Origin of the sequence: Escherichia sp. WS3063, from assembly GCF_046486595.1 — a bacterium.
Classification (GTDB): Bacteria; Pseudomonadota; Gammaproteobacteria; order Enterobacterales; family Enterobacteriaceae; genus Escherichia; species Escherichia coli.
On sequence record NZ_JBJQKY010000001.1, the window covers coordinates 229,058 to 344,400 of the forward strand.

Consider the following 115,343-nt stretch of genomic DNA (forward strand, 5'->3'; position numbering starts at 1 on the left):
TAACTGTCAGTTACAAAATCCACAGCGTTGAGATTTTTCCAGGGGCGGCGCACAATAGCGTCACCCACTGACAATCCGTAAAGAAAACCATGTCTGATAACGACGAATTGCAGCAAATCGCGCATCTGCGCCGTGAATACACCAAAGGCGGGTTACGCCGCCGCGATCTTCCTGCCGAGCCATTAACCCTTTTTGAACGCTGGCTCTCTCAGGCTTGTGACGCCAAACTGGCGGACCCTACCGCGATGGTGGTCGCTACCGTGGATGAACATGGTCAGCCTTATCAGCGCATCGTTTTACTCAAACATTACGACGAAAAAGGCATGGTGTTTTACACCAACCTCGGCAGCCGTAAAGCACATCAAATCGAAAATAATCCGCGCGTTAGCCTGCTGTTCCCGTGGCATACCCTTGAGCGCCAGGTGATGGTGATCGGTAAAGCGGAACGACTTTCGACTCTCGAAGTGATGAAATATTTTCATAGTCGCCCCCGTGATAGCCAGATTGGTGCATGGGTTTCGAAGCAGTCCAGTCGCATTTCTGCCCGCGGTATCCTTGAAAGTAAATTCCTGGAGCTGAAGCAGAAGTTTCAACAGGGCGAAGTGCCATTGCCGAGTTTTTGGGGCGGTTTTCGCGTCAGCCTTGAACAGATTGAGTTCTGGCAGGGCGGTGAGCATCGCCTGCATGACCGCTTTTTGTACCAGCGTGAAAATGATGCGTGGAAGATTGATCGTCTTGCCCCCTGAAAAGATGAAAAAATCTTGCTTTAATCGCTGGTACTCCTGATTCTGGCACTTTATTCTATGTCTCTTTCGCATCTGGCGAAAAGTCGTGTACCGGCAAAGGTGCAGTCGTTATATACATGGAGATTTTGATGGCAAGCAGTAACTTGATTAAACAATTGCAAGAGCGGGGGCTGGTAGCCCAGGTGACTGACGAGGAAGCGTTAGCAGAGCGACTGGCGCAAGGCCCAATCGCGCTCTATTGCGGCTTCGATCCTACCGCTGACAGCTTGCATTTGGGGCATCTTGTTCCATTGTTATGCCTGAAACGCTTCCAGCAGGCGGGCCACAAGCCGGTTGCGCTGGTAGGCGGCGCGACGGGTCTGATTGGCGACCCGAGCTTCAAAGCTGCTGAGCGTAAGCTGAACACCGAAGAAACTGTTCAGGAATGGGTGGACAAAATCCGCAAGCAGGTTGCCCCGTTCCTCGATTTCGACTGTGGAGAAAACTCTGCTATCGCGGCGAACAACTATGACTGGTTCGGCAATATGAATGTGCTGACCTTCCTGCGCGATATTGGCAAACACTTCTCCGTTAACCAGATGATCAACAAAGAAGCGGTTAAGCAGCGTCTCAACCGTGAAGATCAGGGGATTTCGTTCACTGAGTTTTCCTACAACCTGTTGCAGGGTTATGACTTCGCCTGTCTGAACAAACAGTACGGTGTTGTGCTGCAAATTGGTGGTTCTGACCAGTGGGGTAATATCACTTCTGGTATCGACCTGACCCGTCGTCTGCATCAGAATCAGGTGTTTGGCCTGACCGTTCCGCTGATCACCAAAGCAGACGGCACCAAATTTGGTAAAACTGAAGGCGGCGCAGTCTGGTTGGATCCGAAGAAAACCAGCCCGTACAAATTCTACCAGTTCTGGATCAACACTGCGGATGCCGACGTTTACCGCTTCCTGAAGTTCTTCACCTTTATGAGCATTGAAGAGATCAACGCCCTGGAAGAAGAAGATAAAAACAGCGGTAAAGCACCGCGCGCCCAGTATGTACTGGCGGAGCAGGTGACACGTCTGGTTCACGGTGAAGAAGGTTTACAGGCGGCAAAACGTATTACCGAATGCCTGTTCAGCGGTTCCTTGAGTGCGCTGAGTGAAGCGGACTTCGAACAGCTGGCGCAGGACGGCGTACCGATGGTTGAGATGGAAAAGGGCGCAGACCTGATGCAGGCGCTGGTCGATTCTGAACTGCAACCTTCCCGTGGTCAGGCGCGTAAAACTATCGCCTCCAATGCCATCACCATTAACGGTGAAAAACAGTCCGATCCTGAATACTTCTTTAAAGAAGAAGATCGTCTGTTTGGTCGTTTTACCTTATTGCGTCGCGGCAAAAAGAATTACTGTCTGATTTGCTGGAAATAATGCATTAAGTGGAAAGGGGGAGTGAGAAATCACTCCCCCTGGTTTTTATACAGGGAACATGATGAAAAATATTCTCGCTATCCAGTCTCACGTTGTTTATGGTCATGCGGGTAACAGTGCGGCAGAGTTTCCGATGCGCCGCCTGGGCGCGAACGTCTGGCCGCTGAACACCGTTCAATTTTCTAATCACACCCAATACGGCAAATGGACCGGCTGCGTGATGCCGCCCAGCCATTTAACCGAAATAGTGCAAGGCATTGCCGCCATTGATAAATTACACACCTGTGATGCCGTATTAAGTGGCTATCTGGGATCGGCGGAGCAGGGTGAACATATCCTCGGTATCGTCCGTCAGGTGAAAGCCGCGAATCCGCAGGCGAAATATTTTTGCGATCCGGTAATGGGTCATCCGGAAAAAGGCTGTATCGTTGCACCGGGTGTCGCAGAGTTTCATGTGCGTCACGGTTTGCCTGCCAGCGATATCATTGCGCCGAATCTGGTTGAGCTGGAGATACTCTGTGAGCATCCGGTAAATAACGTCGAAGAAGCGGTTCTGGCAGCGCGTGAACTCATTGCGCAAGGGCCACAAATTGTGTTGGTTAAACACCTGGCGCGGGCTGGCTACAGCCGTGACCGTTTTGAAATGCTGCTGGTTACCGCCGATGAAGCCTGGCATATCAGCCGTCCGCTGGTGGATTTTGGTATGCGCCAGCCGGTAGGTGTTGGTGATGTGACGAGCGGTTTACTGCTGGTGAAACTGCTTCAGGGGGCAACGCTGCAGGAGGCCCTGGAACATGTGACCGCTGCAGTATACGAAATCATGGTGACCACCAAAGCAATGCAGGAATATGAGTTGCAAGTGGTTGCTGCTCAGGATCGTATTGCCAAACCAGAACATTATTTCAGCGCAACAAAGCTCTGAAATATCTCATTTCGGCCCACAACGACCTGTGGGCCGATGGCTATTACTTTAAGCCTTCCGCTGACAGCGCGTCTTGTACTTCCGGACGTTCAGCCATACGTTGCATAAATGCCGCAATGTGCTCTAACCCTTCCAGATTCAGTTTCACCGCGTATGCCCAGCGCAGAACCGTAAACAGATAGGCATCAGCAATTGTAAATCGTTGCCCGCAGATCCAGTGCTCATCCTTCAGTGCCTCGTTCACATATTGCAGCTTCTTCTCCAGCTGCGCGCGAACTGTTGGTTTGTACTCTTCCGGTGTATCAGGGCGAAACAGAGGTGTGAAGCCTTTATGCAGCTCGGTGGCGATGTAATTCAGCCATTCGATGGTTTTATAGCGGGAAATACTGTTTACCGGTGCCAGCAACTGGCGGTCGGGGACGCTGTCGGCAAGATACTGCATAATCGCTACGCCTTCCGTCAGCAAAGTACCATCGTCCAGCAGCAATGCAGGCACCTGTCCCTTAGGGTTAACGGCAAAGTAATCGTCACCGTTTTCGAGACGTTTTTTCATTAAATCCACACTGACGAGCGTAAAATCCTTTCCGCTCTCACGCAGGGTGATATGGGAAGCGAGAGAGCAGGCGCCCGGTTTGTAGAACAATTTCATCGGTAACTCCTTTTGTCTGTGGTTTAAAGTATGGTAGTGCGTTGCTGAACAAAAAAAAAGCCGCTAACGAAAAGTTAGCGGCTTGTAAAAGAGTTTCCCTGAATTTTACGCTACAGCAGCTTTCGCCGCTTTGTCTGCAGCGTCATCCTGCGTCATGCGGTGCAGTTTCGGCGCAGTCAGCAGCATCAGTACTGCAATAACGGCAGTAGCGACACCAATCTGCAAGAATACGCGACCATAGACTTCCAGTGACATCAGTGGATCGGTAACGTTATCCGGCACAGCCATCATACCCGCAACATAACCACCAATCAGGTTTGCACCGGCAGTGGTCAGGAACCAGCTACCCATAATGAAGCCCATCAGACGCTGCGGAACGAGTTGTGCAACCATTGCCAGACCCAGACCAGAGATCATAAGTTCCCCGATACTCTGCAGGCCATAGCTTGCGACCAGCCAGCTTACAGACACGATACCTGCGTCAGACGCGAATTTTGCACCCAGCGGCAGAATCAGGAACGCACCAGAACACATCACCATACCGATTGCAAACTTAGTTGGCATCGGCAGGGTATCGCCCATCTTGTTATAGATAGCGGCCAGAATCGGGCTACCAATGATGATCCAGAACGGGTTCAGTGCCTGATACTGCTCAGGTTCTACGGCCAGACCCAGAATGGAGTGCTCAACGTTACGAATCGCAAAGAAGTTCAGTGACGTTGGCATCTGGCTGTACAGCACGAAGAAGATAATGGCTTCGAGCATCAGGATGAAGGCAACGATCATTTTACGACGCGCAGCACCTTTCATCGCGAAGGCTTCTTTACCGAAGATAACCACGATACCAAAGGCAACAACGCCCAGCGCCATACGCGCAACTTCCTGATTGTGCAGCAGCCAGGTGGCGATAGCGATCAGTGCCACAACACCAATAATGGTCAGCAGCAGGTTACGGTAGTTGATAGGCTCGAAGTCTGGTTTTGAACCGTACTGTTTAACCCAGCGTTGGCAGAAGGCGAAGTTAACGATAGTGATCAGCAGGCCTACAACGCTCAACGCAAACGCAACACTCCAGCCGTATTTCGCGGCCAGCCACGGGGTGGCGATCATAGAGAAGAAAGAGCCGATGTTGACGGACATGTAGTACATGGTGAATGCACCGTCCAGACGCGGGTCGTTTTTCTCATAGCATGTAGAAAGCAGAGAAGACGGGTTAGCTTTAAACAGGCCGTTACCGACCGCAATAGCCGCCATACCCATATAAACGATACCGGCGTCGTGACCAGACCAGGCCACCAGAGCATAACCAATCGCCAGCACAATAGCGCCAAGCATAATTACGCGTTTAGTACCCAGTACCTTGTCACCTAACCAGCCGCCGATAGCGACCAGACCATAAACCAGGGCACTAAAGGAAGAGAAAAGGGTGATTGAATCCGCTTCAGACATACCCAGTTGTTTAACCAGGTAAACAGCCATAATTCCTTGTAGGCCGTAATAACCAAAACGTTCCCATAACTCAATCGAGAAGATGAGATAGAACGCCTTCGGTTGTTTGAAAGCGTTCAAACTGACGCTTTCAGTTGGTTTTTGGTTTGCAGTGGACACTTTTACCTCTTTTTTTACATCCCATATTAACGGGGGTGCTTTCTCGCGTTATGCCTAAAAAACATACGCGCAATTGTTATAGTGGGAGGGGAAACGGCAGGTAATGTTCACTATCTTGCACTTTCAGACAAGTCCTTTGTAATAATCTGTTACATATAACTGAGGCGGGGAATTCAACCATTCCGGGAAATGTTATCCAGCGTTAAATTTTTCAAAAAACGTAACGGCAGATTTTTTCACTACCCTGAGAGGGGGATGATGGCTTAACGGCGATATGTTCTGCTATTTAGCGTTTTTCCTAGTGAGATAGTCCAGTTTCTGAAAAATAGCCAGTGTAATGTTTTGTAGGTCAATATTTGTTGCGTGTGTAAATTTAAATGATTTTAACCTAGTTCTTGCAATGTTTTTACATTGCCACAGCATCGTGATCTTGATCACGAATGAATAGAAAATTTCGCTATTAAAAAAACAATTAACCTGCATTTTTGGTTATCCGCAAACGGATTACCTGATGATAACGCTAAGCAATGGCATCATTGACGTTAAAAAGATGTTTTAAAAGAGGATAAAGAAAGGTTATCAATGGGGTAATCGGTGTTACCCCTTTTCTTCAGATGTCAACTTTCTCTTTGTATTCACAAAGATCTTCAATAATACAAGAGCCACAGCGAGGCTTGCGGGCAATACAGGTATAACGCCCGTGCAGGATCAACCAATGGTGGCAGTCGACTTTAAACTCTGCCGGAACCACTTTCAGTAGCTTTTCTTCTACCTGTTCGACGTTTTTCCCCGGCGCAAATTGAGTACGATTACAAACGCGGAAAATGTGCGTGTCGACAGCAATAGTCGGCCAGCCGAATGCAGTGTTTAATACGACGTTGGCTGTTTTACGACCTACGCCGGGCAGGGCTTCAAGCGCAGCACGATCTTCCGGAACCTCGCCATTATGTTGTTCCAGTAAGATACGGCAGGTTTTGATGATATTTTCTGCTTTGCTGTTATAAAGCCCAATCGTTTTGATATAGGATTTCACCCCTTCAACGCCCAGTTCAAGCATCGCTGCAGGCGTATTCGCCACCGGGTAGAGTTTCGCCGTCGCCTTATTAACACTGACATCGGTCGCCTGAGCGGAAAGCAGTACGGCAATCAGCAATTCAAAAGGCGAACTGAAATTAAGCTCGGTGGTGGGATGAGGATTGTTCTCACGCAGGCGAGTGAGGATCTCCAGGCGTTTTGCTTTGTTCATCAGACATTCCCTGTTTCACCGTTTGGCAATGCACGTTCGGCAGCTGCTTCAGTACGGCGCTTTTTCATTCTTTCATCAATCAGGTATTTCCCTGCCAGCATCAGTCCCAGGCCAATAAATGCACCTGGTGGCAGCATCGCCAGCAGGAAAGGGGAGTCGGTGTGGAAAATCTCCACGCGTAATACTTTTGCCCAGCTACCTAACAGCGCATCTGCACCGTCAAACAACGTGCCATTGCCGATTATTTCGCGCAGTGAACCCAGCACGAACATGGCGCAGGTTGCGCCCATACCAATTGAAAAGCCGTCCAGTGCCGAAAGCGCCGGACCTTTTTTGGCGGCGAAGGCTTCAGCGCGGCCCACAACGATACAGTTAGTGACAATCAGCGGAATAAAAATCCCTAATGATTGATACAGGCCAAAGGCGTAGGCGTTGATCAGCATCTGTACAGCGCTGACCACCGAGGCGATGATCATCACGTAAATGGGAATGCGGATCTCGGCTGGCGTCCAGTGACGCAGCGTCGAAATGGTCAAGTTGGTCAGCGTCAGTACCAGCGTAGTCGCAAGTCCTAAACCCAGAGCGTTAGTGGCAGTGGACGTGACCGCCAATAGCGGACAGAGGCCGAGCAGCTGGACCAGCGCAGAGTTGTTTTTCCACAACCCCTGAACAATAACGTCTTTAATTTCGCTCACGCTTTATTCTCCACAGGCAGGAAGTTGAGAAAGTTGTGACGGTAACGTCTGAGCGTACAATCCGGCGCGTTTTACCGCATTAACCACCGCGCGGGGAGTAATCGTCGCGCCGGTGAACTGGTCGAAATCACCACCATCTTTCTTCACCGCCCAGTGCGCATCATCCGCACCACTGATTTTTTTACCCGCAAAATGGGTGATCCAGTCAGAAAGGCGCAGTTCGATTTTATCGCCAAGCCCTGGCGTTTCGTGGTGCTCTGTCACGCGCGTGCCAAGTACCGTGCCGTTAAAATCGGCTCCCACCAGCAGCTGAATCGCACCGGAATAGCCATCTGGCGCGGTTGTTTCCAGAACGGCGGCTACCGGTTTGTCATCCTGTTTGGCGATGTAAACCCGATGCTCACCTTTACCTAACTCTGGCGCAGTGACCAGATAGCAACTCTGTGCCAGCGCATTGTTATAGCGTTCGGCTGGCAGCACCTGATCAAATAACGCCTTTTGTTGCAGACTGGCCTGTTCAGCAATCGTCGTTTTGGTCATCTGGTTGATGGCCGCAGTTAACCCTGTTGAACCCGCTGCAAATAGCGCCAACGTAATGCCGTGTTTTCGGATAGTTTTCAGCATGGTTTACCCTTTGCGATGGCCGTAGACGCGCGGACGCGTGTAGTAATCGATCAGAGGAACCGTGATGTTCGCCAGCAGGACGGCAAAAGCCACGCCGTCAGGATAGCCGCCGAAACTGCGGATCAACCAGACTAATAAGCCCGCCAGCGCGCCGAAAATAAGACGACCACGATTGGTCGTAGAAGCGGTAACCGGGTCAGTCAAAATAAAGAATGCGCCGAGCATGGTCGCTCCAGACAGCAGATGAATTTGCGGTGCTGCCAGTGTTTCTGGTGAGAACAACCAGCCCAACGTTGCGCATAACGCCAGCGTTACTAAGAAGCTGAGGGGAATATGCCAGCGAATCGCTTTCTGCCACAGCAACCATACGCCGCCAGCCAGCCAGGCGAGATTTACCCATTGCCAACCAACGCCCGCCAGCATACCGCTGTAGATCGGATATTGCATAATCTGTTCAACCGAATGACCGGCACGGACAGAGGTTTTAAATGTATCCAGCGGTGTCGCCTGACTAATGCCATCAATACCTAAGCGTAGCGTGTTCATATCACCACCACTGGCGGTATGTCCGCTGAAAATAACCTGTATGGCGTCGATAAAACCAGGGATGTTGACCGCAATTTCATGCGGCGGTAACCAGCTGGTCATCTGCACCGGGAAGGAGATCAGTAAGACCACATAACCAATCATTGCCGGATTAAACGGGTTTTGCCCCAGACCGCCATACAACTGTTTAGCGATGATCACCGCAAACACCGTACCCAGTACGACCATCCACCATGGCGCGAGGGGGGGAATACTTACCGCCAGCAATAAGCCTGTCAGCAATGCTGAGTTATCTTTCAACGTTGCGGCTACCGACTGCTTGCGTAGTTTGAGTACGAGAGCTTCGGCTAACAGAGCACTGACCGACGCCAGCAGGATCTGAACGAGAGTACCCCAACCAAAAAAACACAGTTGCGCTGCGATTCCTGGCACGGCTGCGAGCAACACCAACAGCATAATGCGCGATGTCTGGCGCTGGTTATGGGTATAAGGGGAGCTAGCTATTCTGAATACCATTTAGTCCTCGTTTACAACCTTTTGCTGGGCGGCTTTTTTGGCCTGAACGCGGGCAATAGCCGCGGCAACTGCCGCTTTGCGCGGATCAACCTGTTCTTCTGGTACCGCATTAGCCTGTTGCTGTTCCAGCTTGCGCGCTTTGGCGCGGGCAATAGCCGCTTCGACGGCCGCTTTGCGCGGATCAACCTGTTCTTCTGGTTCTGCGTTAGCCTGTTGCTGTTCCAGCTTGCGCGCTTTGGCACGGGCAATAGCCGCTTCGACGGCAGCTTTGCGCGGATCGACCTGTTGTACTGGCTCGGCATTAGCCTGTTGCTGTGCCAGCTTGCGTGCTTTGGCACGGGCAATCGCGGCTTCGACGGCGGCTTTGCGCGGGTCAACCTTTTCTTCTGGCTCCGCATTAGCCTGTTGCTGCTCAAGCTTGCGCGCTTTGGCGCGGGCGATAGCGGCTTCGACGGCGGCTTTGCGCGGATCGACCTGTTGTTCTGGTTCCGCATTAGCCTGTTGCTGTTCCAGCTTGCGCGCTTTGGCGCGGGCGATAGCGGCTTCAACGGCAGTTTTACGTGGATCAGCAACGGTTGCTGCGTCGTTAGTTTGCTGCAGTTCTGCCTGTTTCGCTCTGGCTTGCGCTTTACGGGCTTCCCGTGCTGCAATAATTGCACTGTTATCCGGGCGTTCGCCCGCTTTAATCACAATAGGCTGTGTAGCCTGGGCCTGTTTCTCTTTCACCCGCGCCAGAGCGGCAGCAATCGCATCTTTATCTTTGGCTGCAGGTTGAACGGCTGCGCTCTTATGTCGTTCAAGGCGAGCCGCTTTTTCGCGCTCAAGGCGAGCCTGGCGCGCTTCGAAACGCGCTTTGGCTTCTGCGGCGCGCTTTTCTTCCTGACGAATAGCCGCAATTTCAGCTTTTTCCTGACGGAAATATTGCACCAGGGGAATATTGCTCGGGCAAACCCACGCGCAAGCCCCACATTCAATGCAGTCGGCAATGTTATGCGTGGTGGCTTTATCGTGTTGCTGACCTTTGCTGAACCAGTACAACTGTTGCGGCAAAAGATCCGCAGGGCAGGCGTCAGCACAGGCACTACAACGGATGCAATTTTGTTCTTCCTGTGGTTCGCCAAGCTCATTGGCAGAGGGAGCCAACAGACAGTTGGTAATCTTTACGACCGGGACATCCAGCCATGGCAAGGTAAAGCCCATTAACGGGCCGCCCATAATCACCATTTGATCGGCAGAGGGGCAGAATCCGGCGTCATTCAATAAATGACGCACGGGCGTCCCCAGCCGTGCCCAGACGTTGCCCGGGCGAGCGATTGCTTCGCCAGTCAGGGTTACGACACGCTCGGTAATCGGCTCGCCATCAATAACGGCACGTTTCACTGCATAAGCAGTGCCGACGTTTTGCATTAATACGCCGATATCGGATGAACGCCCGCCATGTGGAACCTGCTTCCCGGTCAGAATGTAGGTTAATTGTTTAGCACCGCCAGAAGGATATTTGGTTGGAATCACCCGCAGAGAAATATCGTGAGAGTCCGCCAGCACCGCGCGCAGCATGGAAATCGCCTGCGGTTTGTTATCTTCAATGCCGATAAGAATTTCGCGTGGCTGCAGAATATGCGCAAGAATGCGAATACCCTCTACGACCTGAGCCGCGCAATCCTGCATCAAACGGTCATCGGCGGTAATGTACGGCTCGCACTCAGCAGCGTTGATAATCAACGTTTCAATCTTATCTCCGCCACCCTGCAATTTAACGCCTGTCGGGAATCCCGCACCGCCCAGCCCGGCAACACCAAACTGATGAATGCGCTCGATTAACTCTTCGCGACTGCGAGAGCGATAATCGTCCCAGCCGTCGCGCGGGATCCAGCAGTCTTCGCCATCGGCATCAATAATCACGCTTAATTCAGCTAAAGCTGAAGGATGAGCCGTAGAGTGGGGCGCAATAGCCGTAACGGTACCCGAGGTGGGCGCGTGAACCGGCAGCATTTTGCCGCGTCCACGGGTAAGCGGCTGGCCGCGCAGTACTTTATCGCCGACGCTAACGCACAACTCACCTTCAGCACCAATATGTTGTTTCAGTGGTATGACAAAACGCTGCGCCAGTGGTACCTGGCGCAGGGGCGTACCGTTGGACTGGGTTTTCATCTCCGGTGGATGGATGCCGCCGTTGAAATCCCAGATTTTATTTTTTCGGAATGCAGAGAATAACTTAAGCATGGTGTTCCACGGGAATGATACGCACGGGAATGGTGTTCAGATCCCATTTCCAGGAGTCAGGTGTTTCTGCGACCGGTTGCAACGAGATGCAGTGCGTCGGGCACGGGTCAACACATAAATTGCAGCCCGTACAGAGATCACTCATTACCGTATGCATGGCGCGGGTAGCGCCAACGATGGCGTCTACCGGACACGCCTGAATACATTTAGTGCAGCCAATACAGTTATTTTCATCAATAACCGCCACCATCCGCGCTGGCGTTAGCTCTTTCGCTTCGCCATCCAGCGGCTGCGGCTCGACATTAAGCAACTCGGCAATTTTTAGCATCACAGCTTCGCCACCTGGGGCGCAACGGTTGATTTTTTCACCGTTACAGCTGATGGCTTCCGCGTAGGGGCGACAGCCGGGATAACCGCACTGACCACACTGGCTCTGCGGTAAGATTTCGTCAATTTTCTCAACGACCGGATCGTCTTCCACCGCAAAACGGCGGGAGGCATAACCCAGAATGGCGCCAAACGCCAGGCCCAGCAGGCTCACGGCGGCAACGGCAATCCAGATAGCATTCATTACAACTTCACCAAACCACTAAAGCCCATAAAGGCCAGAGACATAAGACCTGCGGTAATTAACGCAATGGCGTTACCGCGAAAAGGTGCCGGGACATCAGCCACAGCAAGGCGTTCGCGGATGGCGGCGAAGAGCACCATCACTAGCGAGAAACCGACTGCGGCGGAAAAACCGTACAGCGCTGACTGCAAGAAATTGTGCCCGAGATTGATATTCAGCAACGCCACGCCGAGCACTGCACAATTGGTGGTGATAAGCGGCAAAAAAATCCCCAGCAGACGGTAAAGCACCGGGCTGGTTTTGCGCACCACCATCTCGGTGAACTGCACAACCACAGCAATCACCAGAATAAACGCCAGGGTGCGCAGGTAAATCAGATTAAGCGGGATCAAAATCCACGTATCGATAAGCCAGGCGCAAATAGACGCCAGCGTCATCACAAACGTTGTAGCCAGCCCCATGCCCATCGCGGTTTCCAGCTTTTTGGAAACCCCCATAAACGGACAGAGACCGAGAAACTTGACCAGTACAAAGTTATTGACCAGTACAGTTCCGACAAACAGTAACAGGTAGTCAGTCATTTTTCGGCCTGAAATAAAAAAGCCGCCTATTATCCGTTAATCCAGAGCAGGCGACAACAGGTTAACTGTAAGGTTATTACGGATTCACAAACGTCGCTTTCACCCGCGACGAGCGTTTAAAATAGGGGACGATCAATGCGGTTGCCAACAAAGTAAACAGTAACTGGCGAACGGCTATGCCATCTTCCACGGGTGAAAAAGCGAACGCTTTTACTGCCAGCAATACGGAAATAAGCAGCCAGATAATATAGTGTTTAGGAACACAACGCCGACGTTTAAAGAAAGCGATGGTCAACCACAGTGTGTAATACCACATGGCGATAGCGGTAATAAAAGAAACGCCCCATAAGATTTGTGTCGTCAGTGCTTGTCCGCCGAGCGTTTGAAATGTTTGCGGAGAAGATAACGCAGCGGTATACAGCAACAACGCCAGCGTCGTACTTAACAGAGCGACTAAAAGCCAGGCCAATGGGCCAAGCAACCAGCCTCCAATACGTTGTGGCGTTGTGGTGGTCATAGGTTCTCCAGAATAGCGACGCAAACAGGCAAATCTAATTTTAGGGGCGTTATTATAAGGCTTTTATAACCGATCGCTACTTTCTTTATTGGACATAGTGCCAGACGGACTTCGGTACCTGGCCGAGGTCAAACAAACGCCCGCCAGAAACCAGCTCTGCGCGGCGGTGATCGGCAGCACGATACATATTGATCAGTTCCTGATCATCCGTCAGAGTGTAATTAAGATGGTCGTAGAGTTTTTCCAGACTTTCGAGTGAACTGATTTTGCGAAATTTTAATAAGTAGTCCTGAACAGTCATAAAAGGTCCATAAAATAATTAATACCAAAGGAGTAGGTATTATTAGTGATGATAAAATTTCACCAAAAGTGAACGCGTGTGTTATTACAATAATAAGAATGCGCTGATGGCAAATATTCAGAGATGAAAAACTGCTCTGAAAAGAGTAACGCGCTTTACTATCCCTGACAATCACCAACAACATCGAACAAGATAATAAATTCCTGGTTTAATATCCGACAAGTGAAAACATGCACCCGGACGGGCAGCATGTCGCTCTACAAGCGCAGAGCTTACTTGTGTTGTACCGTAGTACTCTGTTCAGGTGGCTGATAGTTGTCAATGTGACTCGCCACGCCAAGAAGAATGACTGAAACGACAAGAACGATCCAACCTGTTAATTCAATAAGACGATTCATTACAGCCCACATCTCTGTTGATTGATCCATTAACTTCAGGGGGTAAATGTTACTTAGCAATAATAGCTCCAGCAAGATTTTTACTGAGGTTTTTGCGATATTTAGCTTTTGTCGTTGGAAAAATCGCTATTTTTTTGACTTAAGTTAAACAACATCCCTTATTGCTGGCAGGTTATTAAACTGTTGAGCGAGGGTAAAGGATAGTGTCAAATAGCCATCATACTTCAATGAGAGGCAATGACATGAGCGACAACATCCGTGTTGGGTTGATTGGGTATGGTTATGCGAGCAAAACCTTCCATGCGCCCCTGATTGCGGGCACGCCCGGGCTGGAGCTGGCGGTAATCTCCAGCAGCGATGAAACAAAAGTAAAAGCTGACTGGCCAACGGTTACGGTTGTCTCTGAGCCGAAGCATCTGTTTAACGATCCCAACATAGACCTGATTGTCATTCCTACACCCAACGATACCCATTTTCCGTTAGCCAAAGCGGCGCTTGAGGCGGGTAAACATGTGGTCGTTGATAAACCCTTTACCGTGACACTGTCACAAGCGCGAGAGCTGGAAGCGCTGGCAAAAAGCCTGGGGCGTGTGCTGTCTGTATTCCATAACCGTCGCTGGGATAGCGATTTCCTGACGCTAAAAGGTTTGCTCGCGGAAGGCGTACTGGGTGAAGTTGCTTACTTTGAGTCTCATTTTGACCGCTTCCGTCCGCAGGTGCGCGATCGTTGGCGTGAACAGGGCGGTCCTGGCAGCGGTATCTGGTACGATTTAGCACCGCATCTTCTTGATCAGGCCATTACGCTATTTGGTTTACCGGTCAGCATGACGGTTGATTTGGCACAGTTACGGCCCGGAGCGCAGTCGACCGATTATTTCCACGCCATCTTGTCCTATCCGCAGCGGCGAGTCATTTTACACGGTACAATGCTGGCAGCTGCTGAGTCAGCACGTTATATCGTGCATGGATCCCGAGGCAGTTATGTGAAATATGGCCTCGATCCACAGGAAGAACGTCTGAAAAATGGCGAGCGTCTGCCGCAGGAAGACTGGGGCTACGATATGCGTGATGGCGTACTTACCCGCGTGGAAGGTGAGGAACGTGTCGAAGAAACGCTGTTGACGGTGCCGGGGAATTATCCGGCTTACTATGCGGCTATTCGTGATGCGTTAAATGGCGATGGTGAAAATCCGGTTCCGGCAAGTCAGGCAATCCAGGTAATGGAGTTGATTGAGCTGGGCATCGAATCCGCCAAACATCGCGCGACGCTGTGCCTTGCGTGAAAAGAGGATGGTGCAATTAGCACCATCCTTTTTTGTTACTTCGCAGCGACTTTTTCTCGCAGTGCGCGTTTTTCCTCTGCGCTGAGGAAAGCCATTTCCAGACCATTAATCTGCGCCTGGCGGATTTGCTCGCGGGATAACCCAGCAGCCGGCGCGGCAACGGTATATTCGTGAATGATATCCACTCCCTGTACGCCGGGATCGTCAGTGTTAATGCTGGCACGAATGCCATGCTCAAGGAACATTTTCAGCGGATGTGCCGCCAGCTCTGCCACGGTGCTGGTCTGAATATTGGAGGTCAGACAGGATTCAATACCAATTTGTTGCTCGGCGAGAAAATCCATCAGCGCCCGATCTTCAATGGCTTTTACGCCATGTCCAATACGTTCCGCCCCCAGTTCACGAATCGCCTGCCAGATGCTTTCCGGCCCGGCAGCTTCGCCTGCATGGACGGTAATATGCCAGCCCGCATCACGCGCGCGGTTGAAGTGAGAAAGAAACAGACTTCCCGGGAAACCAAGTTCATCACCGGCTAAATCAAGTGCGGTAATCTGGTCACGGTGGGCTAAAAAGGCCTCCAGCTCTTGCTGACAGGCTGCTTCACCGAAGGTCCGGCTCATAATGCCGATAAGCTTCGCCTGCACACCAAAGGTGCGGCAACCTTCACGTACGCCATCGATCACCGCTTCGACAACACCCGCTACAGGCAGCTGATGTGCCATTGCCATGTAGCCCGGTGAAAAACGCAGCTCGACATAGTGCAGGCCGTTACGGGCTGCATCTTCAATGTTTTCAAATGCCACGCGGCGGCAAGCATCAAGAGAGGCGAGAACTTTAACGCCCCAGTCAAGTTTAGTCAGAAAGCTCACCAGATCGGGTTCGTTGGCAATGACCTGAACGTGGGGAATCAGTGTTTCCAGGGATTGTGCAGGAATCGAGATATTATACTGGCGGCCAAGTTCAAGAATGGTCTGGGGACGAATGTTGCCATCAAGGTGGCGATGGATATCAGTTAATGGCAGGGTGGTATCAATCATGGTCGCACTCTTTTTCTGGATATAAAAGTGCGCACCATTATAAAAACAAAGCAGGGTAAAAATCCACGATTGCGCAACGATTTTTTACGTTGCGCAATTGGGGTTAACGAACAGCGCGGATGGCGTTAATTAATCCAGCAACACCTTTTTCCAGTTTCGAACGCGGGCACCCGGCATTGAGTCGGACAAAACCACGACCTTCTTCACCGTAGGTATATCCCGGCATGATCGCGACCTTTTCTTGCTCGATAAGCGCTTTTTGCAACGCGTTGTCGTCAATGTTCAATGGACGTAGATCAAGCCAGGCCAGATAAGTGGATTGCGGGATCTGCCAGTTGAGTTCAGGAAACGCAGCGTTCATTTTATCTGCGATATACGTCAGGTTATCTTTCAGATAGACGCGTAAGGCATCCAGCCACGGCGCGCCTTGCTGATAGGCGGCGATATGAGCAGTTAACGCCAGTACCGAAGGAGAAGAAAGCCCATCACGTCCTTTCAGTGCCGATAAATAGGCATCGCGGCTACTGCTATTTTCTATAATCCCGTAAGCACCGGTCAGGGCGGGAATATTGAAACTTTTTGATCCCGACGTTAGCAACGCCCAGTCTCCGCGCGCCACATTACACCAGGGAATATGCGGCTGCTCGCCCCAAACCATATCCATATGGATTTCATCGGAAATAACCCGCACACCATGACGCTCGCACAGGTCAGCCATGATCTCCAGCTCATCGCACGTCCACACTTTCCCGGTAGGATTCTGTGGGCTACACAGGAGCATAATTTTACATTCTGGTTTCGCCAGCACGGCTTCCAGCTTGCCCATATCGCAAAACCAGCCGTCAGCCTGCTTCTCTAAAGCAACGGGCATTACTGTGCGCTGGTTACCTTCAATGGCCTTGTAAAATGCGTCATAGGCGGGTGTGTGGATCACCACGCCTTCACCTGTTTCAGACCACTGACGAATCAGTTCTGAAACCATATAGATAACAGAAGGGCCATACACCACCGACTGAGGATCGATGGCGGTGTAATGCTGGGTGGAAAACCAGTGGGCAATAGCCGCGAGAAACTCATCGTTTTTCCAGCGGCTGTAGCCAAACACGCCGTGCATCAGACGCTGATTCAGCGCCTCGATAATGCAGGGGGCAGTGGCAAAATCCATGTCTGAAATCGTGAACGGTAACAGGTCAGCAGTGCCGAAACGGTCGGCGACATAATCCCACTGCGTACACCATGTGCCATGACGATCCACGACCTTTGAAAAATCGAACATATCTTATCCTTATGCCTGGACAGTATGCATCAGACCGGCCATTTCATCTTTTACTGACTGAACTTGTGGCCCGATAACAACCTGCAGGTTATGTTGATTAAGTTGTACTACGCCAATTGCCCGATTGTCCTTCAGTGCCTGCACATTAACAAGCGACATATCTTTCACAGACAAACGCAGACGGGTAATGCAGTTATCGAGGCTGACAATATTGTCGGCACCGCCTAAGGCTTCGAGGATTGCTGGAACGTTGTAACCTGATTTACCCGGCGCACCGGCAACGGCTTTTTCGATTGAACTGGCAACTTCACTATCGCGCCCCGGGGTTTTCAGATTGAAGCGGGTGATAGCGAAACGGAAGATGACGTAGTAAACGACAAACCATATTGCCGCCACTACTGGCACCATGTACCACTTGGTTGACAGACCATGCAAAATACCGAACACCACAAAGTCGATGATATTGCCGTCGGTATTACCGATGGTGACGCCGAGCACAGACATGACGGTGAAGCCGAGGCCGGTTAACAGCGCGTGGATGACATACAGAACTGGCGCTACGAACAGGAACAGGAATTCCAGCGGTTCGGTCGTGCCGCCAACGACACAGGCGATCAGGCCAGAAATCAGCAGACCTTTAATTTTATGGCGATTTTCCGGGCGCGCACAGTGATACATAGCTAACGCTGCACCTGGCAGACCGCCGAGAAACGCAGGCATTTTACCTTGCGAAAGGAAACGCGTGGCGCTTTCAGAAAAACCGTGAGTGGTCGGGCAATTCAATTGCGCCTGGAAGATGGTCAGTGCACCGCTGACGGTTTGACCGCAGACTTCTTGCGTGCCGCCTGCGTCGGTAAAGCGAATTAATGCCACCAGAATGTGATGTAGACCAAACGGCAACAGCAGACGTTCACCGGTACCAAACAGCATCGGTCCGAAATCACCCGCGCTGTTGATCATATGGCCTAAGCCGCTAATACCCATGGCGAAAATTGGCCAGACTAATGGAATCACCAGGCCGACAAGACCCATCACCAGCGAGGAGATGATTGGTACGAAGCGCGTGCCGCCGAAGAATGCCAGCGCATCTGGCAGGCGGATATTATGGAATCGCTCATGCAGCATCCAGACGATAATACCGGCGATCACCGCACCGAGGATCCCGGTGTCGATCGACTGGATCCCAAGAATGCTCTGGATGTTATTGGCTTTCAGAACCGCGGCGTCCGTGGTTGGCAGAATGCCTTTATTGGTCAACCAGAAGTTTACCGCGAGGTTCATTACCGCATAACCGACGAAGCCAGCGAATGCCGCTACGCCTTTGTTTTCGCGTGCCAGACCCAGCGGGATGGCGATACAGAACATGACTGGCAGGAAACTAAAAGCAAACGAGCCAATCTTACTCATCCAGGTAAAGATAGCCTGCAACACGGGGTTGCCCAGGACCGGGATCAGGGTGATGACATCATGGCTGCTAAGAGAACTACCAATGCCGAGCATAATGCCGCAGAACGACAATAATGCCACGGGTAACATAAAGGTTTTGCCTAACTGCTGGAAGAACTCCCACAGCGTGACTTTCGGTGCTGTTTTCGCCGTCATAAAACGACTCCTCGTAGAGAACAATCTGGATTCAGTAAATTGCGCAAGAAGATAAAACGTTTTATCAAATTTTAGTGAGGCATAAATCACATTACACAACGATAATAGCGGGTATAAGATAAATAAAAGGTAAAACGTTTTATCTGTCACATAATCAGGGAGTAGGTCATCTGCATGGCTACCGCCAAAAAAATAACCATTCATGATGTTGCGCTGGCTGCGGGCGTGTCGGTAAGTACCGTTTCGCTGGTGCTAAGTGGCAAAGGGCGAATCTCTACCGCCACAGGAGAACGCGTTAACGCCGCCATTGAAGAGCTGGGATTTGTGCGCAATCGTCAGGCGTCGGCGCTGCGCGGCGGGCAAAGCGGCGTCATTGGTTTGATCGTCCGTGATTTATCTGCGCCGTTTTACGCCGAATTAACGGCCGGATTGACGGAAGCTCTGGAAGCGCAGGGACGGATGGTTTTTTTGCTTCACGGCGGTAAAGACGGCGAGCAGCTGGCACAGCGGTTTTCACTGTTACTGAATCAGGGGGTCGATGGTGTTGTCATTGCCGGGGCTGCAGGAAGCAGCGATGACCTGCGACGGATGGCAGAAGAAAAAGCTATCCCGGTGATTTTCGCTTCCCGTGCCAGTTATCTTGATGATGTTGATACGGTTCGCCCGGACAACATGCAGGCAGCACAGTTGTTAACGGAGCATCTCATTCGCAATGGGCATCAGCGTATCGCCTGGCTGGGAGGGCAAAGTTCCTCATTAACCCGGGCAGAGCGGGTGGGGGGCTATTGTGCAACTCTACTAAAATTTGGCCTGCCGTTTCACAGCGATTGGGTGCTGGAGTGCACTTCCAGCCAGAAGCAAGCCGCGGAAGCTATCACGGCGCTTTTACGTCATAACCCGACCATCAGCGCCGTGGTTTGCTATAACGAAACTATTGCGATGGGGGCATGGTTTGGTTTGCTGAAAGCAGGGCGGCAAAGCGGGGAAAGCGGAGTCGATCGTTACTTTGAACAACAGGTTTCGTTGGCGGCATTTGCCGATGCAACGCCAACCACACTTGATGATATACCTGTTACCTGGGCCAGCACGCCAGCGCGGGAACTTGGTACCACACTTGCGGATCGCATGATGCAAAAAATCACCCATGAAGAGACGCATTCACGCAATCTTATTATTCCCGCCCGGCTCATTGCGGCTAAATAATCCTCTCTTTATCTGCTATACCTGGTAGTGTCCTTTCCTCAAGGTTAATGATAAAAAATGTGGCACACAGGCGGTGCCTTTTATTTTTACTGAAGTTCACAGGAGGTTTATGTGTTTAATTCTGACAACCTGAGACTCGACGGAAAATGCGCCATCATCACAGGTGCGGGTGCAGGTATTGGTAAAGAAATTGCCATTACATTCGCGACAGCTGGCGCATCTGTGGTGGTCAGTGATATTAATGCCGATGCAGCTAATCATGTTGTAGACGAAATTCAACAACTGGGTGGTCAGGCATTTGCCTGGCGTTGTGATATTACTTCCGAACAGGAACTCTCTGCACTGGCAGACTTTGCCGTCAGTAAGCTGGGTAAAGTTGATATTCTGGTTAACAACGCCGGTGGCGGTGGTCCTAAACCATTTGATATGCCAATGGCAGATTTTCGCCGTGCTTATGAACTGAATGTGTTTTCTTTTTTCCATCTGTCACAACTTGTTGCGCCAGAAATGAAAAAAAATGGCGGTGGCGTTATTCTGACTATCACTTCTATGGCGGCAGAAAATAAAAATATAAACATGACTTCCTATGCATCATCTAAAGCTGCGGCCAGTCATCTGGTCAGAAATATGGCATTTGACCTGGGTGAAAAAAATATTCGGGTAAATGGCATTGCGCCGGGGGCAATATTAACCGATGCCCTGAAATCCGTTATTACACCAGAAATTGAACAAAAAATGTTACAACACACGCCGATCAGACGTCTGGGCCAACCGCAAGATATTGCTAACGCGGCGCTGTTCCTTTGCTCGCCTGCAGCCAGCTGGGTAAGCGGACAAATTCTCACGGTCTCCGGTGGTGGGGTACAGGAGCTCAATTAATACACTAACGGACCGGTAAACAGCCGTATGTGTTGTTTACCGGGATAAACTCATCAACGTCTCAGCTAAATAACTGGCAGCCAAATTACGGCTATTGGTTAACCAATTTCCGAGTGAAAAGTATACGAATAGAGTGTGCCTTCGCACTATTCAACAGCAATGATAGGCGCTCACCTGACAACGCGGTAAACTAGTTATTCACGCTAACTATAATGGTTTTATGATGGATAACATGCAGACTGAAGCACAACCGACACGGACCCGGATCCTCAATGCTGCCAGAGAGATTTTTTCAGAAAATGGATTTCACAGTGCCTCGATGAAAGCCATCTGTAAATCTTGCGCCATTAGTCCCGGGACGCTCTATCACCATTTCATCTCCAAAGAAGCCCTGATTCAGGCGATTATCTTACAGGACCAGGAGAGGGCACTGGCCCGTTTCCGGGAACCGATTGAAGGGATTCATTTCGTTGACTATATGGTCGAGTCTATTGTCTCTCTCACCCATGAAGCCTTTGGGCAACGGGCGCTGGTGGTCGAAATTATGGCGGAAGGGATGCGCAACCCACAGGTCGCCGCCATGCTTAAAAATAAGCATATGACGATCACGGAATTTGTTGCCCAGCGGATGCGTGATGCCCAGCAAAAAGGCGAGATAAGCCCAGATATCAACACGGCAATGACTTCACGTTTACTGCTGGATCTGACCTACGGTGTACTGGCCGATATCGAAGCGGAAGATCTGGCGCGTGAAGCGTCGTTTGCTCAGGGATTACGCGCGATGATTGGCGGTATATTAACCGCATCCTGATCCTCTCTCTCTTTCCGCGGGCTGGTGACAACTGAGCCCGCGTTTCATATCGTAATTTCTCTGTGCAAAAATCATCCTCCCCGGGATCGGAGAATCCCACCTAAATATTCATCGTAACAATATATCATGAGGGTTTATCGTTCCCAATATGTTCGAACGAACGTTCGATTGCTTATTTTGTGGCTTATGTCAACGCTGTTTTAAAGATTAATGCGATCAATATCACGCTGTGGGTATTGCAGTTTTTGGTTTTTTGATCGCGGTGTCAGTTCTTTTTATTTCCATTTCTCTTCCGTGGGTTTCTCACAGATAACTGTGTGCAACACAGAATTGGTTAACTAATCAGATTAAAGGTTGACCAGTATTTTTATCTTAATGAGGAGTCCCTTATGTTACGTCCTGTAGAAACCCCAACCCGTGAAATCAAAAAACTCGACGGCCTGTGGGCATTCAGTCTGGATCGCGAAAACTGTGGAATTGATCAGCGTTGGTGGGAAAGCGCGTTACAAGAAAGCCGGGCAATTGCTGTGCCGGGCAGTTTTAACGATCAGTTCGCCGATGCAGATATTCGTAATTATGTGGGCAACGTCTGGTATCAGCGCGAAGTCTTTATACCGAAAGGTTGGGCGGGCCAGCGTATTGTACTGCGTTTCGATGCGGTCACTCATTACGGCAAAGTGTGGGTAAATAATCAGGAAGTGATGGAGCATCAGGGCGGCTATACGCCATTTGAAGCCGATGTCACGCCGTATGTTATTGCCGGGAAAAGTGTACGTATCACCGTTTGTGTGAACAACGAACTGAACTGGCAGACTATCCCGCCGGGAATGGTGATTACCGACGAAAACGGCAAGAAAAAGCAGTCTTACTTTCATGATTTCTTTAACTACGCCGGGATCCATCGCAGCGTAATGCTCTACACCACGCCGAATACCTGGGTGGACGATATCACCGTGGTGACGCATGTCGCGCAAGACTGTAACCACGCGTCTGTTGACTGGCAGGTGGTAGCAAATGGTGATGTCAGCGTTGAACTGCGTGATGCGGATCAACAGGTGGTTGCAACTGGACAAGGCACTAGCGGGACTTTGCAAGTGGTGAATCCGCACCTCTGGCAACCAGGTGAAGGTTATCTCTATGAACTGTGCGTCACAGCCAAAAGCCAGACAGAGTGTGATATCTACCCGCTGCGCGTCGGTATCCGGTCAGTGGCAGTGAAGGGCGAACAGTTCCTGATCAACCACAAACCGTTCTACTTTACTGGCTTTGGTCGTCATGAAGATGCGGATTTGCGCGGCAAAGGATTCGATAACGTGCTGATGGTGCACGATCACGCATTAATGGACTGGATTGGGGCCAACTCCTACCGTACCTCGCATTACCCTTACGCTGAAGAGATGCTCGACTGGGCAGATGAACATGGCATCGTGGTGATTGATGAAACTGCTGCTGTCGGCTTTAACCTCTCTTTAGGCATTGGTTTCGAAGCGGGCAACAAGCCGAAAGAACTGTACAGCGAAGAGGCAGTCAACGGAGAAACCCAGCAGGCGCACTTACAGGCGATTAAAGAGCTGATTGCGCGTGACAAAAACCACCCAAGCGTGGTGATGTGGAGTATTGCCAACGAACCGGATACCCGTCCGCAAGGTGCACGGGAATATTTCGCGCCACTGGCGGAAGCAACGCGTAAACTCGACCCGACGCGTCCGATCACCTGCGTCAATGTAATGTTCTGCGACGCTCACACCGATACCATCAGCGATCTCTTTGATGTGCTGTGCCTGAACCGTTATTACGGTTGGTATGTCCAAAGCGGCGATTTGGAAACGGCAGAGAAGGTACTGGAAAAAGAATTGCTGGCCTGGCAGGAGAAACTGCATCAGCCGATTATCATCACCGAATACGGCGTGGATACGTTAGCCGGGCTGCACTCAATGTACACCGACATGTGGAGTGAAGAGTATCAGTGTGCATGGCTGGATATGTATCACCGCGTCTTTGATCGCGTCAGCGCCGTCGTCGGTGAACAGGTATGGAATTTCGCCGATTTTGCGACCTCGCAAGGCATATTGCGCGTTGGCGGTAACAAGAAAGGGATCTTCACCCGCGACCGCAAACCGAAGTCGGCGGCTTTTCTGCTGCAAAAACGCTGGACTGGCATGAACTTCGGTGAAAAACCGCAGCAGGGAGGCAAACAATGAATCAACAACTCTCCTGGCGCACCATCGTCGGCTACAGCCTCGGTGACGTCGCCAATAACTTCGCCTTCGCAATGGGGGCGCTCTTCCTGTTGAGTTACTACACCGACGTCGCTGGCGTCGGTGCCGCTGCGGCGGGCACCATGCTGTTACTGGTGCGGGTATTCGATGCCTTCGCCGATGTCTTTGCCGGACGAGTGGTGGACAGTGTGAATACCCGTTGGGGAAAATTCCGCCCGTTTTTACTCTTCGGTACTGCGCCGTTAATGATCTTCAGCGTGCTGGTATTCTGGGTACCGACCGACTGGAGCCATAGCAGCAAAGTTGTGTATGCATATTTGACCTACATGGGACTCGGGCTTTGCTACAGCCTGGTGAATATTCCTTATGGTTCACTTGCTACCGCGATGACCCAACAACCACAATCCCGCGCCCGTCTGGGCGCGGCTCGCGGGATTGCCGCGTCATTGACCTTTGTCTGCCTGGCATTTCTGATAGGACCGAGCATTAAGAACTCCAGCCCGGAAGAGATGGTGTCGGTATACCATTTCTGGACGATTGTGCTGGCGATTGCCGGAATGGTGCTTTACTTCATCTGCTTCAAATCGACGCGTGAGAATGTGGTACGTATCGTGGCGCAGCCGTCATTGAAGATCAGTCTGCAAACCCTGAAACGGAATCGCCCGCTGTTTATGTTGTGCATCGGTGCGCTGTGTGTGCTGATTTCGACCTTCGCGGTCAGCGCCTCGTCGTTGTTCTACGTGCGCTATGTGTTAAATGACACCGGGCTGTTCACTGTGCTGGTACTGGTGCAAAACCTGGTCGGTACTGTGGCATCGGCACCGCTGGTGCCGGGGATGGTCGCGAGGATCGGTAAAAAGAATACCTTCCTGATTGGCGCTTTGCTGGGAACCTGCGGTTATCTGCTGTTCTTCTGGGTTTCCGTCTGGTCACTGCCAGTGGCGTTGGTTGCGTTGGCCATCGCTTCAATTGGTCAGGGCGTTACAATGACCGTGATGTGGGCACTGGAAGCTGATACTGTAGAATACGGTGAATACCTGACCGGCGTGCGAATAGAAGGGCTCACCTATTCACTATTCTCATTTACCCGTAAATGCGGTCAGGCAATCGGAGGTTCAATTCCTGCCTTTATTTTGGGATTAAGCGGATATATTGCCAATCAGGTGCAAACGCCGGAAGTTATTATGGGCATCCGCACATCAATTGCCTTAGTACCTTGCGGATTTATGCTGCTGGCATTCGTCATTATCTGGTTTTATCCGCTCACGGATAAAAAATTCAAAGAAATCGTTGTTGAAATTGATAATCGTAAAAAAGTGCAGCAGCAATTAATCAGCGATATCACTAATTAATATTCAATAAAAATAATCAGAACATCAAAGGTGCAACTATGAGAAAAATAGTGGCCATGGCCGTTATTTGCCTGACGGCTGCCTCTGGCCTTACCTCTGCTTATGCGGCGCAACTGGCTGACGATGAAGCGGGACTACGCATCAGACTGAAAAACGAATTGCGCAGGGCTGATAAGCCCAGTGCTGGCGCGGGAAGAGATATTTACGCATGGGTACAGGGAGGATTGCTCGATTTCAATAGTGGTTACTATTCCAATATTATTGGCGTTGAAGGCGGGGCGTATTATGTTTATAAATTAGGTGCTCGTGCTGATATGAGTACCCGGTGGTATCTTGATGGTGATAAAAGTTTTGGCTTTGCCCTGGGGGCAGTAAAAATAAAACCCAGTGAAAATAGCTTGCTTAAATTAGGTCGCTTCGGGACGGATTATAGTAATGGTAGCTTACCTTATCGTATTCCGTTAATGGCTGGCAGTTCGCAACGTACATTACCGACAGTTTCTGAAGGAGCATTAGGTTACTGGGCTTTAACGCCAAATATTGATCTGTGGGGAATGTGGCGTTCACGAGTATTTTTATGGACCGATTCAACAACCGGTATTCGTGATGAAGGGGTGTATAACAGTCAGACGGGAAAATACGATAAACATCGCGCACGTTCTTTTTTAGCCGCCAGTTGGCATGATGATACCAGTCGCTATTCTCTGGGGGCATCGGTACAGAAAGATGTTTCCAATCAGATACAAAGTATTCTCGAGAAAAGCATACCGCTTGACCCGAATTATACGTTGAAAGGGGAGTTGCTCGGCTTTTACGCGCAACTTGAAGGTTTAAGTCGTAATACCAGCCAGCCCAATGAAACGGCGTTGGTTAGTGGACAATTGACCTGGAATGCGCCGTGGGGAAGCGTATTTGGCAGTGGTGGTTATTTGCGCCATGCAATGAATGGTGCCGTGGTGGACACCGACATTGGCTATCCCTTTTCATTAAGTCTTGATCGTAACCGTGAAGGAATGCAGTCCTGGCAATTGGGCGTTAACTATCGTTTAACTCCGCAATTTACGCTGACATTTGCACCGATTGTGACCCGCGGCTATGAATCCAGTAAACGAGATGTGCGGATTGAAGGCGCGGGTATCTTAGGGGGTATGAACTATCGGGTCAGCGAAGGGCCGTTACAAGGGATGAATTTCTTTCTTGCTGCCGATAAAGGGCGGGAAAAGCGCGATGGCAGTGCGCTGGGCGATCGCCTGAATTACTGGGATGTGAAAATGAGTATTCAGTATGACTTTATGCTGAAGTAAGAAAAAACGCCGGAGAGAAAAATTTCCGGCGTTTTGGCTGTGAATTACTGCTGCGGAATAGCGGGTACAGCCGGAACGTTTAATGTCGGCATCGCAAACATACCCACGAAATCTTCCAGTGGCATTTTCTGCCCGTTTAACGTTATCTGACCGTTAGCATATTGCAGGCTGGTGGTGATGGTATTGTCCTGCAAGGTGGTCAGACGGAACATCTGCCCCATTGCTGATGCACCTTCAACTTGCTGTTTCGCCAGTTTTTTCGCTTGATCTTCCTGATAACCTTCCAGCTTCGCTACCTGAGTCATCAACTCAGTTGCCATATCCACCGGAATGGTTAGTTTCGCATCCAGAAATTTAACCGAGCGGTCCACTTCCTGCGCCAGCGTTTGCGGCGCTTCTTTGGTCGTTGCCGGATCTTTCAGGAACAGCGACAGATTCAGCGCACTTTCACCCTGACTGTTTTTCCAGCTTAGCGGCGCGATAGTAATCACCGGATCGCCTTTCAGCATCAGCGGCAGAGCGCTAAAGAAGGCTTCCGTCACTTTTTCCTGATAAAGTTCGGGATTGTTGGCAATTTCTGGCTGTGCCAGCAGCGCCTGAGTTTGCGCGTTATATTGCTGGCTAAACTGATGCCAGGCTTCGCCATCAATTTGGCCGACTTTTAAAGTCAGCTTGCCGCTGCCCAGATCCTGATTCTGTACCTTCAGGCTGTTTAGCGAGTAATCCAGTTGGCTATTGATCGTTTTACCGTCATTGACCAGATCCGATTTACCGCTGATCTCCATGCCTTCCAGCAGTGCCAGTTCTTTGCCTTCCACTGAAATGGTCATTTTTTCCAGTGACAGTTTTTGGTTTCCTACGCGCTCACCAAAACTTGCCAGCGTGCTGGAACCGTCGGTTTTCAGATTATTAAAGGTCAACTGCACTTTCTGGTTGTATTCGTTAACTGCGTCTATCCGACTACTTTGCGCCTCTCCGGAAAGGGAGATAGCTTTGCCGTCTCTGTCCGCATTTAACTGGAACTCGCCGCCGCTAAAGGCGACTTTTTCATCCTTTTGCTCGTAATTCAGCGGATTGAGCGAAATATCGGAACTGGAATCTCCGCTGTAACCAATGCGGGAGTTAATCTCAAAAGGCGTTTCACCTTTTGCCATATCAAACAGTGGCTTGCTAACTTCGTTATTAACCAGCGTGGTTTGAATTGATGCCATCGACGGGAGCAGGTTCAGTTTTTTTAGCTGGGCAAGGGGGAAGGGACCATGATCAACCGATTCGTTGAAGATGACGCTCTGACCGCTTTTAATCCACGGATTTTCTTTCCCGGCAATGGGTTTCACCAACAGTTGCAGCTGACTGCTGAATACGCCGCGATGATAGTTTTGATAACTCACTTCCAGGTTGGATTCAGGAGCGGTCAGTTTGAGTTGCGCGTTCGCCTGCGCGACCATGTCTTCGAGATGGGTTTCAATCTTCTTGCCTGTATACCATGCGCCGCCTGTCCAGACTACGCCTAGCGCAACAATGACGCCTACCGCTACCAGCGATTTATTCATAATGATTATCCATAAAATGAAATCAGGCGGACTGGCCGCCTGAAGGTGTTATAAGCCTTTAATAAGCTTAGCAAGAGATGTTAATTTTTTCAGTAAGCTCTTACAGCTTGTTGTAAACACGCGCTAAACGACCGTGGCCTTTGACAGTCACCGGTGATTCGTTGGCGGCAATAAACGCTGATTCACCCGGTTTAAGCTGTAACTGCTGAGAACCTTTACACAGCGTTGCATCGCCTTCGACGCAGAACAAAATGGCGGCACTCTGCTGGCTAATGGTGGTTTCTTTATCACTAAGGTCATGCAGCGAGAAGGCAAAATCATCCACAGGAATCGGGAAGTCCAGTTCTGCACCTTGTTTCACCGGCTGGGTCAACAACTGGTTAGCCGGTTTGGCTTCGAACTTCACATTGGCAACCAGTTCCGGAATATCAATATATTTAGGCGTCAGACCCGCACGCAGCACGTTATCGGAGTTCGCCATCACTTCCAGCGCCACGCCTTGCAGGTAAGCGTGCGGCGTTTCAGCGAACAGGAACATCGCTTCGCCAGGATTCAATTTCACCACATTCAGCAACAGCGGGGAGAACAGACCGCTGTCATCCGGGTAAAATTCAGAAATTAAACGAATCGTTTGCCACGGTTCACCCTGCTGGCTGTCGAGGGCCGATTTTAAAATCGCCAGCGCGCGGGATTTTTCTTCACCCTGCATATTCAACAGGCTGGCGAACAGTTCGCTTAAACGTTCGGCATCAGGCTGTTGTAAAAAGTGAGCAATCGCCGGATGTGCACCTGCGACCGGCTGGAGCAGGGAGACAATCTCGGAAAACTCACGAAACGCGTTCATCGCAAGGAAAGGCGTCAGCGCAAAAACCAGCTCCGGCTTGTGGTTAGGATCTTTATAGTTACGCTCGGCGGCATCCATCGGAATACCTGCGGCATTTTCTTTGGCAAAACCGATTTCAGAATTGCGTTTGTTTGGATGAACCTGAATGGAGAGCGGCTGTGCTGCGCATAATACTTTGAACAGGAAAGGCAGTTCGCCAAAGCGTTTGGCAACGGCATCTCCCAAAAGAGTCGCTTTATCACTCTCAATCACATCACGCAGTGAAACGATATCTCCGGCGGCATTCTGCACTCGTGAACTGCTTTTCGGATGTGCGCCCATCCACAGCTCGGCCATCGGCTGGCTGGACGGATTTTCCATACCATAAAGTTCAGTCAACGCCGTTTTGCTGCCCCAGGCATAGTTTTGCACTGAGTTAATGAGTTTTTGCATGATCAATCCCTGTTTTAATGTGGAAATTAATCCCGCTATTAAAGCAAGAATCCTACGGGAAGTAACCTGGAGCCGCAAAAAGTCGTACTAGTCTCAGTTTTTGTTAAAAAAGTGTGTAGGATATTGTTACTCGCTTTTAACAGGGCAACGGAACACCCGCCCAGAGCATAACCAAACCAGGCAGTAAGTGAGAGAACAATGTCAAACAAACCCTTTCATTATCAGGCTCCTTTTCCACTCAAAAAAGATGATACTGAGTATTACCTGCTAACCAGCGAACACGTTAGCGTATCTGAATTTGAAGGGCAGGAGATTTTGAAAGTCGCACCCGAAGCGTTAACTCTGTTGGCGCGTCAAGCGTTTCATGATGCGTCATTTATGCTGCGTCCGGCTCACCAACAACAGGTGGCCGACATTCTGCGTGACCCGGAAGCCAGCGAAAATGATAAATATGTGGCGCTGCAATTCCTGCGTAACTCCGACATCGCGGCGAAAGGCATTCTGCCGACCTGTCAGGATACCGGCACCGCGATTATTGTTGGTAAAAAAGGGCAGCGTGTATGGACCGGTGGCGGTGATGAAGCGGCGCTGGCACGCGGTGTCTATAACACTTATATCGAAGATAATCTGCGCTACTCGCAAAACGCGCCGCTGGATATGTATAAAGAGGTGAATACCGGCACCAATCTACCAGCGCAGATCGATCTTTATGCCGTTGATGGCGACGAGTACAAATTCCTCTGTATCGCCAAAGGTGGCGGTTCGGCAAACAAGACGTATCTGTATCAGGAAACCAAAGCGTTACTAACGCCGGGGAAACTGAAAAATTACCTGGTTGAGAAGATGCGCACGCTGGGTACGGCGGCCTGTCCTCCGTATCATATTGCGTTCGTTATTGGTGGAACTTCTGCAGAAACGAACCTTAAAACGGTGAAACTGGCTTCCGCTAAATACTATGATGAACTGCCAACGGAAGGGAATGAGCACGGACAGGCGTTCCGCGATGTGGAACTGGAAAAAGAATTGCTGATCGAAGCGCAAAATCTTGGTCTGGGTGCGCAGTTTGGTGGTAAATACTTCGCTCACGACATCCGCGTGATTCGCCTGCCACGTCACGGCGCATCCTGCCCGGTCGGTATGGGCGTCTCCTGTTCTGCTGACCGTAATATCAAAGCGAAGATCAACCGTCAGGGGATCTGGATCGAAAAACTGGAACATAATCCAGGAAAATATATCCCGGAAGAGCTGCGCAAAGCGGGAGAAGGCGAAGCGGTGCGCGTTGACCTTAACCGTCCGATGAAAGAGATCCTCGCACAGTTGTCGCAGTATCCCGTTTCTACACGCTTATCGCTGAATGGCACGATTATCGTCGGTCGTGATATTGCTCACGCCAAACTGAAAGAGCGGATGGATAACGGTGAAGGGCTGCCGCAGTACATCAAAGATCATCCGATTTACTATGCGGGTCCGGCCAAAACGCCGGAAGGTTATGCCTCCGGTTCTCTTGGCCCAACGACCGCCGGACGGATGGATTCTTATGTCGATCAACTGCAAGCGCAGGGAGGAAGTATGATCATGCTGGCGAAAGGCAACCGCAGCCAGCAGGTGACGGATGCCTGTAAAAAACACGGCGGTTTCTACCTTGGCAGTATCGGTGGTCCGGCCGCTGTATTGGCGCAGGGTAGTATTAAGAGCCTGGAATGTGTTGAATATCCGGAACTGGGAATGGAAGCCATCTGGAAAATTGAAGTGGAAGATTTCCCGGCATTTATCCTTGTGGATGATAAAGGAAATGACTTCTTCCAGCAGATACAACTCACACAGTGCACCCGCTGTGTGAAATAAACAGAGCCGCCCTTCGGGGCGGTTTTTTTACATGGCACGAAAGACCAAACATTTGTTATCAAATAGTAAATAATGAGTGAGCTAAAAGTTGCTTAACGAAAGCAAAACAGAAAGAAAAAATTAATCAGGTGAGGAGCAGGCCATGAATACAGTACGCAGCGAAAAAGATTCGATGGGGGCGATTGATGTCCCGGCAGATAAGCTGTGGGGCGCACAAACTCAACGCTCGCTGGAGCATTTCCGCATTTCGACGGAGAAAATGCCCACCTCACTGATTCATGCGCTGGCACTAACCAAGCGCGCAGCGGCAAAAGTTAATGAAGATTTAGGCTTGTTGTCTGAAGAGAAAGCGAGCGCCATTCGTCAGGCGGCGGATGAAGTACTGGCAGGACAGCATGACGACGAATTCCCGCTGGCTATCTGGCAGACCGGCTCCGGCACGCAAAGTAATATGAACATGAACGAAGTGCTGGCTAATCGGGCCAGTGAATTACTTGGCGGCGTGCGCGGGATGGAGCGTAAAGTTCACCCTAACGACGACGTGAACAAAAGCCAAAGTTCCAATGATGTCTTTCCGACGGCGATGCACGTTGCGGCGCTACTGGCGCTGCGCAAGCAACTCATTCCGCAGCTTAAAACCCTGACACAGACACTGAATGAGAAATCCCGTGCATTTGCCGATATCGTCAAAATCGGTCGAACCCACTTGCAGGATGCCACGCCGCTAACACTGGGGCAGGAGATTTCCGGCTGGGTAGCGATGCTCGAGCATAATCTCAAACATATCGAATACAGCCTGCCGCATGTAGCGGAACTGGCTCTTGGCGGTACAGCGGTGGGTACTGGACTAAATACCCATCCGGAGTATGCGCGTCGAGTAGCAGATGAACTGGCAGTCATTACCTGCGCTCCGTTTGTTACCGCGCCGAACAAATTTGAAGCGCTGGCGACCTGTGATGCCCTGGTTCAGGCGCACGGCGCGTTGAAAGGGTTGGCTGCGTCACTGATGAAAATTGCCAATGATGTCCGCTGGCTGGCCTCTGGCCCGCGCTGTGGAATTGGTGAAATCGCAATCCCGGAAAATGAGCCGGGCAGCTCAATCATGCCGGGGAAAGTGAACCCAACCCAGTGTGAGGCATTAACCATGCTTTGCTGTCAGGTGATGGGGAACGACGTGGCGATCAACATGGGTGGCGCTTCCGGTAACTTTGAACTGAACGTCTTCCGTCCGATGGTGATTCATAATTTCCTGCAATCGGTGCGCTTGCTGGCAGATGGCATGGAAAGTTTCAACAAACACTGTGCAGTGGGCATTGAACCGAATCGTGAGCGAATCAATCAATTACTCAATGAATCGCTGATGCTGGTGACTGCGCTTAACACCCACATTGGTTATGACAAAGCCGCCGAGATCGCCAAAAAAGCGCATAAAGAAGGGCTGACCTTAAAAGCTGCGGCCCTTGCGCTGGGGTATCTTAGCGAAGCCGAGTTTGACAGCTGGGTACGGCCAGAACAGATGGTCGGCAGTATGAAAGCCGGGGGTTAATCTGCAACATACAGGTGCAGCCGTGGAATGATCAAACGAAGCGGCTGCGCCTGTGGTTTATAACGGTGCTGCACATTGTCGGCATCGTAATTTAACAACTCACCAACGTCCGGCACGCCCGCGCCATTATCCCGATTAATCAGTGCAATCAGCGGCGTAGGGCAGGCGTGTTGTACTTGTTTTTGATCTCCTTTGTACCAGACGCGGGCAATCGGCTGCACTTTCACCGGACGTTTGATTTTTAACTTCGCGTTCTGTGGCAGGGCAGCGATATCCTGATATTCTCGCTCCAGTTTTCTTTGCCACTCCTCGCGCGTCCACGGTGCGACACTGCGTGGTGATTTCAGGCTTTTTTCCAGCTGTGCCAGGACTTCATCACGATGCAAATTTTTAATGATATGTTTATTAGCCCAGCCAAAACGTAAAGTGGCGGGGTCGTGCAGAACAGTGAGCGTGCGGTAGGCATTAAGGGTGATCAGCCCCGGCAAATGACGATGCACCCATTCAAAACGTGCCGCGGTGGGGAGTTCTGATTCAACCGTGACAATATGCTCGAACGTGGTCTTGAGTTTATTGATGTGCTGAATATGACTGACCAACGCTGCTTGCGAAAGGTTATCGACCTGGTAACACAACACGCCAGGTAGACGAACAGCGGCCTTGCTGCTGCGATTTTCGGACTGTTGTTGAATAAATAAATGGCGGAAATGACGCAACGCCAGCGACTGCGCGTCGTTGCCGAGATGTTGTTTTACCTCAATACGATTAAGCGGATTATGCTCATCCTCTTTTTTTACCTCCGGCAAAGAGAACACGCGGGCAACCAATAGCTTGTGTTGCTCAAGATGAGCGGCAAATGCAGCCAGCTCTTGTTCCATCTGGCGAAAAGTAGTGTTGAGTCGGTCTACGAGATCGTAACGCGCCATAATATTAACCACTTTAGTTACAACATCCTTATTTTATAGCACAATGGTGGTGACTTGACCACCGTGCGCATAGTGTCAGGCAGAGGTAAATTGCGGGATGTTATGCCATAACGGCCAGCTAAACGAGAAGCGGGCACCACCCAGTTCGCTGGTGTCACAATTAACCGTACCGCCCATTGCCAGTGCTATAGAGTGGACAATTGCCAGCCCCAGCCCGCAGCCGCCGGTTGAGCGATCCCGGCTGGGATCGAGGCGAACAAAAGGTTCAAAGATATGTTCGCGGTTTTCTGGGGCAATCCCTGGGCCATCATCCTCAACAATTAATGTCGCTCTATTCCCCGACAGTAGCAGGCTGGTTTCAACCGTTGAATGACAGTAGCGCAGGGCGTTATTGAGCAAATTATCCAGCACACGCTCCATTAAGCGCATATCCAACGCCGCATAATGGCCTTGCGCGAGCGTTTTTATCCGTACCGTTTTATCGGGCGTTACTGCCTGAATGTCTGCCAGATGCGTTGACAGCCACAACGGCAGGTCTGGTTCGCTAAGATGAAGCTCGTTTTGTGGGCGATCGAGTCGGGCATAAGTCAGAAGCTCTTCAATTAAAGCTTCAAGTTGACTGATATCGCGGTTCAACGCCTGGGATTCGGCGGTGCTCAGGTTATCGCTCATCTCCAGTCGATAACGCAGGCGCACTAACGGTGTTCGCAGTTCGTGAGCGATACCGTCAATAAGCTGTTTTTTGCTGGCAATCAAGGCGTTGATATTGTCCGCCATCTGGTTAAATGCAACACCAAGTCGTTCAAAGCTCGAACCCTCATCAAAGTGGATACGTTCATTGAGATGCCCATCGCCAAATCGTTGCGCCGCTGCTTCCAGTTTTAACATATCCTGCCAGTGCGGACGCATCCAGATAAACACCGGAAAGGCGAGGGAAATAGCAATAAAAGCGATCAGGGCGATATCCAGTAATCGCATCTGATGGAGGTAATAAAGATAAGGAACAGGACCAACTGCCAGCACGTAGTGGCTGCGCGGGATACGTTGCAAAAACGTGTACTGATCGTCCAGGGCGACAATTTCGCCGCCACGCAGCCGGTGCATGGAAATATCATCAAGATGGTATTTACTCAGCGGCTCGACACGCAGATCGAAAGAGAGATTTAAATCCATCTCTTTCAGCGTCTTACCCCAGTCGTGTGGGGGGATCTCACGCAATTCGCTGCGCATCAGATACAGCGAACTGTTCATCAAATCATCCAGCGACTGTTTGCCTGCGCGTTCGGCGGTAAATTTGTACACCAGCCCGACCAGCAGAGACATCACAAGGAAGCAGACAAACAATAACAGGTAAAACTGGATAAACAGTTTTTTCATCGCTTATTCCCACGCATGAGGCGCAAAAAGATAGCCTTTGTTACGCACGGTTTTAATACGATAAGGTTCTGCGGCGTTATCGAGCAGTTTTTTTCTTAACCGCGAAATAGCCACGTCCACGCTACGATCCAGACCGTCATAACTGACGCCGCGTAAATTTTTCAGCAATGCATCGCGGTCCATGATTTGCCCGGCATGGGTAGCTAATTCCCACAATAATTCGAAATCAGCTGTCGAGAGCGAGATTTCAGTGTTAGCCAGGGTGACTACGCGGTTGATGGGATCGATGGTCAACGTGCCGAAATGCAGGGCTTTGTAGGGAGTCAGAGACGTTTCCTGAATACCTTTGGTCACTGTAGCTTGCTCATTCTGACGCAAATGCAAACGTAAACGCGCTAGCAAAACAGCAGGGGGCGTCGTTTTGAGAATATAGTCGCAGGCGCCCATTTCCAGTGCCAGGATGTGGTTCATATCGCTATCGAGAGAGGTTAGAAGAACAATCGGTCCGGACCACTTTGCGCGTAAATCACGACAAATGGTCATGCCGTCCTTGCCTGGTAGCATGATGTCGAGTAACACCAAATCCGGATTTTCTCGCAGAATAGTTTCTTCGGCCCGGTCGCCGCGCGGTTCCACGGTAACCTGCATATCATGTTTTGCCAGGTACGCAGCAATCAGTGAACCGACTTCCGCATCATCTTCCACAAATACGATAGTGTTCATAACATTCACGGTAGATATAAAAACGTCACAATACACCGCGCTGTTTTTACTTACTATCAATCGTTTCTAAACAAGGTTTCATCAGGTATTCTACTGATGACTTGTTATGGAAGTGTTAAGGTAAAAAGATGGGGCTGGTAATCAAAGCCGCGCTCGGTGCGCTGGTAGTGTTGTTGATTGGTGTTTTAGCAAAAACGAAAAATTATTATATCGCCGGGCTGATTCCACTTTTCCCGACCTTTGCGCTTATCGCGCATTATATTGTTGCCAGCGAACGCGGCATTGAAGCCTTACGCGCAACCATCATTTTTAGTATGTGGTCGATTATTCCCTATTTTGTTTACCTGGCGTCGCTGTGGTATTTCACCGGAATGATGCGCTTGCCCGCTGCTTTTGTTGGTTCTGTTGCGTGCTGGGGAATAAGCGCATGGGTGTTGATTATATGCTGGATTAAGCTGCATTAACGCAGATGACGACCGCCATCAAGAGGGAAACTGCGTCCGGTGACAAAGCAACTGGTAAGTAAGTAATCGACCAGGTCGATTACTTCTTTCTCGCCAGGCGCGGTTTTCATCAGTGATTTATTCAGCGCCTGTTGTCGATATTCGGCATCATCATGCTCATTAAACAGGATCAGCGATGGCGCAATAGAATTCACTTTCACTTCCGGTGCCAGCTTGCGGGCAAACGAGCGAGTCATATTATCCAGTGCCGCTTTGCTTGCAGCATAGGCAATATGTTTGTCGCTACCGCGCTCCACCACATAATCGGTAAAGTGAATGATATCGCTGGCGGCGTGTCCGTGCCCACGCAGTAATCTTTCCAGTGCATGGTTGAGTAGGTATGGGGTATTAACGTGGATCTGCATCATGCAAGCCAGTACGTCGGTCAGTGATGTACCTGATTTTTCTGCCATCCACGCGCTGGCGTTATGCAAAATAGCACGCAGGCCATGGGTGCTTTTTAGTACTTCATCGGCAAACGCCATCACACCGTCGTTGGTCGAAAAATCAGCCTGAATACACTGCGCACCTGCTTTAATCAGTCCATCAATGGCTGGATAGTGCGTCCGATAGCTGATAATCACCGGTTGCTTTTGATTAATGAAATGCCATGCGAGGGCGAGGCCGATGCGACGACCACCGCCAGTAATTAATATTGGCAAGGGTTGGGCTTTACCCATCGTTATCTCCTTTGCTATCCAACGATGGGATGAACGTTATCCCACCAGCATCCAGGTCGCCGGAACTGAGGCAATTAACAGCATGCCAATCAGCACCATTTCCTGACGATTCAGTACATTATCATGGGTATGCGTTTTACGCGCGTACAGGAAAACCAGCAGCCCCGGTGCATACAGAACAACGGATAACAGCAAGTGCATTGGACCAGAGGCGTACAATAACCATAAGCCATAAATGCAGGCACCGACACCTACCGCTTTATGCAGTGGACGGGTTGCGATTTTTAGCAAGAACGCGCCGACCAGGAAATAGGGCACCAGAATCATTTCTGAGGCGATGGTCAGCAATGTGTTGTAATCGGAACCGGTCAGCCAGATGAGCACCAGACAAATTTGCACGCAGATGTTGGTCAGCCACAGTGAAGCGGATGGCGCAGCTTGTGCGTTCTGGCGCGCAAAAATGCGCGGGAATGCTTTATGAGTGGCGGCCAGGAACGGAACTTCTGCCGCCATGATGGTCCAGCTTAAGTACGCGCCGCAAACGGAAACGATCAAACCGGCAGCGATGATGATTTCGCCCCACGGTCCCATCATTTCCACCATCAGACCGGCCATTGACGGGTTACGAATTTCAGCCAGTTCAGGACGTGCCACCACGCCCAGCGAAAGCAGCGTTACCAGCAAGTAAACGCCCAGAGCGGAGAGAACCGCCAGCAGTGTCGCTTTGCCAACATCACGTTTATTACGCGCACGCGCAGAAACAACCACGGCACCTTCCACACCAATGAAAACCCACAGGGTGATCAGCATGGTGTTTTTCACCTGTTCCCACACGGGTACGCCAAGTGCAAGTCCGGTGAAGTCGAGCTTGAAGGTATCCAGTTTGAACATCATCATCGCCAACACAACAAACAGACCCAGCGGCAACAGTTTTGCCAGTGTTGCCACCAGGTTAATGCTGGCAGCGGTTTGCACCCCGCGCAGGATCAAAAAGTGAACAATCCACAATAAAGCCGATGCACCGACTATCGATTGCCAGGTATTACCATCGCCAAACAGGCGCAATTCCGGCGTGTCCGTAAAAAAGCTTAACGCGGAAAAAACGATCACCAGATAGGAGACGTTGGCGATGACTGCGCACAGCCAGTATCCCCATGCGGAACAAAAGCCGATTAGCTCGCCAAACCCTTCGCGGGCATAGGTAAAGATACCGCCGTCAAGTTCGGGACGAATGCGCGTGAGGATCAGCATGGCAAAGGCCAGCAATAAAATGCCAGCGCCAGTAATACCCCAGCCGATGAGCAGTGCTGCCGGGCTGGCAACTGCCGCCATATTTTGCGGCAGACTGAAAACACCCGCGCCCAGCATTGAGCTTAATACCAGCGCGGTGAGTGCGCTCAGTCCCAGTTTCTTTTCCATCGATATCCAGTGATTAAAACGTGATAAGAAGAATAAATATTAGGGCAAAACGCATAAAAATGGAGTTTGCCACTGAAGCGCGGGATTTTACGAAGAGATGTGTCTGCATGCAATGGTCGCGGGGAAATTTGTGACTAAAAATGCGAAAGGCGGCATCAAGCCGCCTTATAGGAGTAACTGAATAGTTATTTATACAGATCTGCGCTGACGGTCAGGTTATTACCACGTTCCTGCCACTGGCGGGTGATGTGGTAATACTTAGCACCTTTCTTCGCGGCACGTTTCGCAACCTGATAGGAGACTTCGGTCATGTTGCCGTAGTTGCCAGAGAATTTGATGCTGTCGAACGGGACCATCATCGCTGCGGTCGCTTTGTTCAGTTCTTCGACTTTAGTGCCATCCGGGAGCGTGACGGTGTAACGCCCGCCTTTTGATGACTGGGTTTCAAAGAAGCGACCGACTTCAGAACTTGGTGATGCGGTAGTCGCAACACCCGGGATCTCAACTTTCTTCGCAGCTTCGCCACCGGCAGCCAGAGCTGCACGTCCTGCTTCGGAATCTGCCGGGATGACATCCGGGCTCTGGACGATACGTTTCTTAGCATCTTTTTTATAGATGAATGCAGTAATACGCTGGTTGCCGCCCTGGTTGGCATCGATTTGACGAACGATGTAGAAAGAGTAGGCACCTTTCGCTTTTGCTGCTTTGGTGATGGCATCATTGACTTCTGGCTGGCTACGATAGAAGCCCTGGACGGTGACCGTGTCAAACGGTTCAATCAGAACAGCCTGATCTTTCGGCAGTTCGACAACACCGTTAATTACGCGATTACTTGTTTCTTCTGCTTTTTCAGCATCGGCTTTATAGAGGTCAGCGACCACACGCCAGTTACCGCTGTTACCAAAATCAGAAGTGTCGACAACATAAAAAGAGGCGGCACCTTCTTTATCTGCGCGACGAGAAACGGCTTTCACCGCTTCGCCAATAGCATTAAAACGACCGGTAACCACTACACGGTCAAAAGGTTTAACCGCTGCCGCTTGCTCCGGTGTCAGTTCTGTTGCTGCGTTAACGGAGAATGCCGTAGCAGAAAGCAGTGCCGACGCCAGGAGGGTGTTCTTAAGCTTCATAAAAATAATCCTTCGCCTTGCGCAAACCAGGTACTGGTATTGTTATTAACGAGAAACGTGGCTGATTATTGCATTTAAACGGTGTAACTGTCTGCGTCATTTTTCATATCACATTCCTTAAGCCAATTTTAATCCTGCTCAAATGACCGTCTATGCTTAAAAAAACAGCCGTATCAGCATCAATACTACTGAAGCAACTGAATTGTATAAGTTAATTTAATGTTAAGTAGTGATTCGTACCGGGGCGATGTCTCGTTTTACCCGACCGTCGAAGACAATTATCAGTCTTTATCCAGCGTTCTAAGGTGTTTATCCCACTATCACGGCTGAATCGTTAATATTTTGCGAGTTCACGCCGAAATACTGATTTTTGGCGCTAGATCACAGGCATAATTTTCAGTACGTTATAGGGCGTTTGTTACTAATTTATTTTAACGGAGTAACATTTAGCTCGTACATGAGCGGCTTGTGTGGCTCCTGACACAGGCAAACCATCATCAATAAAACCGATGGAAGGGAATATCATGCGAATTGGCATACCAAGAGAACGGTTAACCAATGAAACCCGTGTTGCAGCAACGCCAAAAACAGTGGAACAGCTGCTGAAACTGGGTTTTACCGTCGCGGTAGAGAGCGGCGCGGGTCAACTGGCAAGTTTTGACGATAAAGCGTTTGTGCAAGCGGGCGCTGAAATTGTAGAAGGGAATAGCGTCTGGCAGTCAGAGATCATTCTGAAGGTCAATGCGCCGTTAGATGATGAAATTGCGTTACTGAATCCTGGGACAACGCTGGTGAGTTTTATCTGGCCTGCGCAGAATCCGGAATTAATGCAAAAACTTGCGGAACGTAACGTGACCGTGATGGCGATGGACTCTGTGCCGCGTATCTCACGCGCACAATCGCTGGACGCACTAAGCTCGATGGCGAACATCGCCGGTTATCGCGCCATTGTTGAAGCAGCACATGAATTTGGGCGCTTCTTTACCGGGCAAATCACTGCGGCCGGGAAAGTGCCACCGGCAAAAGTGATGGTGATTGGTGCGGGTGTTGCAGGTCTGGCCGCCATTGGCGCAGCAAACAGTCTCGGCGCGATTGTGCGTGCATTCGACACCCGCCCGGAAGTGAAAGAACAAGTTCAAAGTATGGGCGCGGAATTCCTCGAGCTGGATTTTAAAGAGGAAGCGGGCAGCGGCGATGGCTATGCCAAAGTGATGTCGGACGCGTTCATCAAAGCGGAAATGGAACTCTTTGCCGCCCAGGCAAAAGAGGTCGATATCATTGTCACCACCGCGCTTATTCCAGGCAAACCAGCGCCGAAGCTAATTACCCGTGAAATGGTTGACTCCATGAAGGCGGGCAGTGTGATTGTCGACCTGGCAGCCCAAAACGGCGGCAACTGTGAATACACCGTGCCGGGTGAAATCTTCACTACGGAAAATGGTGTCAAAGTGATTGGTTATACCGATCTTCCGGGCCGTCTGCCGACGCAATCCTCACAGCTTTACGGTACTAACCTCGTTAATCTGCTGAAACTGTTGTGCAAAGAGAAAGACGGCAACATCACTGTGGATTTTGATGATGTGGTGATTCGTGGCGTGACCGTGATCCGTGCGGGCGAAATTACCTGGCCGGCACCGCCGATTCAGGTATCAGCTCAGCCGCAGGCGGCACAAAAAGCGGCACCGGAAGTGAAAACTGAGGAAAAATGTGCCTGCTCACCGTGGCGTAAATACGCGTTGATGGCGTTGGCAATCATCCTTTTCGGCTGGATGGCAAGCGTTGCGCCAAAAGAGTTCCTTGGACACTTCACTGTGTTCGCGCTGGCCTGCGTTGTCGGTTATTACGTGGTGTGGAATGTATCGCACGCGCTGCATACACCGTTGATGTCGGTCACCAACGCGATTTCAGGGATTATTGTTGTCGGAGCACTGTTGCAGATTGGCCAGGGCGGCTGGGTTAGCTTCCTTAGTTTTATCGCGGTGCTTATAGCCAGCATTAATATTTTCGGTGGCTTCACCGTGACTCAGCGCATGCTGAAAATGTTCCGCAAAAATTAAGGGGTAACATATGTCTGGAGGATTAGTTACAGCTGCATACATTGTTGCCGCGATCCTGTTTATCTTTAGTCTGGCCGGTCTTTCGAAACATGAAACGTCTCGCCAGGGTAACAACTTCGGTATCGCCGGGATGGCGATTGCGTTAATCGCAACCATTTTTGGACCGGATACGGGTAATGTTGGCTGGATCTTGCTGGCGATGGTTATTGGTGGGGCAATTGGTATCCGTCTGGCGAAGAAAGTTGAAATGACCGAAATGCCAGAACTGGTGGCGATCCTGCATAGCTTCGTGGGTCTGGCGGCAGTGCTGGTTGGTTTTAACAGCTATCTGCATCATGACGCGGGAATGGCACCGATTCTGGTCAATATTCACCTGACGGAAGTGTTCCTCGGTATCTTCATCGGGGCGGTAACGTTTACAGGTTCGGTGGTGGCGTTCGGCAAACTGTGTGGCAAGATTTCGTCTAAACCGTTGATGCTGCCAAACCGTCACAAAATGAACCTGGCGGCTCTGATCGTTTCCTTCCTGCTGCTGATTGTATTTGTTCGCACGGATAGCGTCGGCCTGCAAGTGCTGGCATTGCTGATAATGACCGCCATTGCGCTGGTATTCGGCTGGCATTTAGTCGCCTCCATCGGTGGTGCAGATATGCCAGTGGTGGTGTCGATGCTGAACTCGTACTCCGGCTGGGCGGCTGCGGCTGCGGGCTTTATGCTCAGCAACGACCTGCTGATTGTGACCGGTGCGCTGGTCGGTTCTTCGGGGGCTATCCTTTCTTACATTATGTGTAAGGCGATGAACCGTTCTTTTATCAGCGTTATTGCGGGTGGTTTCGGCACCGACGGCTCTTCTACTGGTGATGATCAGGAGGTGGGCGAGCACCGCGAAATCACCGCAGAAGAGACGGCGGAACTGCTGAAAAACTCCCATTCAGTGATCATTACTCCGGGGTACGGCATGGCAGTTGCGCAGGCGCAATATCCTGTCGCTGAAATTACTGAGAAATTGCGCGCTCGTGGTATTAATGTGCGTTTCGGTATCCACCCGGTTGCGGGGCGTTTGCCTGGACATATGAACGTATTGCTGGCTGAAGCAAAAGTACCGTATGACATCGTGCTGGAAATGGACGAGATCAATGATGACTTTGCTGATACCGATACCGTACTGGTGATTGGTGCTAACGATACGGTTAACCCGGCGGCGCAGGATGATCCGAAGAGTCCGATTGCTGGTATGCCTGTGCTGGAAGTGTGGAAAGCGCAGAACGTGATTGTCTTTAAACGTTCGATGAACACTGGCTATGCTGGTGTGCAAAACCCGCTGTTCTTCAAGGAAAACACCCACATGCTGTTTGGTGACGCCAAAGCCAGCGTGGATGCAATCCTGAAAGCTCTGTAACCCTGACGGCCTCTGCGGAGGCCGTCACTCTTTATTGAGATCGCTTAACAGAACGGCGATGCTTTGACCTCCCGCTGTTTGTTCAAGTGCAATTTTGACAATAATTGTTAACGGCACGGAAAGCAGCATACCCACCGGTCCTAACAACCATCCCCAAAAAATCAACGACAAAAATACCACCAATGTGGAAAGCCCCAGCCCACGTCCCATGATGCGCGGCTCCAGAATATTGCCGAAGACCAGATTAATTAGCAGATATCCCGCCAGCACCAGCAACGCTTCGTAGAAGCCATTAAACACCAGTACCTGAGCGATAGGGGGGATTGCCGCGAGAACTGAACCAATATTAGGGATGTAATTAAGCGCAAAGGCCAGCAATCCCCAGACAAAAGCGAAGCGAACATCGAGTGCGGCGAGCATCGCCCAGGCGACCAGGCCGGTGATGATGCTGATGGCTGTTTTCAGCACCAGATAATGAGACACACTGTCAATCGCACGCTGAATCGCCGCCATCCCTTCAACCGGACGCACCATCATTTGCTGAAATTTTCCGGGCAATTGTGGCACTTCGAGCAACATAAACAGCACCGTCAGCAGCAATAAAAAGATTGATGACATGGCATTAGATAACTGCGTCAATAAGTTGGTGAGCAACGTCATTGCCGCGTTCGGATCAATGTAATGCGCCAGTTGGTCAACTGAGACATCAATCCCTACGCGTTGCAACAACGGTTCAATCGCTTGCAGCGGCGTCATAATAGAGTTGCGATATTGCGGTAACGTCCGCGTCAACTCGTTGAGCGCGGAACCCAGATAAGCTAACAGCAACACCATCGCCATCACGATGATGGTCATCAAAATCGACACCGCCAGTACACGCGGCACTCGCCAGCGGACCATGTGTTGCACCAGCGGGTTAAGAATAACAGCAATAAATAATGCGAGAATAAACGGCACGATGATCTCGGCGGCAAAACGGATACCGCAGAGAATAATGACCAGCATTCCCAACATAATGACGATTTTTAGGCCATTGAGCGTGATGATCGGCTTTGCCATGCTTGTCCCCGTTTTTTCTTCCTTTGCTAATAATAATGTCTTTTTCGCTCCGTCATCATAACGAAAATCAAACCGCTCAGGTAAAGAAGTGAAAATATTTTGAGTTAATTCTTAAGCTATGATACAAATCAGGCGTGTTCAACTACCGAGGACAATTATCATCCGCGATGACGAGAAGCAACACTGCGGATAATTGTAATATTATGGACAATTTGTTCAGGACGTTATTTTCTACATTTACCCATCTTCGTACCTCATCCACTATCTTGCTCGTAGGTGAGCAGCACTGGCGCAACGCGCTTTAGTCCTTTCTCCTGCTTAAGCTTGCGCTATGCGCGGGGCTTGACCACTTTACTTTGGTTTCGCTGAATTAAGCGAAAATTAAAATAATTCTCTTGCAGGAGAAGGACAATGTATATTTATTGGATTTTATTAGGTCTGGCTATTGCTACAGAAATTACCGGTACGCTGTCTATGAAATGGGCGAGCGTCAGTGAGGGAAATGGCGGCTTTATTTTAATGCTGGTGATGATTTCTCTGTCGTATATATTTCTCTCTTTCGCCGTTAAAAAGATCGCCTTAGGCGTGGCTTATGCGCTGTGGGAAGGTATCGGTATTTTATTTATTACCTTGTTTAGCGTTTTGTTATTCGACGAAAGTTTATCGCTGATGAAAATTGCCGGGTTAACCACCCTGGTCGCCGGGATTGTGTTGATCAAATCAGGTACTCGTAAAGCGCGTAAACCTGAACTGGAGGTGAACCATGGCGCAGTTTGAATGGGTTCACGCCGCCTGGCTGGCATTGGCAATCGTGCTGGAAATCGTTGCTAACGTCTTTTTGAAATTTTCTGACGGCTTTCGTCGCAAAATATTTGGCTTGCTCTCCCTGGCGGCGGTGCTGGCTGCCTTTAGTGCGCTTTCTCAGGCCGTTAAAGGGATCGACTTGTCTGTCGCTTATGCATTGTGGGGCGGGTTTGGTATTGCCGCCACGTTAGCCGCAGGTTGGATCTTGTTTGGTCAACGGTTAAATCGTAAAGGCTGGATTGGCCTGGTCTTGCTGTTGGCTGGAATGATCATGGTGAAACTTGCCTGATGAACACGCTGCCCGCACTGTCGGGCAGCGTTTGAACATTATTTTTGCGACAGTTGATCCAGCTTGTCGCAAAAACCGGTAACAGAAATGGCCCGGTTATCGGCTCGCCAGCGATCTTTCGCGGCAGGAGCCGAGCTTTGTACCCCAATTAATTGCCAGCCGTCATCGGTATGCAACATCAGAGGCGAACCGCTGTCACCCGGCAAGGTATCGCACTGGTGCGACATCACCGACGTTTGCGCCCAGCCAGTCACTTCACAGTTTTGATGACTGTACAACGTATCGAGATGATCTTCAGGGTAGCCCGCCTGAGTCACTTTACGACCAGCCGCTTTTAATGCGGCGGTAAGCGCGGCTTTATCTCCCTCAAATAACGGCAACGGTGTAATGCCAGAAGGGGGATTACGTAGCACAATCAAACCGAAGTCCCACGGCGCAGCTGCGGGAGGTACAATCCAGCCATCCCCATCTGCTTTTAACCGCTTTCCCAGTGTCGGATCAACGCGGCCTTCTATGTCGTGGATCTCATAGCGCCAAAGACCTTTATTTGACACGAAACGCAGCGCTACCGCTTTATCGGCTTTACCCTTTGGCGGCGTCAATAAACAGTGTCCTGCCGTTAATGCCAGATTGGGTGCAATCAGCGTCGCCGTACATAAATTGCCGCTGGCCGTTTCCAGTTGCCCAACCGCATCCCACGGTGATTGGGTCGTGTCATTCACTGGCACACGATCATCATGACCAAAAAACAGGGTGCTGACCTCATCGTTTGCCGATTTGGCAACGTCTGGTTTATCTGCAAACACAAAAGCAGACGTCAAACTAATTGCACCCAACACTACAGCAATGGTTGTACGCATATCACACTCTGGTGGGTAATTATGATTATTAAAAGCAAACCCTCATAAATACTATAGACGGGACGGGATGAAAGTGGGAGTAAAATCAGATAACTACGATCAGGAAAGATAAAAACGGGCGGCAATCAGTGCGCATAAAATAAGGATGATAAGAATGAACTCAAAGCGATAACGGCCCACCATACTACCCTCCGCTAAAGGCGGTGCTAAACGTTACCCGCTTAGCACCGTAATTTTCAGGCGCGAGGGGGCGCGCCAGCATTACTGTTGAAAACTTACGCTGCGGGTTGTGCAGCAGGTTTTGCCGGTTGCTGATGGCTGTGTTTCTTGGCGTGTTTCTTCGCTGCCTGCGCTTTTTGTTCAGGAGCTTTCTGTTCAGCTTTGGTATTTTTATGATGCTTTTTAGCCGCCTGCGCTTTCTGGGCAGGTGCTGCTTTATGCTGTTTTTTATGATGTGTGGTTTTCGCAGGCGCTGCTTTGGTGGTCGTCACAGTCGGAGCAGGTGTGGTCGCAGTCTCTGCAGCAAAGGCAGCAGAAGACAGACCCATAGCAGCGGCAACAACCAGAGCTAATACTTTTTTCATTGTCATACCCTCAATTTGTTTTTTCATTTAACCCCACTGCGGGGCCGTTGAAATCACTATATCCCTGGGAATGGCAGACTTCCGTGAGTGGTTGGTTTCAGCGTGTAACGATATGTACAAACGCTGAATAAATTACAGCGTTGATAATAACGCATTGTGACTTAAGGGAAATTTAGCTACCAATAATAGTAGTCTTGATCGGGTTAACTATTTTACTACTTACAAAGCGGTAGAATAACTGCGCATCAGTAATAAATGACACACACAGCAAAATGAATCCGTTTATTTGGGTACTTATAATCCTGATGACGCTAGATGCGCTGCGGGAATTGGCTGGCGCTTCGTCTATTTTAGGATGGCTATTAACGTTGGTTTGAGCAGGCAATAAGTCCGGATGGGTATTTACCGCAGTCCGGACTTATTTTTCAGGCGTGCAGACGACGATGCAAACGCGTCCCGACCAGCAGAGCAATGACCAGCATCAGAGCAATAAATGCGCCGACGCCGTTCCAGCCATAGTTATGCCAGAAAACACCACCCAGCGTCCCGGCAATACTCGACCCCAGATAGTAACTGAACAGATACAGCGAGGAGGCCTGGCCTTTAGCGCGTTTTGCGCGGGGGCCGATCCAGCTGCTGGCTACTGAGTGGGCTGCGAAGAATCCGGCTGAGAAGAGTAACATTCCGGCAAAGATCAGCCATAGCGAGCTAAATAAGGTCATCAGTAAACCAAACAGCATAACCCCCGTCGAAAACAACATCACCGGACCGCGCCCATAGCGGGTGGTCATGGTTCCGGCTTTGGGTGAGCTCCATGTACCGGTCAAATAGGCCAGCGATAATAAGCCAACCACGGCCTGACTGACATGCCAGGGGGAAAGCATCAACCGATAGCCGATGTAATTAAACAGCGTGACGAACGACCCCATCAGCAAAAAGCCTTCTGCGAACAATAACGGTAATCCCCGGTCACGCCAGTGCAGACGAAAGTTGATAAACAACGTCTTAGGTCGCAGCGAAGTCGGGCGAAAATGGCGTGATTCAGGGAGGATTTTCCAGAACATTAACGCCGAGGCCAGCGCGAAACAACCGATTGCCGCCAGCGCAATTCGCCAGTTGAAAAAGTCCGTGAAGACACCGCTAATTAAGCGTCCGCTCATGCCGCCAATTGAGTTGCCGCTGATATACAACCCCATCGAAAAGGCCACGAAACTGGGGTGGATTTCCTCGCTAAGATAAGTCATGCCAACAGCTGCTACGCCACTTAACGAAAGCCCAATCAAGGCGCGCATAATCAAAATGCCGTGCCAGCTGGTCATCATTGTCGAAAGTAACGTACAAATGGAGGCCAACAGTAGCGCCGTGACCATCACTGGTTTGCGACCAATGGCATCGGATAACGGGCCAGTAAACAGCAAACCGATAGCCAACATCGCCGTGGAAATGGACAGTGAAATACTACTGTTCGCGGGCGTTAAGCCAAACTCTTGTGAAAGCACCGGAAGGATAGGTTGCACACAATAGAGAAGTGCGAAGGTTGCCAGTCCGGCAGAGAACAGCGCCAGGGTGACGCGCATAAATTGCGGCGTACCGCGTTTAATAAATTGATTTGGCTGAGAAATGCTTTGCTTGTCAGTGTCGCTTGCCGGAGCGCCATCAACAGTTGTAGTACGGCTCACTTGAAATCCTTGCTAAATATGCCTGTGGATCAGGCTGATACATAGGGTAGGAAAATCGAATTATTCTGTCTAATATATTAATAATCTCAAATAAGATGTTTTAAATATGAATATTGAACTTCGTCATCTGCGTTACTTTGTTGCTGTTGCAGAAGAGCTGCATTTCGGGCGCGCCGCTGCCCGCCTGAATATTTCGCAACCGCCGCTAAGCCAGCAGATTCAGGCGCTGGAGCAACAAATTGGTGCCCGACTGCTGGCACGAACCAATCGCAGTGTATTGCTGACGGCAGCAGGAAAACAGTTTCTTGCAGATAGTCGGCAAATCCTGTCTATGGTGGATGACGCTGCCGCTCGCGCTGAAAGGCTGCATCAGGGGGAAGCGGGGGAGTTGCGCATTGGTTTTACTTCGTCCGCTCCTTTTATTCGGGCGGTGTCTGATACGTTATCGCTGTTTCGCCGTGATTATCCCGATGTCCATTTACAAACCCGCGAAATGAACACTCGCGAGCAAATCGCTCCGCTCATTGAAGGAACGCTGGATATGGGATTGCTGCGTAACACAGCGTTACCGGAGACGCTTGAACACGCAGTCATCGTCCATGAACCGCTTATGGCGATGATCCCGCACGATCATCCCCTGGCAAATAACCCGAGTGTAACGCTGGCTGAACTGGCGAAAGAACCCTTTGTCTTTTTTGATCCGCACGTCGGGACAGGGCTGTATGACGATATTCTCGGGCTGATGCGACGTTACCATTTGACGCCCGTCATCACTCAGGAGGTGGGCGAGGCAATGACCATCATCGGTCTGGTTTCCGCCGGTCTGGGTGTTTCAATTTTGCCTGCGTCATTTAAACGAGTTCAGCTCAACGAAATGCGCTGGGTGCCGATTGCTGAAGAGGATGCGGTTTCTGAAATGTGGTTGGTCTGGCCGAAACATCATGAACAAAGTCCAGCTGCGCGAAACTTTCGTATTCATCTGCTGAATGCTCTCAGGTGAGGGAAATTTCAGCGAAAAAGCCCGAAAAATGTGCTGTTAATCACATGCCTAAGTAAAAATTTGACGACACGTATTGAAGTGCTTCACCATAGCCTACAGATTATTTCGGAGCGCGAAAATATAGGGAGTATGCGGTGGTTGCTGAAAATCAGCCTGGGCACATTGATCAAATAAAGCAGACCAACGCGGGCGCGGTATATCGCCTGATTGATCAGCTTGGTCCAGTCTCGCGTATCGATCTTTCCCGTCTGGCGCAACTGGCTCCTGCCAGTATCACTAAAATTGTCCGTGAGATGCTCGAAGCACACCTGGTGCAAGAGCTGGAAATCAAAGAAGCGGGGAACCGTGGCCGTCCGGCGGTGGGGCTGGTGGTTGAAACTGAAGCCTGGCACTATCTTTCTCTGCGCATTAGTCGCGGGGAAATTTTCCTTGCTCTGCGCGATCTGAGCAGCAAACTGGTGGTGGAGGAGGCGCAGGAACTGGCGTTAAAAGATGACTCACCATTGCTGGATCGTATCATTTCCCATATCGATCAGTTTTTTATCCGCCACCAGAAAAAACTTGAGCGTCTAACTTCGATTGCCATAACCTTGCCGGGAATTATTGATACGGAAAATGGTATTGTACATCGCATGCCGTTCTACGAGGATGTAAAAGAGATGCCGCTCGGCGAGGCGCTGGAGCAGCATACCGGCGTACCGGTTTATATTCAGCATGATATCAGCGCATGGACGATGGCTGAGGCCTTGTTTGGTGCCTCACGCGGGGCGCGCGATGTGATTCAGGTGGTTATCGATCACAACGTGGGGGCGGGCGTCATTACCGATGGTCATCTGCTACACGCCGGCAGCAGTAGCCTCGTGGAAATAGGTCACACGCAGGTCGACCCGTATGGGAAACGCTGTTATTGCGGGAATCACGGCTGCCTCGAAACCATCGCCAGTGTGGACAGTATTCTTGAGCTGGCACAGCTGCGTCTCAATCAATCCATGAGCTCGATGTTACATGGACAGCCGTTAACCGTGGACTCATTGTGTCAGGCGGCATTGCGCGGCGATCTACTGGCAAAAGACATCATTACCGGGGTGGGCGCGCATGTCGGGCGCATTCTTGCCATCATGGTGAATTTATTTAACCCACAAAAAATACTGATTGGCTCACCGTTAAGTAAAGCGGCAGATATCCTCTTCCCGGTCATCTCGGACAGCATCCGTCAGCAGGCCCTTCCTGCGTATAGTCAGCACATTAGCGTTGAGAGTACTCAATTTTCTAACCAGGGTACGATGGCAGGGGCTGCGCTGGTAAAAGACGCGATGTATAACGGTTCTTTGTTGATTCGTCTGTTGCAGGGTTAACATTTTTTAACTGTTCTACCAAAATTTGCGCTATCTCAATTTGGGCCAGGAAAGCATAACTTAGACTTTCAAGGTTAATTATTTTCCTGGTTTATATTTGTGAAGCATAACGGTGGAGTTAGTGATGCTGAAGCGTTTCTTTATTACCGGTACAGACACTTCTGTAGGGAAAACGGTGGTTTCCCGCGCATTGCTACAAGCGTTAGCCTCCCAGGGAAAAACGGTTGCGGGATATAAACCCGTAGCGAAGGGGAGCAAAGAGACACCCGAAGGGCTGCGTAATAAAGATGCCCTGGTGTTGCAGAGTGTTTCAACCATCGAACTGCCTTATGAAGCAGTTAATCCTATCGCGTTAAGCGAAGAAGAAAGTAGCGTGGCGCACAGTTGCCCAATCAATTACACCCTCATTTCAAACGGCCTGGCAAACCTGACCGATAAAGTCGATCATGTGGTGGTAGAAGGGACTGGCGGCTGGCGCAGTCTGATGAATGATTTGCGTCCGCTCTCTGAATGGGTGGTGCAGGAACAACTGCCGGTGTTGATGGTTGTCGGTATTCAGGAAGGTTGCATTAACCATGCACTGCTAACAGCTCAGGCGATCGCCAACGACGGGCTACCGCTCATTGGCTGGGTGGCTAACCGAATCAATCCAGGACTGGCGCATTATGCGGAAATCATTGATGTGCTCGGTAAAAAACTTCCGGCACCGCTCATTGGTGAACTGCCTTATCTGCCGCGCGCCGAACAGCGTGAACTGGGGCAATACATCCGCTTAGCTATGCTTCGCAGTGTGCTGGCGGTAGATAGAGTCACGGTGTAACGTCCGCGAAATTACCGACGCAATTACGCAGGCAATCAATAAACCGGGGAGTAGCTGATACTCCCCGGTCATTTCACATATCATCAACGTCGACATAATCGGCGCGTGCGTGGTTGCCGCCAATAGTGTCGCCATCCCGGTCAATCCGAGTAAAAGCGTAATTTCTTCGCCATCAGGGAACCATAATCCCAGGCTACGACCATACAACATGCCAATGGCAAGACCGATAAATAGCGTCGGTGTAAAGACACCACCGGGCGCGCCAGAACCACTACTCGCCAGCACGGCAAACAGTTTACAGAGGAAGATCCCGGCAATGATCATTAACAGTGGCGGGGCGGTTAAAAAGGATTGTACGGTGCTATAGCCGTTGCCCCACACTGCAGGTGTGAACAGGGAAAGCAGACCCACGATCAACCCGCCCAGTGCCAGTTGCCAGGGCGGCGCAAGTTTGAGACTTACAAATCCACGATGACAGGCGTTCATTAACGTTAACAACAGTGGTCCGCACAGACCTGCCAGCACACCTGTACTGATAATCAGCGCATAGTCACGAGCCTGAACCGTCACTGAGAGTTGTACGCTGTAGAGTAACGCGTCGCTATGATTAATCAGATTGCTAACCAGCAACGCCACGACGGCGGAAATAATCACCGGGCCGAGAGAGGCCAACATCATAGTGCCAAACAGCACTTCGGCTATAAATAAACTGCCAGCAAGCGGGGCTCGATAGGCCGCAGCCATTCCCGCCGCAGCTCCACAGGCGATCCATAATTTCCACTCCTGGCGTGGCGTAAAACGTTGGGCAAAACAGGAGGCGGCAAGGGCAGCTAAAAGAATCATCGCACCTTCGCGACCAATTGCACTGCCGCTGGTTACTACCAGCAGAGAGGCAAGCGATTTAACCAGGCTTGCTGCGTAATCGAACTGACCATCGGTTTGCAACGCTTCCATGTAATCGGTCGGCGCATGAGGGCGTTGCTGGGTAAATTTCTGCCAGCCCATCAGCAACAAACCCGCCGCCAGTCCGCCGAGCGCCGGAGTTAGCAACCGTCGCCATGGGGAAAGATTTGTCGCTGCATTGACCAGACTGCCGGAGTCATTATTGAGGAACAACCACTCCAGTAGCAGCATTGCATGACGAAACCCGGCAACGGCAAAGGCCGCAAGAATACCGACGACTGTTGCGATAAGCAGACGGCGGAACATAGTGCTCAGATCCGGATAGATGTGTAGATGATGCATGAGCAGAAATGGGCAATGAAACACGGGCGACTATTTTGCGGCAAAAGAGGCCAGCCGCAAAAGCAGTGCGTGCTTTAAGAGATAAAAAAACGTGACACTGTAACGTATTATTGCCGAATCGCGCGTAATCGTCACCATCCGGCAATATTACGGTGATCCTATCGAAAGAGTGGTTTAACCGCGACAGGAATCAACAGTTGTGATTGCCATTGCGCCAGCGTTAAGCGAGCCAGTTCACCCAGTGCACAGTAGAAAGGGTGTTCTGCTTTTTCGATAAAAACGTCAAGAAAACGTGTTGACCACGGAAAAAGGTGCCATGCCAGCAATTCTTCGCATTCTGTCTGGCGACCATTCTCCGCCAACCACGCAGCCATCAACAGCAGTGAACCAAAATGATCTTCCGGTTCGTTTTGCTGCATTTCAAACTGAATGCCTTTCTCGCGCATCCACTGACGAAGTGCCAATGTTGAATCGCCAAACAGCACAGATTCGCGATCCAGCCAGACCGATCCCCACGGCGGTGACGGCAGTGCCCACGGGCCGACAAACAAACGCTGCCAGGCCTGGGCGTGAGTCTCTTCACTCTGTGTCTGAAAAGCAGTCACCAGCGGCGCTAATGACTCTTCTGGTAGAGGCCACTGAGTTTCCCAGCCGTCACGGGTGAGTGCCGCAACCAGGGGGGCGGCTTCCGCACTCTCTGGAGCGTAATAAAACAGCGCGCCCAACACGCGCGCCGCAACAGAAAAATTATCTTGCTGTGAAAAATGGGTCATTCCTAACATCCTGAAATGTGCGGGTTGCCCCGCACCAATTTGTTAACCTGCAATAGCCATTCCTACCGTCATGTGCAGGCCATAAAAGAGCACACGCCCGATCATTTCACCGCCAAGAATGAGGATTAACCCCAGAACAAGTCCGGCAACGTGAGGTTCACGGCGACGAATGAGCGGACAAAGCCAGCATCCTAGACCTGCGCATAACAATACCACACGCCAGACCTGTAAGGAGGCGTAATCTGGTACCAGTGCGCTGGCTTGTTGTACGGATGAGTGAATAGACGCCAGAGACAAACCTTGCAGCACAATCACCCCGGCACAAGCGATCAGCGCCAGAACGCTAATGATGGCAAATGGTGTGGTATTAAATGTAACGCGGGCTGCCCGCAGAATTGCGGCAGCAAGTATTGGACCGCTCAACAATACTGTCAGGAAGAAAGCCAGCGTAGTGTAACCGTTATGCCAGGTTGGCACTGTGTCGATTTGATACACGCAGGTCATCATCCAGACGAAAATGACGCCGAGCGCCATGCTGACAAGTAACCAGAGTTTCCCCAACGCTTGCGGCATTTTACCGATGACTGCCACCAGCCACCATAATCCGCCAACGGCAAAAAATATGGAACCGGCAGCAATCTCGTTACTCAGACCAGAATCTCCGATTCGATTCAGCGAGTTAAACGCCCGCAGTGGCGACCCCAGGTGCATGACAGAGGCAATAAACCCGATGCCCATCAACAGCCAGAGGAAAAACATGCCACGGACAATACGCTGACGGTCTGCGTCATTTTTGGCGGCGAACCAGCCAATTCCGCTAACAATCAGCGCGCCTACTACGCATTGACCCAATACGGTAAAGATAACCAGTGGCCATTCATGCCATCCATTTCCCATTTTACACTTCCTCCGGATTAGCCAGATAACCAGTGGTATCGCCGGTCGGGCGGCTGTTGGCGTTAGGTTTGATAACGATATTGGGTTTTGTGAAATGCGCGCGCGGCAGTGGCGCAACGGCAGCCAGAGTGCCGTGCTTCTGGCGCAGCTCTTCAATTGGACCGAATTCAAGTGCACGCAGCGGGCAGGATTCGACACATATGGGTTGTTTCCCCTCGGCGACGCGCGAATAACAACCATCGCACTTCGTCATGTGCCCTTTTTCAGCATTGTACTGTGGTGCGCCGTACGGACAAGCCATGTGGCAGTAGCGGCAGCCGATACAAACATCTTCATCAACCACCACAAAGCCATCTTCACGCTTATGCATTGCGCCGCTGGGGCAGACTTTTGTACATGCGGGGTCATCGCAATGGTTACAGGAGATGGAGAGATAATAAGCGAACACGTTCTGGTGCCAGACGCCATTATCTTCCTGCCAGTCGCCGCCAGCATATTCATAAATACGGCGGAAACTGACTTCCGGGCCAAGATCTTTAAAATCTTTGCACGCCAGTTCGCAGGTTTTACAGCCAGTACAGCGGCTGGAATCGATAAAAAATCCATATTGTGTGGTCATGGGCTACTCCTTAAACCTTTTCGATCTGGACTAGATTGCTGTGCGACGGGTTTCCCTTTGCCAGCGGTGAAGGGCGGTGAGAGGTCAGAATATTGATACTGCCGCCGTGATCGACCCGGTCACCAAACATATCCGCTTTAAGCCACGCACCTTGCCCGATGGCGGTAACGCCAGGCAGAATACGCGGAGTCACTTTTGCGGCAATCAGCATTTCTCCATTAGTGTTAAATACCCGCACGGTATCGCCATGACGGATACCGCGTGCCTGAGCATCAATGGGGTTGATCCACACCTCTTGTGGGCAGGCCTGCTGTAACACATCAATATTGCCGTAGCTGGAGTGGGTACGTGCTTTGTAGTGGAAGCCCGTTAGCTGCAGTGGATAGGTTTTCCGCAGGGGATCGTCCCAGCCATCAAAACCTGGGGTATATGCAGGAAGGGGATGAATAATTTCATCTTTTTTCAATTCCCAGGTATCCGCAATCGTCGCCAGTCGTTCAGAATAAATTTCGATTTTCCCCGAAGGTGTTTTCAACGGGTTTGCCTGTGGATCTTCACGGAATGCGCGGAAAGCGACGTAGTGTTCTTCCGGGCATTTTTTCTTAAAGATCCCGGTCGTTTTCATCTCCTCGTAGTCGGGCATCTCAGGGTTACGTTCCTTCGTTTTCGCATGGAGATATTTGATCCATTCATGCTGACTGCGACCTTCAGTAAAGGTTTGATAAACGTCTGGTCCTAAGCGTTTGGCGACTTCACTCAGAATCCAGTAGATGGGTTTGCGTTCAAATTTTGCTGAGGTTGCGGGTTGGGCGAGGATCACATATCCCATATTCCCTGCAGATTCATGAGAGATAAGGTCTTCTTGCTCTGTTGGCATCAGGTCGGGCAACAGGATATCGCAATACTTAGCCGAGGCAGTCATGAAGTGGTCAATGCCAACAATCATCTCGCACTTGCTGTCATCCTGAAGCACCTCATGGGTGTGATTGATGTCGCCATGTTGATTGATCAATGTGTTACTGGCGTAGCACCATAAAAACTTGATGGGGACATCCAGTTTTTCTTTTCCACGAACACCATCACGGGTCGCGGTCATTTCCGTACCATGGTCGATGGCATCTGTCCATGTAAAGACGGAAATCTGCGTTTTAACAGGATTCTCGAGCATCGGGAACCATTCTACTCCCAGATCCCAGCTACCTTCGCGTACACCTGAGTTGCCGCCGTTTATGCCGACGTTACCGGTGAGAACGGAAAGCATGGCAATAGCGCGGGATGTTTGCTCGCCGTTGGAATGTCGTTGTGGCCCCCAACCCTGACAAATATAAGCCGGTTTTGCTGAACCGATCTCTCGTGCCAACTGGATAATTTTTTCTGCCGGGATGCTGGTGATTTTTGCTGCCCATTCCGGCGTTTTAGCTATGCCGTCAGGCCCTTCGCCCAGAATATAGGCTTTATAATGCGCGTTACGTGGTGCGTTGGCGGGCAGCGTTTTTTCATCGTAACCAACACAATATTTGTCGAGAAATGGCTGATCGACCATGTTTTCAGTAATCAGTACCCAGGCAATCGCACAGGCCAGTGCGCCATCGGTGCCAGGGCGAATGGGCAGCCATTCATCTTCACGCCCGGCAGCTGTGTCGTTATAACGTGGATCGATGACGATCATGCGTGCATTTGAACGTTCGCGGGCTTGCTCGACGTAGTAAGTGACACCACCGCCGCTCATCCGGGTTTCTGCCGGGTTATTTCCGAACATAACGACCAGTTTCGTATTGGCGATATCATCCGGGCTGTTGCCATCATTGGCACCGAACATATAACTCATCGCGGCACTGATCTGTGCGGTACTGTAGCTACCATAGCGACTTAGAAAACCACCGCAAGAGTTCATCAGACGGTACGGGACGTTCGAGTTGGTGATGTTTCCGCCATCTACGCCTGTTCCGTACAGGACATGTACAGCCTCATTGCCGTAATCTTTAAGGATCCGCCGAAGATTATCACTGATGGTATCCAGGGCTTCATCCCAACTTATCCGTTCAAATTTACCTTCACCGCGCTTGCCGACGCGCTTCATGGGATATTTCAACCTGTCAGGATGATTCATCCGTCGACGGATAGAGCGCCCGCGTAAACACGCTCGAACCTGATGATTACCGTAGACGTCGTCACCTGTCGTATCAGACTCCACCCAGTACACGGTGTCATCTTTCACATGCAAACGTAACAGACAGCGGCTCCCGCAGTTAACGGTGCAGGAACTCCAGACCGCTTTCTCTTCTACCGGTGCCTGTGCCGCTCGGACCATTTGGGAAAACGGCAAAGTGAAAGCACTGCTTGCCAGCGCGAGACTGCCAAGTGCGGAGGTTTTCATCAGACTTCTACGACTGATTTCAGCCTTCATGAGCGCCTCTGTGGTATGGATTTTCATCATTACTCACTTATTGCTTTTCAAACAAAATGTCATGTCAAAATTTATGGTCGTAGTGGGTTATATTTTTTCGATCTCGACCAGATTAGTGTGCTGCGGGTTTCCCTTCGCCAGTGGTGAAGGGCGCAGAGTGGTTAGCGTATTCACACAGCCGCCGTGGTCGATTTTATCGCCAGACATATTGGCCTCGTGCCAGGCTCCCTGGCCCATAGCACTAACTCCAGGGAGAATGCGTGGTGTCACTTTGGCTGGTAGCCGAACTTCGCCACGATGGTTATACACCCGCACCATATCGCCGTTGGCAATCCCACGTTTATGTGCGTCTATAGGGTTGATCCACACCTCCTGACGGCAGGCAGCCTTCAGGACATCAATGTTGCCGTAGGTCGAGTGAGTACGGGATTTGTAATGGAAACCAAACAGTTGCAGTGGAAAGGTACTACGTTCAGGGGAGTCCCAGCCTTCAAAGGTTGAGGCATAAACCGGCAGTGGGCTTATCACTTCATCTTTTTCCAGTTCCCAGGTACGGGCAATTTCCGCCAGCTTGCTGGAATAAATTTCAATCTTACCGGAAGGCGTTTTAAGTGGATTTGCCTCGGGGTCGTCACGAAATGCTTTGTAGGCGACAAAATGACCATTGGGATCTTTACGCTTATAGATACCCATTTTTTTCAGTTCGTCGTAAGACGGTAACGCCGGATCTTTGGCAAGCATTTTGGCGTACAGATGTTGTAACCATTGTTCCTGCGTGCGACCTTCTGTGAACTTTTGATAGACGTCAGGTCCAAGACGTTTCGCGACCTCACTCAGGATCCAGTAAATCGGTTTGCGTTCGAATTTTTCGCTGGTGACTGGCTGGAGGAAAATGAGATATCCCATGTTACCGGCGTAGTCGTTAGGAATAATATCTTCCTGCTCAACGGTCATCAGGTCTGGCAGCAGAATGTCGGCATATTTTGCCGATGAGGTCATAAAGTTTTCGATGACCACAATCATTTCGCATTTCGATTCGTCCTGCAGAATTTCATGCGTTTTGTTGATGTCAGAATGCTGATTAACCAGGGTATTTCCCGCGTAGTTCCAGATGAACTTAATGGGCACATCCAGTTTATCTTTGCCCCGGACGCCGTCGCGGATTGCCGTCATTTGCGGGCCATGATCGATAGCATCCGTCCAGCTGAAGCAGGAGATTGACGTTTTGACCGGATTATCCAGCACCGGCAGGCGTTCTATGGTAATGGTATAGGTCGATTCACGCGCGCCACTATTTCCGCCGCTGATGCCGACATTGCCCGTCAAAATAGGCAACATAGCAATAGCGCGTGCGGTCAGCTCACCGTTTGCCTGGCGTTGCGGCCCCCAGCCCTGGCAGATATAAGCGGGTTTTGCTGTGCCAATTTCACGCGCCAGTTTGATGATACGGTCTACCGGGATACCTGTAATTTGCGAAGCCCACTGCGGCGTTTTCGCTGTTTTATCATCACCTTCACCAAGAATATAGGCTTTATAGTGACCATTTATTGGTGCATCTGCGGGTAAGGTTTTTTCGTCATAGCCGACGCAGTATTTATCGAGAAAAGGTTGATCAACGAGATTTTCGTTAATCAATACCCAGGCAATACCCGCAACCAGCGCGGCATCGGTGCCCGGGCGAATAGGTAGCCATTCGTCTTCACGACCAGCAGCCGTATCGGTATATCGCGGATCGATAACAATCATTTTTGCGTTCGATTTCTCGCGCGCTTTTTCAAGAAGATAAGTGATGCCACCGCCGCTCATGCGGGTTTCTGCCGGGTTGTTACCAAACATCACGACCAGCTTGCTGTTTTCAATATCCGTGGTGCTGTTGCCATCATTACTGCCGTAGGTGTAGGGCATGGCACAGGAAATTTGCGCGGTGCTGTAGGAGCCATACTGATTGAGTGAACCGCCGTAGCAGTTCATCAGGCGTTTGACCGCCGAGGCGGATGGTGAAGAGCGGGTCATATTGCCGCCAACGATCCCTGAAGAGTACTGAATATATACAGCCTCATTGCCATATTGTTCGACGGTTTTTTTCAGGCTACTGGCGATAGTATCCAGGGCTTCATCCCAGCTAATCCGTTCGAATTTGCCTTCGCCGCGTTTGCCCACGCGTTTCATTGGGTAATTCAAGCGATCGGGATGATTAATACGCCGACGGATGGAGCGACCGCGCAAACAGGCACGTACTTGATGATTGCCATACTCGTCGTTGCCGGTGTTGTCAGTTTCCACCCAGGTCACTTCATTATCTTTAACATGCAGACGAAGTGCACAGCGGCTACCACAGTTGACGGAACAGGCACCCCAGACCACTTTCTCGCTGGCCTGTTGTACCGCTGCCGCTGCACTGCGCAGGGTGAACGGTAAAGAAAAACCGCCTGCAGCCAGCGCCAGAGAACCTATCGCGGTAGATTTAACGAGTGTTCTGCGGCTGATGCCCACCATTTGTTCATTTTTGGACATAACTCACTCCCTGTTCTTTATCGTTATATAAAAGTTTATATATTGAATATTTAGCGCGCTAACAATAGAGGGAGTCTACCTATTTTGGGTTAAGAATTATTAATCCATATCAATAGAAGGGTATGAGTAATAAGGTGGGATTATGTTGTATGTTCAAATCGCCGGATGTGTCGTATCCGGCGTTCAGTCGATAATGTGTTACTGCGGTTCGGCAGGCGCGCCATCCTGGGTAGACTGCGCGGGAGCAGAGACGTTACCGCTGGTGGTGCGGGTGTAGAGAATTTTATGCGTATCATTAGCGCAATGCCCGACGACCTGGGAATCAGGCTGATCAACCTGGTCATTGGGTACAATACTTAACGTGAAGCTGCTTTCGGGTACGCCATTATTGATAATGCGCTGTGATATATCGCTCTGTATGCGCTCACAGGATCCCGGCGCGGCGAGTACCGCGGGTGAGGCGAGGGCGAGCAGAAGCGCGGCACAGCAGGTTGAGAGTTTCATCATAAGCTCCTTACGCGAAGATAACTTCTTTAAGCATAGCATTTAACGTGTAAAGTACTGTATTTGCTACTATGATTGAGAATCATCTCTACTCTCAGGTGACTGTTGTGAAATACAAATTACTGCCATGCTTACTCGCGATATTCCTCACAGGATGTGACCGCACAGAGGTAACACTATCATTTACCCCGGAGATGGCCAGTTTCTCTAATGAATTCGATTTTGATCCGCTGCGTGGTCCCGTAAAAGATTTCACTCAGACATTAATGGATGAGCAAGGTGAAGTGACGAAACGTGTTTCGGGGACTTTGTCGGAAGAAGGCTGTTTTGATTCTCTCGAATTACTGGATCTGGAAAATAATACCGTGGTTGCCCTGGTACTGGACGCCAATTATTACCGTGATGCCCAGACATTGGAGAAAAGAGTTCGTTTGCAGGGAAAATGCCAGCTAGCAGAATTACCTTCTGCCGGGGTGAGTTGGGAAACCGATGATAATGGCTTTGTGATTAAAGCCAGCAGCAAACAGATGCAGATGGAATATCGCTATGATGATCAGGGTTATCCGCTGGGTAAAACCACGAAAAGTAACGACAAAACATTATCTGTTAGCGCTACGCCATCAACGGATCCGATCAAAAAATTAGATTACACAGCGGTTACTTTACTGAATAATCAACGGGTTGGTAATGTAAAACAGAGCTGTGAATATGACAGTTACGCCAATCCGGTAGACTGTCAGCTAATCATTGTTGATGAAGGAGTAAAACCCGCCGTCGAACGGGTTTACACCATCAAAAATACTATCGATTATTATTAATGCTATTGTGCGGTCGGCTTCAGGAGAGTCTGACCCGGTGTTTTGTGCTCTGCCAGATACTGATGCTGGAATATGCACATGCGAATGGCATTCCGATATTGACCATTAATAAAGAACTCATGCATCAATTCACCTTCAACCGTAAAGCCAAGCTTGCGGTAAATGTGAATCGCTTTTTCATTCTCTTTATCGACGATCAGATACAGCTTATAGAGATTGAGAACGGTGAAGCCATAGTCCATTGCTAATTTTGCGGCACGCGTTGCCAGACCTTTCCCCTGATATTCCGGGGAGATAATTATCTGAAATTCTGCGCGGCGATGAACATGGTTAATTTCCACCAGCTCCACCAGACCGGCTTTTTCGCCGTCACATTCCACCACAAAGCGCCGTTCGCTCTGATCGTGAATATGCTTATCGTACAGATCAGAGAGTTCAACAAAGGCTTCGTAGGGTTCCTCAAACCAGTAACGCATCACACTGGCGTTATTGTCGAGTTGATGTACATAGCGTAAATCTTCACGCTCCAGCGGGCGTAGCTTAACACTGTGGGCGCTTGGCATAACGTGTCCTTACATTCCTTAAATCAATAACAGGTTAGGGGGTAATAACGCGGCCAGTTCGACGGTCCAGGCAGCGCAAAGTATTTGGCTCCCAGTAGGCATTGATGTTGGCGCTTTGCTCACATTTATCGCGGTTATCAAAAGCGGCGTCGGCTTTATCCCACTCTTTTTCAGTGCGTTTATTCACTTTCTGGCGCAGATTGCGCGTGTCATTCCATTGCTCTTTTTCCATAGCGGCGTGCTGGCGGCTTTGTGCACTGTCGCCAGACTCAATCACCAGTTTGTTAGTTTCGGCATGAACAGTTGTGCTCAATGCCAGTGCGCAAGGCAGCAGAAAAGCGAGCAGGCCGATTCGTTTGCTGAGAGTGATTTTCATAATTCATTCCCTGTATGAATGATTAAAGCTGATTCTACACCATCCACTGCGAACGCAAAACGTTCAAGGAGGGTGTTTATATTGATGATATTATGTCGTCCTATAACTATACATGATGTCAATAAGTGACAAAGATGATTAAAACAACGTTACTATTTTTTGCTACTGCGCTGTGTGAAATTATTGGGTGCTTTTTGCCCTGGCTGTGGTTGAAGCGAAACGCCAGTATCTGGCTGTTGCTTCCGGCAGGGATTTCACTGGCGCTGTTTGTCTGGTTGTTAACGTTGCATCCTGCGGCGAGTGGGCGTGTTTACGCGGCTTATGGTGGCGTTTATGTCTGCACGGCGTTGATTTGGCTGCGCGTTGTGGATGGCGTGAAACTGACTCTTTATGACTGGACGGGGGCGTTGATTGCGCTTTGCGGCATGTTGATCATTGTTGCGGGCTGGGGGCGCACGTAGGAACATAAATCCATTTTATCAATAAGATACGAGGAAGTGTCAGCTGACAAAAGGTATTCTATTTCATCTTTTGTCAACCATTCACGGCGCAAATATACGCCTTTTTTTGTGATCACTCCGGCTTTTTTTGATCTTCATACTTGTATGGTAGTAGCTCAGTTACGTAGATTTCATGCATCACGACAAGCGATGCAAGGAATCGAACATGAAGATCGTAAAGGCTGAAGTTTTTGTTACCTGTCCGGGGCGTAATTTTGTCACATTAAAAATCACCACTGAGGACGGTATTACGGGCCTTGGGGATGCCACCCTAAATGGACGTGAGCTTTCCGTGGCCTCTTATTTGCAGGATCACCTTTGTCCGCAGCTTATTGGTCGCGATGCACACCGTATCGAAGATATCTGGCAGTTTTTCTATAAAGGTGCTTACTGGCGTCGCGGTCCGGTTACGATGTCGGCCATTTCAGCGGTTGATATGGCGCTGTGGGATATTAAAGCCAAAGCTGCCAACATGCCGCTTTACCAGTTACTCGGCGGCGCGTCTCGTGAAGGGGTGATGGTTTATTGCCATACCACCGGTCACAGTATTGATGAAGCTCTGGATGATTATGCCCGTCATCAGGAGCTGGGATTCAAAGCCATCCGCGTGCAGTGCGGAATCCCTGGTATGAAAACCACCTACGGCATGTCGAAAGGCAAAGGTCTGGCTTATGAACCCGCAACCAAAGGACAGTGGCCGGAAGAGCAGCTGTGGTCGACGGAGAAATACCTCGATTTCATGCCGAAATTGTTTGACGCGGTACGTAACAAGTTTGGTTTTAATGAACATTTGCTGCATGACATGCACCATCGCTTAACGCCTATTGAAGCAGCACGCTTTGGTAAAAGCATTGAAGATTATCGCATGTTCTGGATGGAAGATCCGACGCCTGCGGAAAACCAGGAGTGTTTCCGCCTGATTCGCCAACACACCGTCACGCCAATTGCAGTGGGTGAAGTCTTCAACAGCATCTGGGACTGCAAACAGCTGATTGAAGAACAACTTATCGACTATATCCGCACCACGCTGACTCACGCGGGGGGGATTACCGGTATGCGCCGGATTGCCGATTTTGCTTCGCTGTATCAGGTACGTACTGGCTCACACGGTCCTTCCGATTTGTCACCAGTCTGCATGGCTGCGGCGCTGCACTTTGATCTGTGGGTCCCCAATTTCGGTGTCCAGGAGTACATGGGTTATTCCGAACAAATGCTTGAAGTCTTCCCGCACAACTGGACTTTCGATAACGGCTATATGCATCCGGGAGACAAACCGGGTCTTGGCATCGAATTCGATGAAAAGCTGGCGGCGAAATATCCCTATGAACCTGCTTATCTGCCAGTCGCACGTCTGGAAGATGGCACGCTGTGGAACTGGTAAGGAGTAAGATAATGAAAAGCATTTTAATTGAAAAACCGAATCAACTGTCAATTATCGAACGCGAAATACCCACCCCGTCAGCGGGTGAAGTACGAGTAAAAGTGAAACTTGCCGGAATTTGTGGTTCAGATAGCCATATTTATCGTGGGCATAATCCTTTTGCGAAATATCCACGCGTCATTGGACATGAATTTTTTGGCGTCATTGATGCAGTGGGTGAAGGCGTGGAAAGCGCCAGAGTCGGTGAACGCGTTGCTGTCGATCCGGTGGTCAGCTGTGGGCATTGCTATCCGTGCTCTATAGGTAAGCCGAACGTTTGTACGACACTGGCTGTATTAGGTGTGCACGCTGACGGTGGTTTCAGTGAATATGCCGTGGTGCCGGCAAAAAATGCGTGGAAAATTCCTGAAGCAGTGGCCGATCAATATGCGGTGATGATCGAACCTTTTACCATTGCGGCGAACGTTACCGGTCATGGTCAACCGACTGAAAATGATAACGTTCTGGTTTACGGTGCAGGTCCAATCGGCCTGACGATCGTTCAGGTATTAAAAGGCGTCTATAACGTTAAGAATGTGATTGTTGCCGATCGCATTGATGAACGACTGGAAAAAGCGAAAGAGAGCGGGGCAGACTGGGCGATTAATAACAGCCAGACACCGCTTGGCGAGATTTTCGCTGAAAAAGGCATCAAGCCGACATTAATTATCGATGCGGCTTGTCATCCTTCAATCCTGAAAGAAGCCGTAACGCTGGCTTCTCCAGCGGCACGTATTGTATTGATGGGCTTCTCCAGTGAACCGTCTGAAGTGATTCAGCAAGGAATTACCGGAAAAGAACTCTCTATTTTCTCTTCACGCTTAAATGCAAATAAATTCCCGGTCGTTATCGACTGGTTAAGTAAAGGGTTAATTAAACCAGAAAAACTAATTACCCATACGTTTGATTTCCAGCATGTTGCTGATGCCATTAGTTTATTTGAACAGGATCAAAAGCATTGCTGCAAAGTCTTACTCACTTTTTCTGAATAATACCAATAACGGCGAGTAAGTAGTACGCATCTTACCTCTTTTTTAGAGATAACCATTATGACAATAGAAAAACACGAAAGAAGCACTAAGGATTTGGTGAAAGCAGCAGTATCGGGATGGCTGGGCACTGCGCTTGAATTTATGGATTTCCAGTTATATTCGCTCGGCGCAGCGTTAGTTTTTCATGAAATATTTTTTCCTGAATCGTCAACGGCAATGGCGTTAATTCTGGCAATGGGAACCTATGGTGCAGGTTATGTGGCACGTATTGTCGGAGCATTTATTTTCGGCAAAATGGGCGACAGAATAGGGCGTAAAAAAGTGCTCTTTATTACCATCACCATGATGGGGATCTGTACCACCTTAATTGGTGTGTTACCGACCTATGCACAGATTGGTGTTTTTGCGCCAATTTTGCTGGTGACGCTGCGTATTATTCAGGGGTTGGGGGCAGGTGCGGAAATTTCCGGTGCCGGTACGATGCTGGCGGAATATGCGCCAAAAGGTAAGCGCGGAATTATCTCCTCATTTGTTGCTATGGGGACTAACTGCGGAACCTTGAGCGCAACGGCAATCTGGGCCTTTATGTTCTTCATTCTCAGTAAAGAGGAACTGTTGGCGTGGGGATGGCGTATACCGTTCCTGGCGAGCGTTGTCGTGATGGTCTTTGCTATCTGGTTGCGTATGAATCTGAAAGAAAGCCCGGTCTTTGAGAAGGTTAACGACAGCAACCAACCGACAGCAAAACCTGCACCTGCTGGTAGCATGTTCCAGAGCAAATCCTTCTGGCTGGCAACAGGGCTGCGTTTTGGTCAGGCTGGTAACTCAGGTTTAATTCAGACTTTCCTTGCAGGCTATTTAGTGCAGACGTTATTGTTTAACAAAGCAATTCCAACAGATGCATTGATGATCAGTTCGATTCTCGGCTTTATGACCATTCCGTTCCTTGGTTGGTTATCCGATAAAATTGGTCGCCGGATCCCGTATATTATTATGAATACCTCTGCGATTGTGCTGGCATGGCCAATGCTTTCTATCATCGTAGATAAAAGCTATGCCCCGAGCACCATTATGGTTGCACTGATTGTGATTCATAACTGTGCGGTGCTGGGATTATTTGCTCTGGAAAACATTACCATGGCAGAAATGTTCGGCTGTAAAAACCGCTTTACCCGGATGGCTATTTCTAAAGAAATTGGTGGTCTTATCGCTTCCGGTTTTGGTCCTATCCTGGCGGGTATTTTCTGCACCATGACGGAATCCTGGTATCCGATCGCCATTATGATCATGGCATATTCAGTGATTGGTTTAATCTCTGCGCTGAAAATGCCAGAAGTGAAAGACCGTGATTTAAGTGCGCTGGAAGACGCTGCGGAAGATCAACCGCGTGTTGTAACAGCAGCGCAACCTTCCAGAAGTCTTTAAATCCTCAATCCCTTCTCTTACCGGAGAGGGGATTTTTATTCATATAACAAAACATGCAGCTTGCCATATTTAAATTTAAGGAATTGTTATGGGAAATAATTTGTTATCAGCAAAAGCGACGCTCCCTGTTTATGATCGTAATAACCTGGCCCCAAGAATTGTTCATTTAGGCTTTGGTGCATTTCACCGTGCGCATCAGGGTGTGTATGCCGATATTCTTGCTACGGAACATTTCAGTGACTGGGGATATTATGAGGTCAATTTAATCGGCGGCGAACAGCAAATTGCCGATTTACAACAGCAAGATAATCTTTATACCGTTGCGGAAATGTCGGCCGATGCGTGGACGGCTCGCGTCGTTGGCGTCGTTAAAAAAGCCTTGCACGTACAGATTGATGGCTTAGAAACCGTGTTGGCTGCGATGTGTGAACCGCAAATCGCGATTGTCTCTCTGACAATCACCGAAAAAGGGTATTTCCACTCTCCGGCGACCGGACAGTTAATGCCCGATCACCCGATGGTCGTTGCCGACGTACAAAATCCCCACCAGCCGAAAACTGCAATAGGGGTGATTGTCGAGGCGCTGGCTCGCCGTAAAGCGGCAGGACTTCCCGCATTTACCGTCATGTCATGTGACAACATGCCAGAAAACGGTCATGTTATGCGTGACGTTGTCACTTCCTACGCGCAAGCTGTTGATGTAAAACTGGCACAATGGATCGAAGAAAACGTGACTTTCCCATCAACAATGGTGGACCGTATTGTGCCCGCAGTGACAGAGGATACGCTGGCGAAAATCGAACAACTTACCGGTGTGCGCGATCCTGCTGGCGTTGCCTGTGAACCTTTCCGCCAGTGGGTAATAGAAGATAACTTTGTTGCCGGACGTCCGGAATGGGAAAAAGCGGGAGCCGAACTGGTTAGTGATGTGCTGCCTTATGAAGAGATGAAGTTGCGCATGCTCAACGGCAGTCATTCATTCCTGGCGTATCTGGGTTATCTTGCCGGATATCAGCACATTAATGACTGCATGGAAGATGAACATTATCGTCATGCAGCGTATGCCTTGATGTTGCATGAACAAGCGCCGACGTTGAAAGTGCAGGGCGTTGATTTGCAAGATTACGCTAACCGATTAATTGAACGCTATAGCAACCCGGCGCTACGTCATCGAACCTGGCAGATTGCGATGGATGGCAGCCAGAAATTGCCACAGCGGATGTTGGATTCTGTTCGCTGGCATCTGGCGCATGACAGCAAGTTCGATCTGCTGGCGCTAGGCGTCGCGGGTTGGATGCGTTATGTCGGTGGTGTTGATGAACAGGGAAATCCGATAGAAATCAGTGACCCACTGTTACCTGTTATTCAGAAGGCTGTACAAAGTAGTGCCGAAGGGAAAGCGCGCGTCCAGTCATTGCTGGCGATTAAGGCGATCTTTGGTGATGATTTGCCAGACAATAGCTTGTTTACTGCAAAAGTGACGGAAGCGTACTTGTCTTTATTAGCGCATGGTGCGAAAGCGACCGTGGCGAAATATTCCGTGAAGTAAAAAAAGCAATGCCGCCATCGGCGGCATTCACACGCTTAGTTCATGCCGAGACGAATCAGGTCCAGAGGTGCCAGTTTCTCTTCACAACCTTCAACAACTACGGTTTTTCCGCGGCGGATTTGCTCAGCGGTCAGACCTTCAGTATCAATCGACAGGATCTTGCCAGTGTGACCGGTGCCGCTAACCATAACACGGCTGCCAGTGGTGATTGCGTTACGGTTACGATCGTAGGTCGTCATAGGTGTTTTCTCCTTTCTGATTTACAGTCGAAGCCCACGTAACGGGCGCAATATAAATACTCCTGTCGAGTGAAATATTTTTTGTTTTTGATCAAGCTCACATCTTTTTTGATGCATGCATGAGCCATAAGGCGGGGCGAATAGACTCTCACCCCGGATGGGATGAGAGGAAATGAACTACTCTTCGCTAAACCAGTCGCTGTTTTCCTGGCGGATCTGGCGCACGGATTCGCTGATTTCCTGCAAATGTTGCGTCATTGCACGTTCTACCGCATCGCCATCACGTTTTTGCAGGGCAGAGAAAATCTCAAGATGCTGGCGTAACAGCATTTCTGGTGGAGAAACGTGGTCGAAACTCATATAGCGCACGCGATCAACGGTCGCTTTCAGGTTCTCAATGGTATCCCACGCCAGTTGACAGTCGGCAATCTGCGTCAGGAGTTGATGGAAGTTGTCATCAAGTTCAAAAAAATCATCCAGTTGCTTGCGCTCAATGGCAATGCGTTGCTGGTGAAGATTTTGTTCCAGTTGGTAGCACTGGCTTTCGGTAATCATGCTCGCCGCCCGACGCGCCACCGCGCACTCAATGGCCTGACGGATAAAACTGCCGTTGCGCACCTGGGCCATGGAAATTTTGTTGACGTAGCTGCCACGCTGCGGACGAATTTGAATCAGACCGTTTTCCGCCAGTTTAATAAAGGCTTCACGAACCGGCTGGCGTGACACATTGAAACGAACAGAAACTTCTTTTTCCGACAACGGTGTGCCTGGAGCAATCAGGCAATGGACAATGTCGCGACGAAGAATACGATAAATCTGCTGATTGACAGGCTGTGTGGGATTAAGTTGCGTTTCGACGGTCATTCGTTCTTGCTTGTGAGTGAGTTAACTGCATGAGTCTACCACTTTTTTGTGACAAGCAATAACCCGGCAGTTACGCCGGGTATAAAAATTACTGACGGTGGACATTCAGTCCGGCATAGCTTTGGGTAACCGGCATCATTTCCAGGGTATTGATATTGACGTGAGCAGGCAGCGTTGACACCCACCAGACGGCTTCGCTGACATCTTCTGGCGTCAATGCAACGGTATTTTGATAGGTTTTTTCCGCTTTACCGTCATCGCCTTTAAAGCGGACATTGGAAAACTCGGTGCCACCCACCAGACCCGGTTCGATGTCGGTGACGCGCACCGCCGTACCATGCAGGTCCGTACGCAGATTCAGGCTAAACTGACGAACAAACGCTTTCGTCGCACCGTAAACGTTACCACCGGCATACGGCCAGCTGCCTGCCGTTGAGCCAATGTTAATAATATGACCATGATTACGTTCAACCATACCCGGTAAGACGGCGCGCGTCATATATACCAGGCCTTTGTTGTTGGTATCAATCATCGTTTCCCAGTCTTCAATGCTGGCTTTATGCGCAGGCTCCATGCCCAACGCCAGGCCGGCATTGTTTACCAGGATATCAATATTGCTCCACTCGGCAGGGAGCGATGCCAGCATCTCTTCAATAGCGGCGCGGTTGCGAACGTCCAGTTGGGCGATATACAGATTATCTCCCAGTTCATCTTTTAACTCCTGCAACCGCTCCTGGCGACGGCCAGTGGCGATAACTTTATGCCCTTGTTGAATAAAACGACGAGTAATGCATTCACCAAAACCTGCCGTTGCTCCAGTTACTAAAACGATCATCTCACTGTTCCTCAACGCTTTTGTGTGTCAATAACATAGCACGTGATGCTTAAGAGCGGGTAATACTGGTTTGCAAGATTGCACTCCGTTATCAGTAAGCCTACGCTATGGAACACCTCGCGTTCAGGAGAAGAAAATGACAACAATGAATCCTTTCCTTGTGCAAAGCACACTGCCGTATCTGGCTCCCCATTTTGATCAAATTGCCAATCATCACTATCGCCCGGCATTCGATGAGGGAATGCTGCAAAAGCGGGCAGAAATTACTGCCATCGCGCTTAACTCGCAAACGCCTGATTTCAACAATACTATTCTGGCACTGGAACAAAGCGGAGAATTACTTACCCGCGTTACCAGCGTCTTTTTTGCGATGACTGCGGCGCATACCAATGATGAATTACAGCGTCTTGATGAACAGTTTTCCGCTGAACTGGCGGAACTGGCTAATGATATCTATCTGAACGGTGAATTATTCGCGCGGGTAGATGCTGTCTGGCAGCGCCGTGAATCCCTGGGGCTTGATAGTGAATCCATCCGCCTGGTGGAGGTGATTCATCAACGTTTTGTCCTTGCCGGAGCCAAACTTGCGCAAGCTGATAAAGCAAAATTAAAAGTACTGAATACAGAAGCTGCGACCCTGACCAGCCAGTTTAACCAGCGGTTACTGGCAGCAAATAAATCCGGCGGTCTGGTTGTGAACGATATCGCGCAGCTGGCAGGAATGAGTGAGCAAGAGATTGTGCTGGCGGCAGAGGCGGCTCGCGAGAAAGGTCTGGATAACAAATGGCTGATTCCGCTGCTGAATACCACCCAACAACCGGCGCTTGCCGAAATGCGCGATCGTGCGACGCGTGAAAAACTGTTTACTGCGGGCTGGATGCGAGCGGAAAAAAATGATGCCAATGATACCCGCGCTATCATTCAACGTCTGGTGGAGATCCGCGCGCAGCAGGCGAAACTGCTTGGTTTTCCTCATTATGCCGCATGGAAAATCGCCGATCAGATGGCAAAAACGCCAGAAGCAGCGCTCAACTTTATGCGGGAAATTGTTCCAGCGGCGCGTCAACGTGCGAGCGATGAATTAGCCTCCATACAGGCGGTTATCGATAAGCAGCAGGGCGGGTTTAGCGCGCAGCCGTGGGACTGGGCATTTTATGCCGAGCAGGTAAGACGTGATAAATTCGATCTCGATGAAGCGCAGCTCAAGCCTTATTTCGAATTAAACACGGTGTTGAATGAAGGCGTATTCTGGACTGCGAATCAGCTCTTCGGTATTAAGTTTGTCGAACGTTTTGATATTCCTGTCTACCATCCTGACGTTCGTGTGTGGGAAATTTTTGATCATAATGGCGTGGGGCTGGCGTTATTTTACGGTGATTTCTTCGCCCGTGATTCAAAAAGCGGCGGCGCATGGATGGGCAATTTTGTTGAGCAATCAACGCTGAATGAAACGCACCCGGTAATTTATAACGTCTGCAATTATCAGAAACCCGCTGCTGGGGAGCCTGCGTTGTTACTCTGGGATGATGTAATAACCTTATTCCATGAATTTGGTCATACGCTGCACGGCCTTTTTGCCCGCCAGCGTTATGCCACGCTTTCCGGCACCAACACGCCGCGTGATTTTGTCGAATTTCCGTCGCAAATCAACGAACACTGGGCAACACATCCGCAGGTATTCGCTCGCTACGCCCGGCATTATCAGAGCGGGGCAGCAATGCCTGACGAACTGCAACAGAAAATGCGTAATGCCAGCCTGTTCAACAAAGGGTATGAGATGAGCGAACTGCTTAGCGCCGCACTTCTCGATATGCGCTGGCATTGCCTGGAAGAAAACGAAGCAATGCAGGATGTCGATGATTTTGAATTGCGGGCGCTGGTGGCGGAAAATATGGATCTTCCCGCTATACCGCCACGCTATCGCAGCAGTTATTTCGCCCATATTTTTGGTGGCGGATATGCCGCGGGTTATTACGCTTATCTGTGGACGCAAATGTTGGCCGATGATGGTTATCAGTGGTTTGTTGAGCAGGGCGGATTAACGCGTGAAAATGGGCTGCGTTTTCGCGAGGCGATCCTTTCCAGAGGTAACAGCGAGGATCTGGAACGCCTGTATCGACAATGGCGCGGTAAGGCACCTCAGATTATGCCGATGCTGCAACATCGTGGCTTGAACGTATAAACACCACCAATGGCTGGCCTGGATTTATCGCCAGACCAGCCTCGTTATAGCAGTAATTGCAGCAGCTGGGCGAGGGCAAACTTCACCGCTAATGCGAATGCCGTTTCGCAGTCGCCAGCAAAATTACTTTTTTTGTATACTCTTCCGTTATAATAATTTTCAAATTTATAAATCTGATTGTTCTGAAATATGTTTAAGACTCTTCAATCTTCTTAACTTTAGTGAGTTAAATTCTCTGAATATTTGACATCTAGTAGCCTGATTTTAAATGCCTTATAACAATTGGCAGTATTCTTATTTGGCAATTATAAAAATAGCAACCAGACTTAATAAGTCAAACCAAACGCAATTAAGGAGTCAGTATGAAATTTCAGGCCATTGTATTAGCAAGTTTTCTTGTCATGCCTTATGCGTTGGCAGATGACCAGGGCGGATTAAAACAGGATGCAGCGCCACCGCCGCCTCATGCAATAGAAGATGGCTATCGCGGAACCGATGATGCAAAAAAAATGACCGTTGATTTCGCAAAAACCATGCATGATGGCGCTTCGGTTTCACTGCGCGGTAATTTGATTTCTCACAAAGGAGAAGACCGTTACGTTTTTCGCGATAAGAGCGGTGAAATTAATGTTGTTATTCCTGCGGCAGTCTTTGATGGACGAGAAGTTCAGCCGGACCAGATGATCAACATTAGCGGAAGTCTGGATAAGAAAAGCGCTCCGGCCGTCGTTCGGGTCACTCATTTGCAGAAATAAAAATAAATTAGCCTGATGGCCTGAACTACTGGGCCATTAGGGTATTGGGTTATGCTATTTGTCATCATTTTAATTGCGATAATGCAGAGTTAATTTACAGAATTAAACACTTTTTTATCTGCTGATTTTGTTTCAAATCACAATGTTATCTCAGAGATGACTCATAACTTCGGATTTCTATGAAAATATTGACGTAATTTTGCTTTTCTCCCGTTAGAATAGCGCGCACAAGGAACTGTGAAAAAGGAGTGGCAATGATCAAGAAGACAACGGAAATTGATGCCATCTTGTTAAATCTCAATAAGGCTATCGATGCCCACTACCAGTGGCTGGTAAGTATGTTTCACAGCGTGGTCGCGAGAGATGCCAGTAAGCCAGAAATAACGGATAACCATTCTTATGGACTGTGCCAGTTTGGTCGGTGGATTGATCATCTGGGGCCACTCGATAACGATGAATTACCTTACGTTCGGCTAATGGATTCTGCCCATCAACATATGCATAACTGTGGTCGGGAATTAATGTTGGCTATTGTTGAAAATCACTGGCAGGACGCGCATTTCGACGCTTTTCAGGAAGGGTTGCTTTCTTTTACTGCGGCATTAACCGATTACAAAATTTATTTACTGACGATCCGTAGCAATATGGATGTTTTGACGGGATTGCCGGGTCGTCGGGTTCTTGATGAATCCTTCGATCATCAGTTACGCAACGCTGAGCCTCTGAATCTTTATTTAATGTTGTTGGATATTGACCGATTTAAATTGGTTAATGATACCTACGGGCATTTAATCGGCGATGTAGTATTACGCACCCTGGCAACTTACTTAGCCAGTTGGACGCGTGATTACGAAACGGTTTATCGCTACGGGGGCGAAGAATTTATCATTATTGTCAAAGCGGATAATGATGAAGAAGCATGTCGTGCAGGTATCAGAATTTGCCAGTTAGTCGATAACCATGCCATCACACATTCTGAAGGGCATATCAACATTACCGTGACAGCAGGTGTGAGTCGCGCATTTCCTGAAGAGCCTCTGGATGTGGTCATTGGAAGAGCGGACCGGGCAATGTATGAGGGTAAGCAAACCGGAAGAAATCGCTGTATGTTTATTGACGAACAAAACGTGATTCACCGAGTTTAAGCTCCGTTTAACATTCATTGAGAAAACTGATGCTACTGTGTCAACGATCCGTTATCAGTGCAGGAAAATGCCTGTTAGCGTAAAAGCAAAACACAAATCTATCCATGCAAGCATTCACCGCCGGTTTACTGGCGGTTTTTTTTCGCCGTCATAAAAATCAGGCCCCTTGTACACAGTTGTAACAAGGGGCCGGTTAGGTGAGGGATTATCTCCGTTCATTAGTCATCCCATTTGTGGCTGAAATACGCGGCCAGAAAACCAGAAAATAAAATTATTCCCAGTACGGCCATAAAAACATTCATATTACCCAGCATTATTTGCCTCCGTTTATGGTGTGGTGTGTTTCCTCGCTTACCTTAATTTTCATCTCAATGAGAAAGATATTAGCAGAGGTAACCTAAACGAAGGCTGAATTAGGTGATTAATGTGAAGGAGGACGGCTGTTTTTTCTGTATTGCGAAGGAGATAATAAAAAACGCTGTAGAAAATGATGCCTTAGTAAGGCTGAATTGCCAAACCCCGTCAGCTCGGCAATTTTATCGATGCTGAAAGCCGAATTTTGCAGATAATCCTGCACGCGAATTAACCGCTCATTAAGCAGCCAGCGGGCAGGTGTCATACCCGTTAAGGCGGCAAAACGTCTTAAAAAAGTGCGTTGGCTCATGTTCACTCGCCCGGCAAGAGAGGCAACGGTATGCGTTTGCGCCAGATTTTGCTGTAAAAAGTCGAATAATGCGCCAAACGTCTGGCTTTCTCGCGACGAAGCCATCGGACGCGTCATGTTTTGTGGTTGTTCTCCGTGGCGATGCGGCTGGATGACTAGCCGTTGGGCGACATTGTTTGCAATTTCGTGACCATAATCTTTACGCACGATATGTAAGCACAGATCGATCCCTGCAGCACTCCCTGCGGAAGTCATGACTTGTCCTTCATCCTGATATAAAACATTGTCACATACATGAATAGAAGGGTAACGATGTTGGAGTTGTTCAGTGTAGCGCCAGTGGGTGGTCGCTTTACGCTGGTGAAGAAGGCCTGCGGCGGCAAGAACAAATACACCAGAACATATCGATACCAGACGAGTTCCTCGCTGGTGAGTTTCGCGTAACGCCTCACATAGCATCTCTGGCACCGGTTCATCTACTCCACGCCAACCGGGAATAATAATCATATCGGCGTCGGCAAGTAACTCCAGCCCTCCATCCGCAACCACCCGGATTCCACCAGTGGCTTGCAACGCACCGGCTTCTACCGCAGCGACAGCAAACCGATACCAGTTATCACCCATTTCCGGGCGTGGAAGGCCGAATATTTCAACTGCGACGCCAAATTCAAAAGTACATAGCCCATCATAGGCCAAGACAACGACCAGGGGGCGTTGTGAAATTGTCATCATTTTGCGCTTTTCTGGCATATCGAGAGGCGGTAAGTGCATGGTTTGTCGGTTACATTATTGTTAACACAATAAACCAATAGGAAAAAGCACTATGCATTATGTCACTGAATTTACAGCCGCGACGCCGGACATTGCCGAAGCGCATTTTCTCATACGCCTGAGTCTTGAAACAGATTGTGCCGATGTTCATGACTCTCTGGCGTACGTTGGTGATGACTTCGTTTTATTGCATGTGGTTGGGTGTGAAGAAAACTTCGCCCGCAGGCATATTCCCGGCGCGATTCATTTGCCCCATAAGCAAATGACCTCAGAGAGAATGGCTCAATGGTCGAAAGATACTCTGTTTGTGGTGTATTGCGCGGGACCACATTGTAATGGAGCAGACCGGGCGGCACTCAAACTGGCCCAGCTAGGAAGGCCAGTTAAAATCATGCTCGGCGGGATCACCGGCTGGGAAGATGAAGGCTACGCCTTTGCAACAGGAAAATAATGAGTAAAGTCGTGGCAGTGAGGCACGCCCATCAACATGCCACAGGCGGCCCCCAGGATTTTGCACGAATGCCTTTCAGCATTAACACCCACGCGGCAATGATTACCATCGCCAGGATGATAAACAACGTGGAAGGGGGCATGTTCGTGAGCACCACTCCGCTGACTAATGGATTAACTGCTGCGCCAAGCCAGCCCAGTGACTGGGCGGAAAAATAGCTGGCTTTCATTCCTGGCGGCGCAATATGGTCAATCAACATATACTCGCCCGGCGCATAAATGATTTCACCGACAGTAAATACCGCAGCTGACATACCCCACAATAGCAGGCTGTTGCCGGAAAAAATAAAACCAACCAGACCGATGACGAAACAGAGGGTGCCTGCTGTCATCAGCGCGCGGATGTTAGCCGGGTTAAGTCGGCGGCCCACGGAATATTGCAACGTAACTACCATGGCGGCATTCACCGGAAGAACAACCGCGACCACCTTTTCGGCAAAATCCCCATCAGCAATCACCATCACATATTGTGAAATGCATGAAGCAAATGCGCCGCTAACAAAAGAAGCCAGAAAGCCAGAGCAGGTAAACCACAACAGTGCCTTATCTTGTAATAAAACTTTCGGCGACCAGACACTGCCTGTTTCCGTGGTGATGATTTTCTCGCTGCCCTTTACCCAAATTTGAATGAAAAGCATGGGAAACGCGGAACAGATAGCTGCCAGCCAAAAGGGCAGATTGATGCTCTGCATCACCAACAGCGTGCCGAGCGGCGGACCAATGGTCCAGCCAATATTGAGCATGGTGTAGTTGATTGAGAAAATCTTCGTTTTGCTGGTGGACGAAAGATTGTCGGCAAACCAGGCTTTCAGCACGGTAGCAAAAACGGAGTAGGCGCAGTTAATAAGGGCAAAAAAGAGCACCACCAGCGTCACGTTATTCACTAAAGGAATGGCAATAAAACCGCTGGCGAAGGCGGTAATTGCCAGTAACATATAGCGTTTCTTGTCGAACTTATCCGCCAGGATACCAAAACCGAGGCTAAAAACGACGCCAATAGTGAGCGCAATTGTCATCGCATAACCGATTAGATCGACACTCAGGCTGTACTGGCGACTCAAGTAAATGGTCATAAACGGCAGCGTAGCGCCGCGTCCGATGGTTAATAACAACGACGAGGCAAGAAGGGCGCTGGTAGAGCGTCGTAGGGATAAGTTCATTTGTCTGTCCGGCAGTGCGTTTCGTTATGTTTTGTTTTAGAGATGTAAAGAAATAGCATGGCAAAAATCCGAAGTATAGCGACTTATTTGCGCATTAATGCCGTCGTAATCGGCGACTAACGAATCAACTGTTAAAGAAAAGTAAATTCAGCTAAGTTGATTGCTTACAAAAGATGAAATTCAGAGGCGGTAGAATGTCGCGAAAAGATGGGGTGTTGGCGCTACTGGTAGTGGTCGTATGGGGGCTAAATTTTGTGGTCATCAAAGTGGGGCTTCATAACATGCCACCGCTGATGTTGGCCGGTTTGCGCTTTATGCTGGTTGCTTTTCCGGCTATCTTTTTTGTCGCACGACCGAAAGTACCACTGAATTTGCTGCTGGGGTATGGATTAACCATCAGTTTTGCGCAGTTTGCTTTTCTTTTTTGTGCCATTAACTTCGGTATGCCTGCTGGACTGGCTTCGCTGGTGTTACAGGCACAGGCGTTTTTTACTATCGTGCTTGGCGCGTTTACTTTCGGGGAGCGACTGCATGGCAAACAATTGGCGGGGATCGCCTTAGCGATTTTTGGCGTACTGGTGTTAATCGAAGATAGCCTGAACGGTCAGCATGTGGCGATGCTCGGCTTTATGTTGACCCTGGCGGCAGCATTTAGTTGGGCGTGTGGCAACATCTTCAATAAAAAGATCATGTCGCACGCAACGCGTCCGGCGGTGATGTCGCTGGTAATCTGGAGTGCATTAATCCCAATCATTCCCTTCTTTGTTGCCTCGCTGATTCTCGATGGTTCCGCAACCATGATTCACAGTCTGGTTACTATCGATATGACCACCATCTTGTCTCTGATGTATCTGGCGTTTGTGGCGACAATTGTTGGTTATGGGATCTGGGGGACGTTACTGGGACGCTATGAAACCTGGCGGGTTGCACCGTTATCGTTACTGGTGCCTGTAGTTGGACTGGCAAGTGCGGCATTATTGTTGGATGAACGCTTAACGGGTCTACAATTTTTCGGTGCGGTGCTCATTATGACCGGGCTGTATATCAATGTATTTGGCTTGCGGTGGCGTAAAGCGGTAAAGGTTAGAGGCTAAACCATACGCACAGAATGTGATGCCAGCACTCTGTGCGTCTGCTTTTATCGCGGGAAAAAGTACTTTACCTGGAACTCGAAAATATTGCTGTAAAGTAACGAATAATCCAGCGGAATAGAGTTACTGTCCACAGCCTGGGTCTGAATTTTAAGTATGGGGTCCCGTGGGCTAATCCGTAAAATACTGGCGATTTCTGGTGTAGGAAAAGTAGGGGAGAAAGTTTCAAAGGTGCCAATGATTTTGATCCCGCATTCGTTCTCAATATACGAAAATTTGGATTTCTGCATATGTGATACGGTTAAATCAGGAAAACGTGCCACTGACATCCACGTTTCTTCTAATTGTGCTGCATTATCCTCAATGAATCGCAGTCTCTTTATGTAATAAACCTGCTCACCAGTCACTAAATTCAGTTCAGTCGCAATAGTGGGTGAAGCATCTTGCACTTCAAATTTCATAATCTGACTCCCTGCCTCTTTGCCGCTTTTATGCGCAATTTCACTGAAACTGTTCATGTGATCAATGTGTGCAATAAAATTCTTTTTTTGAATGTATGTTCCTGAACCATGCTTTCTGTGAATAATTCCTTCGCCTTCCAGCAAGGATAATGCCTTACGCAGGGTATTACGCGAAACATTATAACGAACAGCGAGTTCAGCTTCTGACGGCAACAAATCACCAACATGCCATGAATTGCCATTGATCTCGGATTTAAGTAAGCGGGCAATCTTTTGAAAAATCACTTTTGCACCTTTTAAGAGCCATTGAAAACAAGGAGTTGAGTCCTGATTGGTTTATCGTATGGCCGAGTCGTTTAATTATTACCCTGATGTTGAACAACTTTATTACTGTATTATTGTGATCAATGTACCAGGACGTATAGCTACTGCGGGATATGATATTTACACAATGTTGTCTGTTATATACCAGTAAGGAAAAATATGAAAAAGATATTGTTAGTTTGCGCTGCGGGCATGTCAACCAGTATGCTGGTTAAACGTATGATTGATCATGCTAACGCTATTTCACTTGAAATTAATATTTCCGCATTGGCGATTGCAGAGGCTAAAGGTAAAATTAAAAATAACGAAGTTGACGTTGTTTTACTTGGCCCGCAAGTTCGCTTTCAGAAACCAGAGATTGAAGCCGTTGCACAGGGGGAAATGCCTGTAGCCGTTATCGAGATGAAAGACTATGGCACCATGAACGGACAGGCAGTTCTTGAATTTGCGATGAAACTACTGCAAGAGTAAGAATCTAATATTATTAAACTATTACCTGAACTAACTTTTCACACATCATAAAATGGATATGGCATACATGCTTTATTGGGATGTATAAATATCCAGAACAACAGGTATAAAAAATGGGATTAATGGCCTCATTCGAACGTGGAATGGAACGTTTTCTTGTTCCAGTTGCTATCAAGTTAAACTCACAAAAACATGTTGCAGCGGTGAGAGATGGATTCGTTTTTACGTTTCCAATTATCATGGCAAGTTCATTAATTATACTAATTAACTTTGCCATATTATCGCCAGACGGTTTTATTGCCGGATTACTGCATCTGAATAGCATTTTCCCTAACCTTGAAAAAGCACAAGCTATTTTTACTCCGGTAATGAATGGTTCTGTAAATATCATGTCAATTATGATTGCTTTCCTGGTCGCCAGGAATGTGGCGATTAGCTATGAGCAAGATGATCTTTTATGCGGATTAACGGCAATAGGAGCATTTTTTATTGTTTATACCCCATATCAGATGATAGATGGGCAGGCATTCCTGACGACCAAATATCTCGGCGCGCAGGGGTTGTTTGTTTCTGTTATCGTTGCATTGATCACCAGTGAAATATTTTGTCGCTTAGCTCGAAACCCCAAAATCACCATAACGATGCCGGCAGCTGTACCTCCTGCGGTAGCGCGTTCATTTAAAGTTTTATTGCCAATATTTTTTGTCATGGTGTTCTTTTCCGCACTTAATTATTGCCTGACATTGATATCCCCGGCAGGATTAAATGATCTCATTTACACATTAATCCAGACGCCGCTCAAACATATGGGAACGAATATCTTTGCGGTAATTATCCTGGGGGCTGTGGGTAATTTCCTCTGGGTGCTGGGGATCCACGGACCTAATACAACGTCGGCAATTCGAGAAACTGTTTTTTCTGAGGCTAATCTGGAGAATCTCTCCTGGGCCGCTCAACACGGCACTACCTGAAGCGCGCCATATCCGATTACCTGGACTTCTATTAATGATGCATTCGCCAACTGCGGCGGTTCAGGTATGACGTTGGGGTTATTGTTGGCTATTTTTATCGCTTCTAAGCGTGCGGAATACCGTGATCTGGCAAAAATGTCATTTATCCCCGGTATTTTCAATATCAATGAACCGATAATGTTCGGCCTTCCTATTGTACTTAACCCCATCATGATGGTGCCGTTTATTATGGTTCCTATTGTTAACTGTGCCATTGGTTACTTCTTTGTTTCGATGGAAATTATTCCACCGGTTGCTTATGCCGTGCCCTGGACTACGCCCGGACCTTTAATTGCTTTCCTCGGAACCGGGGGAAACTGGCTGGCGTTACTGGTGGGTTTTTTATGTTTAGGTGTGGCGACAATGATCTATTTACCTTTTGTTATTGCCGCCAACAAGGTCAATAACTTAACAACTAATGGATAATGCCATTTACACAGGAAGGAGATGTTGATGTTTGCAGATGAAGAACTTGTTATGGAGTTACTGGTCAACGCAGGACAGGCCCGTTCTGATGCGATGGAAGCCATACGTTGTGCCGGGCAAAAAGACTGGCAGGGCGCAACTCAGCTAATGGCCAGTTCTGAATCCGCCTGTCTTCAGGCGCATAAGATTCAGACCGCGTTAATTAGTCAGGATGAAGGCTGTGGCAAAATAGAAGTTAATTTAATTCTGGTTCATGCACAGGATCATTTGATGAATGCAATATTATGCCAGGATTTAGCCAGGGAAATTATTTCATTAAGAAAAGAGCTCCATGCCTGATTTTTTCCTCCAGTGCGATAGCTGGAGGAAATTATTACACTCTTAAGGATAAGTCATGAATATAAAGACGCTTAACGTCAGCCTTTTGTCTTTTTCTATTATTACAGCATTGTTTCCATTGAACGCGATGGCAACAAAATTAACCATAGAGCAGCGCCTTGAATTGCTTGAAAATGAATTGTCGCAAAATAAACAAGAGCTGAAAGCAACACAGAATGAACTGGGAGTATATAAATCCCGACTTTCGACATTACAAAAAAGCATTACGGAAAACAAATATAAATCAGCCTCGCTTGCTGAAATATTAGCGACATCTCCCGTCGCTGATAACATCAAAAATGAAAACGGTGAACAGAACTCGGTTACCGCAGCGCATACTATAAATGGATCGCAGCAAGTTGCCGTTATTGAAAGTAAAGGCGACAAAACCACTATCGAAAGCGTGACCCTGAAAGATATCAGTAAATATATAAAGGATGATATTGGATTCAGCTATCAGGGGTACTTCCGCTCAGGCTGGGGCACCGGTAATCACGGCTCACCACAAACTTATGCAGCGGGTTCTCTGGGACGTTTTGGTAACGAGATGAGCGGTTGGTTTGACTTAACCTTAAATCAGCGTGTTTATAATCAGGACGGTAAAACGGCAAATGCGGTCGTTACTTATGATGGCAACGTGGGTGAGCAGTACAACGATGCCTGGTTTGGTGACAGTGCCAATGAAAATATCATGCAGTTCAGTGATATTTATCTGACAACGCGAGGTTTTTTACCCTTCGCGCCAGAGGCAGACTTCTGGGTAGGCAAACATAAACTCCCGCAATATGAGATCCAAATGCTGGACTGGAAAACCTTAACCACGGATGTCGCTGCGGGTGTGGGGATTGAAAACTGGGCACTTGGTGTAGGGCTGTTTGATATGTCCTTAAGCCGAGATGATGTCGATGTTTACTCCCGTGATTTTACGCGTACCAGTCAGATGAATACTAATTCTGTGGATGTTCGTTATCGCAATATCCCGTTATGGGATGATGCAACATTATCATTAATGGCTAAATATTCCGCACCTAATAAAACGGATCAACAACAAGATAATGAAAATGACGACAGTTATTTTGAAATGAAAGATAGCTGGATGCTGACTTCTGTTTTACGGCAAAACCTGCAACGCGATACGTTTAATGAATTTACGTTACAGGTTGCCAATAATTCCTATGCCAGCAGTTTTGCCAGTTTCTCAGATGCCAGTAACACGATGGCGCATGGTCGCTATTACTATGGTGACCATACCAATGGGATCGCCTGGCGTTTAATCTCTCAGGGCGAGATGTATCTTACTGACAATATTATTATGGCTAACGCGCTTGTCTATTCTCATGGCGAAGATGTTTATAGTTATGAAAGTGGCGCTCATAGTGATTTTGACAGTATTCGCACCGTAATAAGACCGGCCTGGATCTGGAATACATGGAATCAGACGGGGCTTGAATTAGGCTGGTTTAAGCAACAGAACAAAACACAGCAGGGTGTAACACTAAATGAATCGGCTTATAAAACGACACTCTGGCATGCATTGAAAGTGGGTGAAAGCATTTTAGGTTCACGACCAGAAATTCGCTTCTATGGCACGTATATCAATATTCTGGATAACGAATTATCTAATTTTAAGTTTAATGAGAACAGCAAAGACGAATTTATGGCCGGCATCCAGGCGGAAGTCTGGTGGTAATCTATTTTAGTTAAGGAGTTGTGTATGTCAGGATTTAAAAAAGGTTTTTTATGGGGTGGCGCGGTAGCCGCGCATCAGTTGGAAGGTGGCTGGAATGAAGGAGGAAAAGGCATCAGTATCGCCGATGTGATGACTGCTGGCGCTCACGGGGTGCCGCGTGAAGTGACAGAAGGCATTATCGACGGGCTTAATTATCCCAATCATGAAGCAATTGATTTTTATCATCGCTATAAAACAGATATTCAGTTATTTGCCGAGATGGGATTCAAATGCTTTCGAACTTCCATTGCCTGGACACGAATCTTTCCGCAAGGTGACGAACAGGAGCCGAATGAAGAGGGTTTACAATTTTATGATGATCTGTTCGATGAATGCCTGAAGCAGGGAATGGAGCCTGTGGTGACGCTTTCGCATTTTGAGATGCCTTATCATCTGGTGACAAAATATGGTGGCTGGCGACACCGTAAACTGATCGACTTTTTCATCCGCTTCGCATCAACGGTCTTCACGCGCTATAAAGAAAAAGTAAAGTACTGGATGACGTTTAACGAAATCAATAATCAGGTGAATTTCAGCGAAAGCCTGTGTCCATTTACTAATTCCGGTATTTTGTATTCGCCAGAGGAAGATATCAATGAGCGCGAACAAATAATGTACCAGGCGGTACATTACGAGTTAGTTGCCAGTGCCCTGGCGGTACAGACTGGAAAATCGATCAATCCTGAATTTAATATCGGCTGCATGATCGCCATGTGCCCCATCTATCCTCTGACGTGTGCACCCAACGATATGATGATGGCGACGAAAGCGATGCATCGTCGTTACTGGTTTACTGATGTACATGCTCGTGGATATTATCCGCAACATATGCTGAATTACTTTGCCAGGAAAGGATTCAACCTCGATATCACACCAGAAGATAACGCGATTCTTGCCAGAGGTTGTGTCGACTTTATCGGCTTTAGCTACTACATGTCTTTTACTACGCAATTTTCGCCAGATAACCCGCAACTGAATTATGTTGAACCACGAGATTTGGTCAGCAACCCTTATATCGATACATCCGAATGGGGATGGCAAATTGATCCGGCAGGGCTACGTTATTCACTCAACTGGTTCTGGGATCATTTCCAGTTGCCGCTGTTTATTGTCGAAAATGGATTTGGTGCGGTTGACCAGAGACAAGCTGACGGCACGGTGAACGATCACTATCGCATTGATTACTTTGCTTCCCATATTCGGGAAATGAAAAAAGCCGTTGTTGAAGATGGTGTTGACTTAATTGGCTACACACCGTGGGGCTGCATTGACCTGGTTTCTGCCGGAACAGGGGAAATGAAAAAGCGCTACGGAATGATTTATGTCGATAAAGACAACGAAGGGAAGGGAACGCTGGAACGGATACGTAAAGCGTCATTTTACTGGTATCGGGATCTCATCGCCAACAATGGCGAAAATATTTGAGACTTCAGGAAGATATTACGGAGATGTCAGGCTCTGTGATCAGAGCCTGACAATAACTACATAGCGTGTTGATTATAATAGGGCACGCCGAGCGCATCCGACTTATCACTGCCAGTACCCATGTGATTTAAATCAAACGGTGGTTGTTCCTGCGATGGGGGAACAACCACGACATTGGCACAGGAAGTAACAACCGGCTGCGTGGTTTGTTCCGCAATGCCCTGCGTGGAAAAGAGAATAAGCGCAGCTGCAATTGCGGATAAAAGTGGTTTCATGATTGCCTCAGTGACGTTGTCACGTTATCAACTAGCTGTTGTAATGATTTAATGGATGTAAAAAGCGCGATTCGCCCTGCATATTGGTCATCCGGTATTTATGTGGCGGAACATCAAAGTAATTTTTGAAGGTTCGGGTCAGAGTTTGTTGCGACTCGAAGCCATATCGTTCTGCCAGATAGAGTATCGGCTCGTTACTTTCCTTCAGCTTTTGCGCGATTTCCGTCATCTTACGGCTGCGGATGTATTGGCCTAATGAATGACCGGTTTCTTTTTTAAACATCCGTTGCAGGTGCCATTTGGAGTAACCCGAACGCTCTGACACTTTCTCCAGTGACAGTGGCGATTCCAGGTTGTCCTCGATCCAGTCCAAAATGCTATGAATGGTAATAGCGTCAGTATTGCGTCTGGACATCGTCATACCTCTTTTTTTGTTTACGGCAGGACTTTCTTAAGCAAATGCTCAAGTGTTGCCACTTCGTCCGCCGTCAGGTTTTTTGTTAATTCTTGATGCAGGTCCTGGCCAACTAATTGATGGCATTGTTCACATATTGCCGCGCCGCTGGTGGTAAGTTTTACCAGTACGCCGCGCTTATCATTCGGGTTCGGCAACCTTTCCACCCAGCCTTTACAGACCAGGCGATCCAGCATACGGGTCAGCGCCCCCAGGTCGACCGATAACACTTTTTTCAGTTCAACCGGAGTAATACACGCCGCGCAGCGGATAGAGCAGAGCACCTTAAACTGTGCCGCGGTAATATCCAGCGGAGACAGATACTCGTTAAGCAGGCGATCTTTCTTCTGATTAACCATATGGATTAAGCGACCCAATGGAATAATTTCATTGAACAGATCGCTGGTACTTTTCACATTAGTTGCCCTGGCAAGTAATTAGTTGCAGGGGATAATATTGCCCAGGCAAGTATAAGTCAAATGAATGAATTGACCGATGCCACGTTTTGCTAAATCGGTTCAAGTTTTGGTCAGTGCGATGCAAGGTTAGCTAAAGAGTGACACTTTATCCTTGTTTACCCCTTATACTTTTCGCTGATAAACCAGATACACAGGATAACAACCACCAATGTTAGATTTATTTAAAGCAATTGGCCTGGGGCTGGTGGTGTTACTACCGTTAGCTAACCCATTAACAACTGTCGCGTTATTTCTTGGCCTGGCAGGCAACATGAACAGTGCTGAACGTAATCGTCAGTCGTTGATGGCCTCGGTGTACGTATTTGCCATCATGATGGTGGCGTATTACGCCGGGCAACTGGTGATGGATACATTTGGCATTTCGATTCCCGGTCTGCGAATTGCAGGCGGCTTAATCGTCGCGTTTATCGGTTTTCGGATGCTCTTTCCGCAACAGAAAGCGATTGATTCACCGGAAGCGAAAAGCAAATCGGAAGAGCTGGAAGATGAACCCAGCGCCAATATTGCTTTTGTACCACTGGCAATGCCAAGTACCGCCGGTCCGGGAACCATAGCGATGATTATTAGCTCGGCGTCCACAGTGCGTCAGAGTTCAACCTTTGCTGATTGGGTACTGATGGTTGCGCCGCCGCTGATCTTTTTCCTGGTGGCGGTTATTTTGTGGGGAAGTCTACGCAGCTCTGGCGCAATTATGCGGCTGGTGGGTAAGGGGGGCATTGAAGCGATCTCCCGTCTGATGGGATTCCTGCTGGTATGTATGGGGGTGCAGTTTATTATTAACGGCATCCTGGAAATCATTAAAACGTACCACTAAAAAAGGCCCAAATGGGCCTTTCAACTATTGCGTCTGTTCTTCGAGTGTCACTGGCCAGCGGCGGAAAATGATGATTGACCATATTAACGCGGCAAAAGCAGGCACCGCGCCCACATAACCAATCATCGACATTGACCAGTGCAGACTGACCTGATTACCTACCAACGCACCCGCGCCGATTCCAATATTAAATATCCCGGAGAATAGCGCCATCGCGACGTCGGTAGCATCTGGTGCCAGCGCCAGCACTTTAACCTGCATACCAAGCCCGATGATCATCATCGCGATCCCCCAGAAAATACTCAGCACCCCGAGGTGTATTTCACTGTTCGCCGCAGGTAGCAGCAGAGCCAGGCACACCAGCAACAGCGCAATCGCCGTACTTACCAGCGTAGACGCATACTGATTACCCAGTTTACCGAAAATCACGCTGCCAATAATGCCCGCACCACCGAGTAATAACAGTAATGCCGTGGCAAAGTTGGCGCTGAATCCCGCAATGTTTTGCACAAAAGGCTCGATATAGCTGTATGCCGTGTAATGGGCGGTGACAACCACCACAGTTAACAAATAAATGCTCATCAATGCCGGGCGGCGGAATAATAGCGGGAGGCTTTTCAGCGAACCGGAATGCTCACTGGGCAGTAAGGGAAGTAACTTAATCAGGCACAAAAGGGTGATAAGCGCCCCGATACCAATCGCGAAGAAGGTCATTCGCCAACCGAAATACTGCCCCACAATGCGCCCGAGAGGTAAACCTAAGACCATCGCCAGTGCAGTACCGGTGGCAATTAAACTCAATGCCTGTGCTCGCTTCCCGGCCGGAGCCATACGGATCGCCAGAGACGCCGTAATCGACCAGAAAATCGCATGTGCAAAAGCCACACCAATGCGACTGATCACCAGAACGGTAAAACTCCACGATAAAAACGACAGTACGTGGCTGGCAATAAACACCACAAACAGGCAGATCAGTAATTTGCGCCGTTCAACCTGGCTGGTCATTAACATAAAAGGCAATGACATTAGCGCTACTACCCATGCGTAAATGGTCAACATAATGCCGACCTGAGCGGTTTGCATGTGAAAACTTTGCGCAATGTCAGAGAGCAGGCCAACTGGGACAAATTCGGTGGTGTTGAAGATGAAGGCGGCGACTGCCAGCGTAACGACCCGTAGCCACGCCACTTTGCGGGAAACAGTGTTTGTTGTCATAACAGATTATCGGGTGAGTTGCGAAAAAGTGATGAAATGATCTTAAAACGGTTAATGATGTGAATACAATGCATTTGTGATCTGGATCGCGTTTTCCGTTTCTCTGACGCTGATTCTTTCACGCGTCAGAGAGTCGGTCACATCACGGTTTAATGACGTTCAGGGAGGTCTGGCGTTTTGGAGGTTGCGGGTATAGGTGGTCTGACAGGGGAGCGAGGCCTGTTTTTCACCAGGTCTTCATGAGTAACTTTTGGCGGCGTTTCATTTTTTACAAAAAGTTTGAGGGTCTTGCGCGCCATATGTTTGATAATTTTATCATCACTTAATGATGCTGACATCAACACGTCAATCAAATCACTTTCATTGGGTTTCATAAATTGGTGATAGTGCAATAACATATTGGCGAAAAATAAAAACAACTCCTGAAAATGTGGAAAATCTTGTTCTGCTAAAAGGGATAAAAAGCAGATGCAGACTTCGGGTAGTACATGTTTGTTAGAACCTAGTGAATCCATCAGACTTTGCAATAAATCCTCTTTTAATTCGCTGTCCGTTATGTCGAGAATAGCGGTGAGCAAGTTAGGTTCTTTATTCCCGAACCATCTGTGAACCTCAGAGTTATTCCATAATCGGGGGAGTATGACAAAATTACCGCGAGAGATAAAATTCAGGACAAGCAAATCAAACTGGCGTAAGTAATCTGCAGCGGTATGGTGATCCGGATGCAGGGGTTCAATATGTGGCGTATGCGCTCTTTTGATAGGAACGCCAGGGTTGATTATTGGAAATTGTTCTATAAAGTCATTCAGAAACAGAAAGAGCACACGCTCGACGCCGGTCTGAAATACGCGCCCCATAGTGACAGGCTTTGTGTTGGGAGCGCAAAAAATATTAATTTCCCCATCATGGCGGAAATTATCTAAATAAATAGGGCTTAAATTTATTACTACCTGAAATTCAATATTTTCTTTGTGTCTTCCATTCTTGACGGGATAAGTGAGTTTAAACTGAACCTTTTCATTGTATAGCGTGTCGTTACCCCGAAAAGAAGTCCTCTGAATATATGATAAGTTGTCAAGGTTATTAAATATCTTTTTTGTGGCTGAGTTGATGTTTAAAGACGTGCGCCACTCTTCATCACATATTATTGTACTAAGTGCATCAATGAAATCCTTTAAAACTTCTTTTACCTGCGGTGCAATATTACGTACGGGAAAATCATCAGGAAGAGATATGTAATTGCTGATGCTTACTGGCGTAACCATATTTGCCCCATATAGTCATAAGTCATCGGAACATCACTATATAGAGCATATTAGCCGAAAGAACTATCAAAAATAGCTCATTGCTAACTCTGTTTTGCCGAGTCAGACACATCCAGTAGTTGAATAAATGCCTCAAGCGGACGCGTTTTTGCACCGCGACGCCAGACCAGCCAGGTTGTTAACCAACGCCATTGCTCAGCTAACGGCCACGCTTCAACCTGGTGATGCCCCGGCATACTTTCCAGCATAGAGCGCGGAATAAGCGCAATACCTGCTCCTGCGACCACACAGGCCAACATCCCGTGATACGACTCCATCTCGTGAATAGTTCCCGGAGCGGCACCATCAGCATGAAACCAGCTCTCGAAGTGGCGACGATACGAACAATTGGCGCGGAAGGCATAAATGTTACTGCCATTTACCTGACTGGCGCGGGTTACTGGCGCATGTCCTTGTGGCGTGACGATCATCAGCTCCTCGCGGTACACCGGTATCCCGTCAATGGCAGTATGGTTAATGGGCCCATCAATAAACGCTGCATTCAGTTTTCCCTCCAGCACACCTTCCAGCATAGTGCCGGAAGGGCCGGTGGAAAGTGAAAACTGAATTTTGGGATAACGACGGTTAAATTCCGCCAGCGTGGCCGGAATGCGCACCGCAGCGGTGCTTTCCAGCGAACCAAGAGAAAATAAACCTTGCGGCTCATCGCCAGCGACAACGCTCCGCGCTTCATCCACTAACGCGAGAATTTGTTGGCTATAGCGTAAAAAGTTATGCCCGGCAGGTGAGAGACGTAAACGCTGATTCTCGCGAATAAACAGATCAATCCCCAGTTCTGTTTCCAGCTGGCGTAGACGGGTAGTGAGATTCGACGGCACGCGATGCACTTTTGCTGCAGCCTGGGTAATGCTGCCAGCTTCGGCAACCGCGTTGAACATCTCCAGTTGGGTCAGATCCATAATATTCTCGATTCGTGAATAAGTGGCTTAATATTATTCATTTTCAAGCAAGAGTAAATCTGCGTATCTTTTTACCATAACTCATAAAGGAGATACCCCGATGACCATTACTCCGGCAACTCATGCAATTTCGATAAATCCTGCCACCGGTGAACAACTTTCTGTGCTGCCGTGGGCTGGCGCTGATGATATCGAAAACGCACTTCAGCTGGCGGCAGCAGGCTTTCGCGACTGGCGCGAGACAAATATAGATTATCGTGCTGAAAAACTGCGTGATATCGGTAAGGCTCTGCGTGTCCGTAGCGAAGAAATGGCGCAAATGATCACCCGTGAAATGGGCAAACCAATCAACCAGGCGCGCGCTGAAGTGGCGAAATCGGCGAATTTGTGTGACTGGTATGCAGAACATGGTCCGACAATGCTGAAGGCGGAACCTACGCTGGTGGAAAATCAGCAGGCAGTTATTGAGTATCGACCGTTGGGGACAATTCTGGCGATTATGCCGTGGAATTTTCCGTTATGGCAGGTGATGCGTGGCGCGGTTCCCATCATTCTTGCAGGTAACGGCTACTTACTTAAACATGCGCCGAATGTGATGGGCTGTGCACAGCTCATTGCCCAGGTGTTTAAAGATGCGGGTATCCCACAAGGCGTATATGGCTGGCTGAATGCCGACAACGACGGCGTCAGTCAGATGATTAAAGACTCGCGCATTGCTGCTGTCACGGTGACCGGAAGTGTTCGTGCGGGAGCGGCTATTGGCGCACAGGCTGGAGCGGCACTGAAAAAATGCGTACTGGAACTTGGCGGTTCGGATCCATTTATTGTGCTTAACGATGCCGATCTGGAACTGGCGGTTAAAGCGGCGGTAGCCGGACGTTATCAGAATACCGGACAGGTTTGTGCAGCGGCAAAACGCTTTATCATCGAAGAGGGAATTGCTTCGGCATTTACCGAACGTTTTGTGGCAGCTGCGGCAGCCTTGAAAATGGGCGATCCCCGTGACGAAGAGAACACTCTCGGACCAATGGCTCGTTTTGATTTACGTGATGAGCTGCATCATCAGGTGGAAAAAACACTGGCGCAGGGTGCGCGTTTGTTACTGGGCGGGGAAAAGATGGCTGGGGCAGGTAACTACTATCCGCCAACGGTTCTGGCGAATGTTACCCCAGAAATGACCGCGTTTCAGGAAGAAATGTTTGGCCCCGTTGCGGCAATCACCATTGCGAAAGATGCAGAACATGCACTGGAACTGGCTAATAATAGCGAGTTCGGCCTTTCAGCGACCATTTTCACCACCGACGAAACCCGGGCCAGACAGATGGCGGCACGTCTGGAATGCGGTGGGGTGTTTATCAATGGTTATTGTGCCAGCGATGCGCGAGTGGCCTTTGGTGGCGTGAAGAAGAGTGGCTTTGGGCGTGAGCTTTCCCATTTTGGCTTACACGAATTCTGTAATATCCAGACGGTGTGGAAAGACCGGGTCTGACGCTATATATTCAGCTCTGATATACTCGCAGGTCTTTTCAGACCTGCGGTCCAGGAGTAGAAAGTGGCAGTCGCCATGGATAATGCAATTTTAGAAAACATCTTGCGGCAAGTGCGGCCGCTCATTGGTCAGGGTAAAGTCGCGGATTATATTCCGGCGCTGGCTACGGTAGACGGTTCCCGATTGGGGATTGCTATCTGTACCGTTGACGGACAGCTTTTTCAGGCCGGAGACGCGCAAGAACGTTTTTCCATTCAGTCTATTTCCAAAGTGCTGAGTCTCGTTGTCGCCATGCGTCATTACTCCGAAGAGGAAATCTGGCAACGCGTCGGCAAAGATCCGTCTGGATCACCGTTCAATTCTTTAGTGCAACTGGAAATGGAGCAGGGTATTCCGCGTAATCCGTTTATTAATGCCGGTGCGCTGGTGGTCTGCGATATGTTGCAAGGGCGATTAAGCGCTCCTCGGCAACGTATGCTGGAAGTCGTGCGCGGCTTAAGCGGTGTGTCTGATATTTCCTACGATACGGTGGTAGCGCGTTCCGAATTTGAACACTCCGCGCGAAATGCGGCTATCGCCTGGCTGATGAAGTCGTTTGGCAATTTCCATCATGATGTGACAACCGTTCTGCAAAACTATTTCCACTATTGCGCCTTGAAAATGAGCTGCGTAGAGCTGGCCCGGACATTTGTCTTTCTGGCTAATCAGGGGAAAGCTATTCATATTGATGAACCTGTGGTGACGCCAATGCAGGCGCGGCAAATTAACGCGCTGATGGCGACCAGTGGTATGTACCAGAACGCGGGGGAGTTTGCCTGGCGGGTGGGACTACCGGCGAAATCTGGCGTTGGTGGCGGTATTGTGGCGATTGTTCCGCATGAAATGGCCATCGCAGTCTGGAGTCCGGAACTGGACGATGCAGGTAACTCGCTTGCGGGCATTGCCGTCCTTGAACAATTGACGAAACAATTAGGGCGTTCAGTTTATTAATGCAGTCTCTCGATCCACTCTTCGCGCGTTTATCCCGTTCAAAATTTCGCTCTCGCTTTCGTTTGGGTGTGAAAGAGCGTCAGTATTGTCTGGAGAAAGGCGCGCCAGTCATTGAACAACATGCGGCAGATTTTGTCGCTAAACGTCTTGCTCCGGCATTACCGGCTAACGACGGTAAGCAAACCCCCATGCGCGGGCATCCGGTTTTTATCGCTCAACACGCCACCGCGACCTGTTGTCGCGGTTGTCTGGCTAAGTGGCATAACATTCCGCAGGGTGTTTCGTTAAGCGAAGAACAACAACGTTATATCGTGGCGGTAATCTATCACTGGTTGGTTATACAGATGAATCAGCCATGATAATTACGGAAATCGATAAAATGGCATTCATTAGGTATCTTTAGTTGCCGCCGTTGTCAGCGAACATGCTATCCTTTCTAAGAATTTACTTATTGCGTTGAGATAATTGCCACCCGCAATTGTATGGACAGATAATTAATGCATGTACAGCCCATTTCAACTTTCCGTTTGTTCCAGGAAGGTCATCTGCTACGTAATAGCATCGCTATTTTTGTGCTAACCACGCTGTTCTATTTTATTGGTGCAGAGTTACGGCTGGTTCACGAACTTTCTCTTTTCTGGCCGCTGAATGGCGTAATGGCGGGGGTGTTTTCCCGCTATGTCTGGCTTAATCGACTGCATTACTATGCGATCAGTTATGTGGCGATGCTGGTTTATGATGCCATAACCACCGAATGGGGGCTGGTTTCACTGGCTATCAATTTCTCCAATATGATGTTTATTGTTACCGTCGCCTTACTGGTCGCGCGGGATAAGCGTCTGGGGAAAAATAAGTATGAGCCAGTAAGTGCCTTACGGCTATTTAATTACTGTCTGATTGCCGCATTATTATGCGCTATTGTCGGGGCGATTGGTTCGGTCAGTATTGATAGTCTGGATTTCTGGCCTTTGCTTGCCGACTGGTTCAGTGAGCAATTCTCAACGGGCGTGTTGATCGTGCCTTGTATGCTGACGTTGGCAATTCCTGGAGTGCTGCCGCGCTTTAAAGCAGAACAGATGATGCCCGCTATCGCGCTTATTGTGTCGGTTGTTGCCTCGGTAGTCATTGGCGGAGCGGGGAGTCTGGCGTTCCCGCTGCCTGCATTAATCTGGTGTGCAGTGCGCTATACGCCGCAGGTAACATGTCTGTTGACCTTTGTCACCGGTGCGGTGGAAATCGTACTGGTGGCAAATTCGGTGATTGATATCTCGGTCGGTTCGCCGTTCTCCATTCCGCAAATGTTCTCCGCACGTCTCGGTATTGCCACGATGGCGATATGCCCAATTATGGTTTCTTTTAGCGTGGCAGCGATCAATTCGCTAATGAAGCAAGTTGCGCTGCGAGCCGACTTTGATTTTCTGACCCAGGTTTACTCACGGTCCGGTCTTTATGAGGCGCTGAAAAGTCCATCGCTGAAACAGACACAACATCTGACGGTCATGCTGCTTGATATCGACTATTTCAAAAGCATTAACGATAACTATGGACATGAATGTGGCGATAAAGTGTTAAGCGTGTTTGCCCAGCATATTCAGAAGATTGTCGGTGATAAGGGGCTGGTGGCGCGAATGGGCGGCGAAGAATTTGCTGTTGCAGTGCCGTCGGTGAATCCTGTCGATGGCCTGCTAATGGCGGAAAAAATCCGTAAAGGCGTTGAACTGCAACCGTTCACCTGGCAACAAAAAACGCTTTATCTCACGGTAAGTATTGGCGTCGGTAGTGGTTGCGCATCGTACCGAACGCTGACCGATGACTTTAATAAATTGATGGTCGAAGCCGATACATGTCTGTATCGCTCGAAGAAAGATGGGCGCAACCGTACCAGCACTATGCGTTACGGTGAGGAAGTTGTCTGACATCTTTATTCATTCACAGCGATTTAAATGGAATGTGTTCTACCACTTTATTGAGCGAATAAAAGGCGTAGTTCCTCGATTAAACCATGATCCGCGCCACACTTTTCTCATAAAACTGCTCATTAATCATCAGGAGTTGATCAAAACAGGGGTTCGGCGTATTAAAGTTTGCTAACCTGTCGTACCAATTCAAACAGGTTGTATGACTAATCAGAAGGGAACCCATTGTGAAAACACTAAATCGTCGCGATTTTCCCGGTGCACAGTATCCAGAACGTATCATTCAGTTTGGTGAAGGTAACTTCCTGCGCGCCTTTGTTGACTGGCAAATCGATCTCCTGAATGAGCACACCGATCTGAATTCTGGCGTGGTCGTTGTTCGTCCGATTGAAACTTCATTCCCGCCGTCACTGAGCACGCAGGATGGTCTGTACACCACCATTATCCGTGGTCTGAACGAGAAGGGGGAAGCGGTCAGCGACGCGCGTCTGATTCGCTCTGTTAATCGTGAAATCAGCGTCTACAGTGAATACGATGAATTCCTGAAACTGGCGCACAACCCGGAAATGCGCTTTGTTTTCTCTAACACCACCGAAGCGGGTATCAGCTACCATGCGGGCGATAAATTCGATGACGCGCCAGCGGTAAGTTATCCGGCAAAACTGACCCGTCTGCTGTTCGAACGTTTTAGCCATTTCAACGGTGCGCTGGATAAAGGTTGGATCATCATCCCGTGTGAGTTGATCGACTACAATGGCGACGCGTTGCGTGAACTGGTGCTGCGCTATGCGCAAGAGTGGGCACTGCCAGAAGCATTTATTCAATGGCTGGATCAGGCTAACAGCTTCTGTTCTACGCTGGTGGACCGTATCGTTACCGGCTATCCGCGTGATGAAGTGGCTAAACTGGAAGAAGAACTGGGTTATCACGATGGTTTCCTCGACACCGCTGAACACTTTTACCTGTTTGTGATTCAGGGGCCGAAATCCTTAGCGACTGAACTGCGTCTGGACAAATATCCGCTCAACGTGCTGATTGTTGACGATATTAAACCGTATAAAGAACGCAAAGTGGCAATCCTCAACGGTGCGCACACCGCGCTGGTGCCGGTGGCGTTCCAGGCAGGGCTGGATACCGTAGGTGAAGCGATGAACGATGCTGAAATTTGTGCATTCGTTGAAAAAGCCATCTACGAAGAGATTATTCCGGTACTGGATTTGCCTCGTGATGAACTGGAATCTTTCGCCAGTGCAGTCACCGGACGTTTCCGTAATCCGTACATTAAGCATCAGCTGCTGTCTATCGCGCTTAACGGTATGACCAAGTTCCGCACCCGTATCCTGCCGCAGCTGCTGGCAGGGCAGAAGGCAAACGGCACACTTCCGGCGCGCCTTACTTTCGCATTAGCGGCATTGATTGCGTTTTATCGCGGTGAGCGTAATGGAGAAACATATCCGGTACAGGACGATGCCCACTGGCTGGAACGTTATCAGCAACTCTGGAGCCAGCATCGTGACCGTGTTATCGGCACCCAGGAACTGGTTGCTATTGTGTTGGCTGAAAAAGACCACTGGGAGCAGGACCTGACGCAAGTGCCTGGTCTGGTCGAGCAGGTTGCTAATGACCTGGATGCGATTCTCGAAAAAGGAATGCGCGAAGCTGTACGTCCGTTGTGCTAATACTCTGAACCCGGTTTCGACCGGGTTTCTTATTTCACTATATTAGTTACAACATCCTATGTGCCTTTATCATTAACAGGTGCTACATGCAGCACCTGTTAATGTTGTAAGCTTGTAGGTAATTTGTAAGTAGTGTCTTGAGAATGTGATCGTAATCACGTTTAATAGGGCGACTTTTCCACGCCTGAAGATAACCATGATTGTTCGTCCACAACAACACTGGCTGCGCCGTATTTTTGTCTGGCACGGTTCAGTATTATCCAAGATATCCTCGCGCTTACTACTCAATTTTCTCTTTTCGATCGCTGTTATTTTCATGCTGCCCTGGTACACGCATTTGGGCATTAAATTCACCCTCGCACCGTTCAGCATTCTCGGTGTCGCCATCGCCATTTTTCTTGGTTTTCGTAATAATGCCGGGTACGCCCGTTACGTTGAAGCGCGAAAACTTTGGGGGCAGTTGATGATTGCCTCGCGGTCGTTACTGCGCGAGGTAAAAACGACATTACCGGATTCGGCAAGTGTAAGGGAGTTTGCCCGGCTGCAAATCGCCTTCGCCCACTGTTTACGCATGACATTACGCAAACAGCCACAGGCGGAAGTGCTGGCTCATTATCTCAAGACTGAAGATCTTCAGCGTGTACTGGCTTCGAACTCTCCAGCTAACCGCATCTTGTTAATAATGGGGGAGTGGTTGGCGGTTCAGCGACGCAATGGACAACTTTCAGATATCCTGTTTATTAGCCTCAACGATCGGCTTAATGATATTTCAGCGGTCCTGGCAGGATGCGAGCGCATTGCCTATACGCCAATTCCCTTTGCCTACACCCTGATTTTGCATCGCACCGTGTATCTGTTTTGTATCATGCTGCCGTTTGCGCTGGTCGTGGACCTGCATTACATGACGCCTTTTATCTCTGTGCTGATTTCCTACACTTTTATTTCGCTGGATTGTCTGGCGGAAGAACTGGAAGATCCCTTCGGTACTGAAAACAATGATTTACCGCTGGATGCCATCTGCAACGCTATTGAAATTGACCTGTTACAGATGAACGATGAAGCAGAAATTCCAGCGAAAATTCTTCCCGATCGCCATTACCAGCTGACGTGATAATTACTCCGTACGGCGGGCAACAATAAACAGACGCGGAAATGCCAGCAGTATCTCTCCGTTCTCCTGGAGGGGATATTGCTCTTCCAGCATCTGATGGTAGCGCGTAAGAAAATGCTGCTGTTCGCTCTCGGTCAGATCCTGTAACCACGGACGTAATCCAGTGGCGGTCACCCAATCGATAATCGCCTGGTGCGACGGCATCTGGTGATAGTAAGTGGTTCGCCAGATATCGACCTCACATCCGGCTTCACTCAGAATATCGTAGTAAGCATGAACGCCAGCCAGCGGCTCACGCCCGCGATCCGGGTAGTTTTGTTCCCAGGCAACTTCGCGCATGAGCACATGGGTCGGCTCCAGCCAGTTATCTGGCATCTGTACTGCCAGCACGCCCTGCGAATTAAGTAAAGAAACCAGATGAGGGAACAATTCGTAGTGGTCGGGCAGCCATTGCAGTGAGGCATTAGCAAAAATCAGATCGAGTGCCTGTTCCGGTTGCCAGTTGCGGATGTCTGCTTCCACGAACTGGCAGTCTGGCAAAGCACTGCGCGCTTCAGCAATCATCGCCGGAGACGAGTCGATGCCTGTTATCCTGGCCGCAGGCCAACGTTGATGCAGCAGTGCGGTGCTGTTACCTGGGCCACAGCCAAGATCGGCAACGTATTCGATATTCTCCAGCGGCACTCTGGCAAGCAGCTCCATCGCCGGACGCGATCGTTCAGCGGCAAAGTGCAGATATAAAGAGGGGTTCCAGTCAGACATATTTTTACTCCCGTCAGCGCGTTACCCCTAGTGTAGATAAAACTGATAAATTCGCCTCACGGCATCAATCCATTGAACAGACGTTTTTTACGCGGCCCGGTCATTAAAGCTTCCAGTTTTGCGACACAGGTTTTGTAGTGGGGCGTGGTTTTATGGAACGCCACTGCGTCTTCATCTTTATAAGCTTCGTAGATATAAAAGCGCGAATTCACTTCCGGGTCCTGTAAGACATCGAAGCGCAAATTGCCTTCTTCCTGTACCGAGCCCAGGTGGTTCTGGCGAAAAACTTCGATAAACTCGTCAACCTTGTCTTCATGAACGTTAATTTCAACCAGTGTGACGTGCATAATTCTTCTCCTTAAATCCGCAGTTACTGTTTTTCACTCAGATAGAGTTCATATGCCCGATCAGCCGTTTCGTTATGGTGAACCACCGCCTGTACGGCTTTCATCATCGCCACCGGATGGTCAGACTGGAAAATATTACGTCCCATATCCACACCAGAAGCGCCCTGATCGATAGCCTGCCAGCACATTTCCAGCGCCTCGCGCTCCGGTAACTTTTTACCGCCAGCAATAACAATGGGTACCGGACATCCGGCAACAATCCGTTCAAAACCTTTATCGACATAATAAGTTTTGATAATCTGCGCCCCCATTTCAGCGGCGATTCGAGTCGCGAGCGAGAAATAACGTTGATCGCGCACCATATCTTTGCCCACGCCTGTCACGGCCATGGTCGGCATTCCCACTTTCATTCCGGCATCGACCAGCTGAATAATATTTTTGATCGACTGATGTTCATATTCGCTGCCGATATAAACCTGCGCCGCCACCGCGCAACTGTTCAGGCGCACGGCGTCATCCATCGATAACGCCACGGCTTCATTACTTAATTCCGCCAGAATAGAGTTCGCACCTGACGCCCGCAGTACCACCGGCTTATTGGTCGCAGGGGGGACTACGCTGCGCAAAATACCGCGCGTACACATTAATACATCGGCATGTTCAAACAGCGGGGCGATATTTATATCAATGCGTTCAAGTCCGGTAGTCGGCCCCTGAAAATAACCATGATCAAAGGCCAGCATCACGGTTTTACCCGTATTCGGATTAAATATCCGCGATAAGCGTGACTGCATTCCCCAATCCAGTGCACCGCAACCTTTCAGGGTAAAAGGGATATTTTGTTGCGGTTGATCGGTACGAAAATCTTTACCATCTTTAATATCGTCTAAATCTGCCATAACGTACTCCGGTTAAGTAATGCACATCAGAAATCGTATTTGCCGATATTCTCTTTGTTGAATATCACGCGCTCCGGTAACAGTACGATGCCATTACCATCCGCTTCGTAGTCATAGCCCTGAACGCTGTTTGGCGAGACATCCACCTGACCTACGCCCTGAATATCCAGCTTGTCGCCCGTTTTCATTGATCCTTTTTTCAATAATTCATCCGCGACATAAACTGAAATTTTGCCTTGCTGAACCACATCCCACAGGCCAAATTCTTTCACCGTGCCGCGTTCCACATACGGACGCATCACGTTTGGCGTACTGAATCCGACAATCGCAACTTTGTCATTTTTCAGGTTTTCTGCGGCTTGTGCGGCAGCGGGCAGGGCGTTGGCGTCGGGGGCGATAATGGCGTCGAGATCGCTATAGGCTTTTAATATTCCTTCTGCGGTTTGTAACGATTTAGTGGCATCGTTATAGCCAAACTGCGTAGTGACAATTTCCCAGCCTGGATGCTCTTTGGCGATTTTCGCTTTCGCTTCTTTCACCCACTGGTTTTGGTCCGTAACGGTGGGGCTTGAGTAGAAAAACGCGACTTTGGCTTTGTCTTTATTCACCTGACGCGCCGCCATATCCACCAACATACCTCCCAACTGGGCGGGCGTTCCCTGATTAATGTAGTAAGAGCGGCACTCCGGTTTGGTATCAGAGTCCCAGGTCAGCACTCTCACACCACGTTGCATGGCGCGTTTCAGTGCCGGACACAAGCCATCAGGCGAAACCGCAGAAACGATAATGGCGTTATACCCCTGATTGACGAAGTTATTAATCAACTGTACCTGACCAGAAACACTGGGTTCTGTCGGCCCGTCGTAGGCCACATCAACGCCCAGCTCTTTACCCGCTTGTTGTGCGCCGTTGCCACCGCTGGTAAAAAATCCCACGCCAACCAGTTTGGGAATAAATGCAATACGCTCTGCCGCCTGCACATTCATAGAGATTACGGCAATGCCAAGCGCGCTAAGTAAGGCGATTTTCTTAAAGCGATGAAGTGTCATGAAGATATCCTTTATGGCAATGGGTTATTGGCCCGACGCGCCAGCCACTCTTTAATTTGCTGGCGATGCAGGCTAACGGAACGACCTACGACAACGACGATAAGTAGCGCACCGGAAAGGGCGCTGGACACCTGATTTGGCACTCCTGCCATTTGCAAACCTTGTTGCAAATATCCCACTAATAAAACCGCAATGGCGGTGCCGATAATGGAACCAGAACCACCATAAATATTGGCACCGCCGAGCACTACGGCGGTGATGGCGGGCATCAGAAACGACGCACCGAGATCGGAACGTGCTGAACCAAAATACGATACCAGCAGCACAGCGGCGACCGCAGACGCCAGCCCCGTCATGGCATAGAGCGCACACAAGGTGCGGTTTACCGGAATCGCGCTATAAACCGCCACACGCGGGCTTTGCCCAATTAAAAACACGTTACGTCCGGCATGGGTTTTATGCAGCCAGAGCCAGAAAACGAGGAGACATATCAGGAAGATAATCAGCGGAACGGGGAGTCCCAGCACATCCAGGTTAGCGAAATCTGTAAACGCCATCGGGAATCCACCAATACCTTCGTACCCCGTCGCTCCGGCCATCCCGGAAAGCAGCAGGGCGCTTCCGGCAAACAGATACAGCGTGCCAAGCGTAATCACCAGCGGGTTAACTTTGGTATAGATAATTAATCCGGCGTTGATCAACCCGCACAATGCGCCGAGCAGTAAGGTCAGAAGAATCGCCAGCGGCATCGGCACACCACTTTGAAACAGTACGCCCAATGCAATGGCGCAGAGGCCGATGGTCGAACCAAACGAAATATCGATCCCACCACTGACAATCACCATCGTCAGCGGTAGGGCGACAATGCCAATGCAGATAAAGTCACTGGTGCTGAACAGCAACATATTGAGATCTAACATCCGCGGGTTAATTGCACCAAATGCAACAATCTCAATAACGAGCAGTGCGGCAAGAGCCAGTTCCCAACCGTAGCGAATACGCATTACGCGGCCTCCCGTTTTTTACCTGACGAAGCGGGTTTAACGGGTGGCGGTGGCATCATAAAGCGGGCATATTTTTGCCGCCGCAGATTACGTTCCAGCGCACAACGCAGGCGTCCATCAAACACCAGCACCGCCAGCAGAACCATGCCCGCGATAAAATCATTCCACCATGCCGGAATGCGCAACAGCACCAGTACACTATCGATCTGCGTCAGGAACCATGCGCCGAGTACCGCACCGATGATCGCGCCGGAACCGCCGAGCAAACTAATGCCGCCCAGCACGCAGGCTGCAATTGCTTTCATCTCCAGCCCGGTACCGGTCTGGTTGGGGATAAAACCAATCTGCGAAGCAAACACAATTCCCGCCAGTGCCGCCATGCAGCCGTTCAACGAAAATGCCACAATGCGAATGGCTTCCGTACGAACGCCCAGTTGACGAGCGCCCTGTAAATTATCGCCCGTGGCATAAAAACTGCGTCCAAACGCCGTCTTTGCCAGCAGCCAGGCCATAAATGCCACCAGAATTATCGTCAACCAACCAATCGCGGAAACGCCAAACAGCAGCGGGGCGGAGAGTTGTTTCAGTTCGGCGGGTAATCCCTCAATCCATTTACCGCCAGTCCACAGCAACATGATGCCTCTGTACAACCCTAACGTGCCAAGGGTGGCAACAATGGCAGGGATCTTTAGCCACGCGACCAGGACACCGTTGAAAAATCCCGCGAGCAAACCAAGCAGTAAAGTCGCGACACAAGCAACAGGTAGTGAATACCCCGCGTTCAGTAACATCCCCAACAGCACCGCGCACATTCCGGTAATCGAACCCACTGAAACATCAATATTGCGCGTAAGCATTACCAGCGTCGCGCCCATTGCCAGCAGGATCAGGATTTGCGCGCTGCTATAAACCATGGTCAGCGTTTGCACACTTAAATACTGACGGTCGAGAAAACCGGGTAATACAAACAGCAGCACCACCGCCAGCAGTGCCGTGATTTCACGGTTGTTCTGAATAAATTTCAGCATGACGCCTCCTGACGCTGACTATCTCCGAAGGCAACGCGCATAATGGTCTCGACATTAATATCGCGTCCGGTCAGTGCAGAGTGGGCAATTTCGCCCTGATGCATCACATACACGCGATCTGCCATCAGTTCGATCTCTTCCAGATCAGAGGAGATAAGCAGCACAGCCACATTCTGTGCGGCGATGCTGCGCAACAGTTGGTAGATATCATTACGCGCCGAGACATCCACGCCGCGCGTCGGCTCATCGACAATCAATACTTGCGGCGAGGCTTCCAGGCATTTGGCAATCAGGATTTTTTGCTGGTTGCCACCGGATAATGTCCGTGCAGCTTGTTCCGGTTGGTTAAATTTAATATTCAGCGCCCGACGATATCGTTCCAGGGTGGCGTTATCTTTCGCGGTTTTCGCCCAGAATCCACGAAGGTTATGAGTAAGGGCGCAGACGTTCCACGCCAGTGAAGCATCGAGATTAAGTCCGGATGACTGGCGATCTTCCGGCAGATAAACCAGACCGCGCAGTAAACGTTCTCCGGTGGATAATCTATTGATCTCTTTACCATTCAGCATAATGCGTCCGCCACGCAAAGTACGCAGACCATAGAGCGTCTCGGCCAGTTCTGTGCGTCCGGCTCCCACCAGCCCAGCCAGGCCCAGAATTTCTCCGGCATTGAGCGTCAGGCTGACATTCCTGAAACCTTCGCCGGTCAGATTTTCCAGTGTCAGCACCGGCGTTCCCGCGGCATGTTGTGGGCGGTTGCCAGGTAATTCCAGCCATAATTTTTGGCTGGCAGAGAGCGATTTTTCCCTTAGCGCTGGCGTAATGGCCTGAATAATGTCGTCGGTAGACAGTTCGCTGGTTTTGCCGCTTAAGGCGATGGTTCCGTCGCGCATCACGCTAATTCGGTCGGCAATCTGGCGAATTTCCGGCAGCTTATGCGAGATAAAAACAATACCCACACCAGTAGCAAGCAGCTCCCGCAAGCGAATAAACAAACGTTCGGTTTCGGCGGGAGTAAGCGAGGCGGTAGGTTCATCGAGGATCAGAATTCGCGAATCGCGCATCAGCCCGCGGAGGATTTCCACCATTTGGCGATCGGCGACATCCAGCGATCCTGCCAGACTATGCAGATCAAACTGGCAGCCCAGCGCCGCCAGCAAGTTATTCATTTTCTGTATGGAGAGTTGTTTTTTTGCCAGCCCAAACAGAATGTTTTCTTTTATCGACAGGCTTGGAAAAAGCAGCGGTTCCTGGGGAACGAGATAAATGCCCAACTGATGAGCATGAACTGGCGTTAATCTGGTGTAATTATTGCCCCCAATCTCCAGCGTACCGCTATCAGCAGGGGTAATACCGGCAATAATCTTCATTAACGTCGATTTACCGGCACCATTGCCGCCGAGCAGGGCGTGGACCTCCCCCTGATGCAACGTAAAATCGATGCCTTTCAGGACATTAACCCCTGAATACTGTTTATAAACCGAGCGGGCGCAAAGTAGCGGTAACGCGCGGGTATCACTCGTTTGCATATTTCCCCCGTTCAGTTTTGCAGGTGAGTTTTGAACAAATGTATTTCTGCTTTTAATTTGTTCATAACCTTAGGTGGACATTGCACATATTTCCGACGAATAGATCACAATTTATGCTATTTTGATTTTCACGGTTGCGTTTGTTCATGCTCGTAGAGTCAAACTGTGGTTGCCATCACAGATATAAATGCGCAAGAACTGAACAATTGCATTAAAGATTTAAGTATGTTCAAAGTGAAGAATGAATTATGACAATCAACGATTCGGTAATTTCAGAACAGGGAATGTGTGAAGAAGAACAGGTCGCGCGGATTGCGTGGTTTTACTACCACGACGGGCTGACCCAGAGTGAGATCAGCGATCGTCTCGGCCTGACCCGTTTGAAAGTGTCGCGATTACTGGAGAAAGGGCATCAATCCGGCATTATTCGCGTACAGATTAATTCACGCTTTGAAGGCTGTCTGGAATATGAAACACAATTACGTCGTCAGTTTTCGCTGCAACATGTCCGGGTGATCCCAGGGCTTGCGGATGCTGATGTCGGCGGGCGACTAGGGATAGGCGCGGCGCATATGTTGATGAGTTTACTTCAACCACAACAGATGCTGGCGATTGGTTTTGGCGAGGCAACCATGAATACGCTGCAACGCTTAAGTGGTTTTATTTCGTCACAGCAAATTCGCCTGGTCACGCTCTCCGGTGGAGTCGGTTCTTATATGACGGGTATCGGGCAGCTTAACGCGGCGTGCAGTGTGAATATTATTCCGGCTCCGTTGCGGGCATCCTCCGCTGACATTGCCCGTACGCTAAAAAATGAAAATTGCGTCAAAGATGTTCTGCTAGCCGCGCAAGCAGCGGATGTGGCGATTGTCGGCATTGGGGCTGTGAGTCAACAAGACGACGCAACAATCATTCGCTCCGGCTATATCAGCCAGGGCGAACAGTTAATGATTGGTCGAAAAGGGGCGGTTGGCGACATTTTAGGCTACTTTTTTGATGCAAAAGGTGACGTTGTCATGGATATTAAAATACATAACGAACTGATTGGCTTACCTTTAAGCGCGCTGAAGACCATACCCGTCCGGGTTGGCGTGGCAGGGGGAGAAAATAAAGCCGAAGCAATTGCCGCTGCAATGAAAGGCGGTTATATCAACGCACTGGTTACCGATCAGGATACAGCAGCGGCGATTTTACGTAGTTAAATTTGCATGACCTTATTACCGGGAATGATGGAGAACGTATAGAGGAACAGACAGAACGCATAAGCCGAGGATAATCTAATGGCTCGACTCTTTACCCCTTCAGAATCAAAGTACTACCTGATGGCGCTGGATGCAGGCACCGGAAGTATTCGGGCTGTGATATTCGACCTGGAAGGCAATCAAATAGCCGTGGGACAGGCGGAGTGGCGGCATCTGGCAGTACCGGACGTTCCTGGTTCTATGGAATTTGATCTCAACAAAAACTGGCAACTGGCGTGTGAGTGTATGCGCCAGGCGCTGCACAACGCCGGCATAGACCCGGAGTATATCGCTGCCGTTTCGGCATGTTCTATGCGTGAAGGCATTGTTTTATATAACAATGAAGGAACACCGATCTGGGCCTGCGCCAATGTGGATGCCAGAGCGGCGCGCGAAGTTAGCGAACTTAAAGAACTGCACAACAATACCTTTGAAAACGAAGTTTATCGCGCGACCGGACAAACACTGGCTTTAAGCGCTATTCCCAGATTACTTTGGCTGGCGCACCATCGTTCCGATATTTACCGTCAGGCATCAACCATCACCATGATCAGCGACTGGCTGGCTTATATGCTCAGCGGCGAACTGGCGGTGGATCCCTCTAACGCTGGCACCTGATCTAACCACCCGTGACTGGAAACCTGCATTGCTGGATATGGCCGGACTGCGGGCCGATATTCTTTCTCCTGTCAAAGAAACCGGCACATTGCTGGGCGTGGTAAGTTCACAAGCGGCGGAACTCTGCGGTCTGAAGGCGGGCACTCCGGTGGTCGTTGGAGGAGGTGACGTGCAGCTTGGTTGCCTGGGGTTAGGCGTTGTCCGTCCGGCACAAACCGCGGTTCTTGGCGGTACATTCTGGCAGCAAGTTGTAAACTTAGCCCCGCCGGTGACAGACCCAGAAATGAACGTGCGCGTTAATCCCCATGTTATTCCTGGCATGGTACAAGCTGAATCTATAAGCTTTTTTACCGGACTCACCATGCGCTGGTTCCGCGATGCTTTCTGTGCCGAAGAAAAACTGATTGCCGAACGTTTAGGCATCGACACCTATACGCTGCTGGAAGAGATGGCAAGTCGTGTGCCGCCTGGGTCGTGGGGCGTAATGCCGATATTCTCCGACAGAATGCGCTTTAAAACCTGGTATCACGCTGCGCCTTCCTTTATTAACTTGTCCATTGACCCGGATAAATGTAACAAAGCGACATTGTTCCGTGCGCTGGAAGAAAATGCGGCGATTGTATCAGCGTGTAACTTGCAGCAAATTGCTGATTTTTCGAATATTCATCCCACCTCGCTGGTTTTTGCTGGCGGAGGTTCAAAAGGGAAATTATGGAGTCAAATTCTCGCTGATGTCTCGGGATTACCCGTCAATATTCCGGTGGTCAAAGAAGCCACTGCATTAGGATGTGCCATTGCAGCTGGCGTCGGTGCCGGAATTTTTTCATCAATGGCAGATACCGGAGAACGCCTGGTTCGCTGGGAACGGACGCACACACCAGACCCAGAAAAGCATGAACTTTATCAGGATTCACGCGATAAGTGGCAGGCAGTTTATCAGGATCAGCTGGGGCTGGTTGATCATGGACTGACGACGTCGTTATGGAAAGCGCCTGGGTTATAGTTTCATTGACAGCCACATCATGATGACCGTGGCTGTTAGTTTTTGAGTATTCTTATTTCCCTTCTTTTAGAGCTGGCTTGTTAAATGCCAGCTTGCAGATTCATCGTTCCATCGCCAGTAATATATTCAAGGGGAAATTGCTATTTTTCTTAAAACATTAAGCATAACCCTTATTTTATAGCGAATATTCCTAAAAGCATAAATGAATGAAAAAGAGTTTTAATAGAGTTCTTTTTTAGCAATTAGTGCTATTCTTTGTTAAATATGATGATGGTAATTTTCTTATTGAAAGAAATATTTTTCTTATTAAGCAACAATAACTCATGGTTCATTTTTAAATAAAATAAGAACTATGCAATTTTTAATCTATCAATTCGAAAGTATTAGCAAATTAGCCAAATTGACACCTTCCCACCTCCAACCAACACTCAATACAGACCTCTGACAATTTAATAAGTTTCATTTTTAATGTCTGACGACTCATCTCTTTCGTGGCTGTATTGTTTGTATATGGAGCGTTTATATGAATAGAATCTATCGCGTGATATGGAATTGCACCCTACAGGCATTTCAGGTCTTAGCGGTAAAACGCTGGTCAATGACGGCCTCCTGACTATTGCGTCACATACGGCAGATGGGGTAACAGGCATGGGTTCGAGTGAAGTCACCATTGCAAGCCCCGGTACGCTCGACATTCTCGCATCAACGAACAGCGCAGGAGATTACACGCTGACCAATGCGCTCAAAGGCGATGGCTTGATGCGAGTGCAGCTGTCATCCTCCGACAAGATATTTGGCTTTACCCATGCAACAGGGACTGAATTCGCCGGTGTTGCCCAACTGAAAGACAGTACCTTCACTCTGGAACGCGACAACACCGCTGCGCTTACTCACGCGATGTTGCAGTCTGACAGTGAAAATACCACATCGGTAAACGTGGGAGAGCAATCCATTGGTGGACTGGCCATGAATGGCGGTACGCTCATTTTCGATACGGATATTCCTGCTGCGACGCTTGCAGAGGGATATATCAGCGTCGATACGCTGGTTGTCGGCGCGGGTGACTACACCTGGAAAGGCCGTAACTATCAGGTAAACGGGACGGGCGACGTGCTTATCGACGTGCCTAAACCGTGGAATGATCCCATGGCGAATAACCCTCTGACGACGCTCAATTTGCTGGAACACGATGATAGCCATGTCGGCGTTCAACTGGTGAAGGCGCAAACGGTTATTGGGTCGGGTGGCTCATTAACGTTACGTGATTTACAGGGCGACGAGGTGGAAGCGGACAAAACGTTACACATTGCGCAAAACGGAACGGTGGTCGCCGAGGGTGATTATGGATTCCGCCTCACGACCGCACCAGGTGATGGTTTGTACGTTAACTATGGGCTGAAAGCGCTGAACATCCATGGAGGGCAAAAGCTGACGTTAGCCGAACATGGCGGAGCCTATGGCGCAACGGCCGATATGTCGGCAAAAATCGGTGGTGAAGGGGATCTGGCAATCAATACGGTGCGACAGGTTTCGCTTTCCAACGGTCAGAACGACTATCAGGGGGCAACCTACGTTCAGATGGGGACATTACGTACCGATGCGGATGGTGCACTTGGCAACACCCGGGAACTGAACATCAGCAACGCGGCCATCGTCGATCTTAATGGATCGACGCAGACGGTAGAGACATTCACCGGGCAGATGGGTTCGACTGTTTTGTTCAAAGAGGGGGCGCTGACGGTAAATAAAGGTGGGATCAGTCAGGGTGAACTGACAGGTGGCGGAAACCTGAATGTTACAGGGGGAACACTGGCTATCGAGGGGCTTAATGCACGCTACAATGCGTTAACCAGCATTAGCCCAAATGCGGAAGTCAGCCTCGACAATACGCAGGGGTTAGGCAGAGGAAATATTGCCAATGACAGTCTGTTAACGCTAAAAAACGTGACCGGCGAACTGCGCAATAGCATAAGCGGTAAAGGTATCGTGAGCGCAACCGCCAGCACAGACGTAGAGCTGGATGGCGATAATAGCCGCTTTGTGGGGCAATTCAACATCGATGCAGGCAGCGCGCTCAGCGTCAACGAGCAGAAAAACCTGGGGGATGCTTCCGTTATCAATAATGGCCTGCTCACCATCGCCACTGAGCGTAGCTGGGCGATGACGCACAGTATCAGCGGTAGCGGTGATGTGACAAAACTGGGTACCGGGATCCTGACTCTTAACAAAGATTCCGCGGCGTATCAGGGTACGACGGATATCGTGGGTGGTGAAATTGCTTTCGGTTCCGACTCTGCCATTAATATGGCAAGTCAGCACATTAATATCCATAACAGCGGTGTGATGTCGGGAAATGTCACCACTGCAGGTGATGTGAACGTTATGCCAGGGGGGACACTGCGTGTCGCTAAAACCACTGTCGGCGGTAACCTGGAGAATGGTGGCACGGTTCAAATGAACAGCGAAGGGGGGAAACCGGGGAATGTACTGACCGTTAACGGCAACTATACCGGAAACAATGGCCTGATGACGTTCAACGCGACGCTGGGCGGCGATAATTCACCCACGGATAAAATGAACGTGAAAGGCGATACCCAAGGGAACACTCGCGTTCGGGTTGATAACATTGGCGGCGTCGGTGCACAAACGGTCAACGGTATTGAACTCATTGAGGTTGGCGGTAATTCTGCAGGTAACTTCGCGCTGACCACCGGAACTGTCGAAGCTGGGGCTTACGTCTACACGCTGGCTAAAGGGAAGGGGAATGACGAGAAAAACTGGTATCTGACCAGTAAATGGGACGGCGTAACGCCAGCGGATACACCCGATCCCATCAATAATCCCCCTGTTGTGGATCCGGAAGGCCCATCAGTTTATCGCCCGGAGGCCGGAAGCTATATCAGCAACATTGCCGCAGCCAACTCGCTGTTTAGCCATCGCTTACACGACCGTCTGGGTGAGCCGCAGTATACAGATTCACTGCGAGTTCAGGATTCGGCAACCAGTATGTGGATGCGTCATGTCGGAGGGCACGAACGTTTCAGGACCGGTGATGGTCAGCTAAATACTCAGGCTAACCGCTATGTATTGCAGCTAGGCGGCGATTTGGCGCAGTGGAGTAGCACGCAGGATCGCTGGCATCTCGGCGTCATGGCAGGCTATGCCAATCAGCACAGTAATACTCAGAGTAATCATGTGGGTTATAAATCGGATGGGCGCATCAGCGGTTACAGCGCAGGACTGTACGCGACCTGGTATCAGAACGATGCGAATATAACAACCTTAGCCTGTGGGGGAATGTCGGTGTGCAACTAGGTGATAAAGGCTATAGCGATACTCAGGGCATGCTGGGTGTGAAATATAGCTGGTAAACCGTATAAGCCGCATGTCGAAGATGCATGCGGCTTAATATTGCCGACTTCAAACGACTTTTAAATCCTCCTTTTTATCCGCGATCGCGGATATCGCAGCGTTTATCCCGTAGAGCGGATAAGATGTAGTTGAAACCAATGTGTTGAGGTTGCAGACCGGTTAAGCCGAGAATACGGTATTAAGTAAGATATGGGGTTTTGGTCGTTGTTAATGAGCAGGACATCATGACCGCCAACGACTGGATTCTCCCTTGGGTTATGTTGGTGCGCATAATGTATATTATGTTAAATGTGATTTGAGTGATGCGAAGCGATTTTCCGGTCGTCGTTATTACTTCAGGGTTCCAGAACATAAAGCCTCTCCTCTTTCATGATTGGCCTGTGCCTGGCTGGTATGCAGGTTTGCCGTTTGCCGCATCTTCCCTGCGTTGAAGAGTCAGGCTGGCAAACCGCGTGCAAATGAACACCCCCTCTTTCCATCAACACTTCAGACAGCTTGCGGGAATGAGTCCACTCCGGTATCAGAAATGGCTACGCCTCAATGAAGCCAGGCGACTGATGCTGAATGAACATTACGATGTCACCACTGCAGCCTATGCTGTCGGTTACGAAAGCTTATCCCATTTCTGTCGGGAATATTCGCGGATGTTTGGAGAGTCACCTAAGAGAGATATTACCAGGTAAAGAAAGTCTGTCGGTCAGCTTTAATAAACCCTGCACTTATCTGTTTAGAGCAATTCCGTGTTAGTTACACCAGGCAAACATTAACTATAGCTAATGATTTATAGCCATATAAGCCATTGGTCGCTCTTGACCTTTCCTGACACTTCCCTTGTTCGCAATAATATTCTGTTTAGTCACGGTTTATAAATAACATGCATAATGAAATCGTCATGTTATTTAGCGACATAAAATGTCTTTGCAAATACTCTCTACAACAAGTGCTGCAATAAACTTGTTGTGATTAGGTGTCCTTGTAATTTAAAGATATTATCGTTCTTCGTGAAATGTAATAACCCCGGAAACTATATTCTCAGGGCAATATCCCATCAAGAATGATTCTTGTTTTATAAGTAATAACAGAATGACTTGATTGTTAACTTTCTTTATTCAGCTACTTAAATATAAATTTTGGAGAATTATGAAACTCAAACATGTCGGTATGATTGTCGTTTCTGTGTTGGCGATGTCGTCTGCTGCGGTAAGCGCAGCCGAGGGTGATGAATCAGTAACGACCACTGTTAATGGCGGTGTTATTCATTTTAAAGGTGAAGTGGTAAATGCCGCTTGTGCGATTGATTCAGAATCAATGAACCAAACGGTTGAGCTGGGTCAGGTCCGTTCTTCTCGCCTGGCTAAAGCGGGTGACCTCAGCTCCGCCGTTGGCTTCAATATCAAGCTGAATGATTGTGATACCAATGTTTCCAGTAATGCAGCTGTTGCATTCCTGGGTACTACTGTCACCAGTAATGACGATACCTTAGCGCTGCAGAGTTCAGCGGCAGGCTCTGCCCAAAATGTCGGTATTCAAATTTTGGACCGTACGGGTGAGGTATTAATACTTGATGGTGCCACTTTTAGCGCTAAAACTGACTTGATTGATGGCACGAATATACTGCCGTTCCAGGCTCGTTATATTGCACTCGGGCAGTCCGTAGCTGGTACTGCAAACGCAGATGCGACCTTCAAAGTTCAATATCTATAATTCAATATTAAGGTGGCTTTACGTCATCTGAAATTGAAACGGTGTGTGTGTGGCATGGCTACGCACACCCTAACAACTCAGAAATGTGAATCTCATTATTAATGAGGAGTGGTTTGTATTTGGAGCGCTATGAAAAATCACATAATATCTAAACGATCAATAAACAACAGTAGTTAAATTTACTGTTATTTAAAATATTTACTTTGTAGCAATGTTTTCCTATTAAAAGAGAACCAACATTTATTACAAACGCATTAAGTCTGGAAACCCGGCGAGTCGCCAATGTATTAGCAACATTTACTGATTGTCTGATGTAACGGTTTTCCCGCTTATCCTCTTAACACATGGAGAATGCATCAGATGCAAATTACGCGTACCCCCTACTCTGTTTCCTTTATGGCGACAGTGTTACTTTTATTGCTCTTTGCTTGCCATAGCACCGTTGCCAACGCAGCTGTCGCACTGGGTGCGACGCGGGTAATTTATCCGGCAAACCAGAAACAGGTTTTATTGCCTGTCACGAATAATGATCCTGCCAGTGTCTATCTCATTCAGTCATGGATAGAAAATGCAGGTGACCAAAAAGACACCCAGTTTGTCATTACGCCACCGCTTTTTTCCATGCAAGGTAAAAAAGAGAATACGCTGCGGATAATCAACGCCACTAATCATCAGTTACCAGGCGACCGTGAAAGCCTGTTCTGGGTTAATGTCAAAGCTATTCCTGCTATGGAAAAAGACCAGAAGAATGAGAATACATTACAGCTGGCAATTATTAGCCGCATAAAAATGTTTTATCGCCCCACGAACCTGGCAATGGCACCTGAAGAAGCGCCTGCAATGCTTCGGTTTCGTCGCAGCGGCAGCAAACTCACTCTTATTAATCCAACGCCCTACTTCATTACCGTAACAAATATGAAAGCAGGAAATAGCAATCTCCCAAACACCATGGTGCCGCCAAAAGGTGAAGTATCGGTGGATATCCCGCATGCCGCATCCGGAGATATCAGTTTTCAGACGATCAATGATTACGGTGCATTAACTCCGCGTATTAAGGCAACCATGCAGTAAAGCAGTGACTTAATTAATAATAAACTCAATCGGAATTAATAATGACAGCCTTTCGTGCCGCATTTAAGGCATATCGTATGCATCAGGTGTTAATACTGCCTCGCTTTGCACGGCTTACCTTTGCCCTTGGCTTAGCAACTGCGGTTTTTCCCGTTGACGCAGAGTATTATTTTAATCCACGGTTTTTAAGCAATGATCTTGCTGAATCTGTCGATTTATCCGCCTTTACTAAGGGACGCGAGGCACCACCTGGTACATATCGGGTCGACATTTATTTGAACGACGAATTTATGACTAGTCGGGATATTACTTTTATTGCAGATGATAATAACGCAGATCTCATCCCATGCCTGAGTACAGATCTTCTTGTCAGTCTTGGCATAAAAAAATCAGCGTTATTAGACAATAAAGAACATTCGGCAGAAAAACATGTGCCGGACAACAGCGCATGCACACCACTTCAGGATCGTTTGGCCGACGCATCAACTGAGTTTGATGTTGGTCAGCAACATCTGTCACTCTCCGTTCCGCAAATTTATGTTGGCAGAATGGCTCGCGGCTATGTTTCTCCTGAACTGTGGGAAGAAGGAATAAATGCTGGGCTTCTAAACTATAGTTTTAATGGTAATTCTATTAATAATCGTAGTAACCATAATGCAGGAAAATCCAACTATGCATATTTGAATTTACAGAGTGGCATCAACATTGGTAGTTGGCGACTGCGCGATAACTCAACGTGGAGTTATAACAGTGGGAGTAGCAATTCATCTGACAGCAATAAATGGCAGCATATCAATACGTCGGCTGAACGTGACATTATTCCCTTACGCTCACGGTTAACGGTGGGTGATAGTTATACCGATGGCGATATTTTTGATAGTGTGAACTTTCGTGGCCTCAAAATAAATTCAACAGAAGCGATGTTGCCCGATAGCCAACATGGTTTTGCTCCGGTGATTCATGGTATTGCCCGCGACACCGCACAAGTGAGTGTAAAACAGAATGGATACGATGTTTATCAGACTACTGTTCCACCCGGCCCTTTTACTATTGATGATATCAACTCTGCGGCCAATGGTGGTGATCTGCAAGTAACTATAAAAGAGGCAGACGGCAGTATTCAGACATTATATGTTCCTTATTCGTCTGTTCCGGTTCTCCAACGTGCTGGATATACGCGTTATGCGCTTGCCATGGGGGAATATCGTAGTGGAAATAACCTGCAAAGCTCCCCCAAGTTCATACAAGGTAGCTTGATGCATGGACTGGAAGGAAACTGGACACCTTATGGCGGAATGCAAATTGCAGAAGATTATCAGGCCTTCAACCTTGGTATTGGTAAAGATTTAGGACTTTTTGGTGCCTTTTCTTTCGATATCACGCAGGCCAATACGACACTTGCAGATGGCACCCGTCACAGCGGGCAATCGATTAAATCCGTCTACAGCAAATCCTTCTACCAGACGGGAACCAATATCCAGGTCGCAGGATATCGCTATTCTACGCAAGGTTTTTATAACTTATCCGACAGTGCCTACAGTCGAATGAGTGGTTACACCGTCAAGCCTCCTACCGGAGACAGCAATGAGCAGACACAATTTATTGATTATTTTAATCTGTTCTACAGTAAGCGTGGTCAGGAACAAATAAGCATCTCTCAGCAGCTTGGAAATTACGGTACGACATTTTTCAGTGCCAGTCGCCAAAGTTACTGGAACACGTCACGCAGCGACCAGCAAATATCATTTGGATTAAATGTGCCGTTTAGTGATATTACGACTTCGCTGAATTACAGCTATTCCAATAATATATGGCAAAACGATCGGGATCATTTACTTGCTTTTACGCTTAATGTTCCCTTCAGTCATTGGATGCGTACAGACAGTCAGTCGGCATTTCGTAACTCAAACGCCAGTTACAGTATGTCAAACGATTTGAAAGGCGGCATGACCAACCTATCGGGAGTTTATGGCACTCTGCTGCCGGATAATAACCTGAATTATAGTGTTCAGGTCGGTAACACCCACGGGGGTAATACATCGTCTGGCACCAGTGGTTACAGTTCTCTTAATTATCGTGGAGCTTACGGTAATACGAATATCGGTTACAGTCGGAGTGGTGACAGCAGCCAGATTTATTACGGAATGAGTGGTGGCATTATTGCTCATGCTGATGGCATCACCTTTGGACAGCCGCTGGGCGACACAATGGTTCTGGTTAAGGCTCCTGGCGCTGATAATGTCAAAATAGAGAACCAGACCGGTATTCATACCGACTGGCGTGGCTATGCAATATTACCATTTGCGACAGAATATAGAGAAAATCGTGTCGCTCTTAACGCGAATTCCCTTGCAGATAATGTTGAACTGGATGAAACCGTTGTCACTGTCATCCCAACTCACGGTGCTATTGCCAGAGCAACATTTAATGCACAAATCGGCGGGAAAGTATTAATGACGTTGAAGTACGGTAATAAGAGCGTTCCATTCGGTGCAATTGTCACTCACGGAGAGAATAAAAATGGCAGCATTGTCGCGGAAAATGGTCAGGTTTATCTGACTGGACTTCCGCAGTCAGGGAAATTACAGGTTTCATGGGGCAATGATAAAAACTCAAACTGTATTGTCGGTTA

General features: G+C 49.1%; 108 protein-coding genes and 5 pseudogenes (2 of these 113 running past the window's edge). 54 read left to right on the top strand and 59 right to left on the bottom strand.

Annotated elements, in window-relative coordinates; genetic code table 11:
* The 4 genes from mliC to pdxY all read left to right on the top strand — a co-directional run.
* Positions 1-31, top strand: partial view of a C-type lysozyme inhibitor gene (gene mliC / locus ACJHYW_RS01160; protein ID WP_000061974.1) — the 3' portion only. It extends 299 nt beyond the left edge of the window; 31 of the gene's 330 nt are visible here — the last part of the coding sequence; its start codon lies beyond the left edge, outside the window; it ends in the stop codon at positions 29-31.
* A 58-nt stretch (positions 32-89) separates the two neighbouring features.
* Positions 90-746, top strand: a complete 657-nt coding sequence (gene pdxH, locus ACJHYW_RS01165) for a pyridoxamine 5'-phosphate oxidase (protein WP_001282325.1) — start codon at positions 90-92, stop codon at positions 744-746.
* 128 nt (positions 747-874) lie between these two features.
* Positions 875-2,149: a tyrosine--tRNA ligase gene (gene tyrS / locus ACJHYW_RS01170; protein WP_001295400.1), complete on the top strand. Its 1,275-nt coding sequence runs from the start codon at positions 875-877 to the stop codon at positions 2,147-2,149.
* A 61-nt stretch (positions 2,150-2,210) separates the two neighbouring features.
* The gene (gene pdxY / locus ACJHYW_RS01175; RefSeq protein WP_001302086.1) at positions 2,211-3,071 is read left to right on the top strand and encodes a pyridoxal kinase PdxY; all 861 of its coding nucleotides are present in this window, start codon (positions 2,211-2,213) and stop codon (positions 3,069-3,071) included.
* Positions 3,072-3,114: 43 nt separating this feature from the next.
* On the opposite strand, the gene gstA is transcribed toward pdxY, so the two are convergent.
* From gstA to blr, 12 genes are all read right to left on the bottom strand, one after another.
* Positions 3,115-3,720: a glutathione transferase GstA gene (gstA, locus tag ACJHYW_RS01180; protein ID WP_000765749.1), complete on the bottom strand. Its 606-nt coding sequence runs from the start codon at positions 3,718-3,720 to the stop codon at positions 3,115-3,117.
* A gap of 105 nt (positions 3,721-3,825) precedes the next feature.
* Positions 3,826-5,328: a dipeptide/tripeptide permease DtpA gene (gene dtpA / locus ACJHYW_RS01185; RefSeq protein ID WP_000100932.1), complete on the bottom strand. Its 1,503-nt coding sequence runs from the start codon at positions 5,326-5,328 to the stop codon at positions 3,826-3,828.
* A gap of 610 nt (positions 5,329-5,938) precedes the next feature.
* Positions 5,939-6,574, bottom strand: coding sequence for an endonuclease III (gene nth, locus ACJHYW_RS01190; RefSeq protein ID WP_001030334.1), 636 nt, complete (start codon positions 6,572-6,574; stop codon positions 5,939-5,941).
* Positions 6,574-7,269, bottom strand: coding sequence for an electron transport complex subunit RsxE (rsxE, locus tag ACJHYW_RS01195; RefSeq protein ID WP_001289657.1), 696 nt, complete (start codon positions 7,267-7,269; stop codon positions 6,574-6,576). The genes nth and rsxE overlap by 1 nt, the downstream gene beginning before the upstream one ends.
* Before the next feature lie 3 nt (positions 7,270-7,272).
* A complete protein-coding gene (gene rsxG, locus ACJHYW_RS01200) occupies positions 7,273-7,893 on the bottom strand; it encodes an electron transport complex subunit RsxG (protein ID WP_000920799.1) in 621 nt (206 codons plus the stop codon).
* Positions 7,894-7,896: 3 nt separating this feature from the next.
* Positions 7,897-8,955, bottom strand: coding sequence for an electron transport complex subunit RsxD (gene rsxD, locus ACJHYW_RS01205; RefSeq protein WP_000231903.1), 1,059 nt, complete (start codon positions 8,953-8,955; stop codon positions 7,897-7,899).
* Positions 8,956-11,178, bottom strand: coding sequence for an electron transport complex subunit RsxC (gene rsxC, locus ACJHYW_RS01210; protein ID WP_061092689.1), 2,223 nt, complete (start codon positions 11,176-11,178; stop codon positions 8,956-8,958).
* The gene (gene rsxB, locus ACJHYW_RS01215; RefSeq protein WP_000991801.1) at positions 11,171-11,749 is read right to left on the bottom strand and encodes an electron transport complex subunit RsxB; all 579 of its coding nucleotides are present in this window, start codon (positions 11,747-11,749) and stop codon (positions 11,171-11,173) included. The genes rsxC and rsxB overlap by 8 nt, the downstream gene beginning before the upstream one ends.
* A complete protein-coding gene (rsxA, locus tag ACJHYW_RS01220) occupies positions 11,749-12,330 on the bottom strand; it encodes an electron transport complex subunit RsxA (RefSeq protein ID WP_000133193.1) in 582 nt (193 codons plus the stop codon). Before rsxA ends, rsxB begins: the two co-directional genes overlap by 1 nt.
* A 76-nt stretch (positions 12,331-12,406) precedes the next feature.
* On the bottom strand, positions 12,407-12,847 hold the full coding sequence (locus tag ACJHYW_RS01225; protein WP_000214176.1) for a DUF2569 domain-containing protein: 441 nt from the start codon (positions 12,845-12,847) through the stop codon (positions 12,407-12,409).
* Between the two features lie 85 nt (positions 12,848-12,932).
* Positions 12,933-13,148, bottom strand: a complete 216-nt coding sequence (gene ydgT / locus ACJHYW_RS01230) for a transcription modulator YdgT (protein WP_000217950.1) — start codon at positions 13,146-13,148, stop codon at positions 12,933-12,935.
* Positions 13,149-13,420: 272 nt separating this feature from the next.
* Positions 13,421-13,546: a division septum protein Blr gene (gene blr / locus ACJHYW_RS01235; protein WP_001296096.1), complete on the bottom strand. Its 126-nt coding sequence runs from the start codon at positions 13,544-13,546 to the stop codon at positions 13,421-13,423.
* A 242-nt stretch (positions 13,547-13,788) separates the two neighbouring features.
* Here blr and ACJHYW_RS01240 point away from each other — a divergent pair, with 242 nt between their 5' ends.
* Positions 13,789-14,829: an oxidoreductase gene (locus tag ACJHYW_RS01240; RefSeq protein ID WP_001282537.1), complete on the top strand. Its 1,041-nt coding sequence runs from the start codon at positions 13,789-13,791 to the stop codon at positions 14,827-14,829.
* Positions 14,830-14,864: 35 nt separating this feature from the next.
* Here the strand turns inward: ACJHYW_RS01240 and add are convergent, their stop codons facing one another.
* From add to malX, 3 genes are all read right to left on the bottom strand, one after another.
* A complete protein-coding gene (add, locus tag ACJHYW_RS01245) occupies positions 14,865-15,866 on the bottom strand; it encodes an adenosine deaminase (RefSeq protein WP_000567471.1) in 1,002 nt (333 codons plus the stop codon).
* A 103-nt stretch (positions 15,867-15,969) separates the two neighbouring features.
* Entirely contained in the window at positions 15,970-17,142 is a 1,173-nt protein-coding gene (malY, locus tag ACJHYW_RS01250) for a bifunctional maltose regulon transcriptional repressor/cystathionine beta-lyase MalY (RefSeq protein WP_000459369.1), read from the bottom strand.
* Between the two features lie 9 nt (positions 17,143-17,151).
* Complete coding sequence (gene malX / locus ACJHYW_RS01255) at positions 17,152-18,744, bottom strand: PTS maltose transporter subunit IICB (RefSeq protein ID WP_000125598.1); 1,593 nt, start codon at positions 18,742-18,744, stop codon at positions 17,152-17,154.
* A gap of 174 nt (positions 18,745-18,918) precedes the next feature.
* On the opposite strand from malX, the gene malI reads away from it, so the two are divergent.
* The 6 genes from malI (at position 18,919) to uidC (ending at position 26,512) form a co-directional block, all read left to right on the top strand.
* The gene (malI, locus tag ACJHYW_RS01260; protein WP_061092690.1) at positions 18,919-19,947 is read left to right on the top strand and encodes a mal regulon transcriptional regulator MalI; all 1,029 of its coding nucleotides are present in this window, start codon (positions 18,919-18,921) and stop codon (positions 19,945-19,947) included.
* A 111-nt stretch (positions 19,948-20,058) separates the two neighbouring features.
* Complete coding sequence (hdhA, locus tag ACJHYW_RS01265; protein ID WP_000483374.1) at positions 20,059-20,826, top strand: 7-alpha-hydroxysteroid dehydrogenase; 768 nt, start codon at positions 20,059-20,061, stop codon at positions 20,824-20,826.
* Positions 20,827-21,046: 220 nt separating this feature from the next.
* Positions 21,047-21,637, top strand: coding sequence for a DNA-binding transcriptional regulator UidR (gene uidR / locus ACJHYW_RS01270; RefSeq protein WP_000969092.1), 591 nt, complete (start codon positions 21,047-21,049; stop codon positions 21,635-21,637).
* Between the two features lie 389 nt (positions 21,638-22,026).
* A complete protein-coding gene (gene uidA, locus ACJHYW_RS01275) occupies positions 22,027-23,838 on the top strand; it encodes a beta-glucuronidase (protein ID WP_000945913.1) in 1,812 nt (603 codons plus the stop codon).
* Complete coding sequence (gene uidB / locus ACJHYW_RS01280) at positions 23,835-25,208, top strand: glucuronide transporter (protein ID WP_001075893.1); 1,374 nt, start codon at positions 23,835-23,837, stop codon at positions 25,206-25,208. The genes uidA and uidB overlap by 4 nt, the downstream gene beginning before the upstream one ends.
* A gap of 38 nt (positions 25,209-25,246) precedes the next feature.
* Positions 25,247-26,512, top strand: a complete 1,266-nt coding sequence (uidC, locus tag ACJHYW_RS01285) for a glucuronide uptake porin UidC (protein ID WP_001227001.1) — start codon at positions 25,247-25,249, stop codon at positions 26,510-26,512.
* Positions 26,513-26,556: 44 nt separating this feature from the next.
* On the opposite strand, the gene ACJHYW_RS01290 is transcribed toward uidC, so the two are convergent.
* Positions 26,557-28,065, bottom strand: coding sequence for a YdgA family protein (locus ACJHYW_RS01290; RefSeq protein ID WP_410233337.1), 1,509 nt, complete (start codon positions 28,063-28,065; stop codon positions 26,557-26,559).
* A gap of 100 nt (positions 28,066-28,165) precedes the next feature.
* A complete protein-coding gene (gene manA / locus ACJHYW_RS01295) occupies positions 28,166-29,341 on the bottom strand; it encodes a mannose-6-phosphate isomerase (protein ID WP_001170653.1) in 1,176 nt (391 codons plus the stop codon).
* Positions 29,342-29,539: 198 nt separating this feature from the next.
* On the opposite strand from manA, the gene fumB reads away from it, so the two are divergent.
* Both fumB and fumC read left to right on the top strand, forming a co-directional pair.
* Positions 29,540-31,186, top strand: a complete 1,647-nt coding sequence (gene fumB / locus ACJHYW_RS01300; RefSeq protein WP_000066623.1) for a class I fumarate hydratase — start codon at positions 29,540-29,542, stop codon at positions 31,184-31,186.
* A gap of 142 nt (positions 31,187-31,328) precedes the next feature.
* Positions 31,329-32,732 carry a class II fumarate hydratase gene (gene fumC, locus ACJHYW_RS01305; RefSeq protein ID WP_001099081.1) on the top strand — a complete coding sequence of 468 codons (1,404 nt, stop codon included), beginning with the start codon at positions 31,329-31,331 and terminating at the stop codon, positions 32,730-32,732.
* Here fumC and tus read toward each other — a convergent pair.
* From tus to rstA, 3 genes are all read right to left on the bottom strand, one after another.
* The gene (gene tus / locus ACJHYW_RS01310) at positions 32,729-33,658 is read right to left on the bottom strand and encodes a DNA replication terminus site-binding protein (RefSeq protein WP_001295399.1); all 930 of its coding nucleotides are present in this window, start codon (positions 33,656-33,658) and stop codon (positions 32,729-32,731) included. The two genes, fumC and tus, sit on opposite strands and share 4 nt — an antisense overlap.
* Before the next feature lie 75 nt (positions 33,659-33,733).
* Entirely contained in the window at positions 33,734-35,035 is a 1,302-nt protein-coding gene (gene rstB / locus ACJHYW_RS01315; protein ID WP_000732514.1) for a two-component system sensor histidine kinase RstB, read from the bottom strand.
* Positions 35,036-35,038: 3 nt separating this feature from the next.
* Positions 35,039-35,758: a two-component system response regulator RstA gene (gene rstA / locus ACJHYW_RS01320; RefSeq protein ID WP_001317857.1), complete on the bottom strand. Its 720-nt coding sequence runs from the start codon at positions 35,756-35,758 to the stop codon at positions 35,039-35,041.
* A 128-nt stretch (positions 35,759-35,886) separates the two neighbouring features.
* Here rstA and ACJHYW_RS01325 point away from each other — a divergent pair, with 128 nt between their 5' ends.
* Positions 35,887-36,222, top strand: coding sequence for a GlpM family protein (locus tag ACJHYW_RS01325; RefSeq protein ID WP_000524861.1), 336 nt, complete (start codon positions 35,887-35,889; stop codon positions 36,220-36,222).
* Here ACJHYW_RS01325 and folM read toward each other — a convergent pair.
* The 3 genes from folM to ydgH form a co-directional block, all read right to left on the bottom strand.
* Entirely contained in the window at positions 36,219-36,941 is a 723-nt protein-coding gene (folM, locus tag ACJHYW_RS01330) for a dihydromonapterin reductase (RefSeq protein ID WP_000513656.1), read from the bottom strand. The genes ACJHYW_RS01325 and folM overlap by 4 nt on opposite strands.
* 36 nt (positions 36,942-36,977) lie before the next feature.
* The gene (locus ACJHYW_RS01335) at positions 36,978-38,360 is read right to left on the bottom strand and encodes an amino acid permease (protein WP_000412379.1); all 1,383 of its coding nucleotides are present in this window, start codon (positions 38,358-38,360) and stop codon (positions 36,978-36,980) included.
* Between the two features lie 185 nt (positions 38,361-38,545).
* A complete protein-coding gene (gene ydgH / locus ACJHYW_RS01340) occupies positions 38,546-39,490 on the bottom strand; it encodes a DUF1471 family protein YdgH (protein ID WP_000769322.1) in 945 nt (314 codons plus the stop codon).
* Positions 39,491-40,014: 524 nt separating this feature from the next.
* On the opposite strand from ydgH, the gene pntA reads away from it, so the two are divergent.
* Both pntA and pntB read left to right on the top strand, forming a co-directional pair.
* Positions 40,015-41,547, top strand: a complete 1,533-nt coding sequence (gene pntA / locus ACJHYW_RS01345) for a Re/Si-specific NAD(P)(+) transhydrogenase subunit alpha (protein ID WP_001298661.1) — start codon at positions 40,015-40,017, stop codon at positions 41,545-41,547.
* Between the two features lie 10 nt (positions 41,548-41,557).
* Entirely contained in the window at positions 41,558-42,946 is a 1,389-nt protein-coding gene (gene pntB, locus ACJHYW_RS01350) for a Re/Si-specific NAD(P)(+) transhydrogenase subunit beta (RefSeq protein ID WP_000014031.1), read from the top strand.
* A gap of 24 nt (positions 42,947-42,970) precedes the next feature.
* On the opposite strand, the gene tqsA is transcribed toward pntB, so the two are convergent.
* Positions 42,971-44,005: an AI-2 transporter TqsA gene (tqsA, locus tag ACJHYW_RS01355; RefSeq protein ID WP_001118218.1), complete on the bottom strand. Its 1,035-nt coding sequence runs from the start codon at positions 44,003-44,005 to the stop codon at positions 42,971-42,973.
* A 411-nt stretch (positions 44,006-44,416) separates the two neighbouring features.
* On the opposite strand from tqsA, the gene mdtJ reads away from it, so the two are divergent.
* Together mdtJ and mdtI are read left to right on the top strand one after the other, a co-directional pair.
* Positions 44,417-44,782, top strand: coding sequence for a multidrug/spermidine efflux SMR transporter subunit MdtJ (mdtJ, locus tag ACJHYW_RS01360; protein WP_000276149.1), 366 nt, complete (start codon positions 44,417-44,419; stop codon positions 44,780-44,782).
* Complete coding sequence (gene mdtI, locus ACJHYW_RS01365) at positions 44,769-45,098, top strand: multidrug/spermidine efflux SMR transporter subunit MdtI (RefSeq protein ID WP_000046661.1); 330 nt, start codon at positions 44,769-44,771, stop codon at positions 45,096-45,098. The genes mdtJ and mdtI overlap by 14 nt, the downstream gene beginning before the upstream one ends.
* A 38-nt stretch (positions 45,099-45,136) precedes the next feature.
* Here the strand turns inward: mdtI and ACJHYW_RS01370 are convergent, their stop codons facing one another.
* The 3 genes from ACJHYW_RS01370 to asr all read right to left on the bottom strand — a co-directional run bounded on the left by ACJHYW_RS01370 (position 45,137) and on the right by asr (position 46,542).
* Positions 45,137-45,958 (bottom strand): trypsin-like serine peptidase, encoded by an 822-nt coding sequence (locus ACJHYW_RS01370; protein ID WP_061092692.1) that lies wholly within the window; start codon positions 45,956-45,958, stop codon positions 45,137-45,139.
* Between the two features lie 99 nt (positions 45,959-46,057).
* Entirely contained in the window at positions 46,058-46,141 is an 84-nt protein-coding gene (locus ACJHYW_RS01375) for a hypothetical protein (RefSeq protein WP_000233090.1), read from the bottom strand.
* Positions 46,142-46,233: 92 nt separating this feature from the next.
* The gene (gene asr, locus ACJHYW_RS01380) at positions 46,234-46,542 is read right to left on the bottom strand and encodes an acid resistance repetitive basic protein Asr (protein WP_001347030.1); all 309 of its coding nucleotides are present in this window, start codon (positions 46,540-46,542) and stop codon (positions 46,234-46,236) included.
* 272 nt (positions 46,543-46,814) lie between these two features.
* Here asr and ACJHYW_RS01385 point away from each other — a divergent pair, with 272 nt between their 5' ends.
* Positions 46,815-46,919 carry a KPN_01571 family protein gene (locus tag ACJHYW_RS01385; RefSeq protein WP_001351109.1) on the top strand — a complete coding sequence of 35 codons (105 nt, stop codon included), beginning with the start codon at positions 46,815-46,817 and terminating at the stop codon, positions 46,917-46,919.
* A gap of 48 nt (positions 46,920-46,967) precedes the next feature.
* On the opposite strand, the gene ACJHYW_RS01390 is transcribed toward ACJHYW_RS01385, so the two are convergent.
* A complete protein-coding gene (locus tag ACJHYW_RS01390; protein WP_000091840.1) occupies positions 46,968-48,221 on the bottom strand; it encodes an MFS transporter in 1,254 nt (417 codons plus the stop codon).
* Positions 48,222-48,327: 106 nt separating this feature from the next.
* Here ACJHYW_RS01390 and ACJHYW_RS01395 point away from each other — a divergent pair, with 106 nt between their 5' ends.
* The 3 genes from ACJHYW_RS01395 (at position 48,328) to bioD (ending at position 51,396) form a co-directional block, all read left to right on the top strand.
* Positions 48,328-49,221, top strand: coding sequence for a LysR family transcriptional regulator (locus ACJHYW_RS01395; RefSeq protein ID WP_001019534.1), 894 nt, complete (start codon positions 48,328-48,330; stop codon positions 49,219-49,221).
* A gap of 134 nt (positions 49,222-49,355) precedes the next feature.
* Positions 49,356-50,576, top strand: a complete 1,221-nt coding sequence (gene mlc / locus ACJHYW_RS01400) for a sugar metabolism global transcriptional regulator Mlc (RefSeq protein ID WP_000225257.1) — start codon at positions 49,356-49,358, stop codon at positions 50,574-50,576.
* A gap of 124 nt (positions 50,577-50,700) precedes the next feature.
* A complete protein-coding gene (gene bioD, locus ACJHYW_RS01405) occupies positions 50,701-51,396 on the top strand; it encodes a dethiobiotin synthase (protein WP_000919226.1) in 696 nt (231 codons plus the stop codon).
* Here bioD and clcB read toward each other — a convergent pair.
* The 7 genes from clcB to ACJHYW_RS01440 form a co-directional block, all read right to left on the bottom strand.
* Positions 51,349-52,641 carry a voltage-gated ClC-type chloride channel ClcB gene (gene clcB / locus ACJHYW_RS01410; RefSeq protein WP_071787827.1) on the bottom strand — a complete coding sequence of 431 codons (1,293 nt, stop codon included), beginning with the start codon at positions 52,639-52,641 and terminating at the stop codon, positions 51,349-51,351. The two genes, bioD and clcB, sit on opposite strands and share 48 nt — an antisense overlap.
* Positions 52,642-52,799: 158 nt before the next feature.
* Positions 52,800-53,414 (bottom strand): Tat proofreading chaperone DmsD, encoded by a 615-nt coding sequence (dmsD, locus tag ACJHYW_RS01415; protein ID WP_000148691.1) that lies wholly within the window; start codon positions 53,412-53,414, stop codon positions 52,800-52,802.
* Between the two features lie 42 nt (positions 53,415-53,456).
* Positions 53,457-54,311, bottom strand: coding sequence for a selenate reductase membrane anchor subunit YnfH (gene ynfH / locus ACJHYW_RS01420; protein ID WP_000526500.1), 855 nt, complete (start codon positions 54,309-54,311; stop codon positions 53,457-53,459).
* 1 nt (position 54,312) lies between these two features.
* Positions 54,313-54,930 carry a DMSO reductase like molybdoenzyme iron-sulfur subunit YnfG gene (ynfG, locus tag ACJHYW_RS01425; RefSeq protein WP_000213028.1) on the bottom strand — a complete coding sequence of 206 codons (618 nt, stop codon included), beginning with the start codon at positions 54,928-54,930 and terminating at the stop codon, positions 54,313-54,315.
* A 10-nt stretch (positions 54,931-54,940) separates the two neighbouring features.
* Entirely contained in the window at positions 54,941-57,364 is a 2,424-nt protein-coding gene (gene ynfF, locus ACJHYW_RS01430) for a selenate/tellurate reductase subunit YnfF (protein ID WP_072275269.1), read from the bottom strand.
* A 60-nt stretch (positions 57,365-57,424) separates the two neighbouring features.
* On the bottom strand, positions 57,425-59,851 hold the full coding sequence (gene ynfE, locus ACJHYW_RS01435; protein ID WP_061092693.1) for a selenate/tellurate reductase subunit YnfE: 2,427 nt from the start codon (positions 59,849-59,851) through the stop codon (positions 57,425-57,427).
* A 198-nt stretch (positions 59,852-60,049) separates the two neighbouring features.
* Entirely contained in the window at positions 60,050-60,355 is a 306-nt protein-coding gene (locus ACJHYW_RS01440; protein ID WP_001295396.1) for a DUF1161 domain-containing protein, read from the bottom strand.
* Positions 60,356-60,462: 107 nt separating this feature from the next.
* Between ACJHYW_RS01440 and ACJHYW_RS01445 the strand changes: the two genes are divergently transcribed.
* Positions 60,463-61,173 (top strand): YnfC family lipoprotein, encoded by a 711-nt coding sequence (locus tag ACJHYW_RS01445; RefSeq protein WP_032142801.1) that lies wholly within the window; start codon positions 60,463-60,465, stop codon positions 61,171-61,173.
* A 2-nt stretch (positions 61,174-61,175) separates the two neighbouring features.
* On the opposite strand, the gene speG is transcribed toward ACJHYW_RS01445, so the two are convergent.
* Complete coding sequence (gene speG, locus ACJHYW_RS01450; RefSeq protein ID WP_001138584.1) at positions 61,176-61,736, bottom strand: spermidine N1-acetyltransferase; 561 nt, start codon at positions 61,734-61,736, stop codon at positions 61,176-61,178.
* Positions 61,737-61,770: 34 nt separating this feature from the next.
* Positions 61,771-62,112, bottom strand: coding sequence for a DUF1283 family protein (locus ACJHYW_RS01455; RefSeq protein ID WP_000705197.1), 342 nt, complete (start codon positions 62,110-62,112; stop codon positions 61,771-61,773).
* Positions 62,113-62,246: 134 nt separating this feature from the next.
* Here ACJHYW_RS01455 and ACJHYW_RS01460 point away from each other — a divergent pair, with 134 nt between their 5' ends.
* From ACJHYW_RS01460 to ACJHYW_RS01480, 5 genes are all read left to right on the top strand, one after another.
* A complete protein-coding gene (locus ACJHYW_RS01460; protein ID WP_001304355.1) occupies positions 62,247-62,573 on the top strand; it encodes a YnfA family protein in 327 nt (108 codons plus the stop codon).
* 205 nt (positions 62,574-62,778) lie between these two features.
* On the top strand, positions 62,779-63,993 hold the full coding sequence (gene rspA / locus ACJHYW_RS01465) for a starvation-sensing protein RspA (protein WP_001295394.1): 1,215 nt from the start codon (positions 62,779-62,781) through the stop codon (positions 63,991-63,993).
* An 11-nt stretch (positions 63,994-64,004) separates the two neighbouring features.
* Complete coding sequence (locus ACJHYW_RS01470) at positions 64,005-65,024, top strand: Zn-dependent oxidoreductase (RefSeq protein WP_000836077.1); 1,020 nt, start codon at positions 64,005-64,007, stop codon at positions 65,022-65,024.
* 57 nt (positions 65,025-65,081) lie between these two features.
* On the top strand, positions 65,082-66,449 hold the full coding sequence (gene ydfJ / locus ACJHYW_RS01475; RefSeq protein ID WP_000151245.1) for an MHS family MFS transporter YdfJ: 1,368 nt from the start codon (positions 65,082-65,084) through the stop codon (positions 66,447-66,449).
* A gap of 88 nt (positions 66,450-66,537) precedes the next feature.
* Positions 66,538-67,998: a mannitol dehydrogenase family protein gene (locus ACJHYW_RS01480; RefSeq protein ID WP_000527788.1), complete on the top strand. Its 1,461-nt coding sequence runs from the start codon at positions 66,538-66,540 to the stop codon at positions 67,996-67,998.
* 35 nt (positions 67,999-68,033) lie between these two features.
* Here the strand turns inward: ACJHYW_RS01480 and ydfZ are convergent, their stop codons facing one another.
* From ydfZ to ydfG, 3 genes are all read right to left on the bottom strand, one after another.
* Positions 68,034-68,237 carry a putative selenium delivery protein YdfZ gene (ydfZ, locus tag ACJHYW_RS01485; RefSeq protein WP_000214712.1) on the bottom strand — a complete coding sequence of 68 codons (204 nt, stop codon included), beginning with the start codon at positions 68,235-68,237 and terminating at the stop codon, positions 68,034-68,036.
* Positions 68,238-68,414: 177 nt separating this feature from the next.
* Positions 68,415-69,101: a DNA-binding transcriptional regulator rspR gene (gene rspR, locus ACJHYW_RS01490; RefSeq protein WP_000215553.1), complete on the bottom strand. Its 687-nt coding sequence runs from the start codon at positions 69,099-69,101 to the stop codon at positions 68,415-68,417.
* Positions 69,102-69,189: 88 nt separating this feature from the next.
* The gene (gene ydfG / locus ACJHYW_RS01495; RefSeq protein WP_001296081.1) at positions 69,190-69,936 is read right to left on the bottom strand and encodes a bifunctional NADP-dependent 3-hydroxy acid dehydrogenase/3-hydroxypropionate dehydrogenase YdfG; all 747 of its coding nucleotides are present in this window, start codon (positions 69,934-69,936) and stop codon (positions 69,190-69,192) included.
* Between the two features lie 136 nt (positions 69,937-70,072).
* On the opposite strand from ydfG, the gene dcp reads away from it, so the two are divergent.
* Positions 70,073-72,118, top strand: coding sequence for a peptidyl-dipeptidase Dcp (dcp, locus tag ACJHYW_RS01500; protein WP_001571438.1), 2,046 nt, complete (start codon positions 70,073-70,075; stop codon positions 72,116-72,118).
* A 44-nt stretch (positions 72,119-72,162) separates the two neighbouring features.
* On the opposite strand, the pseudogene ACJHYW_RS01505 reads toward dcp, so the two are convergent.
* A pseudogene (locus tag ACJHYW_RS01505) lies at positions 72,163-72,243 on the bottom strand (hypothetical protein); the annotation flags it as partial.
* 237 nt (positions 72,244-72,480) lie between these two features.
* Between ACJHYW_RS01505 and ydeI the strand changes: the two are divergent.
* Together ydeI and dgcZ are read left to right on the top strand one after the other, a co-directional pair.
* The gene (gene ydeI / locus ACJHYW_RS01510) at positions 72,481-72,873 is read left to right on the top strand and encodes a YdeI family stress tolerance OB fold protein (protein WP_000671737.1); all 393 of its coding nucleotides are present in this window, start codon (positions 72,481-72,483) and stop codon (positions 72,871-72,873) included.
* Positions 72,874-73,127: 254 nt separating this feature from the next.
* Complete coding sequence (gene dgcZ, locus ACJHYW_RS01515) at positions 73,128-74,018, top strand: diguanylate cyclase DgcZ (RefSeq protein ID WP_000592819.1); 891 nt, start codon at positions 73,128-73,130, stop codon at positions 74,016-74,018.
* A 114-nt stretch (positions 74,019-74,132) separates the two neighbouring features.
* Here the strand turns inward: dgcZ and mgtT are convergent, their stop codons facing one another.
* The 3 genes from mgtT to ftrA form a co-directional block, all read right to left on the bottom strand.
* Entirely contained in the window at positions 74,133-74,237 is a 105-nt protein-coding gene (gene mgtT, locus ACJHYW_RS01520; RefSeq protein WP_212734532.1) for a hypothetical protein, read from the bottom strand.
* Complete coding sequence (gene mgtS, locus ACJHYW_RS01525; protein WP_000901367.1) at positions 74,237-74,332, bottom strand: protein MgtS; 96 nt, start codon at positions 74,330-74,332, stop codon at positions 74,237-74,239. Before mgtS ends, mgtT begins: the two co-directional genes overlap by 1 nt.
* 107 nt (positions 74,333-74,439) lie before the next feature.
* A complete protein-coding gene (ftrA, locus tag ACJHYW_RS01530; protein ID WP_122990223.1) occupies positions 74,440-75,411 on the bottom strand; it encodes a transcriptional regulator FtrA in 972 nt (323 codons plus the stop codon).
* Positions 75,412-75,505: 94 nt separating this feature from the next.
* Between ftrA and ACJHYW_RS01535 the strand changes: the two genes are divergently transcribed.
* On the top strand, positions 75,506-75,904 hold the full coding sequence (locus tag ACJHYW_RS01535; RefSeq protein ID WP_000559548.1) for a rhodanese-like domain-containing protein: 399 nt from the start codon (positions 75,506-75,508) through the stop codon (positions 75,902-75,904).
* Between the two features lie 31 nt (positions 75,905-75,935).
* On the opposite strand, the gene ydeE is transcribed toward ACJHYW_RS01535, so the two are convergent.
* Positions 75,936-77,123 carry an efflux MFS transporter YdeE gene (ydeE, locus tag ACJHYW_RS01540; protein ID WP_001054174.1) on the bottom strand — a complete coding sequence of 396 codons (1,188 nt, stop codon included), beginning with the start codon at positions 77,121-77,123 and terminating at the stop codon, positions 75,936-75,938.
* 194 nt (positions 77,124-77,317) lie between these two features.
* Between ydeE and eamA the strand changes: the two genes are divergently transcribed.
* A complete protein-coding gene (eamA, locus tag ACJHYW_RS01545) occupies positions 77,318-78,217 on the top strand; it encodes an O-acetylserine/cysteine exporter (protein WP_000087205.1) in 900 nt (299 codons plus the stop codon).
* Positions 78,218-78,261: 44 nt separating this feature from the next.
* Here the strand turns inward: eamA and ACJHYW_RS01550 are convergent, their stop codons facing one another.
* Positions 78,262-78,960: a GntR family transcriptional regulator gene (locus tag ACJHYW_RS01550; protein WP_000577180.1), complete on the bottom strand. Its 699-nt coding sequence runs from the start codon at positions 78,958-78,960 to the stop codon at positions 78,262-78,264.
* 198 nt (positions 78,961-79,158) lie between these two features.
* On the opposite strand from ACJHYW_RS01550, the gene ACJHYW_RS01555 reads away from it, so the two are divergent.
* The 5 genes and pseudogenes from ACJHYW_RS01555 to ACJHYW_RS01575 all read left to right on the top strand — a co-directional run bounded on the left by ACJHYW_RS01555 (position 79,159) and on the right by ACJHYW_RS01575 (position 84,438).
* Positions 79,159-79,470 (top strand): PTS sugar transporter subunit IIB, encoded by a 312-nt coding sequence (locus ACJHYW_RS01555; protein ID WP_000722566.1) that lies wholly within the window; start codon positions 79,159-79,161, stop codon positions 79,468-79,470.
* Positions 79,471-79,583: 113 nt separating this feature from the next.
* Positions 79,584-80,906, top strand: a pseudogene (locus tag ACJHYW_RS01560) (PTS sugar transporter subunit IIC).
* Between the two features lie 27 nt (positions 80,907-80,933).
* Positions 80,934-81,245 carry a PTS lactose/cellobiose transporter subunit IIA gene (locus ACJHYW_RS01565; RefSeq protein ID WP_001361816.1) on the top strand — a complete coding sequence of 104 codons (312 nt, stop codon included), beginning with the start codon at positions 80,934-80,936 and terminating at the stop codon, positions 81,243-81,245.
* 55 nt (positions 81,246-81,300) lie between these two features.
* Entirely contained in the window at positions 81,301-82,974 is a 1,674-nt protein-coding gene (locus ACJHYW_RS01570) for a carbohydrate porin (protein WP_001022765.1), read from the top strand.
* Between the two features lie 24 nt (positions 82,975-82,998).
* Positions 82,999-84,438: a 6-phospho-beta-glucosidase gene (locus ACJHYW_RS01575; RefSeq protein ID WP_061092694.1), complete on the top strand. Its 1,440-nt coding sequence runs from the start codon at positions 82,999-83,001 to the stop codon at positions 84,436-84,438.
* A 56-nt stretch (positions 84,439-84,494) separates the two neighbouring features.
* Here the strand turns inward: ACJHYW_RS01575 and marB are convergent, their stop codons facing one another.
* Genes marB through marR form a run of 3 tightly spaced genes read right to left on the bottom strand, consistent with a single transcriptional unit; the run spans position 84,495 to position 85,583 of the window.
* Positions 84,495-84,713 (bottom strand): multiple antibiotic resistance protein MarB, encoded by a 219-nt coding sequence (marB, locus tag ACJHYW_RS01580; protein ID WP_000803531.1) that lies wholly within the window; start codon positions 84,711-84,713, stop codon positions 84,495-84,497.
* Positions 84,714-84,744: 31 nt separating this feature from the next.
* Positions 84,745-85,128: an MDR efflux pump AcrAB transcriptional activator MarA gene (marA, locus tag ACJHYW_RS01585; RefSeq protein ID WP_000091199.1), complete on the bottom strand. Its 384-nt coding sequence runs from the start codon at positions 85,126-85,128 to the stop codon at positions 84,745-84,747.
* 20 nt (positions 85,129-85,148) lie between these two features.
* The gene (gene marR / locus ACJHYW_RS01590; protein WP_000843419.1) at positions 85,149-85,583 is read right to left on the bottom strand and encodes a multiple antibiotic resistance transcriptional regulator MarR; all 435 of its coding nucleotides are present in this window, start codon (positions 85,581-85,583) and stop codon (positions 85,149-85,151) included.
* A 211-nt stretch (positions 85,584-85,794) separates the two neighbouring features.
* Here marR and marC point away from each other — a divergent pair, with 211 nt between their 5' ends.
* Entirely contained in the window at positions 85,795-86,460 is a 666-nt protein-coding gene (gene marC, locus ACJHYW_RS01595) for an NAAT family transporter MarC (protein WP_000885033.1), read from the top strand.
* Between the two features lie 24 nt (positions 86,461-86,484).
* On the opposite strand, the gene ydeA is transcribed toward marC, so the two are convergent.
* From ydeA to ptrR, 3 genes are all read right to left on the bottom strand, one after another.
* Complete coding sequence (ydeA, locus tag ACJHYW_RS01600; protein WP_000210806.1) at positions 86,485-87,675, bottom strand: L-arabinose MFS transporter; 1,191 nt, start codon at positions 87,673-87,675, stop codon at positions 86,485-86,487.
* 149 nt (positions 87,676-87,824) lie between these two features.
* Complete coding sequence (yneK, locus tag ACJHYW_RS01605) at positions 87,825-88,940, bottom strand: putative protein YneK (protein WP_061092695.1); 1,116 nt, start codon at positions 88,938-88,940, stop codon at positions 87,825-87,827.
* Positions 88,941-89,023: 83 nt separating this feature from the next.
* Entirely contained in the window at positions 89,024-89,899 is an 876-nt protein-coding gene (gene ptrR, locus ACJHYW_RS01610) for a putrescine utilization regulator PtrR (protein WP_061092696.1), read from the bottom strand.
* A 100-nt stretch (positions 89,900-89,999) separates the two neighbouring features.
* Here ptrR and sad point away from each other — a divergent pair, with 100 nt between their 5' ends.
* The 6 genes from sad to ACJHYW_RS01640 all read left to right on the top strand — a co-directional run bounded on the left by sad (position 90,000) and on the right by ACJHYW_RS01640 (position 97,084).
* On the top strand, positions 90,000-91,388 hold the full coding sequence (sad, locus tag ACJHYW_RS01615) for a succinate-semialdehyde dehydrogenase (RefSeq protein WP_061092697.1): 1,389 nt from the start codon (positions 90,000-90,002) through the stop codon (positions 91,386-91,388).
* Between the two features lie 63 nt (positions 91,389-91,451).
* Positions 91,452-92,378 (top strand): glutaminase B, encoded by a 927-nt coding sequence (gene glsB, locus ACJHYW_RS01620; RefSeq protein ID WP_000257409.1) that lies wholly within the window; start codon positions 91,452-91,454, stop codon positions 92,376-92,378.
* A complete protein-coding gene (locus tag ACJHYW_RS01625) occupies positions 92,378-92,737 on the top strand; it encodes a DUF4186 domain-containing protein (protein ID WP_001191032.1) in 360 nt (119 codons plus the stop codon). Before glsB ends, ACJHYW_RS01625 begins: the two co-directional genes overlap by 1 nt.
* 138 nt (positions 92,738-92,875) lie before the next feature.
* On the top strand, positions 92,876-94,294 hold the full coding sequence (locus tag ACJHYW_RS01630; RefSeq protein ID WP_061092698.1) for a diguanylate cyclase: 1,419 nt from the start codon (positions 92,876-92,878) through the stop codon (positions 94,292-94,294).
* Between the two features lie 227 nt (positions 94,295-94,521).
* Positions 94,522-95,973, top strand: a complete 1,452-nt coding sequence (gene uxaB, locus ACJHYW_RS01635) for a tagaturonate reductase (protein ID WP_000854633.1) — start codon at positions 94,522-94,524, stop codon at positions 95,971-95,973.
* Positions 95,974-96,169: 196 nt separating this feature from the next.
* Positions 96,170-97,084, top strand: a complete 915-nt coding sequence (locus ACJHYW_RS01640) for a bestrophin family protein (RefSeq protein WP_001313828.1) — start codon at positions 96,170-96,172, stop codon at positions 97,082-97,084.
* A gap of 3 nt (positions 97,085-97,087) precedes the next feature.
* On the opposite strand, the gene tam is transcribed toward ACJHYW_RS01640, so the two are convergent.
* Genes tam through lsrA form a run of 7 tightly spaced genes read right to left on the bottom strand, consistent with a single transcriptional unit; the run spans position 97,088 to position 103,702 of the window.
* Complete coding sequence (gene tam / locus ACJHYW_RS01645) at positions 97,088-97,846, bottom strand: trans-aconitate 2-methyltransferase (RefSeq protein WP_001286536.1); 759 nt, start codon at positions 97,844-97,846, stop codon at positions 97,088-97,090.
* Between the two features lie 56 nt (positions 97,847-97,902).
* Complete coding sequence (gene lsrG, locus ACJHYW_RS01650) at positions 97,903-98,193, bottom strand: (4S)-4-hydroxy-5-phosphonooxypentane-2,3-dione isomerase (RefSeq protein WP_000558525.1); 291 nt, start codon at positions 98,191-98,193, stop codon at positions 97,903-97,905.
* 23 nt (positions 98,194-98,216) lie between these two features.
* Entirely contained in the window at positions 98,217-99,092 is an 876-nt protein-coding gene (lsrF, locus tag ACJHYW_RS01655; protein WP_000774193.1) for a 3-hydroxy-5-phosphonooxypentane-2,4-dione thiolase, read from the bottom strand.
* 26 nt (positions 99,093-99,118) lie between these two features.
* Positions 99,119-100,141, bottom strand: a complete 1,023-nt coding sequence (lsrB, locus tag ACJHYW_RS01660; RefSeq protein WP_000172484.1) for an autoinducer 2 ABC transporter substrate-binding protein LsrB — start codon at positions 100,139-100,141, stop codon at positions 99,119-99,121.
* An 11-nt stretch (positions 100,142-100,152) separates the two neighbouring features.
* Complete coding sequence (lsrD, locus tag ACJHYW_RS01665) at positions 100,153-101,145, bottom strand: autoinducer 2 ABC transporter permease LsrD (RefSeq protein WP_001222725.1); 993 nt, start codon at positions 101,143-101,145, stop codon at positions 100,153-100,155.
* A complete protein-coding gene (gene lsrC / locus ACJHYW_RS01670; protein WP_000911175.1) occupies positions 101,145-102,173 on the bottom strand; it encodes an autoinducer 2 ABC transporter permease LsrC in 1,029 nt (342 codons plus the stop codon). Before lsrC ends, lsrD begins: the two co-directional genes overlap by 1 nt.
* On the bottom strand, positions 102,167-103,702 hold the full coding sequence (gene lsrA / locus ACJHYW_RS01675) for an autoinducer 2 ABC transporter ATP-binding protein LsrA (RefSeq protein WP_001194893.1): 1,536 nt from the start codon (positions 103,700-103,702) through the stop codon (positions 102,167-102,169). Before lsrA ends, lsrC begins: the two co-directional genes overlap by 7 nt.
* Positions 103,703-103,950: 248 nt before the next feature.
* Here lsrA and lsrR point away from each other — a divergent pair, with 248 nt between their 5' ends.
* From lsrR to ACJHYW_RS01720, 9 genes and pseudogenes are all read left to right on the top strand, one after another.
* Entirely contained in the window at positions 103,951-104,904 is a 954-nt protein-coding gene (gene lsrR, locus ACJHYW_RS01680) for a transcriptional regulator LsrR (RefSeq protein WP_000154350.1), read from the top strand.
* A gap of 78 nt (positions 104,905-104,982) precedes the next feature.
* A pseudogene (lsrK, locus tag ACJHYW_RS01685) lies at positions 104,983-106,564 on the top strand (autoinducer-2 kinase).
* A gap of 523 nt (positions 106,565-107,087) precedes the next feature.
* A complete protein-coding gene (locus ACJHYW_RS01690) occupies positions 107,088-107,177 on the top strand; it encodes an ESPR-type extended signal peptide-containing protein (RefSeq protein ID WP_406576456.1) in 90 nt (29 codons plus the stop codon).
* A pseudogene (locus tag ACJHYW_RS01695) lies at positions 107,144-109,843 on the top strand (autotransporter outer membrane beta-barrel domain-containing protein); the annotation flags it as partial. The gene ACJHYW_RS01690 and the pseudogene ACJHYW_RS01695, both read left to right, overlap by 34 nt.
* A 26-nt stretch (positions 109,844-109,869) precedes the next feature.
* Positions 109,870-109,935, top strand: coding sequence for a hypothetical protein (locus ACJHYW_RS01700; protein WP_241525493.1), 66 nt, complete (start codon positions 109,870-109,872; stop codon positions 109,933-109,935).
* Positions 109,936-110,376: 441 nt separating this feature from the next.
* A pseudogene (locus tag ACJHYW_RS01705) lies at positions 110,377-110,619 on the top strand (helix-turn-helix transcriptional regulator); the annotation flags it as partial.
* 457 nt (positions 110,620-111,076) lie between these two features.
* The gene (gene fimA, locus ACJHYW_RS01710) at positions 111,077-111,640 is read left to right on the top strand and encodes a type 1 fimbrial major subunit FimA (RefSeq protein WP_001296758.1); all 564 of its coding nucleotides are present in this window, start codon (positions 111,077-111,079) and stop codon (positions 111,638-111,640) included.
* Between the two features lie 360 nt (positions 111,641-112,000).
* Positions 112,001-112,711 (top strand): fimbria/pilus periplasmic chaperone, encoded by a 711-nt coding sequence (locus ACJHYW_RS01715; protein WP_061092699.1) that lies wholly within the window; start codon positions 112,001-112,003, stop codon positions 112,709-112,711.
* Between the two features lie 41 nt (positions 112,712-112,752).
* Positions 112,753-115,343, top strand: partial view of a fimbria/pilus outer membrane usher protein gene (locus tag ACJHYW_RS01720; protein ID WP_061092700.1) — the 5' portion only. 61 nt of this gene lie beyond the right edge of the window; only the first 2,591 of its 2,652 coding nucleotides appear in the window; the start codon lies at positions 112,753-112,755; its stop codon lies beyond the right edge, outside the window.

Excerpts from the sequence above, each read along its gene's own strand:
- lsrD (WP_001222725.1), bottom strand. The coding sequence starts at position 101,145 with ATGCGTATTCGCTACGGTTGGGAACTGGCTCTTGCCGCACTGCTCGTT.
- ACJHYW_RS01625 (WP_001191032.1), top strand. The coding sequence starts at position 92,378 with ATGCAGTCTCTCGATCCACTCTTCGCGCGTTTATCCCGTTCAAAATTT.
- ACJHYW_RS01240 (WP_001282537.1), top strand. The coding sequence starts at position 13,789 with ATGAGCGACAACATCCGTGTTGGGTTGATTGGGTATGGTTATGCGAGC.
- ynfE (WP_061092693.1), bottom strand. The coding sequence starts at position 59,851 with ATGTCCAAAAATGAACAAATGGTGGGCATCAGCCGCAGAACACTCGTT.
- mgtS (WP_000901367.1), bottom strand. The coding sequence starts at position 74,332 with ATGCTGGGTAATATGAATGTTTTTATGGCCGTACTGGGAATAATTTTA.
- ACJHYW_RS01370 (WP_061092692.1), bottom strand. The coding sequence starts at position 45,958 with ATGCGTACAACCATTGCTGTAGTGTTGGGTGCAATTAGTTTGACGTCT.
- mdtI (WP_000046661.1), top strand. The coding sequence starts at position 44,769 with ATGGCGCAGTTTGAATGGGTTCACGCCGCCTGGCTGGCATTGGCAATC.
- dcp (WP_001571438.1), top strand. The coding sequence starts at position 70,073 with ATGACAACAATGAATCCTTTCCTTGTGCAAAGCACACTGCCGTATCTG.
- ACJHYW_RS01385 (WP_001351109.1), top strand. The coding sequence starts at position 46,815 with ATGAATCCGTTTATTTGGGTACTTATAATCCTGATGACGCTAGATGCG.
- lsrA (WP_001194893.1), bottom strand. The coding sequence starts at position 103,702 with ATGCAAACGAGTGATACCCGCGCGTTACCGCTACTTTGCGCCCGCTCG.
- ACJHYW_RS01555 (WP_000722566.1), top strand. The coding sequence starts at position 79,159 with ATGAAAAAGATATTGTTAGTTTGCGCTGCGGGCATGTCAACCAGTATG.
- ydfZ (WP_000214712.1), bottom strand. The coding sequence starts at position 68,237 with ATGACGACCTACGATCGTAACCGTAACGCAATCACCACTGGCAGCCGT.
- uidA (WP_000945913.1), top strand. The coding sequence starts at position 22,027 with ATGTTACGTCCTGTAGAAACCCCAACCCGTGAAATCAAAAAACTCGAC.
- pntA (WP_001298661.1), top strand. The coding sequence starts at position 40,015 with ATGCGAATTGGCATACCAAGAGAACGGTTAACCAATGAAACCCGTGTT.
- ACJHYW_RS01715 (WP_061092699.1), top strand. The coding sequence starts at position 112,001 with ATGCAAATTACGCGTACCCCCTACTCTGTTTCCTTTATGGCGACAGTG.
- malY (WP_000459369.1), bottom strand. The coding sequence starts at position 17,142 with ATGTTCGATTTTTCAAAGGTCGTGGATCGTCATGGCACATGGTGTACG.
- lsrF (WP_000774193.1), bottom strand. The coding sequence starts at position 99,092 with ATGGCAGATTTAGACGATATTAAAGATGGTAAAGATTTTCGTACCGAT.
- ydfJ (WP_000151245.1), top strand. The coding sequence starts at position 65,082 with ATGACAATAGAAAAACACGAAAGAAGCACTAAGGATTTGGTGAAAGCA.
- eamA (WP_000087205.1), top strand. The coding sequence starts at position 77,318 with ATGTCGCGAAAAGATGGGGTGTTGGCGCTACTGGTAGTGGTCGTATGG.
- rspR (WP_000215553.1), bottom strand. The coding sequence starts at position 69,101 with ATGACCGTCGAAACGCAACTTAATCCCACACAGCCTGTCAATCAGCAG.
- marB (WP_000803531.1), bottom strand. The coding sequence starts at position 84,713 with ATGAAACCACTTTTATCCGCAATTGCAGCTGCGCTTATTCTCTTTTCC.
- ynfF (WP_072275269.1), bottom strand. The coding sequence starts at position 57,364 with ATGAAAATCCATACCACAGAGGCGCTCATGAAGGCTGAAATCAGTCGT.
- bioD (WP_000919226.1), top strand. The coding sequence starts at position 50,701 with ATGCTGAAGCGTTTCTTTATTACCGGTACAGACACTTCTGTAGGGAAA.
- ACJHYW_RS01325 (WP_000524861.1), top strand. The coding sequence starts at position 35,887 with ATGGGGCTGGTAATCAAAGCCGCGCTCGGTGCGCTGGTAGTGTTGTTG.
- uidC (WP_001227001.1), top strand. The coding sequence starts at position 25,247 with ATGAGAAAAATAGTGGCCATGGCCGTTATTTGCCTGACGGCTGCCTCT.
- pdxH (WP_001282325.1), top strand. The coding sequence starts at position 90 with ATGTCTGATAACGACGAATTGCAGCAAATCGCGCATCTGCGCCGTGAA.
- ACJHYW_RS01570 (WP_001022765.1), top strand. The coding sequence starts at position 81,301 with ATGAATATAAAGACGCTTAACGTCAGCCTTTTGTCTTTTTCTATTATT.
- tqsA (WP_001118218.1), bottom strand. The coding sequence starts at position 44,005 with ATGGCAAAGCCGATCATCACGCTCAATGGCCTAAAAATCGTCATTATG.
- uidB (WP_001075893.1), top strand. The coding sequence starts at position 23,835 with ATGAATCAACAACTCTCCTGGCGCACCATCGTCGGCTACAGCCTCGGT.
- tam (WP_001286536.1), bottom strand. The coding sequence starts at position 97,846 with ATGTCTGACTGGAACCCCTCTTTATATCTGCACTTTGCCGCTGAACGA.
- manA (WP_001170653.1), bottom strand. The coding sequence starts at position 29,341 with ATGCAAAAACTCATTAACTCAGTGCAAAACTATGCCTGGGGCAGCAAA.
- rsxB (WP_000991801.1), bottom strand. The coding sequence starts at position 11,749 with ATGAATGCTATCTGGATTGCCGTTGCCGCCGTGAGCCTGCTGGGCCTG.
- sad (WP_061092697.1), top strand. The coding sequence starts at position 90,000 with ATGACCATTACTCCGGCAACTCATGCAATTTCGATAAATCCTGCCACC.
- ACJHYW_RS01395 (WP_001019534.1), top strand. The coding sequence starts at position 48,328 with ATGAATATTGAACTTCGTCATCTGCGTTACTTTGTTGCTGTTGCAGAA.
- marC (WP_000885033.1), top strand. The coding sequence starts at position 85,795 with ATGTTAGATTTATTTAAAGCAATTGGCCTGGGGCTGGTGGTGTTACTA.
- ACJHYW_RS01690 (WP_406576456.1), top strand. The coding sequence starts at position 107,088 with ATGAATAGAATCTATCGCGTGATATGGAATTGCACCCTACAGGCATTT.
- lsrC (WP_000911175.1), bottom strand. The coding sequence starts at position 102,173 with ATGCTGAAATTTATTCAGAACAACCGTGAAATCACGGCACTGCTGGCG.
- yneK (WP_061092695.1), bottom strand. The coding sequence starts at position 88,940 with ATGGTTACGCCAGTAAGCATCAGCAATTACATATCTCTTCCTGATGAT.
- rstA (WP_001317857.1), bottom strand. The coding sequence starts at position 35,758 with ATGAACACTATCGTATTTGTGGAAGATGATGCGGAAGTCGGTTCACTG.
- tus (WP_001295399.1), bottom strand. The coding sequence starts at position 33,658 with ATGGCGCGTTACGATCTCGTAGACCGACTCAACACTACTTTTCGCCAG.
- ACJHYW_RS01480 (WP_000527788.1), top strand. The coding sequence starts at position 66,538 with ATGGGAAATAATTTGTTATCAGCAAAAGCGACGCTCCCTGTTTATGAT.
- asr (WP_001347030.1), bottom strand. The coding sequence starts at position 46,542 with ATGAAAAAAGTATTAGCTCTGGTTGTTGCCGCTGCTATGGGTCTGTCT.
- add (WP_000567471.1), bottom strand. The coding sequence starts at position 15,866 with ATGATTGATACCACCCTGCCATTAACTGATATCCATCGCCACCTTGAT.
- fimA (WP_001296758.1), top strand. The coding sequence starts at position 111,077 with ATGAAACTCAAACATGTCGGTATGATTGTCGTTTCTGTGTTGGCGATG.
- ydeA (WP_000210806.1), bottom strand. The coding sequence starts at position 87,675 with ATGACAACAAACACTGTTTCCCGCAAAGTGGCGTGGCTACGGGTCGTT.
- ACJHYW_RS01455 (WP_000705197.1), bottom strand. The coding sequence starts at position 62,112 with ATGAAAATCACTCTCAGCAAACGAATCGGCCTGCTCGCTTTTCTGCTG.
- folM (WP_000513656.1), bottom strand. The coding sequence starts at position 36,941 with ATGGGTAAAGCCCAACCCTTGCCAATATTAATTACTGGCGGTGGTCGT.
- blr (WP_001296096.1), bottom strand. The coding sequence starts at position 13,546 with ATGAATCGTCTTATTGAATTAACAGGTTGGATCGTTCTTGTCGTTTCA.
- clcB (WP_071787827.1), bottom strand. The coding sequence starts at position 52,641 with ATGCATCATCTACACATCTATCCGGATCTGAGCACTATGTTCCGCCGT.
- lsrG (WP_000558525.1), bottom strand. The coding sequence starts at position 98,193 with ATGCACGTCACACTGGTTGAAATTAACGTTCATGAAGACAAGGTTGAC.
- rstB (WP_000732514.1), bottom strand. The coding sequence starts at position 35,035 with ATGAAAAAACTGTTTATCCAGTTTTACCTGTTATTGTTTGTCTGCTTC.
- ACJHYW_RS01575 (WP_061092694.1), top strand. The coding sequence starts at position 82,999 with ATGTCAGGATTTAAAAAAGGTTTTTTATGGGGTGGCGCGGTAGCCGCG.
- gstA (WP_000765749.1), bottom strand. The coding sequence starts at position 3,720 with ATGAAATTGTTCTACAAACCGGGCGCCTGCTCTCTCGCTTCCCATATC.
- nth (WP_001030334.1), bottom strand. The coding sequence starts at position 6,574 with ATGAACAAAGCAAAACGCCTGGAGATCCTCACTCGCCTGCGTGAGAAC.
- uidR (WP_000969092.1), top strand. The coding sequence starts at position 21,047 with ATGATGGATAACATGCAGACTGAAGCACAACCGACACGGACCCGGATC.
- ACJHYW_RS01440 (WP_001295396.1), bottom strand. The coding sequence starts at position 60,355 with ATGAAACTCTCAACCTGCTGTGCCGCGCTTCTGCTCGCCCTCGCCTCA.
- dgcZ (WP_000592819.1), top strand. The coding sequence starts at position 73,128 with ATGATCAAGAAGACAACGGAAATTGATGCCATCTTGTTAAATCTCAAT.
- ydfG (WP_001296081.1), bottom strand. The coding sequence starts at position 69,936 with ATGATCGTTTTAGTAACTGGAGCAACGGCAGGTTTTGGTGAATGCATT.
- ACJHYW_RS01460 (WP_001304355.1), top strand. The coding sequence starts at position 62,247 with ATGATTAAAACAACGTTACTATTTTTTGCTACTGCGCTGTGTGAAATT.
- speG (WP_001138584.1), bottom strand. The coding sequence starts at position 61,736 with ATGCCAAGCGCCCACAGTGTTAAGCTACGCCCGCTGGAGCGTGAAGAT.
- rsxC (WP_061092689.1), bottom strand. The coding sequence starts at position 11,178 with ATGCTTAAGTTATTCTCTGCATTCCGAAAAAATAAAATCTGGGATTTC.
- mgtT (WP_212734532.1), bottom strand. The coding sequence starts at position 74,237 with ATGAACGGAGATAATCCCTCACCTAACCGGCCCCTTGTTACAACTGTG.
- ydgH (WP_000769322.1), bottom strand. The coding sequence starts at position 39,490 with ATGAAGCTTAAGAACACCCTCCTGGCGTCGGCACTGCTTTCTGCTACG.
- pdxY (WP_001302086.1), top strand. The coding sequence starts at position 2,211 with ATGAAAAATATTCTCGCTATCCAGTCTCACGTTGTTTATGGTCATGCG.
- ydeI (WP_000671737.1), top strand. The coding sequence starts at position 72,481 with ATGAAATTTCAGGCCATTGTATTAGCAAGTTTTCTTGTCATGCCTTAT.
- malX (WP_000125598.1), bottom strand. The coding sequence starts at position 18,744 with ATGACGGCGAAAACAGCACCGAAAGTCACGCTGTGGGAGTTCTTCCAG.
- ptrR (WP_061092696.1), bottom strand. The coding sequence starts at position 89,899 with ATGGATCTGACCCAACTGGAGATGTTCAACGCGGTTGCCGAAGCTGGC.
- malI (WP_061092690.1), top strand. The coding sequence starts at position 18,919 with ATGGCTACCGCCAAAAAAATAACCATTCATGATGTTGCGCTGGCTGCG.
- ACJHYW_RS01565 (WP_001361816.1), top strand. The coding sequence starts at position 80,934 with ATGTTTGCAGATGAAGAACTTGTTATGGAGTTACTGGTCAACGCAGGA.
- ynfH (WP_000526500.1), bottom strand. The coding sequence starts at position 54,311 with ATGGGAAATGGATGGCATGAATGGCCACTGGTTATCTTTACCGTATTG.
- marA (WP_000091199.1), bottom strand. The coding sequence starts at position 85,128 with ATGTCCAGACGCAATACTGACGCTATTACCATTCATAGCATTTTGGAC.
- rsxD (WP_000231903.1), bottom strand. The coding sequence starts at position 8,955 with ATGGTATTCAGAATAGCTAGCTCCCCTTATACCCATAACCAGCGCCAG.
- ACJHYW_RS01470 (WP_000836077.1), top strand. The coding sequence starts at position 64,005 with ATGAAAAGCATTTTAATTGAAAAACCGAATCAACTGTCAATTATCGAA.
- ACJHYW_RS01335 (WP_000412379.1), bottom strand. The coding sequence starts at position 38,360 with ATGGAAAAGAAACTGGGACTGAGCGCACTCACCGCGCTGGTATTAAGC.
- pntB (WP_000014031.1), top strand. The coding sequence starts at position 41,558 with ATGTCTGGAGGATTAGTTACAGCTGCATACATTGTTGCCGCGATCCTG.
- dmsD (WP_000148691.1), bottom strand. The coding sequence starts at position 53,414 with ATGACCCATTTTTCACAGCAAGATAATTTTTCTGTTGCGGCGCGCGTG.
- lsrB (WP_000172484.1), bottom strand. The coding sequence starts at position 100,141 with ATGACACTTCATCGCTTTAAGAAAATCGCCTTACTTAGCGCGCTTGGC.
- lsrR (WP_000154350.1), top strand. The coding sequence starts at position 103,951 with ATGACAATCAACGATTCGGTAATTTCAGAACAGGGAATGTGTGAAGAA.
- ACJHYW_RS01225 (WP_000214176.1), bottom strand. The coding sequence starts at position 12,847 with ATGACCACCACAACGCCACAACGTATTGGAGGCTGGTTGCTTGGCCCA.
- rsxA (WP_000133193.1), bottom strand. The coding sequence starts at position 12,330 with ATGACTGACTACCTGTTACTGTTTGTCGGAACTGTACTGGTCAATAAC.
- fumC (WP_001099081.1), top strand. The coding sequence starts at position 31,329 with ATGAATACAGTACGCAGCGAAAAAGATTCGATGGGGGCGATTGATGTC.
- fumB (WP_000066623.1), top strand. The coding sequence starts at position 29,540 with ATGTCAAACAAACCCTTTCATTATCAGGCTCCTTTTCCACTCAAAAAA.
- ACJHYW_RS01630 (WP_061092698.1), top strand. The coding sequence starts at position 92,876 with ATGCATGTACAGCCCATTTCAACTTTCCGTTTGTTCCAGGAAGGTCAT.
- ACJHYW_RS01535 (WP_000559548.1), top strand. The coding sequence starts at position 75,506 with ATGCATTATGTCACTGAATTTACAGCCGCGACGCCGGACATTGCCGAA.
- ydgT (WP_000217950.1), bottom strand. The coding sequence starts at position 13,148 with ATGACTGTTCAGGACTACTTATTAAAATTTCGCAAAATCAGTTCACTC.
- rsxG (WP_000920799.1), bottom strand. The coding sequence starts at position 7,893 with ATGCTGAAAACTATCCGAAAACACGGCATTACGTTGGCGCTATTTGCA.
- ynfG (WP_000213028.1), bottom strand. The coding sequence starts at position 54,930 with ATGACCACACAATATGGATTTTTTATCGATTCCAGCCGCTGTACTGGC.
- rspA (WP_001295394.1), top strand. The coding sequence starts at position 62,779 with ATGAAGATCGTAAAGGCTGAAGTTTTTGTTACCTGTCCGGGGCGTAAT.
- ftrA (WP_122990223.1), bottom strand. The coding sequence starts at position 75,411 with ATGACAATTTCACAACGCCCCCTGGTCGTTGTCTTGGCCTATGATGGG.
- ACJHYW_RS01640 (WP_001313828.1), top strand. The coding sequence starts at position 96,170 with ATGATTGTTCGTCCACAACAACACTGGCTGCGCCGTATTTTTGTCTGG.
- ydeE (WP_001054174.1), bottom strand. The coding sequence starts at position 77,123 with ATGAACTTATCCCTACGACGCTCTACCAGCGCCCTTCTTGCCTCGTCG.
- ACJHYW_RS01375 (WP_000233090.1), bottom strand. The coding sequence starts at position 46,141 with ATGGTGGGCCGTTATCGCTTTGAGTTCATTCTTATCATCCTTATTTTA.
- ACJHYW_RS01290 (WP_410233337.1), bottom strand. The coding sequence starts at position 28,065 with ATGAATAAATCGCTGGTAGCGGTAGGCGTCATTGTTGCGCTAGGCGTA.
- mdtJ (WP_000276149.1), top strand. The coding sequence starts at position 44,417 with ATGTATATTTATTGGATTTTATTAGGTCTGGCTATTGCTACAGAAATT.
- tyrS (WP_001295400.1), top strand. The coding sequence starts at position 875 with ATGGCAAGCAGTAACTTGATTAAACAATTGCAAGAGCGGGGGCTGGTA.